The organism is Bacteroides sp. AR29, assembly GCF_900217715.1.
Taxonomy (GTDB): domain Bacteria; phylum Bacteroidota; class Bacteroidia; order Bacteroidales; family Bacteroidaceae; genus Bacteroides; species Bacteroides uniformis.
This window is the reverse complement of record NZ_OBMS01000007.1, coordinates 1-115,343: the sequence shown is the minus strand read 5'-3', so window position 1 is coordinate 115,343 and position 115,343 is coordinate 1. Positions and strand designations below refer to the sequence as shown.

The 115,343-nt window shown below is 47.2% G+C and carries 97 protein-coding genes and 2 tRNA genes (1 of these 99 running past the window's edge); 51 read left to right on the top strand and 48 right to left on the bottom strand.

From position 1 onward, the window contains the following. A protein-coding gene (locus CSD97_RS06650) for an NADPH-dependent oxidoreductase (protein WP_051008995.1) crosses the window boundary here: on the top strand, nucleotides 1-341 show its final stretch. 394 nt of this gene lie to the left of the window's left edge; only the last 341 of its 735 coding nucleotides appear in the window; its start codon lies beyond the left edge, outside the window; its stop codon occupies nucleotides 339-341. A gap of 85 nt (nucleotides 342-426) precedes the next feature. Here CSD97_RS06650 and dnaA read toward each other — a convergent pair whose 3' ends face one another. The 3 genes from dnaA to CSD97_RS06635 form a co-directional block, all read right to left on the bottom strand. Beyond that, complete coding sequence (gene dnaA, locus CSD97_RS06645) at nucleotides 427-1,812, bottom strand: chromosomal replication initiator protein DnaA (protein WP_098032136.1); 1,386 nt, start codon at nucleotides 1,810-1,812, stop codon at nucleotides 427-429. 351 nt (nucleotides 1,813-2,163) lie between these two features. Further along, a complete protein-coding gene (locus tag CSD97_RS06640) occupies nucleotides 2,164-3,057 on the bottom strand; it encodes an MlaD family protein (RefSeq protein ID WP_005827282.1) in 894 nt (297 codons plus the stop codon). A gap of 13 nt (nucleotides 3,058-3,070) precedes the next feature. Further along, nucleotides 3,071-4,306 (bottom strand): N-acetylmuramoyl-L-alanine amidase, encoded by a 1,236-nt coding sequence (locus CSD97_RS06635; RefSeq protein WP_005827280.1) that lies wholly within the window; start codon nucleotides 4,304-4,306, stop codon nucleotides 3,071-3,073. A gap of 200 nt (nucleotides 4,307-4,506) precedes the next feature. On the opposite strand from CSD97_RS06635, the gene CSD97_RS06630 reads away from it, so the two are divergent. Continuing rightward, entirely contained in the window at nucleotides 4,507-5,460 is a 954-nt protein-coding gene (locus tag CSD97_RS06630) for a transporter (protein WP_035449132.1), read from the top strand. A gap of 12 nt (nucleotides 5,461-5,472) precedes the next feature. On the opposite strand, the gene CSD97_RS06625 is transcribed toward CSD97_RS06630, so the two are convergent. The 7 genes from CSD97_RS06625 to CSD97_RS06585 form a co-directional block, all read right to left on the bottom strand. Then, nucleotides 5,473-5,748, bottom strand: a complete 276-nt coding sequence (locus tag CSD97_RS06625; RefSeq protein ID WP_005833197.1) for a hypothetical protein — start codon at nucleotides 5,746-5,748, stop codon at nucleotides 5,473-5,475. Between the two features lie 143 nt (nucleotides 5,749-5,891). Continuing rightward, entirely contained in the window at nucleotides 5,892-6,473 is a 582-nt protein-coding gene (locus tag CSD97_RS06620; protein ID WP_005827269.1) for a Crp/Fnr family transcriptional regulator, read from the bottom strand. Between the two features lie 31 nt (nucleotides 6,474-6,504). Further along, entirely contained in the window at nucleotides 6,505-6,864 is a 360-nt protein-coding gene (locus CSD97_RS06615; RefSeq protein ID WP_057097562.1) for a DUF3795 domain-containing protein, read from the bottom strand. Then, a complete protein-coding gene (locus CSD97_RS06610; RefSeq protein ID WP_061411343.1) occupies nucleotides 6,861-7,343 on the bottom strand; it encodes a GNAT family N-acetyltransferase in 483 nt (160 codons plus the stop codon). Before CSD97_RS06610 ends, CSD97_RS06615 begins: the two co-directional genes overlap by 4 nt. 256 nt (nucleotides 7,344-7,599) lie before the next feature. After that, nucleotides 7,600-7,887, bottom strand: coding sequence for a hypothetical protein (locus CSD97_RS06600; protein WP_098032135.1), 288 nt, complete (start codon nucleotides 7,885-7,887; stop codon nucleotides 7,600-7,602). A gap of 358 nt (nucleotides 7,888-8,245) precedes the next feature. Continuing rightward, nucleotides 8,246-9,217: a glycosyltransferase family 2 protein gene (locus CSD97_RS06590; protein ID WP_098032134.1), complete on the bottom strand. Its 972-nt coding sequence runs from the start codon at nucleotides 9,215-9,217 to the stop codon at nucleotides 8,246-8,248. Between the two features lie 51 nt (nucleotides 9,218-9,268). Then, nucleotides 9,269-9,646, bottom strand: a complete 378-nt coding sequence (locus CSD97_RS06585; protein ID WP_005833184.1) for a GtrA family protein — start codon at nucleotides 9,644-9,646, stop codon at nucleotides 9,269-9,271. 187 nt (nucleotides 9,647-9,833) lie between these two features. Between CSD97_RS06585 and CSD97_RS06580 the strand changes: the two genes are divergently transcribed. The 3 genes from CSD97_RS06580 (at nucleotide 9,834) to CSD97_RS06570 (ending at nucleotide 14,988) form a co-directional block, all read left to right on the top strand. Further along, entirely contained in the window at nucleotides 9,834-11,567 is a 1,734-nt protein-coding gene (locus CSD97_RS06580) for a glycosyltransferase family 39 protein (RefSeq protein ID WP_098032133.1), read from the top strand. A 27-nt stretch (nucleotides 11,568-11,594) separates the two neighbouring features. Further along, nucleotides 11,595-12,131, top strand: coding sequence for an HD domain-containing protein (locus CSD97_RS06575; RefSeq protein ID WP_005827246.1), 537 nt, complete (start codon nucleotides 11,595-11,597; stop codon nucleotides 12,129-12,131). 79 nt (nucleotides 12,132-12,210) lie between these two features. Further along, nucleotides 12,211-14,988, top strand: coding sequence for a putative LPS assembly protein LptD (locus CSD97_RS06570; protein WP_005827242.1), 2,778 nt, complete (start codon nucleotides 12,211-12,213; stop codon nucleotides 14,986-14,988). Nucleotides 14,989-14,991: 3 nt separating this feature from the next. Here CSD97_RS06570 and ung read toward each other — a convergent pair whose 3' ends face one another. Together ung and asnA are read right to left on the bottom strand one after the other, a co-directional pair. Then, a complete protein-coding gene (ung, locus tag CSD97_RS06565; protein WP_098032132.1) occupies nucleotides 14,992-15,654 on the bottom strand; it encodes a uracil-DNA glycosylase in 663 nt (220 codons plus the stop codon). Between the two features lie 104 nt (nucleotides 15,655-15,758). After that, nucleotides 15,759-16,796: an aspartate--ammonia ligase gene (gene asnA, locus CSD97_RS06560; RefSeq protein WP_061411280.1), complete on the bottom strand. Its 1,038-nt coding sequence runs from the start codon at nucleotides 16,794-16,796 to the stop codon at nucleotides 15,759-15,761. A 212-nt stretch (nucleotides 16,797-17,008) separates the two neighbouring features. On the opposite strand from asnA, the gene CSD97_RS06555 reads away from it, so the two are divergent. From CSD97_RS06555 to CSD97_RS06535, 5 genes are all read left to right on the top strand, one after another. Continuing rightward, a tRNA-Arg gene (locus CSD97_RS06555) sits at nucleotides 17,009-17,081 on the top strand. 121 nt (nucleotides 17,082-17,202) lie between these two features. Beyond that, nucleotides 17,203-17,844: a peptide-methionine (S)-S-oxide reductase MsrA gene (gene msrA / locus CSD97_RS06550; protein WP_098032131.1), complete on the top strand. Its 642-nt coding sequence runs from the start codon at nucleotides 17,203-17,205 to the stop codon at nucleotides 17,842-17,844. Nucleotides 17,845-17,850: 6 nt separating this feature from the next. Beyond that, nucleotides 17,851-18,324, top strand: a complete 474-nt coding sequence (locus CSD97_RS06545) for a hypothetical protein (protein WP_005833171.1) — start codon at nucleotides 17,851-17,853, stop codon at nucleotides 18,322-18,324. A gap of 90 nt (nucleotides 18,325-18,414) precedes the next feature. Then, complete coding sequence (locus CSD97_RS06540) at nucleotides 18,415-19,245, top strand: MerR family transcriptional regulator (RefSeq protein ID WP_005833169.1); 831 nt, start codon at nucleotides 18,415-18,417, stop codon at nucleotides 19,243-19,245. Nucleotides 19,246-19,353: 108 nt separating this feature from the next. After that, nucleotides 19,354-20,235, top strand: coding sequence for an alpha/beta hydrolase-fold protein (locus CSD97_RS06535; RefSeq protein WP_016273018.1), 882 nt, complete (start codon nucleotides 19,354-19,356; stop codon nucleotides 20,233-20,235). Between the two features lie 421 nt (nucleotides 20,236-20,656). On the opposite strand, the gene CSD97_RS06530 is transcribed toward CSD97_RS06535, so the two are convergent. Further along, the gene (locus tag CSD97_RS06530) at nucleotides 20,657-21,094 is read right to left on the bottom strand and encodes a PepSY-like domain-containing protein (RefSeq protein ID WP_005833165.1); all 438 of its coding nucleotides are present in this window, start codon (nucleotides 21,092-21,094) and stop codon (nucleotides 20,657-20,659) included. A 202-nt stretch (nucleotides 21,095-21,296) separates the two neighbouring features. On the opposite strand from CSD97_RS06530, the gene CSD97_RS06520 reads away from it, so the two are divergent. Continuing rightward, the gene (locus tag CSD97_RS06520) at nucleotides 21,297-21,923 is read left to right on the top strand and encodes a hypothetical protein (protein ID WP_016273017.1); all 627 of its coding nucleotides are present in this window, start codon (nucleotides 21,297-21,299) and stop codon (nucleotides 21,921-21,923) included. A 55-nt stretch (nucleotides 21,924-21,978) separates the two neighbouring features. Here the strand turns inward: CSD97_RS06520 and CSD97_RS06515 are convergent, their stop codons facing one another. The 5 genes from CSD97_RS06515 to CSD97_RS06495 all read right to left on the bottom strand — a co-directional run bounded on the left by CSD97_RS06515 (nucleotide 21,979) and on the right by CSD97_RS06495 (nucleotide 27,577). Beyond that, nucleotides 21,979-22,734, bottom strand: a complete 756-nt coding sequence (locus CSD97_RS06515; protein ID WP_008664065.1) for an HAD family hydrolase — start codon at nucleotides 22,732-22,734, stop codon at nucleotides 21,979-21,981. 129 nt (nucleotides 22,735-22,863) lie between these two features. Beyond that, nucleotides 22,864-24,201 carry a glucose-6-phosphate isomerase gene (locus CSD97_RS06510; protein WP_016273016.1) on the bottom strand — a complete coding sequence of 446 codons (1,338 nt, stop codon included), beginning with the start codon at nucleotides 24,199-24,201 and terminating at the stop codon, nucleotides 22,864-22,866. 48 nt (nucleotides 24,202-24,249) lie between these two features. After that, on the bottom strand, nucleotides 24,250-25,245 hold the full coding sequence (locus CSD97_RS06505) for an NAD(P)H-dependent glycerol-3-phosphate dehydrogenase (RefSeq protein WP_044467854.1): 996 nt from the start codon (nucleotides 25,243-25,245) through the stop codon (nucleotides 24,250-24,252). A 100-nt stretch (nucleotides 25,246-25,345) separates the two neighbouring features. Beyond that, on the bottom strand, nucleotides 25,346-27,076 hold the full coding sequence (lysS, locus tag CSD97_RS06500) for a lysine--tRNA ligase (RefSeq protein WP_005833162.1): 1,731 nt from the start codon (nucleotides 27,074-27,076) through the stop codon (nucleotides 25,346-25,348). Nucleotides 27,077-27,169: 93 nt separating this feature from the next. Further along, nucleotides 27,170-27,577 (bottom strand): HU family DNA-binding protein, encoded by a 408-nt coding sequence (locus CSD97_RS06495; RefSeq protein ID WP_098032130.1) that lies wholly within the window; start codon nucleotides 27,575-27,577, stop codon nucleotides 27,170-27,172. Nucleotides 27,578-27,812: 235 nt separating this feature from the next. Between CSD97_RS06495 and CSD97_RS06490 the strand changes: the two genes are divergently transcribed. Together CSD97_RS06490 and CSD97_RS06485 are read left to right on the top strand one after the other, a co-directional pair. After that, on the top strand, nucleotides 27,813-29,165 hold the full coding sequence (locus CSD97_RS06490) for an MATE family efflux transporter (RefSeq protein WP_044467852.1): 1,353 nt from the start codon (nucleotides 27,813-27,815) through the stop codon (nucleotides 29,163-29,165). Nucleotides 29,166-29,269: 104 nt separating this feature from the next. Next, entirely contained in the window at nucleotides 29,270-29,899 is a 630-nt protein-coding gene (locus tag CSD97_RS06485; RefSeq protein ID WP_098032146.1) for a cytidylate kinase-like family protein, read from the top strand. 76 nt (nucleotides 29,900-29,975) lie between these two features. On the opposite strand, the gene CSD97_RS06480 is transcribed toward CSD97_RS06485, so the two are convergent. Next, a complete protein-coding gene (locus CSD97_RS06480) occupies nucleotides 29,976-31,637 on the bottom strand; it encodes a putative transporter (RefSeq protein WP_098032129.1) in 1,662 nt (553 codons plus the stop codon). A 270-nt stretch (nucleotides 31,638-31,907) separates the two neighbouring features. Between CSD97_RS06480 and mutA the strand changes: the two genes are divergently transcribed. The 3 genes from mutA to CSD97_RS06455 all read left to right on the top strand — a co-directional run bounded on the left by mutA (nucleotide 31,908) and on the right by CSD97_RS06455 (nucleotide 38,503). Continuing rightward, complete coding sequence (gene mutA / locus CSD97_RS06470) at nucleotides 31,908-33,806, top strand: methylmalonyl-CoA mutase small subunit (RefSeq protein ID WP_022401430.1); 1,899 nt, start codon at nucleotides 31,908-31,910, stop codon at nucleotides 33,804-33,806. Nucleotides 33,807-33,852: 46 nt separating this feature from the next. Further along, the gene (gene scpA / locus CSD97_RS06465) at nucleotides 33,853-36,000 is read left to right on the top strand and encodes a methylmalonyl-CoA mutase (RefSeq protein ID WP_005833154.1); all 2,148 of its coding nucleotides are present in this window, start codon (nucleotides 33,853-33,855) and stop codon (nucleotides 35,998-36,000) included. A gap of 313 nt (nucleotides 36,001-36,313) precedes the next feature. Continuing rightward, on the top strand, nucleotides 36,314-38,503 hold the full coding sequence (locus CSD97_RS06455; protein ID WP_005833152.1) for a DNA topoisomerase 3: 2,190 nt from the start codon (nucleotides 36,314-36,316) through the stop codon (nucleotides 38,501-38,503). 11 nt (nucleotides 38,504-38,514) lie between these two features. Here the strand turns inward: CSD97_RS06455 and CSD97_RS06450 are convergent, their stop codons facing one another. Genes CSD97_RS06450 through aroC form a run of 4 tightly spaced genes read right to left on the bottom strand, consistent with a single transcriptional unit; the run spans nucleotide 38,515 to nucleotide 42,620 of the window. After that, nucleotides 38,515-39,069, bottom strand: a complete 555-nt coding sequence (locus CSD97_RS06450; RefSeq protein ID WP_005833149.1) for an NUDIX hydrolase — start codon at nucleotides 39,067-39,069, stop codon at nucleotides 38,515-38,517. Nucleotides 39,070-39,083: 14 nt separating this feature from the next. Continuing rightward, complete coding sequence (locus CSD97_RS06445; RefSeq protein WP_005833148.1) at nucleotides 39,084-40,163, bottom strand: anhydro-N-acetylmuramic acid kinase; 1,080 nt, start codon at nucleotides 40,161-40,163, stop codon at nucleotides 39,084-39,086. 15 nt (nucleotides 40,164-40,178) lie between these two features. Continuing rightward, nucleotides 40,179-41,534: a dipeptidase gene (locus CSD97_RS06440; protein ID WP_098032128.1), complete on the bottom strand. Its 1,356-nt coding sequence runs from the start codon at nucleotides 41,532-41,534 to the stop codon at nucleotides 40,179-40,181. 9 nt (nucleotides 41,535-41,543) lie between these two features. Next, complete coding sequence (gene aroC / locus CSD97_RS06435) at nucleotides 41,544-42,620, bottom strand: chorismate synthase (protein WP_008664052.1); 1,077 nt, start codon at nucleotides 42,618-42,620, stop codon at nucleotides 41,544-41,546. A gap of 374 nt (nucleotides 42,621-42,994) precedes the next feature. Here aroC and CSD97_RS06430 point away from each other — a divergent pair, with 374 nt between their 5' ends. Continuing rightward, nucleotides 42,995-44,188 (top strand): DUF4925 domain-containing protein, encoded by a 1,194-nt coding sequence (locus CSD97_RS06430; RefSeq protein WP_173675102.1) that lies wholly within the window; start codon nucleotides 42,995-42,997, stop codon nucleotides 44,186-44,188. A gap of 119 nt (nucleotides 44,189-44,307) precedes the next feature. After that, complete coding sequence (locus CSD97_RS06425; RefSeq protein ID WP_034532834.1) at nucleotides 44,308-45,585, top strand: L-serine ammonia-lyase, iron-sulfur-dependent, subunit alpha; 1,278 nt, start codon at nucleotides 44,308-44,310, stop codon at nucleotides 45,583-45,585. Between the two features lie 107 nt (nucleotides 45,586-45,692). Here CSD97_RS06425 and CSD97_RS06420 read toward each other — a convergent pair whose 3' ends face one another. Then, nucleotides 45,693-46,265 carry an FKBP-type peptidyl-prolyl cis-trans isomerase gene (locus CSD97_RS06420; RefSeq protein ID WP_005833142.1) on the bottom strand — a complete coding sequence of 191 codons (573 nt, stop codon included), beginning with the start codon at nucleotides 46,263-46,265 and terminating at the stop codon, nucleotides 45,693-45,695. A gap of 490 nt (nucleotides 46,266-46,755) precedes the next feature. Between CSD97_RS06420 and ilvD the strand changes: the two genes are divergently transcribed. The 5 genes from ilvD to ilvC all read left to right on the top strand — a co-directional run bounded on the left by ilvD (nucleotide 46,756) and on the right by ilvC (nucleotide 52,830). Beyond that, nucleotides 46,756-48,558, top strand: coding sequence for a dihydroxy-acid dehydratase (gene ilvD / locus CSD97_RS06415; protein ID WP_098032126.1), 1,803 nt, complete (start codon nucleotides 46,756-46,758; stop codon nucleotides 48,556-48,558). An 84-nt stretch (nucleotides 48,559-48,642) separates the two neighbouring features. After that, on the top strand, nucleotides 48,643-50,394 hold the full coding sequence (gene ilvB / locus CSD97_RS06410) for a biosynthetic-type acetolactate synthase large subunit (protein WP_098032125.1): 1,752 nt from the start codon (nucleotides 48,643-48,645) through the stop codon (nucleotides 50,392-50,394). A gap of 32 nt (nucleotides 50,395-50,426) precedes the next feature. Then, complete coding sequence (gene ilvN / locus CSD97_RS06405; protein WP_005833135.1) at nucleotides 50,427-50,987, top strand: acetolactate synthase small subunit; 561 nt, start codon at nucleotides 50,427-50,429, stop codon at nucleotides 50,985-50,987. Next, complete coding sequence (locus tag CSD97_RS06400) at nucleotides 50,987-51,736, top strand: acyl-ACP thioesterase domain-containing protein (protein ID WP_034525527.1); 750 nt, start codon at nucleotides 50,987-50,989, stop codon at nucleotides 51,734-51,736. Before ilvN ends, CSD97_RS06400 begins: the two co-directional genes overlap by 1 nt. A 50-nt stretch (nucleotides 51,737-51,786) precedes the next feature. Then, on the top strand, nucleotides 51,787-52,830 hold the full coding sequence (ilvC, locus tag CSD97_RS06395; RefSeq protein WP_005827157.1) for a ketol-acid reductoisomerase: 1,044 nt from the start codon (nucleotides 51,787-51,789) through the stop codon (nucleotides 52,828-52,830). 61 nt (nucleotides 52,831-52,891) lie between these two features. On the opposite strand, the gene CSD97_RS06390 is transcribed toward ilvC, so the two are convergent. Next, the gene (locus CSD97_RS06390) at nucleotides 52,892-54,787 is read right to left on the bottom strand and encodes an AAA domain-containing protein (protein WP_098032145.1); all 1,896 of its coding nucleotides are present in this window, start codon (nucleotides 54,785-54,787) and stop codon (nucleotides 52,892-52,894) included. Nucleotides 54,788-54,919: 132 nt separating this feature from the next. Here CSD97_RS06390 and CSD97_RS06385 point away from each other — a divergent pair, with 132 nt between their 5' ends. The 6 genes from CSD97_RS06385 (at nucleotide 54,920) to CSD97_RS06360 (ending at nucleotide 62,865) form a co-directional block, all read left to right on the top strand. Then, nucleotides 54,920-57,163 (top strand): aconitate hydratase, encoded by a 2,244-nt coding sequence (locus CSD97_RS06385; RefSeq protein WP_098032124.1) that lies wholly within the window; start codon nucleotides 54,920-54,922, stop codon nucleotides 57,161-57,163. Between the two features lie 3 nt (nucleotides 57,164-57,166). Beyond that, entirely contained in the window at nucleotides 57,167-58,327 is a 1,161-nt protein-coding gene (gene icd, locus CSD97_RS06380) for an NADP-dependent isocitrate dehydrogenase (protein WP_098032123.1), read from the top strand. A 12-nt stretch (nucleotides 58,328-58,339) separates the two neighbouring features. Further along, nucleotides 58,340-59,683 (top strand): citrate/2-methylcitrate synthase, encoded by a 1,344-nt coding sequence (locus CSD97_RS06375; RefSeq protein ID WP_009037962.1) that lies wholly within the window; start codon nucleotides 58,340-58,342, stop codon nucleotides 59,681-59,683. Nucleotides 59,684-59,929: 246 nt separating this feature from the next. Next, nucleotides 59,930-60,700 carry a DUF1295 domain-containing protein gene (locus CSD97_RS06370; RefSeq protein WP_098032122.1) on the top strand — a complete coding sequence of 257 codons (771 nt, stop codon included), beginning with the start codon at nucleotides 59,930-59,932 and terminating at the stop codon, nucleotides 60,698-60,700. 65 nt (nucleotides 60,701-60,765) lie between these two features. Continuing rightward, nucleotides 60,766-61,989 carry an NADH:flavin oxidoreductase gene (locus tag CSD97_RS06365; protein ID WP_008664036.1) on the top strand — a complete coding sequence of 408 codons (1,224 nt, stop codon included), beginning with the start codon at nucleotides 60,766-60,768 and terminating at the stop codon, nucleotides 61,987-61,989. A gap of 36 nt (nucleotides 61,990-62,025) precedes the next feature. Then, nucleotides 62,026-62,865 (top strand): SDR family oxidoreductase, encoded by an 840-nt coding sequence (locus CSD97_RS06360; protein ID WP_005827139.1) that lies wholly within the window; start codon nucleotides 62,026-62,028, stop codon nucleotides 62,863-62,865. Nucleotides 62,866-62,925: 60 nt separating this feature from the next. On the opposite strand, the gene pfkA is transcribed toward CSD97_RS06360, so the two are convergent. The 3 genes from pfkA to cmk form a co-directional block, all read right to left on the bottom strand. Next, nucleotides 62,926-63,906 carry a 6-phosphofructokinase gene (gene pfkA, locus CSD97_RS06355; protein ID WP_022401441.1) on the bottom strand — a complete coding sequence of 327 codons (981 nt, stop codon included), beginning with the start codon at nucleotides 63,904-63,906 and terminating at the stop codon, nucleotides 62,926-62,928. Nucleotides 63,907-64,045: 139 nt separating this feature from the next. Further along, nucleotides 64,046-64,912, bottom strand: coding sequence for a 4-hydroxy-3-methylbut-2-enyl diphosphate reductase (locus CSD97_RS06350; protein WP_005827134.1), 867 nt, complete (start codon nucleotides 64,910-64,912; stop codon nucleotides 64,046-64,048). Between the two features lie 7 nt (nucleotides 64,913-64,919). Continuing rightward, nucleotides 64,920-65,615, bottom strand: coding sequence for a (d)CMP kinase (gene cmk / locus CSD97_RS06345; protein WP_034525522.1), 696 nt, complete (start codon nucleotides 65,613-65,615; stop codon nucleotides 64,920-64,922). Between the two features lie 262 nt (nucleotides 65,616-65,877). On the opposite strand from cmk, the gene CSD97_RS06340 reads away from it, so the two are divergent. The 9 genes from CSD97_RS06340 (at nucleotide 65,878) to CSD97_RS06300 (ending at nucleotide 71,839) form a co-directional block, all read left to right on the top strand. Next, nucleotides 65,878-66,564 (top strand): energy transducer TonB, encoded by a 687-nt coding sequence (locus CSD97_RS06340; RefSeq protein ID WP_005833113.1) that lies wholly within the window; start codon nucleotides 65,878-65,880, stop codon nucleotides 66,562-66,564. Between the two features lie 80 nt (nucleotides 66,565-66,644). Further along, entirely contained in the window at nucleotides 66,645-67,619 is a 975-nt protein-coding gene (locus CSD97_RS06335) for a polyprenyl synthetase family protein (RefSeq protein WP_098032144.1), read from the top strand. A gap of 18 nt (nucleotides 67,620-67,637) precedes the next feature. Further along, complete coding sequence (locus tag CSD97_RS06330) at nucleotides 67,638-68,339, top strand: hypothetical protein (RefSeq protein WP_005827126.1); 702 nt, start codon at nucleotides 67,638-67,640, stop codon at nucleotides 68,337-68,339. A gap of 8 nt (nucleotides 68,340-68,347) precedes the next feature. Continuing rightward, the gene (locus tag CSD97_RS06325; protein ID WP_022401446.1) at nucleotides 68,348-69,127 is read left to right on the top strand and encodes a TatD family hydrolase; all 780 of its coding nucleotides are present in this window, start codon (nucleotides 68,348-68,350) and stop codon (nucleotides 69,125-69,127) included. A gap of 162 nt (nucleotides 69,128-69,289) precedes the next feature. Beyond that, a tRNA-Ser gene (locus CSD97_RS06320) sits at nucleotides 69,290-69,377 on the top strand. Nucleotides 69,378-69,454: 77 nt separating this feature from the next. Further along, nucleotides 69,455-70,258 (top strand): MotA/TolQ/ExbB proton channel family protein, encoded by an 804-nt coding sequence (locus tag CSD97_RS06315; RefSeq protein WP_005833106.1) that lies wholly within the window; start codon nucleotides 69,455-69,457, stop codon nucleotides 70,256-70,258. Between the two features lie 5 nt (nucleotides 70,259-70,263). Beyond that, nucleotides 70,264-70,749, top strand: coding sequence for a hypothetical protein (locus CSD97_RS06310; RefSeq protein WP_005833104.1), 486 nt, complete (start codon nucleotides 70,264-70,266; stop codon nucleotides 70,747-70,749). Nucleotides 70,750-70,784: 35 nt separating this feature from the next. After that, entirely contained in the window at nucleotides 70,785-71,375 is a 591-nt protein-coding gene (locus CSD97_RS06305) for a biopolymer transporter ExbD (protein WP_035449112.1), read from the top strand. Next, nucleotides 71,375-71,839: a biopolymer transporter ExbD gene (locus CSD97_RS06300; protein WP_025833345.1), complete on the top strand. Its 465-nt coding sequence runs from the start codon at nucleotides 71,375-71,377 to the stop codon at nucleotides 71,837-71,839. Before CSD97_RS06305 ends, CSD97_RS06300 begins: the two co-directional genes overlap by 1 nt. 75 nt (nucleotides 71,840-71,914) lie before the next feature. On the opposite strand, the gene CSD97_RS06295 is transcribed toward CSD97_RS06300, so the two are convergent. Together CSD97_RS06295 and CSD97_RS06290 are read right to left on the bottom strand one after the other, a co-directional pair. After that, nucleotides 71,915-72,451 carry a GNAT family N-acetyltransferase gene (locus CSD97_RS06295; protein WP_005833097.1) on the bottom strand — a complete coding sequence of 179 codons (537 nt, stop codon included), beginning with the start codon at nucleotides 72,449-72,451 and terminating at the stop codon, nucleotides 71,915-71,917. Between the two features lie 24 nt (nucleotides 72,452-72,475). Continuing rightward, the gene (locus tag CSD97_RS06290; RefSeq protein WP_005833095.1) at nucleotides 72,476-73,753 is read right to left on the bottom strand and encodes an IgA Peptidase M64; all 1,278 of its coding nucleotides are present in this window, start codon (nucleotides 73,751-73,753) and stop codon (nucleotides 72,476-72,478) included. Nucleotides 73,754-73,992: 239 nt separating this feature from the next. Between CSD97_RS06290 and CSD97_RS06280 the strand changes: the two genes are divergently transcribed. Then, nucleotides 73,993-74,469 (top strand): Lrp/AsnC ligand binding domain-containing protein, encoded by a 477-nt coding sequence (locus CSD97_RS06280; protein ID WP_005827104.1) that lies wholly within the window; start codon nucleotides 73,993-73,995, stop codon nucleotides 74,467-74,469. Nucleotides 74,470-74,471: 2 nt separating this feature from the next. Here the strand turns inward: CSD97_RS06280 and CSD97_RS06275 are convergent, their stop codons facing one another. The 6 genes from CSD97_RS06275 to CSD97_RS06250 form a co-directional block, all read right to left on the bottom strand. Then, nucleotides 74,472-74,960 carry a dihydrofolate reductase gene (locus CSD97_RS06275; RefSeq protein ID WP_008664019.1) on the bottom strand — a complete coding sequence of 163 codons (489 nt, stop codon included), beginning with the start codon at nucleotides 74,958-74,960 and terminating at the stop codon, nucleotides 74,472-74,474. Between the two features lie 45 nt (nucleotides 74,961-75,005). Beyond that, nucleotides 75,006-75,800: a thymidylate synthase gene (locus CSD97_RS06270; protein ID WP_005827101.1), complete on the bottom strand. Its 795-nt coding sequence runs from the start codon at nucleotides 75,798-75,800 to the stop codon at nucleotides 75,006-75,008. Nucleotides 75,801-75,874: 74 nt separating this feature from the next. Further along, nucleotides 75,875-77,104: a cardiolipin synthase gene (cls, locus tag CSD97_RS06265; protein ID WP_171029041.1), complete on the bottom strand. Its 1,230-nt coding sequence runs from the start codon at nucleotides 77,102-77,104 to the stop codon at nucleotides 75,875-75,877. Nucleotides 77,105-77,166: 62 nt separating this feature from the next. Beyond that, nucleotides 77,167-77,493, bottom strand: a complete 327-nt coding sequence (locus tag CSD97_RS06260) for a DUF5056 domain-containing protein (protein WP_005827095.1) — start codon at nucleotides 77,491-77,493, stop codon at nucleotides 77,167-77,169. After that, nucleotides 77,480-78,025, bottom strand: coding sequence for a sigma-70 family RNA polymerase sigma factor (locus CSD97_RS06255; RefSeq protein ID WP_009037971.1), 546 nt, complete (start codon nucleotides 78,023-78,025; stop codon nucleotides 77,480-77,482). Before CSD97_RS06255 ends, CSD97_RS06260 begins: the two co-directional genes overlap by 14 nt. Continuing rightward, nucleotides 78,022-78,645 (bottom strand): DUF6249 domain-containing protein, encoded by a 624-nt coding sequence (locus tag CSD97_RS06250; RefSeq protein ID WP_005833085.1) that lies wholly within the window; start codon nucleotides 78,643-78,645, stop codon nucleotides 78,022-78,024. Before CSD97_RS06250 ends, CSD97_RS06255 begins: the two co-directional genes overlap by 4 nt. A 255-nt stretch (nucleotides 78,646-78,900) precedes the next feature. On the opposite strand from CSD97_RS06250, the gene CSD97_RS06240 reads away from it, so the two are divergent. The 4 genes from CSD97_RS06240 (at nucleotide 78,901) to CSD97_RS06225 (ending at nucleotide 84,788) form a co-directional block, all read left to right on the top strand. Next, nucleotides 78,901-79,242, top strand: a complete 342-nt coding sequence (locus tag CSD97_RS06240) for a hypothetical protein (RefSeq protein ID WP_008664012.1) — start codon at nucleotides 78,901-78,903, stop codon at nucleotides 79,240-79,242. A gap of 64 nt (nucleotides 79,243-79,306) precedes the next feature. Then, complete coding sequence (locus CSD97_RS06235) at nucleotides 79,307-81,730, top strand: TonB-dependent receptor (protein WP_005827082.1); 2,424 nt, start codon at nucleotides 79,307-79,309, stop codon at nucleotides 81,728-81,730. A 90-nt stretch (nucleotides 81,731-81,820) separates the two neighbouring features. After that, nucleotides 81,821-83,278 carry an rRNA cytosine-C5-methyltransferase gene (locus CSD97_RS06230; protein WP_098032121.1) on the top strand — a complete coding sequence of 486 codons (1,458 nt, stop codon included), beginning with the start codon at nucleotides 81,821-81,823 and terminating at the stop codon, nucleotides 83,276-83,278. A gap of 277 nt (nucleotides 83,279-83,555) precedes the next feature. Next, on the top strand, nucleotides 83,556-84,788 hold the full coding sequence (locus CSD97_RS06225) for a serpin family protein (protein WP_005827075.1): 1,233 nt from the start codon (nucleotides 83,556-83,558) through the stop codon (nucleotides 84,786-84,788). Between the two features lie 56 nt (nucleotides 84,789-84,844). Here CSD97_RS06225 and CSD97_RS06220 read toward each other — a convergent pair whose 3' ends face one another. From CSD97_RS06220 to CSD97_RS06195, 6 genes are all read right to left on the bottom strand, one after another. Next, nucleotides 84,845-86,071: a TolC family protein gene (locus tag CSD97_RS06220; RefSeq protein ID WP_005827073.1), complete on the bottom strand. Its 1,227-nt coding sequence runs from the start codon at nucleotides 86,069-86,071 to the stop codon at nucleotides 84,845-84,847. Beyond that, entirely contained in the window at nucleotides 86,064-89,186 is a 3,123-nt protein-coding gene (locus CSD97_RS06215; RefSeq protein WP_098032120.1) for an efflux RND transporter permease subunit, read from the bottom strand. Before CSD97_RS06215 ends, CSD97_RS06220 begins: the two co-directional genes overlap by 8 nt. A gap of 168 nt (nucleotides 89,187-89,354) precedes the next feature. After that, nucleotides 89,355-90,560: an efflux RND transporter periplasmic adaptor subunit gene (locus CSD97_RS06210; RefSeq protein ID WP_098032119.1), complete on the bottom strand. Its 1,206-nt coding sequence runs from the start codon at nucleotides 90,558-90,560 to the stop codon at nucleotides 89,355-89,357. 119 nt (nucleotides 90,561-90,679) lie between these two features. After that, nucleotides 90,680-91,090, bottom strand: a complete 411-nt coding sequence (locus CSD97_RS06205) for a DUF6769 family protein (RefSeq protein WP_098032118.1) — start codon at nucleotides 91,088-91,090, stop codon at nucleotides 90,680-90,682. A 62-nt stretch (nucleotides 91,091-91,152) separates the two neighbouring features. Then, nucleotides 91,153-92,529, bottom strand: a complete 1,377-nt coding sequence (locus CSD97_RS06200; protein WP_005833075.1) for an FAD-dependent oxidoreductase — start codon at nucleotides 92,527-92,529, stop codon at nucleotides 91,153-91,155. Between the two features lie 83 nt (nucleotides 92,530-92,612). Then, nucleotides 92,613-94,247, bottom strand: coding sequence for an ABC-F family ATP-binding cassette domain-containing protein (locus CSD97_RS06195; protein WP_005827062.1), 1,635 nt, complete (start codon nucleotides 94,245-94,247; stop codon nucleotides 92,613-92,615). A gap of 86 nt (nucleotides 94,248-94,333) precedes the next feature. Between CSD97_RS06195 and CSD97_RS06190 the strand changes: the two genes are divergently transcribed. Then, complete coding sequence (locus tag CSD97_RS06190) at nucleotides 94,334-94,735, top strand: response regulator (RefSeq protein ID WP_005827060.1); 402 nt, start codon at nucleotides 94,334-94,336, stop codon at nucleotides 94,733-94,735. Between the two features lie 68 nt (nucleotides 94,736-94,803). Here the strand turns inward: CSD97_RS06190 and CSD97_RS06185 are convergent, their stop codons facing one another. Then, complete coding sequence (locus CSD97_RS06185) at nucleotides 94,804-95,634, bottom strand: hypothetical protein (RefSeq protein ID WP_005827058.1); 831 nt, start codon at nucleotides 95,632-95,634, stop codon at nucleotides 94,804-94,806. A 129-nt stretch (nucleotides 95,635-95,763) separates the two neighbouring features. On the opposite strand from CSD97_RS06185, the gene CSD97_RS06180 reads away from it, so the two are divergent. After that, on the top strand, nucleotides 95,764-97,194 hold the full coding sequence (locus CSD97_RS06180; RefSeq protein WP_008664002.1) for an HD domain-containing protein: 1,431 nt from the start codon (nucleotides 95,764-95,766) through the stop codon (nucleotides 97,192-97,194). 43 nt (nucleotides 97,195-97,237) lie between these two features. Here the strand turns inward: CSD97_RS06180 and CSD97_RS06175 are convergent, their stop codons facing one another. Then, nucleotides 97,238-99,490: an inorganic phosphate transporter gene (locus CSD97_RS06175; RefSeq protein ID WP_034522753.1), complete on the bottom strand. Its 2,253-nt coding sequence runs from the start codon at nucleotides 99,488-99,490 to the stop codon at nucleotides 97,238-97,240. A 128-nt stretch (nucleotides 99,491-99,618) separates the two neighbouring features. Continuing rightward, entirely contained in the window at nucleotides 99,619-101,685 is a 2,067-nt protein-coding gene (locus tag CSD97_RS06170; protein WP_098032117.1) for an RNA degradosome polyphosphate kinase, read from the bottom strand. 155 nt (nucleotides 101,686-101,840) lie between these two features. On the opposite strand from CSD97_RS06170, the gene CSD97_RS06165 reads away from it, so the two are divergent. From CSD97_RS06165 to rfbB, 3 genes are all read left to right on the top strand, one after another. Next, on the top strand, nucleotides 101,841-102,335 hold the full coding sequence (locus tag CSD97_RS06165; protein WP_005827049.1) for a metallophosphoesterase family protein: 495 nt from the start codon (nucleotides 101,841-101,843) through the stop codon (nucleotides 102,333-102,335). Between the two features lie 364 nt (nucleotides 102,336-102,699). Next, the gene (gene rfbA / locus CSD97_RS06160) at nucleotides 102,700-103,572 is read left to right on the top strand and encodes a glucose-1-phosphate thymidylyltransferase RfbA (RefSeq protein WP_098032116.1); all 873 of its coding nucleotides are present in this window, start codon (nucleotides 102,700-102,702) and stop codon (nucleotides 103,570-103,572) included. A gap of 87 nt (nucleotides 103,573-103,659) precedes the next feature. Further along, entirely contained in the window at nucleotides 103,660-104,802 is a 1,143-nt protein-coding gene (gene rfbB, locus CSD97_RS06155; RefSeq protein WP_005827045.1) for a dTDP-glucose 4,6-dehydratase, read from the top strand. A 46-nt stretch (nucleotides 104,803-104,848) separates the two neighbouring features. Here the strand turns inward: rfbB and menA are convergent, their stop codons facing one another. Next, nucleotides 104,849-105,760 carry a 1,4-dihydroxy-2-naphthoate octaprenyltransferase gene (gene menA, locus CSD97_RS06150; RefSeq protein WP_005827044.1) on the bottom strand — a complete coding sequence of 304 codons (912 nt, stop codon included), beginning with the start codon at nucleotides 105,758-105,760 and terminating at the stop codon, nucleotides 104,849-104,851. Between the two features lie 70 nt (nucleotides 105,761-105,830). Between menA and CSD97_RS06145 the strand changes: the two genes are divergently transcribed. Continuing rightward, on the top strand, nucleotides 105,831-106,898 hold the full coding sequence (locus CSD97_RS06145; protein WP_165859891.1) for a metallophosphoesterase: 1,068 nt from the start codon (nucleotides 105,831-105,833) through the stop codon (nucleotides 106,896-106,898). Between the two features lies 1 nt (nucleotide 106,899). Here the strand turns inward: CSD97_RS06145 and CSD97_RS06140 are convergent, their stop codons facing one another. After that, the gene (locus CSD97_RS06140; RefSeq protein WP_098032114.1) at nucleotides 106,900-109,869 is read right to left on the bottom strand and encodes a PEP/pyruvate-binding domain-containing protein; all 2,970 of its coding nucleotides are present in this window, start codon (nucleotides 109,867-109,869) and stop codon (nucleotides 106,900-106,902) included. Nucleotides 109,870-109,994: 125 nt separating this feature from the next. Between CSD97_RS06140 and CSD97_RS06135 the strand changes: the two genes are divergently transcribed. Then, on the top strand, nucleotides 109,995-113,927 hold the full coding sequence (locus CSD97_RS06135; protein ID WP_098032113.1) for a two-component regulator propeller domain-containing protein: 3,933 nt from the start codon (nucleotides 109,995-109,997) through the stop codon (nucleotides 113,925-113,927). Nucleotides 113,928-114,057: 130 nt separating this feature from the next. Next, complete coding sequence (locus tag CSD97_RS06130) at nucleotides 114,058-114,999, top strand: ROK family protein (RefSeq protein WP_005833057.1); 942 nt, start codon at nucleotides 114,058-114,060, stop codon at nucleotides 114,997-114,999. Between the two features lie 36 nt (nucleotides 115,000-115,035). Here CSD97_RS06130 and CSD97_RS06125 read toward each other — a convergent pair. Continuing rightward, a partial coding sequence (locus tag CSD97_RS06125) for a transposase (protein ID WP_143272413.1) occupies nucleotides 115,036-115,343 on the bottom strand: 308 nt, incomplete at its 5' end.

The following is a 115,343-nucleotide window of genomic DNA, read 5'->3' as shown; positions in this document are numbered from 1 at the left end:
CCACTTACAACCCTCAGATGATTGTCGAAGCGTTGGAGTTACCGGAATTGGTGTTTCCCATCACGACAGTCACAGTGGGATGGCCTGCCGAACAGCCGGAACAAGTGGACCGTTTGCCGCTGGAGGCCATTGTACACGAAGAGGTTTATCATGATTATACTCCTCAGGACATTGACCGGTTGTATGCCTATAAAGAATCGCTTCTTGAGAACAAGCAGTTCATCTTGGAGAACAATAAGGAAACGCTGGCGCAGGTCTTTACAGATGTGCGTTATACGAAGAAAGACAGTGAGGCAATGTCGGAGAATCTTTGGAAGATAATGAAAAAGCAGGGATTTTGAAAATTAAGGATAAGGGATAAGGGATAAGGGATAAGGGGTTAAGCTAATGCATACTTAGCTGCATTTAATCCCTTATCCTTTATTCTTATCCTTTTTTCAGTGCGGCTTGAATCTCGTCGATTTCCGCACGGAATGATTTGTCCACCTCTTTCAGTTCTTTGATGGTTTTACATGCATGCAATACGGTGGCATGGTCTTTATGTCCAATTAGCGCACCGATTTTTGCAGTAGAGAAGTCTGTATGGTTTTTGGCTAAATACATGGCTATTTGTCGTGCTTGCACCACTTCCCGCTTTCTGGATTTTGTGTGGATGGTGGCAGTTTCCAATCCGAAGTGCTTGCATACGGTGTTGATGATTTCATCGACAGTCACTGCCTTGCTTTCGCTGTTCACTACCTTGCGGACGATACGTTGCGTCAGTTCCAGGTCTATTTCTTTATTGTATATGGTGGAATGCGCCATAATGGAAATGACGATGCCCTCCAGGTCACGTACACTGTCGCCCACGTTCTCTGCAATATAGTCAATCACTTCCTGGGGGAACTGCAGGCCGTCACGGTGTATCTTGTTGCGCAGAATGTTCTTGCGGAGTTCTACGGTAGGTTTCTCCAGCTCAGCCACCATTCCCCATTTAAAACGTGTAATCAGACGCTCTTCCATGCCCTGCAGCAATACCGGTGCACGGTCGGAAGTGAGGATGAGCTGCTTGCCGTTCTGATGCAGATGGTTGAAGATATGGAAGAATGTATTCTGCGTTTTGGTCACGCCGGCAAATTCCTGAATATCATCAATGATTAGAATATCAATGGTCTGGTAGAAGTTGATGAAGTCGTTAGTCGTATTGTTACGTACGGAATCGGTGTATTGCACTTGGAATAGGTGTGCAGATACATACAATACCCTTTTCTCCGGGTATAGTTCCTTGATTTTGGTTCCGATAGCATTGGCAAGATGGGTTTTGCCTACACCTGATGCTCCGTATAGGAACAGCGGATTGAAGATTGTTTTAGCCGGATTGAGAGCGACAGCTTCTGCAACGCTGCGCGACAGCTTGTTGCTGTAACCTTCGATGAAGGTTTCAAAGTTGTATTCTGGATTAAGGTGCGGGTCAAGTTCGGGGACGGGAATCTGCGGAATCCTTTTGTCCATCACTTGTTTTTGCGGTATGATGGTACGCTGTGTAGACTCCAGGTCGACGGTTTTCCGCGAGCTCTTGTCCACCATTACGTTATACATCAATTTAGTTCCCTCACCAATGACCTTATAGAGAATCTTGCGCAACAAATCAACAAATTTGTCCTCCAAAAACTCATAGAAGAACTGGCTGGGCACTTGTACGACCAGCGTTTTGTCTTCATATTTTAAAGGTATGATGGGAAGAAACCATGTTTTGTATGTCTGCTCCGGAACATTGTCTCTGATGATTTCAAGACAGCGGTTCCACAGCCCGACATGATCTATTTCACTCATAACGGCTATAAATACATTTATTAATTAAGCATAACTTCTACGATTGCAAAATTGGCAATCTTATTCGAGAAAAACAAATCCTTTTTTTCTTGCGTTTTTAGGGAAAGTAATAAGCTCTTTACTTTCAGCTACTTATCGGTTACTATGAGTATACTCCTTATATAAGGTGTGTTGCATTTATCTAATACTTTGTCATATAGTGGTTTATGTAGCTTTGCGTCTCTTGTTTTCTTTCTGTGCCCAGAGCAGGAAAAAGCCCTTTTTCGCTCCTTGTATAGAGCAAATGAGGGCTTTCCTTTTAATTCCTTTATAGACTTGTTATTTAGACAAAATCTATATAACGTCCATCTTTTACTTATCTTTCTTGCCGAATAGGGAGAAATGGACGTATCGTTTCGGATGCGATTTCAAGTCTTCCAATAAACTTGCTGCGTTGGCAGTGGTGGCGTTCAGATTATTATATAGAGAAGGGTCGTTTAGCAAAAGTCCGACGGTATTGTCTTTCTGGTTCAATTTGTCTGTAATCATTTTTACATTGTTCAAAGTTGCGTCTACCTTTTGCATGGCGGCAGCATAATCTATCTCCTTTAAGTTGTTGGAAATGAGTGCAAAGTTGTCTCCAATGGTATTGAGCTTGCCGGTCAGTTGTGGAATATCATCCTTCATTAGAGTTTGCAACTGGCGGCTTGTGACGGCCATACTTGCTGTTAAATCTTGTACGTTATGCAAGGTTGCAGGGATGGCGGGGTCGGCTAGTATGACATTTAAGGATGCGAGGATGGAATCCAGCTTGGGCAGCATCTTCTCTACTTGCGGCATCATGGTGGCAACTTTTTCCATCATTCCGTTGTTCAGCACGCCGGGGATTGTGTCTCCAATCTGGTATTTCTCCCGTGGGTTATTGGCAAGCAGCAGGTTCATCTTTACGCCGCCAAGCATTTCGGCTGCCAGTTCTGCCGTACTTCCTTTGGGAATGCGCAGCTCTGGGTCAACATCTATTTCGGCAACGACTTTGCCCGGTTGGGTATAGTCGTAGTACAAGTCGCGGACAATACCCACGCGGAAGCCGTCGGCAAAGACCGGGCTGGATTTTGTCAGCCCATTGACATTCTGGAATTTCACGTAGAAATAGCTGGAGGGCTTGAACATATTTATCCCTTTCAGGTAGTTGATGCCGTATACCAATATGCAAAGTGCAGCTATGCCTGCTATTCCTATTCTAACTTCTTTTGTAATATACTTCATGATGTATCTTTTGTTATTTATTTCTGTTCTTTTTAAATTCGCTGATGGCTGTGTTGACGTTTATCTTTTCTCCATTCTTGAACGCAATGATGAATGCGTCCTTGAATTTGTCCGTAATGCTACGTTTGCTGCGCAGCACCTTGTTGTAATCGGGTGATGCGCCGTACGTATATTTGTAGATTCCGCCTTCTTTATAATAATCCACGTCTTTCAGTCCTTTCAGTCTTTTGTCATTCTTGGCCAGAGGACGTGAAGAAGTGAGTATCTGTATCTTAAACACGATGCCGCTCTGTTCTGTTTGGGAAACGGCTGCATTTTCTGACCTTTGCGGGCGTTGGGCAGCTTGGTTACTCTCCGCTTGAGGTGCATTTTTCTTTTCCGGTGTCGCTGTAGCTGCGTTGCCTTCTTCTTGAACGGGCTCGGGTACATCCTCCGGAAGAATGGTATTGCTGCTTCCGTTCAACCGGATTTCCTGCTCGCGCTTATAGGTGAGGAAAGCGCGGAAGATACCGTTGGCAAGTGAGGTGGTTCCTGCTTCAGTGTTCAGGTACCGTTCCTCTTCCGGTGTGGAGATGAATCCGAGTTCCACCAGTATGCTTGGCATGGCACTGGCCTTCAATACCAGAAAACCTGCCTGGTGCACGCCCCGATCTGTACGTTTGCAGGTTTGGCGGAAATGCTTTTGTACGAGGGAGGCGAGGTGCACACTCTGTGACATGTATTTGTCTTGCATGAATTCGAAGATGATGTAGGACTCTGCCGAGTTGGGATTGAAGCCGGCATACCGCGTCTTGTAGTCGCTTTCGTAGAGGATAACGGCATTTTCGCGCTTGGCTACTTCCAGATTGGCATCCGATTTTGCCAGACCCAGTGTCCAGGTGGAGGCTCCTTTGGCCGTCCGGTTTTTGGCCAGGGCATTGGTATGTATGGAGATGAACAAATCAGCTTTGGCGTTATTGGCAATTTCAGCGCGCCGGTCCAAGGGGATGAATATGTCCCGGTCCCGCGTATAGATAACTTTTACATCAGGGCAGTTCTTCTTGATTTGTTTGCCAAGTTTGAGTGCTACATTCAGGTTGATATTCTTCTCTTTGGAAATTTTTCCCACTGCACCCGGGTCGTGTCCACCGTGTCCGGGGTCTATAACGACAACAAAGTCTTTCGCTTCAGCGCTGCCACTGCAAAAGGGGGAGATAAGCAGCCCTAAGCATATACTTATATATAATATGTATCGTCTGTATAGTTTCATATAATTGTAGCAAAGACAATGCTTCCTTTTCGCTTGGCAAATGTAGTGGAAATTTATAGAAAACTAATGGATTATGTTCAGTTTTATTGTTCTTCTTCTCATTTTTAGTGTAATTAATGTCTGTGTTTGAGTAATTAGTGGCTCAATGTATTGATAATATGCGTAACTTTGCGGCAGATAATTAAAATAGCAAATCAAGTATGCTGGTTCGTTTTATAAAGAACTGGACGTTGCCTTTGGCAATGCTTGCCGGTACTTTGGGATATTTCTTTTTTGCAGACATTCCTTTTGTGGCGCCTGCCAAACCTTATGTGAATGGGTTAGTGGCTTTCCTGACTCCGCTTTTGATTTTTTCCCAACTTCTGCTCACTTTCTGCAAGGTGGAGGTGCATGAACTGAAACCCAAATCGTGGCATGGATGGTTACTGCTGTTCCAGACGGTTTCTTGCTTGATTGTTGCGGTATTGTTGGTGTGTTGTCCTATGGAGGAGGTCTACCGGGAAGTGTTTGAAGGTGCGATGGTCTGCCTCATTTGTCCCACTGCGACTGCTGCGGCTGTCATTACCGGTAAACTGGGTGGAAGCGCATCCAGCCTGACGACCTATACGTTGTTGTCCAATCTTCTGGCGGCTGTGGCTGTTCCTTTGGTTTTCCCGTTGGTGGAGCCTCATGCTGACATTACTTTTTTTGTTGCATTCCTGAAAATTCTGAGTAAAGTCTTTCCATTGCTGCTTTGTCCTTTCTTGCTGGCATGGTTTCTGCGTGCGTTTGTGCCGAAGGTGCATCATTTTCTGTTGGGTTTCCATGATGCAGCCTTCTATTTGTGGGCGGTAGCTCTTGCCATTGTCTCAGGGCAGACGGTACGTTCATTGGTCAATAGTGATGCACCGGTATTTGTTGAACTGCTGATAGCCCTGGCGGGACTGATAACCTGCTGTATACAATTCTATTTGGGAAAGAGAATCGGCGGTCATTATGGTGAGCGCATTAGCGGAGGGCAGGCGCTGGGGCAAAAGAATACGGTGCTTGCCATCTGGATGGCATATACTTATCTTAATCCGTTATCTTCCGTCGGTCCGGGATCGTATGTGCTGTGGCAGAATATAATCAATAGTTATCAGCTGTGGAAGAAAAGGAAAAATGAGACGGAATAACTGCTGAGTATTTTACATCTTATTTGCTTTATGGACATAGAGGGCGGTTGCAACAATTATCAGTACAAATGCCATAATGAGGAATATTATCCGGATAAGACGATGTTTTGAAAATAGGTTGGCCATGCAGGCAGAAGCCACGCTGAAACGGGCTATTATAGAATCAATTGTGGCGTTTTCGAAAAAGACTGATGCAATACTCCATAGTGCAATAATGGTTAATATAGCATTGGCTGATAAACAAAGAATTTTATCAAGTGGCATTCTAAATACTTTTCTTGTTCTCATATATAGGACTCTATGTTTAACTCCTTTCATTCCTGCCTTTCGCTGAATCAGCCAAAGGATAGGGCAAAAATAAAAGAGAACTTCCTGACAGAATCAATATTGTCTTGGAATATTGTTAAATGATTGAATTTCTAAACCTATGTTTATTCTTTGCTGTCAAAACTCTGTTTGTGTCTGATGCGGCTCATGTGAATAGGGGTTATTTTCAAGTAAGACGCAATTTCTTTTAGGGGTACCATTTGTAGGATTTCTGGACATTTTTTAAGAAGTTGGAGATAGCGTTCTTCCGATGTAAATCTGAACAAATCCAAGTAACGTGAATACGACTGAAAAAATAATTGTTCGGCTGCAATGCGGGCTATTCGTTGATTTTCTTTGTTCTCTTCAAATTCTTGTAGAAGTAATTCGGAAGAACAGATGTAGATTCTACATGGGGTTATTGCTTGTATATTCAATTCAGATTTTATGTCGTATAAACAATTGGGATAATCAGAGATAAATTCATTGGCAAAAGAAAAACCTACATTATATGTTTTGTTTTCAGTTTGGTTGATGCAGGTATATTTGATTACACCGGATACAATAAACCCGAAGAAAGAACCGACTTCTCCCTCTCGGAGGATAAACTCATTTCTTTTATAATACCGTAGTTCTCCGTTTCTTAAACACAGTTCCCTAAAAAAGTCAGTGTCTATATTGCCCATGTATGAATTAAAATCTGTCATTTACAACACATGTTTTTCGAAAGGTACAAAATTATTGTTTTATTCCTGATTTTCTGTCATTGTTGGTAAGCTGGTCGTGGACTCTCTCATTATAATACTTTAAAAATTTAACTTCACCTACGTTTTTTAAAAGCTTTTGGTTTTCAATGAAGTTTTGTCCGTATTTTAGCCAACGTTTGGTAAATCTTTTGAATTTAGTACATGGGAAATCAGAACATTGGAAACAATGTGTTATTCTTTTTTCCAAGCAACATAAATGGAATGTTTTACATTTTTCACAGCGAGAACCATTCTGTTCTGCTCCTTTGCAGGGACTTTTTTCTCTTGTGTATATGGGACAACCACCACAAAAGACACCACAAGCAGGAATACGTCCGTTATACGATTTCATTCAGCCAGCCTTTTCGCCATCCAAAAATTGGTGAGATAAAGTTGGTTGGCTTTGCGTTTCTGTTCCACTTCTACTATATAGCCTCTTTTCTCAAAGAATGGACGGGCTGTCAGGCTTACTTCTGATGTAATTCGCATGATTCCTCTTGCGGTTGCATACCGTTCTATCTCATTTAGAAGTATGGTAGCAATGCCTTTACCTTGAAAATCTTTATGAACAAACATAGAATGCAAATATCCTTGGTGGGTAATGGATGAAAAGCCGACAATCTGTGACTGTTGATTGGTTGCCACAATAAAATAATGTGTCTTAATCATGTCTTTTATGTGGGAGAGGTCGTTTCCGCACGATGCCCAATCTGCCACTTCTGCTTCTGAATAGTCACGTTTGTTTATATGGAGGACTGTCTCTTGAAACAAACTCATAAGTTCAAGGGCATCAGGCTGTTGGGCAATTCTAATTGTAAAATCTGTATTCATGTTTTTAAGTGCTAAAATGTATGCTTTTAGATGTTCCATGTTCTAACAGAAAGTCTTTCAATGTATTTATTGTGTTTGCAAAGATAATCTTTTCATTTCTAATTTATTGGTTTAGGAAAATCAAGTTGTTGATTCTCTGCTTCGAATATAAAAAGTATGCGAATTTTTATGAAGCATGGGAATCTGCTTTCAATCGCCAGCCAATGGCTGATGAATTTAACCGGGTAGATTTCTTACCAATTGGTTTCAGACCTGCTTATAAGAACAATTTATAACAAAGTACTCCCAATAAAAGCAAGACTAAAGCACATGCTGCAAGAATCGTCTTTGCCCTGAATAGATGTTCTTTATCTGACAATTCCTTTTCAGTAGTATTTCTTCGGATTTTTTCTATTTCCTCAATGGTTACATCGGCTCTCTCAGGACCTTTCCTTTTTACAAGGTATTTGTAGTGCTCCCGCATCCGTCCTCTGCTCAACTTGCGGAGAGCACGGTTCTCTTTATCCCTTTGTAGCATGTCATTGATGCAGCCTAATGTTCCCATAAGCAGATTTTTATCATGTGTAAGCAAAATGGTTTGCTTGCACGTGTACTAAGATACGGCATTTATGTCGCTTTCGCAAGCGATTTTGTGTTTTTTGATATAAACTGATGTGACGATACGATTTTGATAGTTATGTTAACTCATTGTCTGCCAGAGAGTAATTTTGCCAACCCATTGTCATGCTTTTGGCAAACTTTTGCCATGCCTATGGCAAAGTCTTGCCAATAGGGTGGCAAAATCTTGCCAACTTGTCGGCAAGAAAGACACACACTGTTCCCTATACCTTTATTATAGTGTGATAGTGTGAGAAGTGTTTTTCCTTTTTAAAACTTTTGTGTAGAATGATGATGGGCTTCTTTTATTCTGTTTTGCCGGACGGCATCAGCAGTTCTTCTTCATTGTAGCGCGGTCGGTCCTTCACCTCAATGTATATTTTGCCGATGTATTCGCCTACAATCCCCAGCGACACAAGTATCACACCTCCTACCAGCCAGACAGAAATCATCAGTGATGACCATCCGGGGACGGCGTTATGCTGTGTGTAAGAGTGAAGTGTCCATCCGGTGACACACAGTGCCACAAGAATAAAGATGCAGCCTATCCAAAAAATCATACGGACCGGTTTGACGGAAAAGGAAGTGATACCGTCGATGGCAAAATTAAGCATCTTCCGGAAAGGATACTTTGATTCTCCGGCAAAACGCTTGTCACGATTGTAGTACACGCTGTCCGTCTGGTAGCCGATGAGGGGAACCAGTCCCCGAAGAAAAAGGTTGCGCTCGCGGAAGCGGCATAGGTGTTGTACAGCCCGCTGGCTCATCAGGCGGTAGTCGGCATGATTGTAGACGGATTTTACCCCCATTGCCTTCATCAGCCGATAAAAGACCAAAGCGGTGTTGCGTTTGAAGAAAGTGTCGGTCTTCCGTTCTTTACGTACGCCATAAACGATGTCATTGCCCGCTTTATAGCTGTTTATCATGTCCGGAATCACCTGGATGTCATCTTGCAAGTCTGCATCAATGGAAATGGCTATCTCGCAACGGTCTTTTACTGCATTGAGTCCTGCCAGCAGGGCATTCTGGTGTCCTACGTTTCCTGCCAGGTTCAGTCCGCAGGCATAGGCCGTATTTTGGTGCAGTTCTTTGATGATAGCCCATGTCTGGTCGGTGCTTCCGTCGTTTACATATAATATATAGCTTTCCGGGGAAATTTGCCGGGCTTGTATCAGCCGGTCGAATAATTGGCTCAATCGTTTATGGGTTTCATGCAGCACTGCCTCTTCTTTGTAGCAAGGTACGACAACGGCGAGTATGGGAGAGTTTTCCATCATAGAACAAATCTTTTTGCAATATTCGTAAGAAATCGGGAGAAAAACAAATTATCACTCTTTTCTTTTGAAAACGAAACGTACGAGTAAGAAGTTGACCGGAATGGCGATGGCGAAAACCGGAATGGGGGCCAGAGGTTTGGGGATGCCCATCCAGAGAGAGAGGTTCAGCAACCCCATGTGTAGCAGATAGCTGCATAAGTGTGCTCCTCCAAATCCGAAGGCTTTTCTCCATGAGGGCTTTCGGCCGAAGGTAAAGTAAGCAGTCAGATAGAAATTGGCGATGAAGCTGAGAGCATATCCCAGTGTATAGGCTATGTTTACATTGATAACCCGTTGTAATACAAAATACAATCCGTAGTGCAGAGCTGTCGCAAAGATGCCCACCATTACGAAGCGTACAAATTCCGGTAGTTGTTTCAGCCGCTTCATCTTAACATTAAATATCTACTCTCTGTTGCCATTATCATTGGGGCGGCAAAGTTAGGCATTGTTTCAGAATTATTTGTAATTTTGCTTTGCGAAATTAAGCTGCATCTCAGCAAATTGCAAATAAATTTGCATCTGCTTTCGGTTTGCGCTATCTTTGCGTCCAGAAAACATAAAAAACAAATAAGGTATGTCGGACAGAAAGAAGGCGTTCTGGTTTATTGCGCTGCTGAGTGTGCTTGTGGTTGTTCCCTTTCTGGGAGAAACCATTTTTTATTCCAAGGGGGAACCGCGGGAGGCGATTGTTGCCCTTTCTATGCTGGAAAGTGGAAACTGGATACTTCCGGTGAACTATGGTACTGATATTGCTTATAAACCCCCTTTCTTCTACTGGTCAATAGCCGCCGTCTCTTCCCTTTTTGGAGAGGTGACGGAGTTTTCTGCCCGTTTCCCGTCTGCATTGGCTTTTTTAGCCATGCAGTTAATGTTCTTTGCCTTTGTGGCAAAACGTAAAAACGTTCAAACGGCGTTTCTGGCCTCTATTCTTCTTTTGTCTTCTTTCGAGGTGCATCGGGCGGCTGTCGCTTGTCGGGTCGATATGGTTCAGGTTGCCTTTATCGTTATTTCCCTTTGTCTGCTGTTCCGCTGGGATGAGAAGGGATGCCGCGGAGTGCCCTGGCTTGCGGTGTTGCTGATGGGATGTGCCACGTTGACCAAAGGGCCGGTAGGCTCCATATTCCCTTGCGCGTGTATCGGTGTGTATCAGTTGTTGCGCGGACGTTCTTTCTGGAAAGCGTTTTTCTCGTTGGTAGGTATCGGCTTGCTTTCTTTTGTTCCTTATTTAGCTTGGGTATACATAGCTTACAGACAAGGTGGACAACCGTTCCTCGATTTGGTTCTGGAGGAGAATACCGGGCGGTTTATGGGCAAAATGTCCTACGAGTCCCATGAAAATCCTATATGGTATAATTTCCTGACTTTGATTTGGGGATGGATTCCCTGGACGTTGGTTCTGGTAATTTCCTTGTTTGGCTTGAAGTGGAAAAACATGCGTTGTCTGCCGGAAGGGGAGACCCTGCTGTTGCGGTTGAAGAAGGGCTGGACTGCTTTCCGCAACCAGTCTCCGGTACAATTGTTCACGTGGCTGGTCATTCTGATAATCTTTGTCTTCTACTGCATCCCCAAGAGTAAGCGGAGCGTTTATCTGCTTCCCATCTATCCGTTTATGGCAGTGCTGATAGCTGAGTATCTGTTGGCTTTGGTACAAAAGGGGGCACGAGTTTTCAGGATTTGTGCAATCATCTTTGCTTCTTTGGGCTTGTTGCTTACGCTTGTTTTTGTCGTAGTTCGTCTCGGCCTGGTTCCCGACAGCGTTTTTGGAAGCGGACGCCATGCCGCTGAGAATGTAGCCTTTATGCATGCGTTGGAGGATGTGGCTTTGTCTGTTCCCAAGTGGCTCCTGGTAGCGCTTCCCGTAGTAGCCGCTGTCTGCACATTATGTATGGTGGTAAAGCGTGCGGATAGCCGGTCATTATTATATGGTATAGCAGGATGTATGCTTTGTCTTTTCGTATCATTGGATTCGGTTTATCAGCCCACGGTGCTGGCTGTGAAATCAGATAAACATTTGGCTGAAAGGGTCAATACGTATGTTCCGGAAGGTGTGGTCTATTCTTACTCGAAAATGAGTTTCTATGGTGTTAACTTCTATCTGAAAGACCGCATGCGGCACATTGAAAAGGAACGTCCGTCCAGCGGGGAGGGCTATTTGTTGGTTCCCGTAAAGGAGGAGGAGAATATGTTGGGAGAGCTGGAACAGACGTATCATCTGGAAAAGATATTCCGTACAGACAGACGCAGTTGTGATATGCGTAATGAAATCTGCATGTATAAATTTAGGGCGATTGACATTCATAACCCATAATTTATAACTCATAACTCATAACTTAAAATGAATCCGATAGATATCATTAACAAATATTATCCGGAAGAGAATGAGTTGCGGCATATACTGTTGACGCACAGCCGTTCCGTAGCCGACAAGTCGTTATGGATTGCCGACCGCCATCCGGAACTTTCATTGGATAAGGATTTTCTGTACGAGGCTGCCATGCTGCACGATATAGGCATTTTTCTTACAGATGCGGCAGGTATCCATTGTTTTGGCGACAAGCCTTATATCTGTCACGGTTATTTGGGAGCCGACCTGATACGCGGCGAAGGCTATCCCCGCCATGCTTTGGTTTGTGAACGCCATACGGGTGCCGGACTTTCATTGGAGGGAATCATTGCGCAGGATTTGCCCGTACCGCATCGTGAAATGGTTCCGGTCAGCTTGGAAGAACAAGCTATCTGTTTTGCCGATAAGTTTTATTCAAAAACTCATTTGGAAAAGGAGAAAAGTGTAGAAAAAGCCCGTAAAAGTTTGGAACGTTATGGTGAAGAAGGGGTACGGCGCTTTGATAATTGGTGCGAACAGTTCTTGTAGCAATCTAAATTTCTTTAAAAAGGGAGATTATCCGTATAAATTATGTACTTTTGCCCCTCCAAGCGTAAACTATTAGTTAATGACGCCATTGAAAGCAAATACATTCATATCATTCATACTACTATTCGTCTTGCTTCTTCTCTCCGGTGGGGCTGCTTCTCAGCGCCGTAGAGCGAAGGTCGCGCCTCCGAATATTCAGCGGACAGACACGTTGCAGGTAGGGGATAGTTTGCAGATGGGAGACTCCCTGCAAGGGGGAAAGGGGCTTCCTGCCGATTCGTTGCAACAAGATACGGTAGCGGCTGCGCCTCCCAAGAAGGATGCATTGGATGCTCCCGTAGCCTACGAAGCCAATGACTCCATTGTATTTACGCAGAGTGGCTTTGCCCATCTTTACGGCCAGGGAAAGGTGAGTTATCCGGGTGCTGACCTGGAGGCTGATGTCATCTCTATGGATATGGACAACAGTACGGTTTTTGCCCGTGGCGTGGTCGATTCTGTAGGAACAGCCAAGGGAAGACCGGTCTTCAAAGACGGGGACACCTCCTACGAAACCGATACTATCCGTTATAACTTCAAGAGTAAAAGAGGTCTTATCAGCAATGTTGTCAGCCAGCAGGGCGAGGGATACGTGACCGGTAATAATGCCAAGAAAGGGAATAATGATGAACTCTATATGAGGAGCGGTCGTTACACGACTTGTGACCATCATGACCACCCCCATTTTTATATGCAGATGACTTATGCCAAGGTACGTCCGAAAAAGAACGTGGTGACGGGACCTGCCTATCTGGTAGTAGAGGATGTGCCGCTTCCGCTTGCCGTTCCATTTTTCTTTTTCCCGTTTTCTAGCAGTTACCAGTCCGGTTTTCTGATGCCTACCTATATGGATGACTCCAATCGTGGCTTCGGTCTGACGGACGGTGGATATTACTTCGCCATCAGTGACCAAATGGACTTGAAGCTGCGGGCGGATATCTTCACGAAAGGTTCTTGGGCGCTGAATATGGAGTCGAACTATGTGAAGCGTTACAAATATTCCGGTTTGCTGCAGGCAAGCTATCAGGTGACCAAGACCGGTGACAAAGGCTTGCCCGACTACTCGGTTGCCAAAGACTTCAAGGTGGTGTGGTCTCACCGGCAGGACCCGAAAGCGAGTCCGAATTCTACCTTTTCTGCCAGTGTGAACTTTGCTACCAGTAGTTATGAGCGTACCAATATCGGCAATATGTACAACTCCCAGGCAATGTCGCAGAATACCAAGACTTCCAGTGTCAGCTATTCGCGTAACTTTCCCGACCAGCATCTGAGCATCTCCGCTTCAGGTAATATTGCCCAGACCATGCGCGACTCCTCTATCGCGGTGACTTTACCGGACATGACCATTTCCTTGAGTACCATTTTCCCTTTCAAGCGCAAACATGCAGTGGGAGATGAAAAGTGGTATGAGAAGATTTCCGTTCGCTATACTGGCCGTGTGAAGAACAGTATCAAGACGAAGGACAATCTGTTGTTCAAGAAGAACCTGATACGCGATTGGGAGAACGGTATGCAGCATGAGATTCCGGTAAGTGCCACGTTTACTTTGTTCAAGTACTTCAATGTGACGCCTACCGTAAACTATACGGAGCGTTGGTACACCCGCAAGGTGAAGAAGGACTGGGACGATGAGCAAGGCAAGGAGGTGAATGATACGACCTACGGCTTTCACCGTGTATACGACTACAGTGCCAGTCTGGGTATCAATACCAAAGTTTATGGTATGTACAAGCCATTGTTCATGAAGAAGAAGGAGATACAGATACGTCACGTCATCACTCCCTCCATCAGTTTCAGCGCTGCGCCCGATTTCACTTCGTCCCGTTTTGGCTATTATGACTCTTATATAAAAGACCAGAACGGCATTCGCGATACCGTGCAGTATTCCTATTATGCCGGTCAGGTGTTCAGTCCGCCAAGTGGAGGAAAGCAGGGGCTTATCAGTTTCAATATCTCCAATAACCTTGAAATGAAGTTCAAGGATAAGAATGACTCTATCCGCAAGGTGAGCCTGATTGACGATTTGAGTATGGGTATCAGTTACAACACGGCTGCCCAGGTGCGTCCTTGGAGTGACTTGAGCTTTAATCTCCGTCTGAAGTTGAGCAAGAGTTATACGTTGAGTATGAGCTCTACCTTTGCCACTTATGCTTACGAGTTTGATGAGAACGGAAGGGTGGTGCCCGGTAACCGTACGGAATGGTCGTATGGCCGTTTCGGTCGTTGGTCGGGATATGGTACGTCGTTCAGTTGGACCGTGAACAATGATTCGTGGAAGAAAATAAGGAACTTCTTCACCGGTCAGAAGGATGACGAGGAGCAGGGCCAAGACCAGAATGCCTCGACGGAGGAAGACGGTGACATGGAGGGGGAAACTACCGAGGACGGCACTCCGAAGAAGAAGAAGGAAAAGGCTGCTGCCGATGCTGACGGCTATCAGGTATTCAAGATGCCTTGGTCTATCAACTTCAGTACCGGTTTCAATATTACGGAAGACACCAGTAAGCCCATTAATCGTAAGAACATGCGCTATCCGTACAAATTCAGCCTGAATTCCCTTAATATAAACGGTAACGTCAAGCTTACCAATAAATGGGCTGTCAGCTTCAATTCCGGTTATGACTTCAATGCGAAGGAGATAACGCAGACCGCTTTCAACATCACACGTGACCTGCACTGTTTCAGCATGACGGCTGCCATATCACCTTTCGGACGCTGGAAATACTATAACTTTACCATCCGTGCCAATGCAAGTATCCTGCAAGACTTGAAATGGGAACAGAGAAGCCAGACTCAGAGTAATATTCAGTGGTATTGATGTTTACCAAATTATTTCCGTCTCTCCATGTTCCCGCAAATACTTGTTTGTTTTGCTGAAATGCTTGTTCCCGAAGAAGCCGTTATAAGCGGATAGGGGAGATGGATGTGCCGAGGTAAGTACCAGATGTCGGCTACGGTCGATGAATGCCCCTTTACGTTGGGCGTAGGCTCCCCAAAGAATAAATACAAGATGCTCTTTTTCTTCGGCGAGAATGCGGATAGCCGCATCTGTAAATGTTTCCCAACCTCGGTTTTGGTGAGAACCGGCTTGGTGTGCACGTACGGTGAGGGTAGCATTGAGCAGCAATATGCCTTGCTCTGCCCAGCGTGTCAGATTGCCGGTAGTGGGGGCATCAGTGCCAATGTCATTTTTTATTTCCTTGAAAATATTAAGTAAGGAAGGAGGGAAAGGAACACCGTCATTTACGGAGAAACAAAGTCCGTGTGCTTGTCCCGGACCATGATAGGGGTCTTGACCGATTATCACGACTTTTACTTTGTCAAAAGGGCATAGGTTGAATGCATTGAATATCAGCTTTCCCGGAGGATATATTGCATATTTCCCATATTCGTCCCGTACAAAATCAGTCAATGTACGGAAATAATCTTTCTCAAATTCAGGTTGCAGATGTGCTTTCCAGCTTTCTTCTATTTGAACATTCATAATTGGATCTGTTAGTAGTTTCGGATGCTAAAGTACAAAATAAAAAATAAAGTCCAACCTTTTGAGGGGGTGAACTTTATATTATATGACGGGATAAATGTATATCAAATCAGGTGTATATTGTGTTCCTTGCACTCTTTGCGCATATCTTCCGGCCAGATACTGGCTTGTATCTCACCGATATGCGCCTTGCGCAGATAGAACATACAGAGGCGGGACTGCCCTATACCGCCACCGATGGAAAGCGGCAGTGTATCATTCATCAAGCGTTTGTGGAAGTAAAGTTCCAGGCGTTCCTCTTCGCCTTCCTCTTTGAGCTGGCGAAGCAGGGCTTCCTTGTCTACGCGGATACCCATGGAGGAAAGTTCGATGCTGCGTTGCAGGATGTGGTCCCATAGCAGGAGGTCACCGTTCAGTCCGGGGAGGTCGTTCAGCCCTTTGCTGGTATAGTCGTCGTAGTCCGGGGCGCGTCCGTCGTGCTTCTTGCCGTCGCTCAGCTTGCATCCGATACCGATGATGAACACTGCACCGTATTTCTTGCAAATGGCATGTTCGCGGCATTTGGGTTCCAAGTCCGGATACTGTTGGCGCAATTCTTCGGCATGGATAAAGTGAAGTTTCTGGGGCAGGCAAGGCTTGATTTGCGGATACATCTCATATACCATATATTCTGTGCGCACCATAGCTGCATAGATACGGGTTACTATCTCCTTGAGGAATTCCACATTGCGGTCTTCGGCAGTAATGACGCGTTCCCAGTCCCACTGGTCTACATAAAGGGAATGCAGATTGCCCAGTTCTTCATCGGCACGGATGGCATTCATGTCTGTGTAGATGCCATATCCCGGTTCGATATGGTATTCGGCAAGCGTGAGGCGTTTCCATTTGGCGAGGGAGTGCACCACTTCAGCTTTGGCGTCGCCCAAATCTTTGATAGGGAAAGTTACGGCACGTTCCACTCCATTGAGGTCGTCATTGATACCCATTCCTTTCAATACGAACAGTGGAGCTGTCACACGTCGCAGGCGCAGTTCGGAAGAGAGGTTCAATTGGAAGAACTCTTTAATTTGTTTAATCCCTAATTCAGTCTGTTTTAGGTCCAATAAAGGTTTGTAACCTTCAGGTGTTATCAGGTAGCTCATAAATTTATTCAGTATAACTTCTATTAAATTGCTCGGCAAAGATAGGAATAATATTGATACTTGCTTCTGTTTTGTGGGAAAAAAGAACAAAATGTTTGTGTAATTGCGGTTAGTCTTCTCAAAGTAATAATAAAAATATTCCTCGGTTTGATATAAAAAGCGTTTGAATGTTAGGAATCTGCTAATTTTTTTATACTTTTGCATCCACATTTGGCTCCGTAGCTTAGTGAATAGAGCGTCAGATTCCGGTTCTGAAGGTCGTGCGTTTGAATCGCACCGGGGTCACAAAGAAAGGAACTCCCTTTGCATGAATATTTTGCAAAGGGAGTTTCTTTTTATACAATACATCCAGAAAAGTCAACCATACGGTTCTCTTTCTTGTTATAATTTCCATAGAGTTAGAGGTATGAAACAAATAATATTTATTTTTGCAATGTTAATGACTTGTCTGTCCTATGCCGGTAAGCCGGAAGGACGGTCAGAAAGGAGAACAGACATGAAACCAATGAAAGAGATTTATCTGGCAGGAGGATGTTTTTGGGGTACCGAACATTTCCTGAAACAAATAGAAGGTGTGGAGGCTACCCAGGTGGGATATGCCAATGGAAATATAGCCAATCCTACCTATCAGCAGGTGTGTACCGGTACCACGGACTTTGCCGAAACCGTAAAAGTACAGTATGATCCCGATGAGGTGGACTTACCTTTCCTTATCGACCTTTATTTCAAAACGATTGACCCTACCAGCCTCAATAAGCAAGGGGGGGATAGAGGTACACAGTATCGCACGGGTATCTATTATACGGATACCGCCGACCTGCCTGTTATTCGTGAAACCGTTGACCGGCTGGCTGCCAACTACTCCCGTCCGTTGGTTGTAGAGATAGAGCCTTTGAAGAACTTCTATCTCGCCGAAGATTATCATCAAGACTATCTGGACAAAAATCCTGGTGGATATTGCCACATTAACCCCACCTTGTTCGACCTGGCACGTAAAGCGAAGATGAAGAAAGAAGGAGATGGCGGGTATTTAAACCTGGAAAAGTAACGGACAATGGATATACTGTTAATAAGTAATGAAGATACGTGCCGCAGCCGTATCGCGCAGGAACTCCTGCATGCATTTGGCAGGGGAATGAATATCTCTACGGCAGGAATTATGGAGGGGAACTGCGTTCCCGATGCCGTGTGCAATGTGATGGAACAGAATGGTTTCAGCGTGTCTCGCAAGAAACCGTCTGGTGTCGGGACCTATACGCACCGGTCGTGGGACTACGTGATTACCCTATGTAAAGAAGCCGGAGAAGAACTGAAATTTATCACTCTGGATGCCAAGCAGCAGGTGCATTTTAATTTTGAAGACCCCTTTAAAAATCGTTTTCAAAATGAAAGTGAGCAGGAGCAACAAATTGCCGCACTCTATGAAACCATGTACCGGCGGCTGTATGAATTTTACCGCGATGAACTGAGTGGGCAGTTGTTACCCCATTGTACGTGCGGTGCAAACACCTATTGCCGTTGTGAATAGTGAAATATGTGTTTTTTTTGAAGCAATCTCTTGACTCGTCCCTAAGGGCAGGACCTATCTTTGCATCATAAACAAAATGCGCATGAGTTTATGAAGAATAAAATGAAGTTTAAAATCGGAGAGTTTTCCAAACTTTGCCAGGTGACCGTTAAGACGCTTCGTCATTATGAAGAGATAGGATTGATGATACCCGTTGAAGTGGATGAGTGGACGGGGTATCGCTATTACGACATCAGCCAGCTCCGGTGTATGAGCCGTATTGTTTACCTCAAGCAATTAGGGTTCAGCCTCGAAGAGATATCCGAGTTGTTTGCCGATGGCAAGGAATTTCCGGATGCTGAATTGTTGAAGGTTAAAATAGAACGTTGCAAAAACGAGATTGAACACTTGATATGGCGGCAGACCGAACTTGCCAAATTGGAAAATTTACTCCATAAACAAGAGAATGTTATGGAAAAAGTGTTTAAGAAATCCCTCCCTTCAAGAATTTTTGCTACCCATCGCCGTAAAATAGACTCTTATCAGGAGCTGTTCAATCTTTGTCCGAATATCATCGGGCCTGAAATGTACCGTTTGGGTTGTGAATGTCCTGCCCCGGAATATTGTTTCACGGTGGAATATAATGAGGAATATGGGGTTGATATTGATATCGAGTTTTTTGAAGCGGTGGCTGAACGCAAGGAAGATTCGGAACTGATTAAATTCAAGGAACTTCCGGAAGTGCCGGTTGCGCTCTGTGTCAACCATTACGGTGCTTATGAGCATATGCCCGAAACTTTCGCCGAGCTTTTTGCGTATGCCGAGACAAATGGATACGAGGTCATTGACCGTGCCCGGTTTTGCCATATTGACGGCATTTGGAACAAAGAAACGGTGGATGAATGGATGACGGAAATTCAGTTGCCCATCAAACTTTCTTAATCAGCCTTTGATTTCTGCGGAAAGCTTTCAACCGTGAGAATACCTAAAAATAGGGATAGGTAGTCAACTTATTTTCTGCGAACTTTGCAGACTGAAAAAAGAATTGAAATGAGAAGCCTGCATATTCTGTTCATATTGGTAGTTGTCACTTGGCTCGGTTTTCCGCTGAGAGCGCAAGAAGCTATTTCTATCGGGACTCGCCACACTTTGTTTTCGCATGTCTTGAATGAGGCTAGAGAATATTGGGTGTATGTACCTGCAACCCGCCCGGGTGAAAAAGAGGAAAGTTATCCGGTTCTTTATTTGCTGGACGGTGATTCTTTTTTTCATTCGGTGGTAGGTTTTACTCGCTTGTTTTCCACCTCCAAAGTTTCTTCCTTACCGCCCTGTATCGTTGTGGCTGTCCTGAATACAAACAGAACCAGAGACTTTACGCCAACCTGTTCCGCTGCCCGGCGTGACGGAACTGTCCGTCCGGGCGATAAACCGGAAGGGGGTGGGGCAGGACAATTTTGCCGTTTTCTGACGGAGGAGCTACGCCTCGCAGTGGAACAAGACTTGCCGGTGAATGGACAACACTTGTTGGCTGGACATTCTTATGCCGGGTTGTTCACGCTGCATGTTTTGCTGAATTATCCCAGTGCATTTGATACATACATCGCCATAGACCCCAGTTTATGGTGGGATAAAGGATATTTTCAGAAACAGGTAGAACGGCAGGTAGATAAGGTTGACTTTTCAGGAAAGCAACTGTATGTTGCGTTTGCCACTCAGCCGCGTCTTGATAGGAAGCTGATCCACTTTCCCCTGACAGATGATTTTATAGGGAGTGCAGTTCCTCGTATGGAGAAGCGGCATTTGCGGGTGGTATCAAAAAAGTTCCCGGAAGAGACGCATGGAACGGTTGCTCTTCCGGGATTTTATGACGGACTGAAAACGTTGTTCTTCCGTTCTGCGGTTGGAATTTCTCTGCCGAACGAACCTCTCTGAAAAAAAATCTATTTTTCAGTAAGCTGAATGATATGCGCCATTGTACTAAGGGGACTACCTATACCATGGTGAGGTCTGCCAAAATCCTAAAAGCGTCATAGCCTGAGTCGCCTTCCGGCAGGAAGCGCCGAGAAGCGCCGTTTCCTTATAAATCAGTATTTTCAGCTCCGGAGAAGGTTGAGTGTCCTTCTCCGGACACACTGATTAAAAAACTGCAAAAGTGCAGCCGGGGCTTCGTTGACTCCGGGCAATTGGAATAGTAGTACAACTACTGTTGTACAATGAGCGCAGCACCATATGCCCTGCTACCGTACGGAAGTGCATAAAAAAACAGTTGCCTGGAGAAACCCTCTCCAAGCAACTGTTTTCAGCTTCTTGATACTTAACTTTATAATCTACATATTCTAAATCTTTCTTGTCATCAATCGTCAATGTCAATCACCCTCATTTTAGAGTCAAATGTAATTTCCCAACGATTAGACAACTTTATCTCATACTCATTGTCATCGTACTCAATCTGAAGAATTCTTGCATCCGGATAATTGGTCTTTACATAGTTACGTATCGCTTCCGGTACAATCTGTGCAGGAACTTCACTTTGTCTGCATCGTACCTCCTTCCATTCTCCCGATTTATCAAATTCTACCTTCTCCCCATTCGTGAACACCACATCATAGCTTTTATAAAACATTCCCGACTCCAATTTAGCCATTGCCACCTTATGGTCTTTAAAATAAGTCTTGATAAATGTCTGCGCCTTCGCCGGCAACTGGCTCACCTCTATCGGCTTATCATTATCTGCCATTACCATTGTGTGCACTGCAAACATACAAACCAACATCATAACTAACTTTTTCATACTTTTCTATTTTTAATAATTAATACTTTATTTGTTTTCTGTATTGCAAAGATGGGAAGGAAATCTGGAAAGAATTGGGAAAAAAACTCTATTTTTGGAAATGAAAAAAAATCTATTTTTGAAAATGGGTGTTGCGGCTCTTCACCTATGAATTTTTGTTTGCAATGAATATTATTTAAAGACACAATAGACTATTATGGCTATGAAAATATTAAATCAGTTTATCGATGATTTTGTAGGTGTTTTCCAATATCGGTTTATGGATACCTTTCAATATTTTAAAGAAAGGAAGAAAAGTAAATATTTGGGAGATAGATTTGAGGAATGGGTTGTGAAGAACTCTAATATTAGTAAAGAAGGTTATCCGGACCTCTGTGACAAGAAAATATTTTGGCGGCTTTTAGATTGGAGAGGTGATAAATACATTGAGGGTTATAGACCTCTGTCTTCATCATCTCCGGATTTGTTGATGGAGTGTGTTACCACTACGAGTACCATTCATGAAGTTGGAGATATTATAGCTGTAGAATGTAAATGGCGAAGTAAGATAGGTTTTTATCTCGATATAAAAGACATTGAAAAGTACGAAAGGTATATGAACTCTAATCTGTTGAACCGTCCGATAAAAAACTTGTTTTATGTTTTTGGCTTTGGATGGTGTGGTGACGGTCCGGAATCTGTTTATGTAGTTCCTGCCAGAGAATTGTACGATTATGATAAAGATACTCGTAGGATAACGTTCCCTATTAAAGAAACCGAGAAGGAGAAAATGAGTAGATTGGAGCGTTTTAAGAAGAAAGACAATAGATGCCTTCTGTATATCAAGTAATGGTATTACTTGGTTATATAAGCTCCAATCAACTGTTATATTGTTTGGGTCGCCGTCAATCTTTGTGGCGAAGGCTATTACTGGCATCTAATGCGGTTTGCAACCTTTCCCAGTCGTCACAAAGCGCCTGCATGGACGGAAACAATAAATCTGCTCCGGCATCCAGTAATACCTGCCTGTCCAGCGGACCGGTATTGACTGCCACAGTGAATATGCCGGCTGCTGTTCCGGCTTGTACTCCGATAGGTGCATTTTCTACAACTATAGCTTCGTTGGCTTGTACTCCGGCTTTTTCCAGTCCCATTAGATAAGGCTCAGGATGAGGCTTTCCGTATTTCACATCAAAGGCGGTCACCATGTGGTCGCGCTGAAACATACCAGGGAAGTTGTGGGCAAGGCGGTTCAGCAGGGAGTGTTGGCCCGAACCGGTGACAAGTACCGGAATAAGTCCTGCCGCTTTTACCTTTTGCAGCACTTCCCAAGCACCCGGCATACGTTCCGGTTCCGGGTGGGTACTGAATTCGGCGCTTTTCTCTGCATAGATGCTTTCTATCATCTCGGGAGTGGCATCCTTGCCATACTGGCGTTGATAAACGATGTTGATGGTGGAGGCTCCGGTACGTCCCTCGTGCATGTATGCCTCTTCACGGCTCAAGTGCAGGCCATGACGTTCCATTACTTTATGCCAGGCATCGGCATGGTAGGGCATGGAGTTGAATAACACACCGTCCATGTCAAAAAGAACGGCTTTCAGTTGGATGTAGGGGTGCCCGTGCTTTTCCAGATAACGGGCGATAGAGTTTTCGAACACTTGGTAGATTGGGGATTGAGAATTTAAAAATGCGGGGTAGATAAATAGAGAGTTGAGAATCGGGGAACGGTTCTCTTCGCACTTGTTGTGCAGCCATTTCTCAATTCTCAACTCTCAATTCTTAATTTATCAAAGTCTTGCCTGGATAGCTTTGGACTCTTCTTCGTAGCCGGGCTTGTTCAGCAATGCAAACATATTCTTCTTATATGCTTCCACACCCGGTTGGTTGAACGGATTGACTCCCAAAATATAACCGCTGATACCGCAAGCTATTTCGAAGAAGTAGAGCAGACCTCCGATGCTTTCTTCATTCAGTGCAGGGATAACGATGCGCATGTTGGGTACGCCGCCGTCAACGTGGGCAAGCTGTGTGCCCAATTCAGCCATCTTGTTCACTTCGTCCACGTGCTTGCCTGCCAGGAAGTTCAGTCCGTCGAGGTTGGCTTCGTCCGAAGGTACTTGCAGGGAGTGCTGTGTCTTCTCCACGGAGATGACAGTTTCGTAGATGGTACGTTCGCCTTCCTGAATCCATTGTCCCATGGAGTGCAGGTCGGTGGAGAAATCTACGGCAGCAGGGAAGATACCCTTGTTTTCCTTACCTTCGGATTCACCATAAAGCTGCTTCCACCATTCGCTTACGTAGTGCAGTTTGGGATTGTAGTTTACGAGGATTTCAATTTTCTTACCGTTCTTGTAGAGCTCGTTACGCGTAGCTGCATAGATGGCAGCAGGATTTTCTGCAAACGGAACATCTTTTCCACAAGCCTTTTCCATGGCAACTGCACCTGCAACCAATTTCTCAATGTCGAAACCTGCTATTGCGATGGGCAGCAAGCCTACCGGAGTCAGTACGGAGAAACGTCCGCCCACGTTATCGGGGATGATGAAGGATTTGTAGCCTTCGTTGTCGGCCGTTACGCGGGCAGCGCCCTTTTGGGCATCGGTGATGGCAACGATAACCTTCTTTGCCATATCCTTGCCGCGTTGGTCTTCGCATTGCTTTTTCAACAGACGGAACGCCAAGGCCGTTTCAGTGGTAGTACCGGATTTGGAGATGTTGATAACACCGAATTTCTTGTCTTTCAAGTATTCGGTGAGTTCATATAGATAATCTTCACCGATATTATGTCCTGCATACAGAATGACCGGAGCCGTTTTCTTGTCTTGCAACCAGGTGAAGCTGTTTGACAAAGCCTCTATCACCGCACGTGCACCGAGATAACTTCCGCCAATACCGGCAACTACTACTACTTCGCAGTTGTCACGCAACGTCTGTGCGGTAGCCTTTAGGTCAGCCAGGTGCTCTTTAGTGATGGAAGAGGGGAGGTGCAGCCAGCCTAAGAAGTCGTTGCCCTTACCGGTACCATTCTCTAATGCTTCCTGTGCAGCCTTTACTTGGGCTTCATAGGCGAAAACGTTTTCTTTGGAGATGAATCCAAGAGTCTTTTCAATGTTCAAACTAATCATAATATTCTAGGTTTTAAATTCAGTATTTCGTTTTATCTTTTTTCGCGCTTACCGGAATGAATCGGTAAGCAGCTTGATTTCAATCGTCGGTGAGATACGCTCATACAGAATGTTGTATACTGCATCTACAATAGGCATGTTGACATGATAATGCTTGTTGATTTCCTTGATACATTTTGTACCGTAATATCCTTCAGCAATCATTTCCATCTCAATCTGCGCGCTTTTCACGGAGTATCCCTTGCCAATCATCGTGCCGAATGTGCGGTTACGGCTGAAATTGGAATATCCCGTCACCAGCAGGTCACCTAAATAAACGGAATCATTTACGTTTCTGTTCAGCGGATGTACCGTTTGCAGGAATCTGTTCATTTCCTGTATGGCATTGGACATAAGCACAGCCTGAAAGTTGTCTCCATATTTCAGACCGCTGCAAATACCGGCTGCAATGGCATATACATTTTTCAGCACCGAACTGTATTCAATGCCGGCAACATCATTACTGACAGAGGTCTTGATGAATGAACTGGCCAGTTTGCGGGCAATGGTGCAAGCCTTGTCGGTGTCGGGACAAGCAATAGTCAAATAAGAAAGGCGTTCCAAAGCCACTTCTTCCGCATGGCAGGGACCTGCCAATACAGCAATATTCTCAGCCGGGACGCCATATTCCTTAGTGAAATATTCCGAGACAATCAAGTTGTCATCGGGTACAATACCTTTGATGGCAGTTATGATGAATTTATCCTTAATCTTAGTCTTCAGTTTCTTCAAGTGAACCTTCAGATAAGGGGAAGGTGTAACGAAGATGAGCGTATCAGATTCTTTCACGACATCATTGATGTTGGAGTTGAAGTTGATACGCTTGGTATCAAACTTGACGCCCGTCAGGTAGGCAGGGTTATGGCCAAGCCGTTTGAAGTCGGCAATACGGTCGTCTCGCCGCATATACCAGTTTATCGACTCCGCTTGGGCCAGTACCATTTTGGCAATGGCAGTTGCCCAACTTCCTCCGCCCATGATGGCTATCTTACCGGGTAGTTTCATATCGAAATTAATAATTAAAAACTAAAAATTAAAAGGGGGTGAAGGAGCGCGCCTTCACCTTCCTCCTATCTTTAATTTTGCCTATTTAATTCTTTAATTTTTAATTCTTAATTCTTCCGACCCAGTCAGCAACTTCGTTTACGGTCGGGTTTGCCAGTTCCAATTTATATTTCTTGTTGATACCGCAGATGTCCATGTGGAGTTTTTGCGGATTCACATCTTTCATGTCACTCACCAGGTTGTAGCCGGCCTTCTGGATTACAGCCACCCAATCTTCGGGGATGCCCAGTTCCGTGTATCGTGCAGGAGCATCTTTGGGGATGACCTTTTCCGGACGCATCTGCGGGAAGAAAAGCACTTCCTGGATGAAGGATTCGCCCGTCATCAACATGGTCAGACGGTCGATGCCGATACCGATGCCCGATGTGGGAGGCATACCATATTGCAATGCTTTTAGGAAGTCCTGGTCGATGAACATCGCTTCGTCGTCTCCCTTTTCGCTCAAGCGAAGTTGGTCTTTGAAGCGTTCTTCTTGGTCTATCGGGTCGTTCAGCTCGCTGTAAGCGTTGGCAAGTTCCTTGCCGTTCACCATCAGCTCGAAGCGTTCGGTCAGTCCCGGCTTGCTGCGGTGCATCTTGGTCAGCGGGCTCATCTCTACGGGATAGTCGGTGATGAAAGTGGGCTGTATGAAAGTACCTTCGCAGAATTCTCCGAAGATTTCATCAATCAGCTTGCCCTTGCCCATGGTGTCGTCAATTTCCATATTCAGTTCCTTGCACACCTGGCGGATTTCGTCCTCGCTCTTGCCTTCGAGGTCGTATCCGGTCTTTTCCTTGATGGCTTCCAGGATGGGCAGACGGCGGTAGGGAGCTTTGAAGCTAATGGTCTTGCCGTCTATCTCGGTTTCTGTGCAGCCGTTTACGGCGATACAGATGCGTTCCAGCAATTTCTCCGTAAAACTCATCATCCAGTTGTAGTCCTTGTACTGCACGTACAGCTCCATACAAGTGAATTCCGGGTTATGGTTCTTGTCCATACCCTCGTTACGGAAGTTCTTGCCTATTTCATATACACCTTCGAATCCGCCCACAATCAGTCGCTTCAAGTAAAGCTCGGTGGCGATACGCAGGTAGAGGTCTATATCCAGAGAGTTATGGTGGGTGATGAACGGACGGGCGCTTGCTCCACCGGGGATGGATTGAAGAATCGGCGTCTCCACTTCCGTGTAGCCGGCTTCATCCAGCACAGCACGCATGGTCTTGATGACGGTGGCGCGCTTCAGGAATTTTTCTTTCACGCCGTCGTTCACGATAAGGTCTACATAACGCTGGCGGTAGCGGAGTTCGGGGTCTTCGAAAGAGTCGTAAGCCACGCCGTCCTTATATTTCACGATAGGCAGGGGCTTGATACTCTTTGCAAGTACGGTCAGCTTCTTGGCATGGATGCTGATTTCGCCCATTTGGGTACGGAATACGAATCCTTCAATGCCGATAAAGTCGCCTAAATCGAGCAAACGTTTGAACACGGTATTGTACATCTCCTTGTCCTCGTCCGGACAGATGTCATCGCGGGTGATATATACCTGGATGCGTCCTTTGGAGTCCTGCAATTCGATGAAAGATGCTTTACCCATGATACGGCGGCTCATGATACGTCCGGCAACGGACACTTGGCGAGGCTCTGCATCGTCGTTGAATTCAGCTTTAATATCGGTAGAGAAAGCATTTGTTACATACTCTGCTGCGGGATAAGGCTCAATGCCCATCGCGCGAAGTTCATTCATACTGTTGCGACGAATGATTTCTTGTTCACTTAGTTCTAATACGTTCATTTCGCTATATTTCACTCAATTTGGGTACAAAAGTACGAAACATTTTTCAGATAGAGAACCTTTTTCCTTGAAATATAGGGAACGGGGGTGACATTAACCCTCTCCTTCGGCATCCACCCATTCGATGTGCGGGGAGAGGAGGGTGCGTTCCGTCACTTGTCCGCATTGCCCGCGGTAGTATTCGGGGATGAAGCGTATCTGCACCGCAGTGATTTGCGCCGGACTCACTTCTTCTGGGGTGTCTACCCCGGTGCCTTCCGAACGGCAGGTGTAGTAGAACGTCCCGATGCCCTTGAACTTTACGGAGTGTCCCGAACTCATCAGCTTGCCCAGCACTTCACCAAGATTCATTAATACTGCATAGGTATCTCCCGGGGTTACCGTAGACATTTCCGACAATAATCGGGCTATTTCATCCGTTGTATAGGGATGTCCTTTGGTGACGGCTCTTGGGTGCCATTTGTCGTCGCCTTTCTGTTTTACTTTCTTATAGAATGCCATGGGGGCTTGTTGTTATTATGTGTCCGGCTCAACCGGTAGGTCAGGCATGGTTCATACGGTATGAATGTGCCAATCATACGGTATGATTATGGTAATCATATCTTATGATTTATCATTGAACCGCAAAGATAGCATAAATCATCCGCATAGTGTGCAGGTTTAAGGTGTTTTTTCTGCTGTTCTGTTTTAAAAAAAGAGTACCTTTGCACCCGCTAAAAAGAAATAGGTATATAATATGGCAGGACAAAAGACTCCCACGGCGTTGGGAACGGAAAGTATAGGTAAACTCTTGATGCAATATGCCGTTCCGGCAATCATCGCAATGACGGCATCCTCTTTATATAATATGGTAGACAGTATCTTCATCGGTCACGGCGTTGGGACGATGGCTATTTCGGGATTGGCGTTGACTTTCCCGTTGATGAATCTGGCTGCGGCGTTCGGTTCGTTGGTAGGAGTGGGGGCTTCTACACTGATTTCCGTCAAGCTGGGGCAGAAGGATTATGACACGGCACAGTGTGTGCTGGGCAATGTTTTTGTGCTGAACATGGTACTGGGAATTGCCTTTACCATCATTGTCATGCTCTTTCTCGACCCGATTCTCTATTTCTTCGGAGGCAGTGACCAGACGGTGGGCTACGCGAGGGATTATATGCAGATTATCCTTTTGGGAAATGCCGTTACGCACCTCTATCTGGGGCTGAATGCAGTGCTGCGCTCTTCAGGGCATCCACAGAAGGCGATGTACGCCACTATAGCCACGGTGGTTATCAATACCATACTCGACCCGGTGTTTATCTATGGTTTTGGCTGGGGCATACGTGGTGCTGCCGTCGCTACCATTGTGGCGCAAATCATCTCTTTGACGTGGCAGTTCAAGCTTTTCAGCAATAAGGATGAGCTGTTGCATTTCCACCGGGGGATATTCCGTCTGAAACGTAAGATTGTATTCGATTCGCTCGCCATCGGCATGTCTCCTTTCTTGATGAACCTGGCAGCCTGCTTCATCGTTATCATTATCAATCAGGGGTTGAAGAAGTATGGCGGCGACTTGGCTATCGGGGCTTTCGGCATCGTGAACCGTCTGGTTTTCATTGTAGTGATGATTGTGATGGGGCTGAATCAGGGTATGCAGCCTATTGCCGGATATAACTTCGGGGCGAAGCTGTACGGACGGGTGAACAAGGTGCTGAAACTGACGATAATCTATGCCACGGCAGTGACCACTTTCGGCTTTCTGGTCGGTATGCTGGTGCCGGACCTGGTAGTGGGCATCTTTACATCGGATGCGGAACTGACAGAGCTTTCGGTCACGGGACTGCGCATTACGGTAATGTTCTTCCCGATTATCGGTTTCCAGATGGTGACTTCCAACTTTTTCCAGAGCATAGGCATGGCAGGCAAAGCGATATTCCTTTCCCTTACCCGACAGATGCTGATTCTGCTTCCTTGCCTGCTTATCCTGCCGCAGTTCTTCGGAGTGGCAGGAGTGTGGTACAGCATGCCGGTATCCGATTTGCTTGCAAGTTTGATAGCATTGGTGATGTTGGTTTGTCAATTCCGCAAATTCAGAACCTCTCCCTTGTAGGGATAGGTCGGGGGAGAGGCTCTGAATTTTTCTTCCTACTTTCTGCAGATATTCCGTAAGAATATTTATATTTGCTATCTGCAAACCAATAGATGAATAAGCGTATGGGCAATAATTTTATAATCAATATAGGCCGTCAACTGGGCAGTGGCGGACGGGAGATAGGCGAGAAACTGGCTGCCCGTCTGGGTATTGACTTTTATGATAAGGAACTGATTAGGTTGGCTTCTGAAGAGAGTGGACTGTGTTGTGAGTTCTTTGAGAAAGCTGATGAGAAAGCTTCACAAGGTATTATTGGAGGGCTCTTCGGCATGCGTTTCCCTTTTGTCAGTGACGGGGCTATCCCGGCCACGAATTGCCTGAGTAATGATGCTCTGTTCAAAGTGCAGAGTGACGTGATACGCAGATTGGCGGAGGAGAAGTCCTGCTTGTTTGTGGGGCGTTGTGCCGATTACATTCTGCGAGAACATCCACGCTGTGCCAATGTCTTCATTTCCTGCTCCAATGAGGAGCGCATCAAGCGTATTTGCCGAATGTATTCCATTTCTGAGCGTGAAGCGGAGGAGATGATGAACAAAGCGGACAAGAAGCGTGCCGAATACTATAACTACTACAGCTACAAAAAATGGGGAGCTGCCGAAACATACCACTTGTGTATCGATTCTTCCGTATTGGGTATTGAAGCTACGGTGGACTTTATAGAAGAGTTCGTCAAGAAGAAGCTGAAACTTTAAGGAATTAAAATTAAAGGCTGCGCAATGTTGGTTTAACCCAACTACGCAGCCTTTAATTTTAATTCCTTAATTCCTCCTACATCATTGTCAGTAATATCATCTGTCCCGCCAGAATACGCAGGAACATTGTCAATGGATATACCGTGGAGTAACCTACTGCCGGAGCATCATTGCCTGATGTCTGATTGGCGTATGCCAATGCGGGAGGGTCTGTGTTGCTACCTGCTATCAAACCCATCAGGGTGAAGTAGTTCACTTTGCAGTAGAAACGGGCTATCATACCGATTATCAACAAGGGGATAACAGTTATCAGGAATCCATAGCCTACATACAGTAATCCGCTACCTTCTACTACTGTTTGTACAAAATGCTCACCAGCTTCTATACCGACACTGGCAAGGAAGAGCACGATACCGATTTCACGCAACATCAAGTTGGCACTCATGGTGGTGTACGTCACAAGATGCATTTTGTGACCGAAACGTCCGATGAGGATGGCAACTACCAGCGGACCACCAGCCAAACCTAACTTAACCGGTGTCGGCATACCCGGGAATGCGATAGGCAGACTACCCAGCAGGATTCCCAAAAAGATTCCCACAAAAATAGTTACGATATTCGGAGTGTCCAAACGTTTCAACTGATTACCCAATACGCCGGCTACACGTTCTACGGCATCCTGCTGGCCGACCACCATTACACGGTCACCTACCTGAAGTACCAGATTGGGATCGGCAAACAAGTCCATACCCGAACGGTTGATACGGGTTACATTTACACCGTACATGCTGCGGAAGTGGAGGCTTCCCAGTTTCTTGCCATTGATTTCAGATTTAGTGACGAGGATACGGCGGGAAACCATCGGAGTGTCCTGTTTTTCCCAGTCTACGTGTATTTCTTTTCCGATAAAGGCAGCCACCGCTTCGGCATCTTCTTCGGAACATACGATGAAGAGCTGGTCTCCTACGTGGAATATTGTTTCATGATTGGGGATACTGACGTGCCCCTCGTGGCGTATGCGCGAACATACAAACGGGCGTCCCAGAAAATCCTTTATCTGGAGCAGGGTCTTTCCGGAAATTGATTCATTGCGTACCTCGAGGTGAAGCATGTGCGGCTGATGCTTTACATCTGCTTCCTGCGTATTGAGTTCCTGTTCCTCCTTCTTGAGGTTCACCCGGCAAATATAGCGGATGGCTATGATGGAACCTATGATACCTACCACACCAAGCGGATAGGCGCAGGCATATCCCAATGCAATGGGGTCTCCCGTATAGTTTATCTGGTTCAAGGCTTCTTGTGCGGCACCCAGACCCGGAGTATTGGTTACGGCACCATAGAGAATACCTACTATCATTGGCAGGTCTATCCCTCCGTCAATGAAGTAGATGCTCAATGCTACTGCGATATTCAGCAACACGATACCGACAGCAAGCATGTTCAGCCGCATACCCCCTTTCTTAAAGGAAGAAAAAAAGGAGGGCCCGACTTGCAGACCGATGCAGAATACAAATAAAATCAAACCGAATTCGCGGATAAAATGCAAAATGTGTGTTTCGCCCGTGAAGCCAAAATGGCCCATCAGGATACCGGCAAAGAGGACGAATGTAACCCCCAACGATACCCCGAAAATCTTAATCTTACCCAGCAATACGCCCACAGATATTACGAATGCATACAAACAAACGATGTGAGCGACAGATGAAGAGTCCCATAGCAAGCTTTCTAACCAATTCATAGTACCTATTAATATGTCGTTTTTTAAAATTTCGCGCAAAAATACTTAATAAAAAGGAGGTGGCAAAGGCTTTGTGGTACTTTTTGCTATATCAACTTTGCAAAAGTAGAGTATGCTTCCGGTGAATACGCTGAATCCGTATGGGCACGGAGTCATCTGTTAGTGCAATTTTCTCTAAAAAAAGATTTTGTTCTAAGTATTTCCTTATATTTGCAAGTCTCTTGATGACAAAAATGAATAGTATTCATCTATTTAAATTTTAAATAAACTATGGCAGACAGTAAAGAAAAACTCTTCTCCGACTTTTCTCCCGTTTCCACTGAGCAGTGGATGGAGAAAGTTACCGCAGACCTGAAAGGGGCGGATTTCGAGAAGAAGCTCGTTTGGAGGACAAACGAAGGATTTAAGGTGAAACCTTTCTACCGTATGGAGGACTTGGAAGGTTTGAAGACAACAGATGCTCTTCCCGGCGAGTTTCCTTATCTCAGAGGTACCAAGAAAGACAACAATGAATGGCTTGTTCGTCAGGAAATCAAAGTGGAATGCCCCAAAGAGGCCAATGCCAAGGCGTTGGACATCTTGAATAAAGGTGTAGATTCACTCTCTTTCCATGTAAAGGCCAAGGAATTGAACGCAGAGTATATTGAAACTTTGTTGAAAGATATCTGCGCGGAATGTGTCGAGTTGAATTTCTCTACCTGCCAGGGGCATGTGGTGGAACTTGCAGAACTTCTTGTCGCTTATTTCCAGAAAAAGGATTATGACTTGACGAAATTGCGGGGCTCCATCAACTATGACTACTTCAACAAGATGCTGGCCAAAGGTAAAGAAAAAGGTGATATGGTGTCAACAGCCAAGGCGCTGCTCGAGGCTACCGCTTCCCTTCCGAAATACCGTGTATTGAATGTGAACGCGTTGACATTAAACAATGCGGGTTCTTATATTTTCCAGGAACTGGGTTATGCTTTGGCTTGGGGTAATGAATATATGAATCAGTTGGTTGATGCCGGTCTGCCGGCTGCAATGGTAGCCAAGAAGATTAAGTTCAATTTCGGTATCAGTTCCAACTACTTCCTTGAAATAGCCAAATTCCGCGCTGCACGTATGCTGTGGGCTAATATTGTGGCTTCTTACAGTCCCGAGTGTCTGCGCGACTGCGACAACAAGGGTAAAGATAACGAATGCCGCTGTGCAGCCAAGATGAAGATTCATGCGGAAACTTCTTCATTCAACTTGACTTTGTTTGATGCACACGTAAACTTGTTGCGTACGCAGACTGAGGCGATGAGTGCCGCCCTTGCCGGCGTTGACTCAATGACGGTTACTCCGTTCGACAAGACTTATGATGCTCCTAACGAATTCTCTGAGCGTATGGCGCGTAACCAACAACTGCTGTTGAAAGAAGAATCGCACTTCGATAAAGTTATTGACCCAGCTGCAGGTTCTTACTATATTGAGAATTTGACCGTCTCTATTGCCAAGCAGGCTTGGGACCTCTTCCTCGCTGTAGAAGAAGACGGTGGTTTCTATGCTTCCGTGAAAGCCGGAAAAGTGCAGGCTGCCGTAAACGAGAGCAACAAGGCGCGTCATGCCGCAGTTGCCAAGCGCAAGGAAGTGCTGTTGGGTACTAACCAGTTCCCCAACTTTAATGAAAAGGCGGGAGATAAGAAACCGGTTGAGGCTACTTGCTGTTGCGGCGGCGGACATACCTGCGAAAAAGATGTTCCGACACTGAACTTTGACCGTGCTGCCAGTGAATTTGAAGCGTTGCGTCTCGAAACAGAGGCTTCCGGCAAACGCCCGAAAGCGTTTATGCTGACTATCGGTAATCTGGCCATGCGCCAGGCACGTGCACAGTACTCTTGCAACTTTCTGGCTTGTGCCGGATACGAAGTTGTGGATAACCTCGGTTTCCCCACCGTAGAAGAAGGTATAGAAGCAGCTATGGCTGCCAAGGCCGACATCGTGGTATTGTGTTCAAGTGATGATGAATATGCAGAATATGCTGTTCCTGCCTTCAAGGCTCTGAATGGCCGTGCCATGTTTATCGTAGCCGGTGCTCCTGCTTGCATGGACGACTTGAAGGCTGCCGGTATCGAGAACTTTATCCATGTCCGTGTCAACGTATTAGAGACATTAAAAGAATTCAACGCCAAACTTTTGAAGTAAGCAACTTCAATCGTAAATCGTAAATCGTCAAATCGTAAATAACATGATGCGAAAAGATTTTAAAAACTTAGATATATATGCCGCTTTTCAGCCCGTCAACGGTGCTGAGTGGCAAAAGGCTAACGGCATCCATGCTGATTGGAAAACGCCGGAACACATTGAGGTGAAGCCTGTTTATACAAAAGAAGACCTTGAGGGAATGGAACACTTGGGCTATGCTGCCGGGCTTCCTCCTTATCTGCGTGGTCCGTACTCGGTGATGTATACGTTGCGTCCTTGGACCATCCGCCAGTATGCAGGCTTTTCCACAGCGGAAGAATCAAATGCCTTTTACCGTCGTAATTTGGCTTCCGGACAGAAAGGTTTGTCCGTAGCTTTCGACTTGGCCACTCACCGTGGCTACGACCCCGACCACGAACGTGTAGTGGGTGACGTAGGTAAGGCAGGTGTATCTATCTGTTCCTTGGAGAATATGAAGGTGTTGTTCGATGGAATTCCTTTGAACAAGATGTCCGTCTCTATGACTATGAACGGTGCCGTACTTCCTGTTATGGCATTCTACATCAACGCAGGTCTGGAGCAGGGTGCCAAGTTGGAAGAAATGGCTGGTACTATCCAGAACGATATCTTGAAGGAATTCATGGTGCGTAATACCTATATCTACCCGCCTGCATTCTCTATGAAGATTATCTCTGACATCTTTGAATATACTTCCCAGAAAATGCCTAAGTTCAACTCTATCTCCATCTCCGGCTACCACATGCAGGAAGCGGGTGCTACGGCAGACATCGAGTTGGCTTACACCCTGGCAGACGGTTTGGAATATCTGCGTGCCGGAACGGCTGCGGGTATTGACATCGATGCTTTCGCACCGCGTCTCTCTTTCTTCTGGGCCATCGGAACGAACCACTTTATGGAAATTGCCAAAATGCGTGCCGCACGTATGTTGTGGGCAAAGATTGTGAAGCAGTTCAACCCGAAGAATCCGAAGTCGCTGGCTTTGCGTACGCACTCCCAGACTTCCGGCTGGTCGCTGACAGAGCAAGACCCGTTCAACAATGTGGGCCGTACTTGTATCGAGGCGATGGCTGCTGCATTGGGACATACTCAGTCACTGCATACCAATGCTCTTGACGAGGCTATTGCCTTGCCGACGGATTTCTCTGCACGTATTGCACGTAATACGCAGATTTATATTCAGGAAGAAACTTACATTTGCAAGAATGTAGACCCATGGGGTGGCTCTTATTATGTGGAAAGTTTGACCAATGAGTTGGCTCACAAGGCTTGGGAATTGATTCAGGAAGTAGAGAAGCTGGGCGGTATGGCAAAAGCCATCGAAACCGGTATTCCCAAGATGCGTATCGAAGAGGCTGCTGCACGTACACAAGCCCGTATCGATAGCGGTTCGCAGACCATTGTCGGCGTGAACAAGTATCGTCTGGAGAAAGAAGCTCCGATTGATATTCTTGAAATCGACAATACGGCTGTCCGTCAGGAACAGATTGAGAACCTGAAGCGTCTGAAGGAAGGACGTAACCAGGCGGAAGTGGACAAGGCATTGGAGGCTATTACTGAATGTGTAAAGACCGGTAAGGGAAACTTGCTGGAACTGGCAGTCGAGGCAGCCCGTGTCCGTGCCACTTTGGGGGAAATCTCTTATGCTTGCGAAAAGATTGTAGGACGTTATAAAGCAGTAATTAGAACTATATCAGGCGTGTATTCATCAGAAAGTAAGAATGACAGCGACTTCCACCGTGCTTGTGAATTGGCGGAGAAGTTTGCGAAGAAAGAGGGACGTCAGCCTCGTATCATGGTAGCCAAGATGGGCCAGGACGGTCACGACCGCGGTGCCAAGGTTGTTGCAACCGGATATGCCGACTGTGGCTTCGATGTGGATATGGGACCCTTGTTCCAGACACCGGCCGAGGCTGCCCGTGAAGCGGTTGAGAACGACGTTCATGTAGTAGGGGTTTCTTCATTGGCTGCCGGACACAAGACATTGGTTCCGCAGATTATCGAAGAGCTCAAGAAGTTGGGACGCGAGGATATCGTAGTGATTGCCGGTGGTGTAATTCCCGCACAAGACTATGACTTCCTTTACAAGGCAGGTGTAGCTGCCATCTTTGGCCCCGGTACTCCGGTTGCCAAGGCTGCTTGCCAGATATTGGAAATCTTGTTGGATGAAGAATAATCCGACACGTTAAATGTTAAAAGAGGGACGGTATGTGTTTACATATCCGTCCCTCTTTCTTAATCTGTGTTATAGAACATACTTTTTTAGTTGGATAATTTGCAGATTTATCAGAAGTCCGTATCTTTGCAATGTGTTTTTCATAGTATTAGATTTAAGGTTAACAAAGGTTGGAGTACAGCGGTACTCCTTTTTTTATGTCCGTACGTCAGCTTTGGGGGAGAAAAATCACCTGGTCTATGTTATCGTTTCTTGCTTATAGTTTCGTTCTTGCCCCCTTTTTATTACCTTTGTCCCGCTAAAAGAATAACGAATGATAGTTTGTATTGCCGAAAAGCCCTCTGTGGCGCGTGACATAGCCGATGTATTGGGAGCGAAAGAAAAGAAGGACGGATACATCGAAGGAAACGGATACCAGGTGACCTGGACATTCGGCCATCTTTGTACGCTGAAGGAGCCGCATGAATATACCCCTAACTGGAAGTCATGGAGTTTGGGAAGCCTCCCCATGATACCTCCCCGTTTCGGCATTAAGCTGATTAGCAATCCCACATACGAGCGCCAGTTCCATACGATAGAGAACCTCATGCAACATGCCGATATGATTATAAACTGCGGTGATGCCGGGCAGGAAGGAGAATTGATACAGCGCTGGGTGATGCAGAAAGCCGGGGCACGTTGCCCGGTGAAACGTCTTTGGATATCTTCATTGACAGAGGAAGCCATCCGTGAGGGCTTTGCCAAGCTGCGCGATGCGTCGGATTTCCAGCCTTTGTACGAAGCAGGCTTGTCGCGTGCCATTGGCGACTGGCTGCTCGGGATGAATGCCACCCGCCTCTACACCATGAAGTATGGGCAGAACCGGCAGGTACTTTCTATCGGCCGTGTGCAAACGCCGACACTGGCGCTGATTGTAAACCGTCAGTTGGAAATACAGAATTTTGTTCCCAAGCAATACTGGGAACTGAAGACCGTCTATCGAGATACCACTTTCTCCACCATCCTCCGGAAAAGTGAGGAGGAACTGGTATTGGAAGCCGAGAAGCAGAAAGAGGCTATAGCTGCCGGGAAGAAACCTAAAAAAGAAGAAGAGAATCGGGGTATCGACCCCATTACCGACCGCGAACGTGGGCTTGTTTTATTGGACCAGATTAAGAATTCTCTTTTTACCGTGACGGATGTCACCAAGAAAGAGGGGAGGGAGGCGCCACTCCGCTTGTTTGACTTGACTTCTTTGCAAGTGGAATGTAACAAGAAGTTTGCCTATTCCGCTGATGAGACGCTGAAAATCATCCAGTCTTTGTATGAGAAGAAAGTGGCTACCTATCCACGTGTAGACACTACCTATTTGAGTGATGACATCTATCCCAAATGCCCCGGCATCTTGAAAGGTCTGCGTGATTACGAGACATTTACAGCCCCTTTGACAGGAACTGCATTGTTGAAGTCCAAAAAGGTTTTCGATAACTCGAAGGTAACAGACCACCACGCCATTATTCCTACCGGTCAGCATCCGCAGAATCTGACGGATATGGAGCGTCGCGTATTCGATTTGATAGCACGCCGTTTCATTGCTGTATTCTATCCCGATTGTAAGTTTGCCACTACCACCGTATTGGGCGAGGTAGAGAGCATAGAGTTCAAGGCTACCGGCAAGCAGATTCTGGAACCGGGTTGGCGTATTATCTTCGGCATCCCCTCGGCACAATCGCAGGAGGAGAAAGAGGAGAAGGGAGAAGAGGAGAATGTGCTTCCGGCTTTTGTGAAAGGAGAAAGCGGACCGCACGTCCCCGATTTGTATGAGAAGTGGACGCAGCCGCCCCGGCCTTATACGGAAGCCACCCTGCTGCGTGCTATGGAAACGGCGGGCAAGCTGGTGGATAACGACGAACTGCGTGATGCGCTGAAGGAAAACGGTATCGGTCGTCCATCTACCCGTGCAGCCATCATCGAGACGCTGTTCAAGCGAAACTATATCCGCAAGGAAAAGAAGAACCTGATAGCCACCCCTACCGGTGTGGAGCTGATACAGATTATCCATGAGGAGCTGTTGAAGTCGGCGGAACTGACCGGTATCTGGGAGAAAAAGCTACGTGAGATAGAAAGGCGGACATATAATGCCGGACAATTCTTGGAAGAATTGAAGCAGATGGTATCGGAAGTCGTGATGAGTGTACTTTCTGATAACAGCAACCGCCACATCACCATCCAAGCGCCTGCTCCCGAAAAGGGCAGTAAGGTTTCTGCCAAGACAGAGGCTGCCGATAAGCCGAAAAAGGAGCCGAAGAAAAGAACACCGAGAAAGTCTGCCGCCGCAGGTAAAAAGACGGAGCAGGCTTCGGGCGCTGTGGCAGCTTCAAGTACGGAGGCTTCCGTACAAGCTGATGACTTCGTCGGCCAGCCTTGTCCGCTTTGCGGAAAAGGTACCGTTATCAAGGGGAAAACGGCTTACGGTTGTTCCGAATGGAAATCCGGATGTACATTCCGCAAGCCGTTTGAATAAGGGTAATCACATTAAATAATTCTCTCCGCCATGTATTTCCAGAGGGGAGCAGCCATCAGCGCCTGGCGGATGCTTCCTTGTTGCAGCAAGTCCTTGACCTCCTGCAAGGAAAGCAGGTGTACGGTCAGGTTCTCCGTATCTTCCAAGTGTTGCTCGGAGATTTTCTCCACGTCCGTAGCCAGGAAACAGTAGGTAATGTTGGTGTGGGTACTTGGATTGGGAGAGATTTGCATGAACTCTTTCCATACTCCGTTTCCATAGCCGGTTTCTTCCAAAAGTTCCCGTTGTGCGGAAACCATCGGAGAGCCGTCCTCTTCTTCGCATACCCCTGCACAGAGCTCATAGGACGTTTCTTGTATGCCATGCCGGTATTGGCGGATAAAGACAAATTGTCCATTACGGGTGATGGCGATGGTATTCACCCAGTTTGGATATTCCAATATATAATAGGAGGGGATGTGGTTGCCGTTGGGCAGCACTACATGGTCCTTACGCACAGTGAGCCACGGAGCCCGATGAAGGTATTCGCTGGATAAGACGGTCCAGGTGTCTTTTGATTTTTCCATAATGGTAAAATTGACTATATTTTAAACAGCATCCCTCCGATATTATCTGTCGTGGCTCCCGTCACCGAGGCGAGGCATCCGGGTGTGTCCGCCATATAGAGGGCACCCAGGAAAGCAAAGATTAGGGCTTCCTTGTATTCTATGATTTGCCGGCTGGGAATCACGATTTCACACGGACACAAGGCGTCGATACGTTCTATGAGGAACTTGTTGAATGCACCTCCGCCGGTAATCAGCAGTTTTCCGTTACCATCGGGCAAGGGGCGGGCGGTGATGATGCGTGATATTTGCCAGGCGGCATGCTCGTAAAAGGTACGTAGCATATTCTCCATACTCAAGCCATAACGCTCGAGCATGGGATATACCAGCGTTTCCACCCACTCCCGTCCCAATGACTTCGGTCCGGACTGATGGTAGAAATCCATTCCGTTCAGTTCGTCCAGCAGTTCTTGGCAGATGTTGCCTTGCCGTGCTATCTCGCCGTCACGGTCAAATTCCAATCCTATTTGCCGGCAGTAATGGTTGATGACGTAATTCACCGGACTGATGTCAAAAGCGATGCGCCGCCCGTCCTGCTCGAATGAGATGTTGGAGAAACCGCCGATATTCAAACAGAAGTCGTAGTCGGCAAAAAGCAACCGGTCGCCAATAGGTACGAGTGGAGCGCCCTGCCCACCCAGCATGATGTCCAGCCGCCGGAAATCCGAAACGGTAGGTATACGGGTTTCAGCGGCAATGGCGGCTCCGTCACCTATTTGGTACATGATTCTCTTTTGAGGCTCATGGAAGATGGTATGCCCGTGGGAGGCGATAATATCGGGGTGGACTCCAAATTCTTGCATGAACTCGTTGACACGTTCACCGAGAAACTTTCCATAGGAGCTGTGGAAAGTGATGAACTCCAAAGCACTCATTGTCTGTGCACCGGTACCCAATATCTGCTTCATGGCGTCGGGGTAGCTATAGCCTTTTGCACAGTCTATGTGGAAAGACCATTTTCCGGCTTGCTGCCGGAAAGTGCAACAACATACGTCCAGCCCGTCAAGGGAAGTGCCGGACATCAGGCCGATGGCTTGAATTTGGAAGTCTTTCATCCTGATTTTCTTGTTTTATTTATAATTGAGGTAGAATTCGACAACAGCTTCTATTCCTTTACGGAAGATGTCCAACGGTATATTCTCATTAGGTGAGTGGATGGCGTTGGATTCGAGCCCGAAGCCCATCAGAACGGTTTTGATGCCCAGTACTTGCTCGAAAGTGGAGATGATGGGGATACTTCCACCCCGACGCACTGCCAGCGGTTTCTTTCCAAAAGCTTTTTCAAAACCTTTTTCGGCGGCTTGGTAGGCGGGTAGGGTGATGGGACATACATATCCTTGGCCTCCATGCATCGGAGTGACTTTTACCTGTACTGAATCCGGCGCTATGTCCAGAATGTAGTCGGCAAAGAGCCGGGATATCTTGTGGTGGTCCTGGTGGGGAACCAACCGGCAGGATACCTTGGCGTATGCCTTGGATGGGAGCACGGTCTTGGACCCTTCACCCGTATATCCGCCCCAGATGCCGCATACGTCGAAAGACGGACGGCAACTGTTACGTTCCAGCGTACTGTAACCTTTCTCTCCGAAAAGTGCTTTTACATGGATAGCCTTTTTGTATTTCTCTTCGTCGAAAGGAATGCGGGCTATCATGTCGCGCTCGGTTTGGGGAACTTCTTCCACATCGTCATAGAAGCCCGGTACGGTGATACGTCCCTCTGCGTCCGTCACTTGGCTGATTATCTGGCAAAGTACATTGATGGGGTTGGCAACAGCACCGCCGAAGTGACCGCTGTGTAGGTCGCGGTTGGGGCCGGTCACTTCTATTTCCCAATAGGCCAGTCCGCGCAGTCCGGTGGTCAGTGAAGGCAGGTCTGCACCAAGCATGCTGGTGTCCGAAACCAGAATGACGTCTGCTTTCAGCAACTCTTTGTGCTCCTGGCAGAAGCTTTCTAAGCTGGGCGAACCGATTTCTTCTTCTCCTTCGAAGATGAATTTTACGTTGGTTTGCAGCAGTTCGTTGCGTACGAGGTATTCAAACGCTTTCACTTGTATGAAAGATTGCCCTTTGTCATCATCAGCACCACGTGCCCAGATATGTTCGTCGCGTATTTCCGGTTCAAAGGGGGCGCTTTTCCAAAGTTCGAGAGGTTCGGCTGGCATCACGTCGTAGTGGGCATATACCAATACGGTCTTGGCGTCCGGGTCTACGATTTTCTGTCCAAAAACAATCGGGTTACCTTTGGAGGGCATTACGAGGGCTTCATCCGCTCCGGCTTCGAGCAGCAACTGTGCCCAGCGTTCGGCGCAGGCAAGCATATCGTCGTGATGCTCGGGTTTGGCACTGATGCTTGGAATGCGAATGAGGCTGAACAAGTCTTCCAGCATTTTAGGCTCGTTCTCGGTGATGTATTTCTTTATTTCCATGGGTGAATATTATAGTTGTGTTGTTCTGTCAATCAGGTAATAATCCAACAATGTCATTGCTGTCATTGCTTCCACGATGGGTACTGCGCGTGGCAATACACACGGGTCATGGCGTCCTCGGGCTTTCAGGGTGGTGTCTACACCGTCAATGTTCACGGTGTGTTGCTCCATCAGTACGGTTGCCACGGGTTTGAAGGCTACACGGAAATAGATGTCTTGCCCGTTACTGATTCCACCTTGTATACCGCCCGAATGATTGGTGCGGGTCTCGATACGTCCGTTATTGTTGTAGAACACATCATTCTGCTCCGAGCCTTTCTGCTTTAATCCCTTGAAACCGTCTCCATACTCGAATGCTTTTGCTGCATTGATGCTGAGCATGGCTGCTCCAAGTGCTGCATGGAGCTTGCCGAATACGGGTTGTCCCAGTCCGATGGGGCATCCTTTGACGACACAAGTCACCACTCCTCCGATGGTATCTCCTTCTCCCTTTATCTTGAAGATGAGTTCTTCCATTTCTTTTGCCTTCGCCGGGTCGGGGCAGCGGACCGGATTGGTCTCTATCAGGTCGAGGTCGTATGCGGTATAATTTTCTTCAAGGCGGATAGGACCTACTTGTGAAGTGTACGCCGTGATGTGTATACCCAGCTGCTTCAGCGCCAATTTGGCCAGTGCACCCGCTACTACACGCGAGATTGTTTCACGGGCTGATGAACGTCCGCCTCCGCGGTGGTCGCGGATGCCATATTTCACTTTATAAGTATAGTCGGCATGTGACGGTCGGTAGACTTCTTTCAGATTATTGTAATCGTCAGAATGCTGGTTTTGGTTCCATACAATGAATCCTATGGGGCAGCCCGTGGATTTTCCTTCGAAGATGCCGGAGAGGAACTCCACTTTATCACCTTCTTTCCGGGCGGTAGTGATACGTGACTGTCCGGGGCGGCGTCGGTCGAGCTCTGCCTGGACGAAATCCATATCAATGACTATTCCTGCAGGGAATCCGTCTATAACTCCTCCCACACCCTTACCGTGCGATTCCCCAAAACTGGTAAGACGGAGAATATTTCCAAATGAGTTGAACATATCAAATGCTTTAAAGGTTTATATATGAGGTTAATGTGCCAATACGCTTTATAAGAAATGCTTTTGACTTTATAAAGATAACAACTTTTTTTCATAAAACGTTTAAGGAAATAAGATAAAAAGTCTTTTCCGCATAAAGTTGCCTGCCTTTGCCTGAGTTTGGTCAATGGCTTGTTCTTTATAAAAATGGCTTACTCTTTATGAAATCTGCATCCGAATTTCACTCGTAATGATGAAAAAAGGAACATTTATTTTTTAGAAAAGACCTTGTACTGTAACCTTAAAAAGTGTTACTTTGCACCTTTGATTTAAAATGGGAAATTAATAGCTCCCTTGGGAAGCTTTTTATTAACTAAACAAGTACTCAAAAAAGTATGAAAAAGAATTTATTTTATTTATTTGCATTGATCTGTTCAATGAGTTTATTCACGGCTTGTAGTGATGATGACGATGACAAGGTAGTATGTCCTGTGCCGCAAACAGAGTTTACAGTTGCAACAGGTTTGAACTTGACTTATAACGGTGGAACAATGTTGGGAAAGAAAGTAACTTTTACTCCGGATGCTTCTGATGCAACCAAGGCTACTTTGGTATTGGCTGGCAATTTGGATCTTTCCGGTATTCTTACACGTGAAGCGGCTTCCGGTTCTTTTGGTGCAGGCGTATTCCCTGGTTCTCCGGCTGTAACCCTTCCGGTTACTTTGAATATACAAGGTGATGAATGTTCGTTTTCCGGCACAAGTGAGACCGATTATTGTACTTTTGACTATGCAGGAAAGGTTACTGCTTCTTCCTTGAAATTAGATTTAACTAATGTCGCATTGAAAAATTCCGCTTTATCCGGAACAACTTGGGTTCCTACACCCCTTAATTCTGATTATACGGAAGAACCGATTCATTTGATTTGGGAATCCAATAAGAATGTAGAGGTAATGCCTGGCTGGGAGCCACCGATTCAAACAATTTTGACGTTAGCTCTTCGTATGCCTTTAATTGACGCAGGTGGTGATGATAAAGTGAATGTAGAGGATATGTTGTGTAGTGTGTTGCATGATATTACTTTGGGTGTTGACGGTAATATTTCAGCTTCTTATGTTGATGCCGCTCAGGGAGGTACCTCTGTTGTTAAGACTCCTGCGAATGTTGCACAATATGTAGTTCTCAGTGATACCCAAATGAAGGTATATTTGAATCTGGATGCCATCATTGCCAATGTAAAACGTCTGGGCAGTTCTACCAAGGCTATAGATATGAGTGAAATTTTGTCTCAGGCTGTTACGTCTTTGCTTCCTTTGGTAACTGACGGTGTGCCTTTGACTTACGAAAAGAACGAAGGTAAATTAAAGGTTTATTTGAATACGGATTTGTTATTGCCTTTGATGAAAAATATAGTTGCTCCTTTATTCTCGGATGAGGAGTTTGTAAATATGCTTATCGAAGCAATGAAAGCTGATCCTGATTTTGGAAGTATGGCCGGTATGGCAGAAGGTATGTTGAAGGGTTTACCTGAAATAATTAATGAAACAACTCGTTTGGAAGTTGGTTTGAACTTGACTGCCGCTAAATAACTTTTTTTTCGATATGGAATTTTCCCTCCTTTGTCTCCTGATTTTCAGGTTATAGAGGAGGGATTTTTGTTTGTTTTTTCCTACATTTGCATGATAAATAATCAAATTGTAGAAATGATATGACAGAAACGGAAAGACGACAGATTATTGCTTTGGTTAAATCTGAAGTAATTCCTGCCATTGGTTGTACAGAACCTATAGCTGTGGCATTGTGTGTAGCAAAGGCTGCGGAAGTGCTGAATAAGCGTCCCGAAAAGATAACTGTATTGCTGAGTGCCAATATTCTGAAAAATGCAATGGGAGTGGGTATTCCAGGTACGGGGATGATTGGATTACCGATTGCTGTGGCGCTTGGCGCCTTAATAGGTAAGTCGGCGTATCAATTGGAGGTTTTGAAAGAAAGTACTCCTGATGCAGTGGAGGCAGGAAAGCGTTTCATAGAAGAAAAGCGTATTCATATATCTTTAAAAAACGATATGGAAGAGAAGCTTTATATAGAAGTATGTTGTGAAGCTGATACGAACAAGGCAACAGCTATTATTGCCGGTGGGCATACTTGTTTTACTTATATAACGCGCAACGGTGACATCTTATTGGACAAACAAATTGCCTCTTGTATCGAAGAGGAGGATGTATTGGACTTGACTTTACGCAAAGTGTATGACTTCGCCATGACAACCCCATTAGACGACATCCGTTTTATTCTTGATACGGCACGACTGAACAAGACTGCCGCCGAACGTTCCTTCGAAGGTGAATATGGTCATGGACTGGGTAAAATCCTACGTGGCACTTACGAACACCGGATTATGGGCGACAGTGTCTTCTCTCATATCCTTTCTTACACTTCGGGAGCATGTGATGCCCGTATGGCCGGTGCCATGATTCCGGTGATGAGCAATTCCGGCAGTGGCAATCAAGGGATATCCGCTACCCTTCCCGTACTGGTCTATGCCGAAGAAAATGGAAAATCGGAAGAAGAATTGATTCGTGCCTTGATGTTGAGCCATTTAACAGTAATCTATATCAAGCAGAGTTTGGGACGCTTATCTGCCTTATGCGGTTGTGTGGTTGCTGCCACGGGTTCCAGTTGCGGTATAACCTGGCTAATGGGAGGAACTTATGAACAAGTGGCATATGCTGTGCAGAACATGATTGCCAATCTTACCGGAATGATTTGTGATGGTGCCAAACCCAGTTGTGCATTGAAAGTAACTACCGGAGTTTCAACCGCAGTGCTTTCAGCCATCATGGCCATGGAAAACCGTTGTGTGACTTCCGTAGAAGGTATTATTGATGAGGATGTGGATCAGAGTATCCGTAATCTGACAAAAATCGGTTCTAAAGGAATGAATGAAACGGATAAATTGGTATTGGAGATAATGACAAGTAAATAATATAGAATTTGAAAATTAAAGAATTAAAAATTAAAGAATTACCATGCGGCATGCTTAATACTGTGTAGTCTGATTCTTTAATTTTTAATTCTTTAATTTTTAATTCTTTAGTGGCAGCATCCGCCTCCACATTCATGGTCGCCGCATCCGTCGCCACAGTCACCACAACCGCAGCTGCCGCAACCGCCACCCATCATACGGGCAACTTCAGCAAGCTCTTCGTTCGTAGCCGGACGGCTTTCCACCACTTCTCCGGTAAAGTTCAAATCACAACCTGCGAGTGGATGATTCATGTCCATTACAACTACGTCTTCCTTTACTTCTACTACACTTCCATTGATGCGTTGACCTTCAGAAGTCATCAAGGGGATGACGGCGCCTTCCACTACACGGTCGCTGTCGAATTCTCCTTCTATCATGAAGATTTCTTTGGGGAGGTCAATAACATGGTCGTCGTCATATTCACCATAAGCTTCTGATGCCGGAATGGTAAAGTCGAATTTATCGCCTATTTGCAAGTCTTTTATCTGGGCTTCAAAGGGTTCGAGTGTCATTCCCAGACCTGAGATAAACTGAAAAGGATGCTCTACGGGTGCTTCTTCTTCGAAATCTTTTTCTCCGTTTTCGATTGAGTACAGCTTATATGCTACGGTGATGTACTTGTTTTCTACTGTTTCCATTAATTTTCTATCTTTATTTAATTAGTAAATACTGTTTTTTTGAGTATTTGAAGAGACAAAGATACGAATTATTTGTTTCGGGATGTAGAGAGCCTTTGGTAATTTTCAGATTATTAAATGGTTTCAATGATTGGCAATACATTTACATTGGCTGTCTGAATGGTTCTATTTAGAACTGTTAAGTGATAAAATAGGATTTTAGGGCGATATTTTCTTACGATTATTCATGTTTATCTTATTTTTTTCTTCAATTTGTTTGGAGATTATAAAAAAGCCCTTACCTTTGCAGCACGTTTGAAACAAAAAAGAAGAATTAAGTTATGAATTTACATACATCTATTAACCTGGCAGTCCTGCATATTATTCGCGTCGTGGTGGTGGCATCAAGAGCGTGAGAAAGGTTATGTATGTATTCGTACGTTAGAAGATAATTTATTAAGCCTTTCTCACTATAGTGGGAGAGGCTTTTTCATTAAAAGGAGATTTGAAAATGAAGCATCAGTTACGCAGCTCGTTCAGCACACAAGGTCGCCGCATGGCGGGAGCCCGTGCATTGTGGACGGCGAATGGTATGAAGAAGGAACAGATGGGTAAGCCCATTATCGCTATAGTCAATTCATTTACACAATTCGTCCCCGGGCATGTACACCTGCACGAAATAGGCCAGTTTGTAAAGGAAGAGATTGAAAAGTTGGGGTGTTTTGCTGCGGAGTTCAATACGATTGCCATTGACGACGGTATCGCTATGGGACACGACGGTATGCTTTATTCCCTGCCTTCAAGAGATATCATTGCCGATAGTGTGGAGTATATGGTAAATGCCCATAAGGCGGATGCTATGGTTTGCATCAGTAACTGTGACAAGATTACTCCGGGAATGCTGATGGCGGCTATGAGGCTGAATATACCGACTGTGTTTGTTTCAGGCGGGCCGATGGAAGCCGGGGAATGGAACGGACAGCATTTGGATTTGATTGATGCCATGATTAAATCTGCTGATGACAGTGTGGGCGATAAAGAGGTGGCACAGATTGAGCAACATGCCTGTCCCACTTGCGGATGCTGCTCAGGCATGTTTACCGCTAATTCCATGAATTGCTTGAATGAAGCGATTGGATTGGCACTGCCCGGTAACGGCACGATTGTAGCCACTCACGAAAATCGCAAGAAACTGTTTGAGGATGCAGCCAGGTTGATTGTAGAGAATGCCTTTAGATATTATGAAGAAGGGGATGAGAGTGTACTCCCGCGCAGTATTGCTACCCGCGAGGCATTTTTGAATGCCATGACGCTGGATATTGCGATGGGCGGTTCTACTAATACAGTACTTCATTTGTTGGCTGTGGCTCACGAAGCCGGAGCGGATTTTAAGATGGATGACATTGACATGCTCTCCCGCAAGACCCCCTGCTTATGCAAGGTGGCTCCCAATACCCAAAAGTATCATGTACAAGACGTTAACCGTGCCGGTGGCATCATTGCCATCATGGATGAGCTAGCCAAGGGCGGATTGGTCGATACGAATGTCCGCCGTGTGGATGGAATGACGTTGGCAGAGGCAATCGACCGGTATAGTATTACCAGCCCTGATGTATGTAAAGAGGCAATCAAGAAATACTCCAGTGCGGCAGCCGGAAAGTTCAATCTGGTACTTGGCTCACAAAATGCGTCTTATAAGGAACTCGATACGGACCGTGCGATCGGTTGTATCCGTGATTTGGAACATGCATACAGCAAGGATGGCGGTCTGGCGGTTTTGAAGGGAAATATAGCTCAGGACGGTTGCGTTGTCAAGACTGCCGGTGTAGACGAGAGTATCTGGAAATTTACGGGGCCGGCGAAAGTCTTCGACTCACAAGATGCGGCTTGCGACGGTATTCTGGGTGGAAAGGTGGTCAGTGGAGACGTCGTCGTCATCACTCACGAAGGGCCGAAAGGTGGACCGGGTATGCAAGAGATGCTTTATCCTACTTCTTATATCAAATCCCGCCATCTGGGTAAGGAGTGTGCATTGATTACCGACGGGCGTTTCAGTGGTGGTACTTCCGGACTAAGCATCGGACATGTTTCTCCCGAAGCGGCTGCCGGTGGTAATATCGGCAAGATTAAGGATGGGGACATTATCGAAATTGATATACCGAACCGTTCTATCAATGTGAAGTTGACGGATGAAGAGCTTGCAGCACGCCCTATGACTCCGGTAACCCGCAACCGTGAAGTCTCCAAAGCATTGAAAGCATATGCCAGTATGGTGAGTTCCGCTGACAAAGGGGCTGTGAGGCTGATTGATTAAAGGCCTCACCCCCGATCCCTCTCCGAAAGAGAGGGGAGGAGGGAATGATACAAATTTCCGAAGTTTTTAATAAAAAGATAAAGTATGGCTGATAATAATAAAAAGAGTAACTTTTCCTCCCTCTCCCAAGGAGAGGGTCGGGGTGAGGCTCTAATAACAGGCGCAGAAGCATTGATGCGTTCTCTGGAGCATCAGGGGGTAAAGACCATTTTCGGCTATCCGGGAGGGAGCATCATGCCGGTATTCGATGCCTTATACGACCACCGGAAGGAATTGAACCACATCTTGGTTCGCCATGAACAAGGAGCAACCCATGCGGCACAAGGCTTTGCACGTGTATCAGGCGAGGTTGGCGTTTGTCTGGTTACCAGTGGACCGGGTGCTACCAATACTATCACGGGCATTGCAGATGCCATGATTGACAGTACGCCTATCGTTGTCATTGCCGGCCAGGTAGGGACGAACTTTTTGGGTACGGATGCATTTCAGGAAGTGGACTTGGTAGGCATTACTCAGCCTATCACGAAATGGAGTTACCAGATTCGTCGTGCAGAAGATGTGGCCTGGGCAGTGGCACGTGCTTTCTATGTGGCAAAGAGCGGACGTCCGGGACCGGTCGTGCTGGATTTTGCTAAAAACGCCCAAGTGGAGAAAACAGAATATGCGCCTACTAAGGTGGACTATGTCCGTAGCTATCTTCCCGTTCCCGAAATGGAGCCGGAGGCCATACGGCAGGCTGCTGAATTAATAAATGGTGCGGAACGGCCTTTGGTGCTGGTAGGACAAGGCGTGGAGCTGGGAGAAGCCCAGCAAGAGCTTCGTGCTTTCATTGAGAAAGCCGGAATGCCTGCCGGATGCACTTTATTGGGACTTTCCGCATTACCTACGAACCATCCGTTGAACAAAGGAATGCTTGGTATGCACGGTAACCTGGGGCCCAATATCAATACCAATAAATGTGATGTCCTTATCGCCGTAGGCATGCGCTTTGATGACCGTGTGACGGGTAAATTGGAAACATATGCCAAGCAGGCGAAGATTATCCACTTTGATATTGACCCTGCCGAAATAGATAAGAATGTAAAGACCGATGTTGCTGTCCTGGGAGATTGCAAAGAGACACTGGCTGCCGTTACCCAATTGCTGGAACCCGCCAACCATCAGGAATGGATTGACAGTTTCCGGCAATACGAGGAAGTGGAAGAGGAAAAGGTAATCCGTCCGGAATTACATCCGGCAGGAAAAGCGCTAAGCATGGGTGAGGTGGTGCGTGCTGTGAGTGAGGCTACCCATAACGAGGCGATATTGGTGACTGATGTCGGCCAGAATCAGATGATGTCCGCCCGTTATTTCAAATACACCAAGGAACGTAGCATTGTTACTTCCGGTGGCCTGGGTACTATGGGCTTCGGCCTTCCGGCAGCTATCGGTGCCACTTTTGGACGTCCGGACCGCACGGTATGCGTATTCATGGGAGACGGCGGCTTGCAGATGAACCTGCAGGAACTGGGTACCATCATGGAACAAAAGGCTCCGGTGAAGATGATTCTGTTGAACAATAACTTCCTGGGCAATGTTCGTCAATGGCAGGCGATGTTCTTCAATCGTCGTTATTCGTTTACTCCGATGATGAATCCGGATTATATGAAGATTGCTTCGGCATATGATATTCCTGCACGCAGGGTAATGACTCGCGAGGAGCTGGCAAAAGCGATTGACGAAATGATAGCGACTGACGGACCGTTCCTGCTCGAAGCTTGTGTGGAGGAAGAAGGAAATGTAATGCCGATGACACCTCCGGGCGGTTCGGTCAATCAGATGTTGTTGGAATGCTGAAGTCATGCGAAATTAAAGAATTTACTCTATCTATGGATAAAAAACTATATACAATCATTGTTCATTCGGAAAACTTTGCCGGTTTGCTGAATCAGGTGACGGCTGTGTTTACCCGCCGGCAGATAAACATCGAGAGTTTGAATGTATCGGCCTCCTCCATCAAGGGGGTACATAAATATACCATTACCGCTTGGACGGACAAGGATACCATTGAAAAGGTGACCAAGCAGATTACCAAGAAAATAGATGTGCTGCAAGCCCATTATTTCACGGATGATGAAATCTATCAGCACGAGATTGCCCTTTATAAAATAACGACCCCTACGCTGGAAGAAAAACCGGAGGTGTCCAAAGTAATCCGTAAGTACAATGCCCGTATTGTGGAGGTGAATGCTGTATTTGCCATTGTTGAGAAGAATGGCATGAGTGAGGAAATAACCAATCTTTATGAGGAGTTGCGCCAGTTGGATTGCGTACTTCAGTTCGTCCGTTCGGGTCGCGTAGCCATTACGACCAGCTGCTTTGAGCGTGTCAATGAATATCTAGCGGACCGTGAAGCAAAATATCGTCAAAGTAAACACCAAGAATCATGATGAGCGAGAACAATAAGATAGGTACCTACAAGTTTGTTGCCGAACCGTTTCATGTCGACTTTACCGGACGGCTGACAATGGGAGTATTAGGCAACCATTTGTTGAATTGTGCGGGTTTCCATGCCAGCGACCGCGGTTTTGGCATCGCGACTCTAAACGAGGACAATTATACTTGGGTATTGTCCCGTCTGGCTGTCGAACTGGATGAAATGCCTTATCAGTACGAAGATTTCTCCATTCAGACTTGGGTGGAGAATGTCTATCGCCTTTTTACAGACCGTAATTTCGCTATCATCGATAAGGAGGGTAAGAAGATTGGGTATGCACGTTCCGTTTGGGCGATGATTAGCATGAATACCCGTAAGCCGGCAGATTTGCTGGCTCTTCATAGTGGCAGCATTGTAGATTATGTTTGCGATGAGCCTTGTCCGATAGAAAAACCTTCGCGGATAAAGGTGGCCTCAAAGGAACCGGTTGCTGCTTTGGTAGCCAAATACAGTGATATTGACATTAACGGGCATGTGAACAGCATCCGTTACATCGAGCATATCCTTGATTTGTTCCCGATAGAGATGTATAAGGAGAAGCGCATCCGTCGTTTTGAGATGGCATATGTAGCCGAAAGCTATTATGGGGATGAGTTGACTTTGTTCATGGATGATGCCGGTGAGGGCGTTTACGATGTGGAGGTGAAAAAGAATGGCAGCGAAGTGGTCTGTCGCTCTAAAGTGATGTTTACAGAGAAATAAATAAATTTATCAACGTTGGCGTAAGCCACAAATAAAAATTAAAACAAAAAATGGCACAATTGAATTTTGGCGGTGTTATTGAGAATGTAATGACCCGCGAAGAATTTCCTTTGGAAAAAGCACGTGAGATTTTGAAAGATGAAACAATTGCAGTAATCGGTTATGGCGTACAAGGCCCGGGCCAGGCTTGCAACTTGCGTGATAACGGTTTCAATGTGATTGTAGGACAACGTCCGGGCAAGACATACGAAAAGGCTGTGGCTGACGGATGGGTACCGGGTGAGACTTTGTTCGGCATCGAAGAGGCTTGTCAGAAAGGTACTATCATCATGTGTCTGTTGTCTGACGCAGCTGTAATGTCTGTATGGCCGACTATCAAACCTTATTTGACTCCCGGAAAGGCTCTTTACTTCTCTCATGGTTTTGCTATTACCTGGAACGACCGTACCGGCGTGGTTCCTCCTAAAGATATTGATGTTATTATGGTTGCTCCCAAAGGTTCCGGTACTTCACTTCGTACCATGTTCCTCGAGGGTCGTGGCTTGAACTCATCATATGCCGTCTATCAGGATGCTACGGGTAAGGCTTTTGACAAGACGATTGCACTGGGTATCGGCATCGGTTCGGGATATTTGTTCGAGACAACTTTCATCCGTGAAGCCACTTCCGACTTGACCGGTGAACGTGGTTCCTTGATGGGTGCTATCCAGGGATTACTGTTGGCTCAGTATGAGGTATTGCGCGAAAACGGCCATACTCCTTCTGAAGCATTCAATGAAACAGTGGAAGAGTTGACTCAATCTTTGATGCCATTGTTTGCCAAGAATGGTATGGACTGGATGTATGCCAACTGTTCTACTACGGCACAGCGTGGTGCGCTGGATTGGATGACCCCGTTCCATGATGCCATCAAGCCGGTTGTACAGAAATTGTATGCAAGTGTGAAGTCGGGTAACGAAGCTCAGATTTCTATCGACAGTAACTCCAAACCCGATTATCGTGAGAAGCTGAATGCAGAATTGAAAGCCTTGCGTGAAAGCGAAATGTGGCAGACAGCTGTTACGGTTCGTAAACTTCGTCCGGAAAACAATTAATCAGCTTTATATAAATAGGTGAAATACCCTCTTCGGTGTTACCGGAGGGGGTATTTCTTTATTATTGATTCCCTATATTTTGAATAAACTCCAATAGCTTCCGGTAAAAACCGTGATGTTTCAGCGTCTCTGCCTCTCCCAATATTACCAGCTTCATACGTGCCCGGGTGATGGCTACATTCATTCTCCTTAAATCATTCAGGAATCCTATCTGCCCTTCTTCGTTGGCGCGGACAAGGCTGATGAAGATAACATCGCGCTCTTGCCCTTGGAAGCCATCCACCGTATTTACAGTGAACAAGCTGCGATAAGGCTTGAGTGAAGCGTCTGCCTTTATCTTGTTGCGGAGATATTGCACTTGTGCCTTGTAAGGGGAGATGATGCCGAAGTCTATTTTTTCTTCCAGAATGCGGCTGCCACCGATACGGTTGATGTAGATTTTCAGTTCTGATAGGAGCAGGTCCGCTTCCGCTTTATTGATGCGTCCGAAAGTCTCTCCCACAAATTCTTCTTTGAAATCCATTTCGGAGGTGTCAATCCAGTGGATAGGGGTATCCCAGTCCAGGATGCCCCGGTAACGCACTTCGGGAGCGGCTTCCAACTCGCCATTATAAAACCATTGGGAAGGAAATTTCATGATTTCCTCGTGCATGCGGTATTGCACTTTCAGCAAAGAGACAACGGCAGGTTTGTTGGACACCACTTTCTCCATCAATGTTCGTTCCAGACCTCCACGGGCGGCTTCGTGGCATTTTATGGTGGGCGGAAGTTGGCAGTGGTCACCCGCCAATACCACGCGGTCTGCTTTTCGGATAGCTATCCAGCAGGCAGCCTCTAAGGCCTGGGCTGCTTCATCAATGAAAAGGGTGCCGAAACGGCGTCCGTTCAGCAGCCGGTGATTGCTGCTTACCAGCGTGGAGGCTATGACGTGTGCCCCATCAAAAAGCTCTGCATTGATTTGTATTTCCAATGCGGTGGCGCGGTCGCGCAGGCGGCTCATACGGCTGCGTACTCCTTCGCGTTCGTCATAGCTGCCACGGCGGGCACGGCTGCCCAGTTCACGGAGATTTTTCCGGATGCTCCACAGTTCCGGATAAAGCGGATGGTTCTCGAAACGACGCTCGTAGGTAAAGGAAAGCATCTTGTCGTTGACACGGGTCGGATTGCCGATACGCAGGACATTGACGCCACGGTCCACAAGTTTTTCCGAAATCCAGTCGACGGCAGTATTGCTTTGGGCACATACCAGTACCTGCGGTTCCCGATGCAGGGTTTCGTAGATGGCTTCCACTAAGGTGGTCGTTTTTCCGGTTCCCGGAGGACCGTGTACAATGGCCACGTCGCGGGCACACAGCACTTTGTTTACAGCTGTCTCCTGCGTGGAGTTCAGCCAGGGAAACCGTACGGGATAGAGCTCTCGGAAACCGGCTTTCGAGGTTCCCAGCAATATGTCCCGCAATTCGGCCAGGCGGTTGCCTTTGGAGCGTAACGTATCTTCCAAGGCTTCGAACATGGTCCGATAGGATGTTTCGTCGAAATAAAGTTGCACGCCGAGGTTGTCCGTTTCCTGCACTTCCATAACGGCACCGGCTCCGGGCATTATCGCTACCATCCGTGTCTCGTCGGCATAGCTTACGGTAGCGGTGAAGTTCATATAGGTTATTTTTCCATCGGCAGACTGGCGGAAAAAACATACGGGACGGCCGAACTCAAAATTATGTTCTATATCGGTATTTTCTGTGTGTGTAATTTCTATTACTAATTGATTCAGTGAATTATAGTAACTTCGTCCCGGAGTGGCAGGATACCAGCAAAGTCCCCGTTTCACTTTCCGGGCAACTCCCATGTTTTCGGTTTGGCGTTTGAATTCCTCTTTTTCGTATTCGTATTCCATGCGCAGCAAAAGTTGTTGCTGCTGGAGGTGAATAATAGGACTATTTGAATCTTGTTCCTTCATGGTTGCAAAGGTAATCATTCTTCGCTTCCGACGGAAAAAATGCTTTATTTTGTTAAACTATTCAGCCTTTTTATTTGTTTATGATATTAATTTGTAATCTTTACAATAATGAAAAACTAAAAAATAGTGGTTATGGTATATGATTTAACGATGCTCAAAACGTTTTATGCTGCTTATTCGGAGAAGATAGAACGCGTACGGAACGTACTGCGGCGTCCGATGACTTTAGCGGAGAAAATTTTGTATGCTCATTTGTATGATGGGGATAAAGTGAAGAACTACAGACGGGGAGAAGACTATGTGAATTTCCGTCCCGACCGTGTGGCCATGCAGGATGCAACGGCTCAAATGGCCTTATTGCAATTTATGAATGCAGGCCGTGAGCAGGTTGCCGTGCCTTCCACTGTGCATTGTGACCATTTGATTCAAGCATATAAAGGTGCAAAAGAAGATGTTGCGACTGCTACGAAGACCAACGAGGAGGTCTATAATTTTCTCCGTGATGTTTCTTCCCGCTATGGCATAGGTTTTTGGCAGCGGGGAGCAGGTATTATTCACCAGGTGGTATTGGAGAACTACGCATTTCCGGGTGGAATGATGGTAGGCACGGACTCTCATACGCCCAATGCCGGAGGTTTGGGCATGGTGGCCATTGGTGTGGGTGGTGCCGATGCGGTGGATGTGATGACCGGCATGGAATGGGAACTGAAAATGCCGCGTCTGATAGGCGTACACTTGAAGGGTAAATTGAGTGGCTGGGTAGCTCCCAAAGACGTTATTCTGAAGTTGGCGGGTATTCTTACTGTAAAAGGGGGAACCAATGCCATCATTGAATATTTTGGACCGGGAACCGCTTCATTGTCTGCCACTGGAAAGGCTACCATCTGCAATATGGGGGCAGAGGTGGGGGCGACTACCTCCCTTTTCCCTTACGATGAGCGTATGGGTACCTACTTGAAAGCTACCGGACGTGAAGAAGTGGCGGAAATGGCTGCTTCCGTAGCTGCCGACCTTCGCGCCGACGACGAAGTGCTGGCAAATCCGGAAAAATATTACGACCGCATCATTGAAATAGACCTCTCGTTATTGGAACCGTATATCAACGGGCCCTTTACGCCGGATGCAGCAACACCGATATCGAAATTTGCCGAGGTAGTGATAACCAATAACTATCCCCGCCGGATGGAAGTCGGTCTGATAGGGTCGTGCACCAATTCGTCCTATCAGGATTTGAGCCGCGCGGCCTCCCTTGCCCGGCAGGTAAAGGAAAAGAATTTGAAGGTTGCTTCCTCGCTGATTGTCAACCCCGGCTCGGAGCAGATACGTGCCACTGCTGAACGCGACGGCATGATTGCCGCTTTCGAAGATATTGGCGCAACGATAATGGCGAATGCCTGCGGACCTTGTATTGGCCAGTGGAAGCGCCATACTGATGACCCCGAACGCAAAAATTCCATCGTCACCTCTTTTAACCGTAATTTTGCCAAACGTGCCGATGGAAATCCCAACACTTTTGCTTACGTCGCTTCCCCGGAGATAACGATGGCGCTGACCATTGCCGGTGACCTTTGTTTCGACCCGTTGAGGGATACGCTGGTCAATGCCAAAGGAGAGGTTGTGAAACTGTCCGAACCGGTCGGTGAAGAATTGCCGGCACACGGGTTTATAGGAGGAAAGGAAGGATACATTGCTCCAGGCAAAGGACAGACGGAAATTACGGTCAATCCTCATTCACAGCGCTTGCAACTGCTGACTCCCTTCCCTGCCTGGGATGGCATGGATTTGCTGGACATGCCTTTATTGATTAAAGTACAGGGGAAATGTACCACCGACCACATTTCCATGGCGGGGCCATGGCTCCGTTTCCGGGGACATTTGGAGAATATTTCGGACAATATGCTGATGGGGGCTGTCAATGCTTTCAATGGAGAGACGAACAAGGTTTGGAACCGCTCCACCAATACCTATGGAACAGTGTCAGGCACTGCGAAGCTGTATAAGTCCGAAGGTATCTCTTCCATTGTCGTTGCCGAAGAGAATTATGGTGAAGGTTCCAGCCGTGAGCATGCTGCCATGGAACCACGCTTCCTGAATGTACGCGTCATTTTGGCGAAAAGCTTTGCCCGTATCCATGAGACGAATTTAAAGAAACAAGGCATGTTGGCGCTGACCTTTACGGATAAGGCCGATTATGACAAGATTCGGGAACGCGACCTGATTTCTGTCATGGGGTTGAAAGATTTTGCTCCAGGACGCACTTTGAAGGTGGTTCTTCATCACGAGGACGGGAGTAAAGAAAGTTTTGAAGTACAACATACGTATAACGAACAGCAGATAGCCTGGTTCCGGGCCGGTTCTGCACTTAATGCAAGATAGAATATGGAAAAAATTACTGTACCTTTTATTACCGGCGATGGGGTGGGAGCAGAAGTGACCCCATCCATGCAGGCTGTCGTGAATGCCGCTGTCAAGAAATCCTATGGTGACCGGCGTGGCATTGAATGGAAAGAAGTGCTGGCAGGAGAACGTGCCTTTCACGAAACCGGTTCCTGGTTGCCGGACGAAACCATGGAAGCCTTCCGCACCTATAAGGTGGGCATCAAAGGTCCTTTGACAACTCCCGTCGGCAGAGGTATCCGTTCCTTGAACGTAGCCTTGCGTCAGACGCTTGATTTGTATGTCTGCCAACGTCCGGTACGTTGGTATAAGGGCATTGTTTCTCCACTCAAAGAGCCGCAGAAGGTGGATATGTGCGTATTCCGTGAGAATACCGAGGATATTTATGCAGGCATCGAATGGGAAGCCGGAACTCCGGAGGCTGAAAAGTTCTATCGTTTTCTCCATGATGACATGGGGGTGACAAAAGTCCGTTTTCCCGAAACCTCCTCGTTTGGCGTGAAGCCCGTTTCAAGAGAAGGAACAGAGCGCTTGGTGCGTGCCGCCTGCCAATACGCGCTTGAGCATCATCTGCCTTCCGTGACCTTGGTACACAAAGGAAACATCATGAAATTTACGGAAGGCGGTTTCAAGAAGTGGGGGTACGAGCTGGCAGAATGTGAGTTTGGTAAAGAACTGGCAGAAGGGCGTCTGGTCATCAAGGACTGCATTGCCGATGCATTCTTGCAGAACACGTTGCTTATCCCCGAAGAATATTCCGTGATTGCCACGTTGAATCTGAACGGCGATTATGTGTCCGACCAACTGGCTGCCATGGTAGGCGGCATCGGCATTGCACCGGGTGCGAATATCAACTATAAAACGGGGCATGCCATTTTTGAGGCTACTCACGGGACGGCTCCGAACATTGCCGGGAAAGACATTGTGAATCCCTGTTCCATCATCCTTTCCGCTGTGATGATGCTTGAATATCTGGGTTGGAAGGAAGCAGCCTCTCTTATAGAGAACGCCTTGGAGGAAAGTTTCACAGAAGCCCGTGCTACTGCCGACTTGGCCCGTTTTATGCCGGGTGGCGTCTCGCTGTCCACTTCGACTTTCACCCGGGAGATTGTAAGGAGAATAGAAAATGGGAATAACGAATAAAACGAAACGATTATGAAGAAGGAGTATCTGATTTACAAGCTTTCCGAAGATTTGAAGGAAGCTACCCGGATTGAGAATGAACTGTTCAGGAAGTTTGATGTGAAGCGCGGTTTGCGTAATGAGGACGGCACGGGAGTCTTGGTGGGGTTGACCAAAATAGGCAATGTGGTCGGCTATGAACGCATCCCCGGTGGAGGGCTGAAGCCTATTCCCGGCAAATTGTTCTACCGCGGTTATGATGTGGATGACTTGGCACACGCCATCATCAAAGAGAAGCGTTTCGGTTTTGAGGAAATTGCCTACTTGTTGCTTTCCGGTCGCCTGCCCGACAAGGAAGAACTCTCTTCTTTCCGTGAACTCATCAACGACAACATGCCGCTGGAGCAGAAGACCAAGATGAATATCATTGAACTCGAAGGAAACAACATTATGAACATCCTGGCGCGCAGCGTGCTCGAGATGTATCGTTTTGACCCTGATGCAGATGACACTTCCCGCGATAATCTGATGCGGCAGAGCATTGAGCTTATTTCGAAATTCCCGACCATCATTGCGTATGCCTATAACATGCTTCGCCATGCCACCCATGGCCGTTCACTGCATATCCGCCATCCGCAGGAAAACCTTTCCATTGCCGAGAATTTCCTCTATATGCTGAAGAAGGACTACACGGAGCTGGATGCCCGCACGCTCGACCTGCTGCTGGTTCTTCAGGCCGAGCACGGTGGTGGTAACAACTCCACTTTTACCGTACGTGTCACTTCTTCTACCGGGACGGATACTTACTCTTCGATAGCGGCAGGTATCGGTTCCTTGAAAGGGCCGCTTCATGGAGGTGCCAATATCCAGGTTGCCGATATGTTCCACCATCTGCAGGAAAACATTCAGGACTGGACGAATGTGGATGAGATTGATACTTACTTCACCCGCATGCTCAACAAGGAAGCCTATAACAAGACCGGCTTGATATATGGTATCGGACATGCCGTCTATACCATTTCCGACCCGCGCGCCATTCTGCTGAAAGAGCTTGCCCGCGACCTTGCCCGCGAAAAAGGGAAAGAACGCGAGTTCGCTTTCCTTGAACTGCTCGAGGAGCGCGCCATTGATGTGTTTGGCCGTGTGAAGAATAATGGAAAGACGGTTTCGAGCAATGTGGATTTCTATTCGGGCTTTGTCTACGAGATGATTGGGCTGCCGCAGGAAATCTTCACGCCTTTGTTTGCCATGGCACGTATTGTCGGTTGGTGTGCACATCGCAATGAAGAATTGAATTTCGAAGGCAAGCGTATTATCCGTCCTGCCTATAAGAATGTTTTGGATGAGGTGGCTTATGTGCCCATTAAGAAACGGTAAGGATTAGACTTGTATCTTTTAAATCGTTCCATCACGGGGAAAAAATCGTTCCACCATGGTGGAACGATTTTTTCTCCATGGTGGAATGAAATTTACTCCATGATGGAACGATTAGATTTTCGTATCTCTACTGCTTAATCTTCTCAGTAAAAAACACTGGTTTTTGCATGAAAAAACAATTATCCGGGGAAAACGATTTGTTTGTTGTGAGTTTTCTTTATCTTTGCTTCGCATAAATAAAGAACTATGAATCAGGAAACTTTTCAGATATTTCTGTGGGTAATGAGTGCTGTGGCATTGGTCGTCTTTATTGCGCTCTATTTTGTCAAAGCGGGTTATGGCATGTTCCGTACTGCCTCGTGGGGAATCTCCATCAATAATAAACTGGCGTGGGTGCTTATGGAAGCGCCGGTATTCATCGTTATGTTTGGGTTGTGGGGGAAGAGTGGAGCGGGATTTGCCGTGCCGGTATATTTCTTTTTCCTGCTGTTTCAGTTGCACTATCTTCAGCGGGCCTTTATTTTTCCGTTCCTGCTGAAAGGTAAAAGCCGGATGCCGGTAGCTATTATGGCGATGGGTATCGTCTTCAACCTTTTGAACGGGATGATGCAGGCGGGCGGTTTGTTCTATTTCGCTCCCGAAGGCTTGTATGCCGATGGCTGGGCCTATTTGCTGAAACCTCATGCCTTGTTGGGAATCATTCTGTTTTTTGCGGGTATGTTCGTCAATTTGCATTCCGACTATGTGATACGTCATCTGCGCAGGCCGGGTGATACGAAGCATTATCTTCCCGGAAAAGGGCTTTACCGATACGTAACTTCTGCCAATTACTTCGGTGAGCTGGTGGAATGGACGGGGTTTGCCATACTCACAGCCTCTCCCGCTGCGTGGGTGTTCGTCTGGTGGACGTTTGCCAACCTTGTTCCCCGTGCCGATGCCATTCACCGCCGTTATCGGGAGGAGTTTGGTGATGAGGTGGTAGGAAAGCGCAAACGCATCATTCCATTTCTTTATTAATGGAAAATGGAGAGTTGAAAATGGAAAATGAATAATTCATAACTTATAACTCATAACTCATAACGATGGAATCCAAGTTATTCACACCCGTCACTTTCGGACCGTTGACCTTGCGTAACCGTACCATTCGTTCGGCTGCTTTCGAGAGCATGTGTCCCGGAAACGCTCCGTCGGACATGTTGCTCGACTATCATCGGTCGGTAGCGGCGGGAGGTATAGGTATGACTACTGTTGCTTATGCGGCAGTTACTCAGAGCGGCTTGTCTTTTGACCGCCAGTTGTGGATGCGTCCTGAGATTATCCCCGGACTCCGTAGGCTGACTGATGCCATACATGCGGAGGGGGCTGCGGCAGGCATCCAGTTGGGACACTGTGGCAACATGTCCCATAAGAGCATTTGCGGTTGTATGCCCGTCGGCGCATCTTCCGGTTTCAATCTTTACTCTCCTACCTTTGTGCGCGGACTGCGTGCCGATGAGCTGCCGGAGATGGCGCGTGCTTATGGGCGTTCGGTGAATCTGGCACGGGAGGCCGGATTTGATTCTGTAGAGATTCATGCAGGGCATGGCTATCTCATCAGCCAGTTCTTGTCCCCGTCCACCAACCATCGGAAAGACGAGTTCGGAGGCTCGTTGCAGAACCGTATGCGTTTTATGGATATGGTGATGGAAGAAGTGATGAAGGCTGCCGGCAGTGATATGGCTGTGCTGGTGAAGATGAACATGCGCGACGGTTTCCGTGGAGGGATGGAGCTGGACGAGACGATGCAGGTGGCCCGGAGGCTGGAGCAGTCGGGAGCACATGCGTTGGTCTTGAGCGGTGGGTTTGTCAGTAAGGCGCCGATGTATGTCATGCGGGGCGAAATGCCTATCCGCAGCATGACGCATTACATGACCTGCTGGTGGTTGAAATACGGTGTACGCATGGTAGGCAAATGGATGATACCGAGCGTACCGTTTAAGGAAGCTTATTTCCTGGAAGATGCCTTGAAATTCCGTGCCGCCTTGAAGATACCGTTGGTTTATGTGGGTGGCCTGGTTTCCAGGGACAAGATAGATGAGGTGCTGGATGACGGCTTCGAGGCTGTGCAAATGGCGCGCGCTCTGCTCAATGAGCCGGGGTTTGTCAACCGCATGCGTGCCGAAGAGAATGCACGTTGCAACTGCCGGCATAGTAATTATTGCATTGCCCGGATGTATTCCATCGAGATGGCATGCCATCAGCATTTGAAGGAGGAGCTTCCACCTTGTCTGAAAAGGGAGATAGAGAAAATCGAAGCGAAAGGCTGATTTTTAGTTTTTAATTTTCAATTTTTAATTATTAAAGTGAATTTAGCTGTTATAACCGGGGCAGACGGTGGCATGGGCATGGAAATTACCCGCGCAGTGGCAACTGCCGGCTATCAGGTCATCATGGCATGCCGTGACCCCCAAGCTGCCGAACCCAAGCGGCAACTGCTGATGCGTGAAACCGGTAATCCGCGTATTGAGACTGCTCCCATTGATTTGGCATCTCTGGCTTCAGTGGCCGCATTTGCAGAGCATCTGTTGAAGCGGGGAGAGCCGTTGGCGTTGTTGATGAACAATGCCGGAACCATGGAAACGGAACGCCGCATTACCGAAGACGGACTGGAACGGACGGTGAGTGTCAATTATGTAGGGCCTTACCTGCTGACCCGCAAGCTGCTGCCATTGATGGGAGAGGGGAGCCGTATTGTGAATATGGTATCTTGTACGTATGCCATCGGTCATCTTGACTTTCCGGATTTTTTCCTCCGGGGAAGGAAGGGTGGCTTTTGGCGCATTCCTATATATAGCAACACGAAGCTGGCATTGACTCTGTTCACCATCGACTTGGCCAGTCGCGTCAAACACAAAGGTATTGTTGTGAATGCGGCCGACCCGGGGATTGTGTCTACCAATATCATCACCATGCATATGTGGTTTGACCCGCTGACAGATATACTTTTTAGGCCTTTTATCCGTACTCCCCGTAAGGGAGCTGCAACAGCTGTCGGCTTATTGCTGGATGAGGATGCCGGTAAACGTACGGGGACATTGAATGCCAGTTGCCGTCCCAAGTCTCTTTCGGAGAAGTACACCCGGCATGTACAGATGGAAGAACTGTGGGAGAGGACGGAAAGTATAGTGAAAAAATGGTTGTAAAAAACAGAGAAGGCGCATATGTCGCCTTCTCTGTTTATGGGGTATCTGAACTGTCTGTCATTAGATAGACAGTTCTCTCAATACATTTACAAGGTCTTTCTTGATGGGTTTGTCATTCTTGATGGCCTTCGTGAAGGGAACGTATACCACTTCATCGTGGTCAATGCCTATCATGACATTGCGCTGTCCTTCCATGATTGCGTCGATGGCGGCTGCGCCCAGACGGCTGGCAAGGATACGGTCGTGTGCCGTAGGGCTACCACCGCGTTGCAAGTGACCGAGGATGGTTACGCGTACGTCATATTGGGGGTATTCGTTCTTTACACGCTCTGCATAGTGCATTGCACCGCCGGTCAGTTCACTCTCGGCTACCAGTACGATACTGCTGTTCTTGGATTTCCGGAAACCGTTCTTGATGAATTCTTCCAGTTGGTCCACTTCCGTACTGAATTCCGGGATAATGGCTGCTTCTGCTCCGGAGGCGATGGCGCCGTTCAGAGCGAGGAAACCGGCATCGCGTCCCATGACTTCTACGAAAAACAAGCGCTCATGGGAAGTGGCTGTATCACGGATTTTGTCCACAGCATCCAGGATCGTGTTCAGCGCGGTGTCGTAGCCGATAGTGGTATCTGTTCCATAAAGGTCATTGTCGATAGTTCCCGGCAGCCCGATACAAGGCACGTCAAACTCTTGTGCAAAGATACGAGCACCGGTCAGCGAACCGTCGCCTCCGATAATCACTAAGGCGTCAATGTCTTCTTTCTTCATGTTGTCGTAAGCAATCTGGCGGCCCTCGGGAGTCGTGAACTCTTTGCAGCGGGCTGTCTTCAGGATTGTACCACCCAGCTGGATGATGTTGCTGACATTTTGGCTTTTGAATTCTTTGATTTCGCCGGTTACCAGACCTTTGTAACCTCTATATATACCTTTAACTGAAAGTCCGTTGTAAATAGCCGAACGTGTCACGGCACGTATGGCTGCGTTCATTCCCGGAGCATCACCTCCTGATGTCAAGATACCAATGCACTTAACTGTTCCCATAACAATCTTTTTGTTTAGTATTAATAATCATGATGAAAAATAGATTTGGACTATTTTTTCATGCCGCAAAGATAGTAAAAAGCTGAGGCGGTGACTAATAAATTACGTTAATTTGCTGTTCCAAAAGGATGACAAACTGTTATTTAAGTTTTGACTTTATGGCTTCTGAAATTTCTTCCATCAGCCATTTGGGGGTGGAAGTGGCTCCGCAGACACCGATGGAATTGGCACCGGCTAACAGAGAACTATCTATTTCTTCGGCACTGTCTATCAAATGTGAATTGGCATTGACTTTTTTACACTCACTGAACAGCATCTTGCCGTTAGAGCTTTTTTTGCCGCTGACAAAGAATATTAAATCATGGGAAGCTGCAAATTTCCGGATATTAGGTATCCGGTTTGCTACTTGTCGGCAGATAGTGTCATAGGACTCGAAAGTGACTTTCGGTGAGATATGTCCCTCTATGTATTTCACAATGTTTTGAAATCCGTCCAGAGACTTTGTGGTCTGGGAGTAGAGACGGATGTCTTTGCTGAAATCCAGTTTCCTTGCCTCTTCCTGCTTTTCGATGACGATGGCCTTTCCGGTGGTTTGTCCTACCAGACCCAGTACTTCGGCGTGTCCATTTTTGCCATAGATGACAATTTGCTTGTCGCGGTTGTCTTCCTGGACGTACTCTTGCTTAATCTTCTTTTGCAGGCGGAGTACGACCGGGCAGGTTGCGTCAATGATTTCTATATTGTTGCGGCGGGCAATGTCATAAGTTTCAGGGGGCTCTCCATGAGCACGCAGCAGCACTTTGGCGTTGTGGAGGTGGTTGAATTCCTCATGGTTGATGGTAATCAGCCCCATTGCCTTCAGGCGTTCCACTTCACGGCTGTTGTGCACGATGTCTCCCAGACAATAGAGGGTCCCTCCTTTCGCCAGTTCCTCTTCTGCCTTGTTTATTGCAGTGACAACTCCGAAACAGAAGCCGGAGCCTTCGTCTATTTCTACTTTTGCCATATCCGGTTCAGTTCTTCTCCTTTATAACCCGTTCGAATTGTTCCGCCAGCCATTCCTTTTGTTGGGAAATGCTCAGGTGGCTGTTGTCCAACAATAAAGCGTCAGAAGCTTTGCGCAGCGGACTTACATCCCGGTTTTGGTCAATATAGTCCCGTTGTTTCACATTTTCCAGAATTTCGTCAAAGCTGGCTTCTTCCCCTTTGGCCTTTAGTTCGTCATAGCGGCGTTGTGCCCGTATCTCGGGGGTGGCGGTTACAAAAATTTTCAGCTCGGCATCCGGAAAAACGGTAGTGCCGATGTCGCGCCCGTCCATAACGATACCCTTGGCCTTGCCCATCTCTTGTTGCTGTGCCACCATAGCTTCGCGTACGAAATCCAATGTTGCAATGGGACTGACACGTGAAGACACTTCCATGGTACGGATTTTGTTTTCTACATTTACTCCGTTCAGGTAGGTATCCGGGCGTCCGGTTTCGGGGTTCAGGCGGAAAGAAATATGTATATCCTTTATTAGACTTTTCAGTTTTTCGGCATCTATGCGGTCACCCTGGAAAATACCATTCTCTATACTATATAATGTTACTGCCCGATACATGGCACCGCTATCTATATATATGTAACCGATTTCGCGGGCAAGGTCTTTGGCCATAGTGCTTTTTCCGCAAGAGGAAAAGCCGTCGATTGCTATTGTTATCTTTTTCATGACTTTTATGCTATAGTTATACAGGTATAACACCTGCAAAATAGAAAATTTCAATATTTCATTTAAAATTCTTGCCAAAGATACGGTATTTTTAAAATATCTCGTTACATTTGTGGCACAAAAGCATGTGGAGGCTTTTGAAGGATTAAAAAAATGAAAAAGGAACGTCTGTTGTGTAAAAAAAAACAGCAGAGCGTGAACATTCTTGGGAAAAGTACTATATTTGCCCCAAATGAGAAACACTAAAATTATATTATAAATTATGGAAATTAAGAAATCACCTAAGGCAGACCTGGAGAGTAAGAAGTCGACTTGGCTGCTTGTCGGTTATGTAATCGTGCTCGCTTTCATGTTTGTTGCGTTCGAGTGGACAAAGCGTGACATCAAGATTGATACGAGTCAGGCTATTACCGACTTAGTATTTGAAGAGGAAATCATCCCTATTACAGAACAGCCGGAGCAGGTTACTCCTCCGCCCCCCGAAGCTCCTGCGATTGCAGAAACGCTGACTATCGTTGAGGACGATGCCGACGTGGAAGAAACTGCCATCGTATCTTCTGAGGAATTGAATCAGGCTGTGGAAATCAAATATGTTCCCGTAGCAGTGGAAGAGGAAGAACCGGAAGAACAGACTATTTTCGAGGTGGTGGAGCAGATGCCCGAATTCCCGAACGGTGGTATGGCCGGTTTGATGCAGTATCTGAGCAAGAACATTAAATATCCTACTATTGCACAGGAAAACGGAACTCAAGGCCGTGTAACTGTACAGTTTGTGGTCAATAAGGACGGTAGTATCGTAGATGCTAAGGTGCTGAGAGGTGTTGACCCGTACTTGGACAAAGAAGCTGTCCGCGTGATTATGGGCATGCCGAAGTGGAAACCCGGTATGCAGCGTGGTAAACCCGTTCGCGTTAAGTATACCGTGCCTGTAATGTTTAGATTGCAGTAATAAAATATCTATAAGTGGGAGAGGCTGCCGGAATGCAGCCTCTTTTCATTATCCGCTATTTCCTAAATTCTGAAAATGCCATGTTTACAGCCTCCGAGCTTTTAGAAAGAATAAATTCTCATATTGCAGAATTGCAGTTTGTCCGTACTCCTCAAGGTTTATATGCTCCCGTTACCTATGTGTTGTCCATGGGCGGAAAAAGAATCCGTCCGGTATTGATGTTGATGGCCTACAATCTGTATCAGGAGGATATTACCCGTATTTTTAACCCTGCAACGGGGATTGAAGTGTATCATAATTATACTCTTTTGCACGACGACTTGATGGACCGTGCAGACCGTCGCCGTGGCAAGGAGACAGTACATAAAGTCTGGGATGACAATGCCGCCATTCTTTCGGGGGATGCAATGCTTGTATTGGCTTATCAGTTTATGGCTCAATGTCCGGTTGAATGCCTGAAAGAGGTAATGGATATATTTAGTCTGACTGCACTGGAAATCTGTGAAGGACAGCAGCTGGATATGGAGTTTGAACATCGGAAGGATGTGAAGGCAGAGGAGTATCTGGAAATGATTCGTCTGAAAACTTCGGTATTGTTGGCTGCAAGCTTGAAGATTGGCGCTCTTTTGGGAGGGGCTTCTTCTGAAGATGCGGAGCAGTTGTATGATTTTGGCATGAACTTGGGTGTCGCTTTTCAGTTGAAAGATGATTTCCTGGATGTTTATGGCGATGCTGCCGTCTTTGGAAAGAATATTGGAGGTGATATTCTGTGCAATAAAAAGACCTACATGCTGATAAAGGCTTTTGAACATGCGGATGAGGAGCAGTTGACCCGCTTGAATGCTTGGGTGGATGCTGTTGCATTCAACCCGGAGGAGAAAGTTGCTGCGGTGACGGAACTGTATAACCGGATTGGCGTCAAGGAACTGTGTGAGAAAAAGATGGAAGAGTATTGTGAACGCGCAATGGAAAGTCTGTTGGCGGTGAAGGTGGCAGATGAAAAGAAAGAGGAATTGAAGAACCTGATGGCTAACCTGATGCATCGGGAAGTATAACTTTAAATCCGGGAGAAAATGCCTTATAGAAGATTGCCTAATACAGATCAAGCGAGAATACGGGCGCTGAAAGCAGTGGTCGTCAAGGGTGATATATGTAATGTGTATGATTTGGCCGTATCTTTGAAGGCGTTGACTGATGCGCGGAATTTTCTTACAAAGTTTGAAGCTGCGCAAGCTTATTATGCCGACTGTTTTGAGCGGCAGGCTCGGGCGGGACGTAAGCATCAGGCTAATGTAAAGACTGCCCGTCTGTATATTTCTCATTTTATCCAGGTGTTGAATTTAGCTGTCATCCGTTCTGAAGTGCGTATTGCTCATAAGGAATATTACGGTTTGGACACAAGCAACAATAATGTGCCTGATTTATCGACAGAGCCTGCCTTGGCAGAGTGGGGGCGTAAAATCGTGGATGGGGAAAACAAACGTATATCCCAGGGAGGAATTCCCATTTATAACCCTACGATTGCAAAAGTGAGGGTGCATTATGATATTTTCATGGATAGTTATGAGAAGCAAAAGAATCTTCAATCTTTGACAGCCCGCAGTTTGGACACCTTGGCTTCGATGCGTGCAGAGGCGGATGGTTTGATTTTGGATATATGGAACCAGGTTGAAAAGAAATTCGAGGAGGTCACTCCCAATGAGAAACGTCTGGATTTATGCCGTGATTATGGAATAATCTATTATTACCGCACCGGTGAAAAACGCAAAGAGTAAGTTGAAGAATGAGATTGATTGATTCACATTCCCATCTTTTTTTAGAAGAGTTTGCAGAGGATTTGCCTCAAGTGATGGCTCGTGCCCGTGAGGCAGGAGTCACGCATATTTTTATGCCCAATATCGATAGTACCACCATAGGACCTATGCTTCGGGTGTGCCGTGAATATAAAGGGTATTGCTATCCGATGATTGGATTGCACCCTACCTCTGTGGGTGCGGATTATGAAAAGGAGTTGGAAATAGTGGCCCGGGAGCTGGCTTCACCGAATGAATTTGTTGCGGTTGGCGAGATTGGTATGGACTTGTATTGGGATAAAACTTTTCTCAGAGAACAACAAAGGGTGTTGGACAGGCAGATTGAGTGGGCTTTGGAATACGGTTTGCCGGTAGTGCTGCATTGTAGGGAAGCGTTCGACCATATATATAATGTGTTGAAACCCTATCAGCAGACTCCTTTGAAAGGAATTTTCCATAGTTTTACGGGGACCTCGGAAGAGGCCTGCAGGATTATGGAATTTGCGGATTTCATGATAGGAATAAATGGTGTGGTGACTTTCAAAAAATCAACTTTGCCGGAAGTCTTGAAGAATATTCCTTTGGAACGCATCGTGCTGGAAACCGATTCCCCTTATCTGACTCCGGTTCCCAATCGAGGCAAGAGGAACGAAAGCGCATATGTTAAGGATACTTTGGTAAAGGTGGCCGGAATCTATGGGAACTCTCCTGAAAAGGTGGCCCAGGTTACTTCTGATAACACTTTAAAAGTGTTCGGAATGCTCAAATAAGCTCTTTGAGATTTTAAAGTTTATTAATTTTGAGATTTTATTTAATATAAAACGGGTCGAATGAAGCAGAACAACAAAAAAAAGAATACATTTGTAGCTGAAAACGCTTGTGGTTCGCATTTTTTTTGTAATTTGCACCCGATTTCAGAAAAGGCGTCTATTGGAGAGATGCTCGAGTGGTTGAAGAGGCACGCCTGGAAAGCGTGTATACCCCTAAAGGGTATCCGGGGTTCGAATCCCCGTCTCTCCGCAGTGTGATGAAATGAAGATAAAACAACAAATTATAATAAATAAATTAATTAATTAATCTTAAAAATTAGACACACAATGAAAAAGTTATTTGCAATTGTTGCTGTGATGGGAGTCTTAACATTTGGCTCAACTCAACTTGCTCAGGCTCAAGATGCTCCTGCAGCTGAACAAACTGAACAAGCAGCTGTAGCACCTGCTGCTGATGCTGCTGCCCCTGCTGCTATGGAAGCTGCCGAGGGTGGTATCCACAAAGAGCTTAAGACTAAGTTTATTGAAGGTACTGCATCTTTCATGAGTTTGGTAGCTATCGCATTGGTTATCGGTCTTGCATTCTGTATTGAACGTATCATTTATCTGAGCTTGGCTGAAATTAATACAAAGAAGTTCTTGGCTGCTATCGAAGCTGCTTTGGAAAAAGGTGACGTTGAGGCTGCTAAAGATATCGCACGTAACACAAGAGGTCCTATCGCTTCTATCTACTATCAAGGTCTGATGAGAATCGATCAAGGTATCGACGTAGTAGAAAAGTCTGTAGTATCTTACGGTGGTGTACAAGCCGGTTATCTGGAAAAAGGTTGCTCTTGGATTACATTGTTCATCGCAATGGCTCCGTCTTTAGGATTCTTGGGTACTGTAATCGGTATGGTTCAGGCTTTTGATAAAATCCAGCAGGTAGGTGATATCTCTCCGACGGTTGTAGCAGGTGGTATGAAGGTTGCCTTGATTACTACTATCTTCGGTTTGATTGTTGCTTTGATTCTGCAGGTATTCTACAACTATATCTTGTCTAAGATTGAAGCTTTGACAAGTGAAATGGAAGATTCTTCTATCTCACTGTTGGATATGGTTATCAAATATGACTTGAAATACAAAAAATAATTAAGATGGCTAAGTTATCATATAAAGTATCATACTACGTACTGTATGCCATGTTCGCTATCATCTTGGTAGTGCTGGGCTTGTTCTACTTCGGTGGAGATGCTCAAGGTGATGCAGTATTGATGAGCGTTGACTCAGAAATGTGGCAACCGGCTCAGACAGATGCATTGATTTACTTGACGTATGCTCTGTTGGCTGTAGCTGTAATTGCTACGTTGGTTGGTGTATTGTTCCAATTCGGATCTGCCTTGAAGGATAATCCGGGGGCAGCTTTGAAATCTTTAATCGGCTTGATTGTATTGATTGTTGTAGTGGTTATAGCTTGGACTATGGGTAGCGATGAGCCGCTTACTATTCCGGGATATAGCGGTACTGACAATGTTCCTTTCTGGTTGAAGATTACCGATATGTTCCTCTATTCTATTTATATTTTGTTTGCCGGTACAGTGTTGGCAATCATTTTTAGTAGTATTAAGAAGAAATTATCATAACTGATTGAGGTAACTCAATTTAAAGAGTAATTACAATGGCAAAAGGAAAAAGAAAAGTTCCTGATATTAACTCAAGTTCTACAGCGGATATTGCATTCTTGTTGCTGATTTTCTTCTTGATCACGACATCTATGGATACTGACCGTGGTTTGGCAAGACGTTTGCCGCCTCCACCCGAAAAAGACCAGAAGATTGAGGACCAGAAGAAGAAAGAACGTAACGTTTTGCAAGTCTTCTTGAATATGAATGACCAGTTAATGTGCGGTAACGATTATATTAACGTAGAACAATTGCGTGCAAAGGCAAAGGAATTCATTGCCAATCCGTATAATGATGAAACGAAGCCAGAAAAGATTTCTAAGAATGTTCCTTTCTTTGGTACGGTTCAAGTAACGGAAAATCATGTGGTTTCTTTGCGTTGTGACCGTGGTTCTTCCTATAAGGCATATATGGCTGTACAGAATGAGTTGGTAGCGGCTTACAATGAGTTACGCGATGAACTGGCTCAGGAGAAGTGGCAGAAGAATTATGTCGAGTTGGATCAAGAACAACAAGATGCAATTCGTGATATTTATCCTCAGAGAATTTCTGAGGCAGAACCTAAAAAGTACGGAGAAAAGAAGTAATGGGAAAATTTAATAAGACTGGTAAACGTGAAATGCCGGCGTTGAACACTTCTTCTCTGCCTGACCTTATCTTCACCTTGTTGTTCTTCTTCATGATTGTAACAACTATGCGTGAGGTAACATTAAAGGTTGAGTTTAAGGTTCCGCAAGCTACAGAATTGGAGAAACTTGAAAAGAAGTCTTTGGTTACGTTTATCTATGTAGGAAAACCTACTGCCGAATTTCGTAAGAAGTTAGGTAATGAGAGCCGTATCCAGTTGAACGACAGCTATGCTGAAGTTGCTGAAATTCAAGATTACATTATTGGTGAACGTGCCAGTATGAAAGAAGAAGATCAGCCGCAGATGACAGTGTCTTTGAAAGTTGACCAAGATACGAAAATGGGTATCGTAACAGATATCAAGGAAGCTCTTCGTCAAGCTTATGCTTTGAAGATTAACTATTCTGCGCAACCGCGTCAGTAAGAGTTGATTTAATGATATAATAAAGGTCGTTTCATTTGTTGAAACGACCTTTATTGTTTTAAGTATATTGGATTTTTAAGATTTCACATTATATACTTCGCAGTAGATGTGTTCCTTTACAAGGTCAAAATCCTTTCCACATTCTATATCTCCATAGGCCATGATGAGCATAGGCAGGTAGTTGTCTCCTGCTTTATAGGGAGGCTGTTGGTAGGGCTTTTCCCATAAGGAGAATCCTTGCCGTTGATAGAAGTTAATGCGGCGTTTAGCCATTTCTTCTTCGGGTATTTCCACTTCCAAGACAATGGGATGTTTTAAGAGTTGGCACAAATGGTTCAGTACACTCTTTCCATATCCGCCGTTACGCTGTGTGGGGTCAATGGCAAAATGCTCTATATAGTAAAAATGTCCGAAATCCCAGTAAGTGATGAGACCTACCGGGGTGTTGTTATGGAAGATGATATTGTTATAGAAGTGCGTTTTGGTATCTGTATACTTGCGCAATTCCTCCAGTTCCCGGTACTCCTCTGAAGGGAACGATTGAGTCATTAATTTCTCCATGTAGCTGTACAAGTCTGTGTCAGCTGTTGTAATACGTTGAAGTCTGATCATAAGTTCTTTTAGTTTAGTTTGTTTTTATTCAGTATAAAATTCAATGACGCGGCAGATGGCCCGTTGGCAGACCGGGCAGAAAGTAGGGTATTCATTGGTGCGCATGCGGCAATTGTCTGCCGGACGGTAGATGCCTTTGGCAGAATAGCCAGCTCCTTCATATACGCCTACGGGATATGTTCCACTTTCAGAAGAGGGAGTAGGAACGGGAGTTCCTTGAGCAAGCATATCTTTCCATTTGGAAGTGAAATCGATTCTTGTGCTGATGTTCTGTTCCCAGGGTTCCACATCTAGTGGATAGGTATCTGTCATCACGTCATTGTCGTAGAAGTATTCATCGGCCAGTCCGCCAAAGCTATGCCCGAACTCATGTACCACAACGGGGCGGAACATGGGATGGTGGGCGGTAGTAAGGGTATAGGAATTATAGATTCCACCGCCTCCGTATTCTTCCGTATTGGCAAGGATGATGATGTGTTCATACGGTATTCCCGCCAGCGCATCGTGTATGGATTTGACACGGGAGGTTGTCAGATACCGGTCTGAATAGAATGTGCTGAAATGAGAGCTGAATGCTGTCCGTTTCCATTCTCCGAGGCGTGGTACGCTTACTCCGCTGTCTTCGGAGGGGCTGGCCACTGCTACAATGTTGAAGTGCTTTTTCATGGACCGGAAGGGTTCGTGGGCAAACAGACTTTCGCAGGCAATGGCTGCGTCTTCGTAGAATACCGGCATCTCTTCGGGAGTATATCCTTCTGCAAGGATGGCTACGTCGATGCATTTGGCCGTATTGCCGCTTTGCAGCAGATATTTATGTGGTGTGATGTGGGCAGTACCTTTCTGATGTATCAGGATGTCGTCGGGACTGACCGTATGTTTCATGCTTGCCCGTACATTTCTACGCGGGTCGAGAAGTGTTATTTCTATTTCTGCAGGACGGAGGGGATAGGGAAGGAGAAAGGTGTTTTCGAATCCTTTGGTCACCGCTTTGGCTTCATCCGTTTCCAGCCACTCCTGGAAGAGCGAAGAAAAGGATGTTTTGTAGATTACGCTGCCATTGGCTGCATCTCGCATAATGATTTGTCCGTTTCCTTGCAGGGGCAACTCAGATAAATGATGCTTCCTTCCTGCCCAAGAGGGGAGACAAGACAATCCGTCCAGGCATATCTCTTGTTTGGCTGCATTTCCGGTAAAGATATAGTCGACACGCAGGGTTTTATCTGCAAAATAATCTGCAAAACTTTGGGCATGCAAGGATATTGCTGCCATCAGGCATAATAGGAATAAGGAATACTTTTTCATAACGGTTCATTATTATTGCTACTACAAAGATAATATCTTTAAAGCTCATCTGCAATTTTCCGGTCGTGCGAGATGGAATTTTGCATATGCACTTTGAAATGCCTGATATGCGGTATTATTCTTTTTTTTGTAAGAAAAGTTATAAACCGTATTTTTATTGGCGAAAAAATAGCTAACTTTGCATGTTGCCGTATAGATATGCGGGAGATATAGTAATTTATTAATCATTAGAATTTGAAATGGGACATCATCAGTTGGATACTTTAGACGAACAGATTTTAAAACTTATAGCCGATAATGCACGCATTCCTTTCCTTGAAGTGGCTAGAGCTTGTAATGTATCGGGAGCAGCCATTCATCAGCGCATTCAAAAGCTGACAAACTTAGGTATATTGAAAGGTTCTGAATATGTGATTGATCCGGAGAAGATAGGATATGAAACATGCGCCTATATCGGTATCTATCTAAAGGATCCTGCTTCTTTTGATGCTGTAACGAGAGCATTGGAAGCTATTCCCGAGATTGTGGAATGCCATTTTACAACGGGCAAGTATGATATGTTCATAAAGCTTTATGCCCGCAACAACCATCATTTGCTGAGCATCATACATGATAAGTTGCAGCCGCTGGGACTGGCGCGTACGGAAACCTTGATTTCTTTCCACGAAGCCATCAAGCGGCAGATGCCTATAACGGTAGAAGAAGAGGAAGATTAATTTTACCGGTGGATATAATCGACGAATGCATAAGGGCAGGGATGCTTCTCATCTGCGGGATGGGACTCCCTGCTTTTTTCTTGCCATACAGTCGGAGCGACTTCGGGAAAGTAGGCGTCCACCTGAGGGGCTTCTGCATCCACTTCGGTCAGGCAGAGGGTATCTGCAAAGGGGAGTGCCTGGCGATAAACGCTTGCACCGCCGATGATGTAGACGTGTTCGTCGGGCTGGCAACTGCTTAGTGCTTCTTCCAATGAGGGAAAAACTTCTGTACCGGGACAGATCAAATCTTTTTGAGTGGACAGAACAACGTTGCGGCGGTTGGGAAGCGCACCTTTGGGGAGAGATTCAAAAGTCTTTCGGCCCATGATGATGGTATTTCCCGTGGTGAGGGCTTTGAAACGCTTCAAATCATTGGGAAGCCAGAATAACAACCGGTTCTGATAGCCGATACCTCTCTTTCTGTCTACTGCAGCAATAATACTAATCATATGTGTGTAAAATTCTTTTCTCTTTCTATCTTTTTATTGTAGGATTTATACTGACACTTTTCCTGCAATATGCGGATGCGGGTTATAGTTGACCAACTCAAAATCCTCGAACTTGAAGTCGAAGATGTTTTTCACATCCGGATTGATTCTCATCTGCGGCAAATCCCGCGGTTCACGAGATAGTTGGAGTTTTACCTGCTCCAAATGGTTCAGATAGATGTGAGCATCTCCTAAGGTATGGATGAAATCTCCGGCTTTCAGTCCGGTGACTTGCGCCATCATCTGCAGGAGCAGGGCATAGGAAGCAATGTTGAAGGGCACTCCTAAAAAAATGTCCGCACTACGCTGGTACAGTTGCAGGCTCAGCCGTCCGTTGGCGACATAGAACTGGAAGAAAGCGTGGCAGGGAGGGAGGTTCATGTTGTCCAAATCGCCTACATTCCATGCGCTGACTATAATCCGGCGTGAGTCGGGATTGTGCTTGATGGTTTCTACAGCTTCGCTGATTTGGTCGATGAATCCACCTTTATAGTTCGGCCAGGAGCGCCATTGATACCCGTAGATATGTCCCAGGTCACCGTTTTCGTCCGCCCATTCGTTCCAGATGCGTACACCGTTGTCCTGAAGATATTTCACATTGGTGTCTCCTTGGAGGAACCATAGCAGTTCGTATATGATTGATTTCAGATGCAGCTTCTTGGTAGTAAGGCAGGGGAAGCCTTCATCCATGTTGAAACGCATCTGGTGGCCGAATACGCTGATGGTGCCGGTACCCGTACGGTCGCTTTTCTCTACGCCTTCGGTCAGTACGCGGTTCAGCAGGTCTAAATATTGTTTCATGATGTAATGCTCTGTTTTTATCCGAACGCAAAGGTAGGAGAATTAATTATTAATTAATAATTAATAATTAAAAATTAGAGGAAGGGGGTCATCAAGTTTCCCACCCAGCCTACGAATTTCTTCCATCCGGAACGCTTTTTCCAGACTTCGGGAGTGAGTAGCGTACTGTTTTGCACGTCCCGTTCGAACATGGCATTCAGCTCATTGGTGGTCTTGGGGTCGAAGATGAAAGCGTTTGTCTCGTAGTCATAGCGCAGGCTGCGGCTGTTGAGATTGGCAGTACCCACCGTGCAGAAAGTGCTGTCTACCATCATTATCTTGGAATGGTGGAAGCCGCCGTTGAAGAGATATATCTTGGCTCCTTTCTTCATCAGCTTGTGTGCTATGTAGAATGAGGCATCCGGAGTAAAGGCTATGTCCGACACGGCAGGTATCATGATTTCCACTTCAGTACCTTTTTTCAGTGCGTTCTTGATTGCCTTGCGGATTGATTTGGTCGGAACGAAATAAGGATTCACGATTCGGATGCTCTTCTGTGCGGCTTGTATGGAAGCTGCATAGGCATGGCTGATGGAGCGTGGTGTTTCGCGTGGCGTGCGGTCCACGATGGCTATTTCTTCGGCAATACTGTCGGGCAGTTGCTGAGTATCCGGGAAGTAGGCAGGTCCACCTACGTGTTGTCCCGTTTCCCGGTTCCACATGGTCAGGAAGATGCCCTGCAGATAGCGCACGGCATCTCCTTCAAGATGTATGTGCATATCGTGCCATTTACCGATTTTAGGTAATCCGTTGATGTAGTAGTCGGCAATGTTCATGCCGCCGGTATAACCTATCTTTCCGTCAATCACTACTATTTTCCGATGGTCGCGGTGTATGGCATGATTCACCCAGGGAAAAGTGATAGGATCGAACTTAACGATTTCGATGCCTTGGGCGCGGATGGATTTCAGATGGCGTTCTTTCAATGGTTGGTTGTTGGACCAGTTGCCGAAGGCATCGAACATGGCGCGGACTTCAACTCCCTCCTTGACTTTCTCTGCCAGAAGGCTGAACAAGGCATTGGCTATGGAGTCGTTGCGGAAGTTGAAGTATTCCAAATGGATATGATGCCGGGCATGGCGGATATTCTCGAAGAGATCGACGAACTTGTCATGGCCGGTCATCAGCAATTTCACTTCATTGTTATAAGTGACGGGGGCGCCCATTTCCTTCAAGTAATTCATGACAATGGAATCGCTTGTTGCTTGCGCCCCGGCATTCCCAATAGAAAAAACGAATAATATGATGAATAGAATCTTTCTCAAAACTTTCTCCTCTTAGTTAGTTTTATGAGGGGACAAAGATACGATTTATCATTGAAAAACAACTATGCCATAGATGAAATCTTGCGGTAACCGAAATAGAGCAATACCACTCCGGCAATGATTAACGACTTGGGGTCAAGCTCCGAAGCTCCGCTCCGGATGGCAGTATCGAAGGTTTCGCGCAAGGTGTCCAGTATCAGCTGCACTCCGTCGAGGGAGACGAACAGTACGAGGGCCAGAGTAAAGCAGAATGCTGTCCATATCTGCGCCAAGTGGCGGCTACGGTCGGGCAGATGTCGCAGTACGCGGCGGCTGAACCCGTTATCGGCTATTTCCTGCCGGTGTTCGGCAAAGAATGAAGTCAGGAGTTTATCATCATTTTCCATCATAACCATTTTGTTTTAAGTAGGAAGCCATTTTGTCTTTCGCCCGCGAGAGGTGGCTTTTTACCGTTCCCGCCGGACATCCGGTGATACCTGCAATCTTTTCGATGCTTTGGTCTTCCATGTAGAAGAGCGTGATGCAGGTGCGTTCCATTTCCTTCAGTGTGGCCAGGGCACGGTAAATGTCCATGTGCTGTCCCACGTCCTGCTGCAGTGTGCTGCATTGAGCGTCCACTCGGTACGTATCCAAATCGTCCGTTTCTTTCCGGCTGCGAATATAATCATAAAAAACGTTATAGGCAATACGGTAGAGCCAGGTTGAGAAGCTGGACAGATTCTTGAACGAAGCGATGTTTGTATAGGCCTTGATAAACGTATCTTGTGCCAGGTCGTCACTCAACTCGCTGTCGCCGCAGGTCTGGTGCAGGAAGAACCGCCGCACGGGCGACTGGTACTTCTTTACCAACTGGTCGAAGGCCCTGGTGTTGTGAAACACCACGACCTGTGCGACTAACGATATGTCACCCATCTGACTCATTTTTCTTCGTTCTTCTTCTGTTGGCTGTAGAAAATCACCAATTGTCCGAAGCCGGTGAACATGACGAGTAAGCCGATACATCCGAGACCGAATTCTCCGGTAATGGCCCAAAGGAAGATGAACAGGCCGATGCCGACGAATATGTTGTTGATGCCTTTGCTGCGGATATCCGTTGCTGCGGCTTCTTTGAAGAAGTTTTCAGGCAGTTGCTGTCCGCTGGCCAGGGCCTGTTCCGCCAGGCGGTACTTGGCTTTCCGGTTTTTATAGCGGAAGAAGAATACTACGAATATGATGAGTAGCGGCAGTCCGAATACAAAGACGATGGCTGTTACGGCAATCACGGTCTCCGAGGTCTTGCTCCCGAGGTCGAACCCGTTCCAGTCCATACTGCTGTGGTGGGTTCTCCATTTTTCCGGAGCATCGCTACTGCCGGTACCGTTTTCATAAGTCATGATGCTGAGTGTGTCTGTTACGGTTTCTCCATTGATGACAGTGTCTCTCAATTCGATGACTCTTTTCTTGTTCCCCTGACCGTCGTTCTCTGTTACGGTTCTGTTTGCGCCTTGCACCAGTGTGCAGAACATCATGGCGAGCATTAATCCAAAAATGATACGTTTCATAATCTATGGTCTTTTAATTTGTTTCTTTGTCGGTTAGACGTGTCGTCACCTTTATAAAGTTGCAAAGAGAAGATATTTTTTTTAGAAAACCGGAAATAAGGCGATATTTTTCCGTGAAAATGTCTTATTGTCTTTTTTCCGGAATAACAAGAAGTAGGTATTTGCGACTGTAAATAGAGGTAAATATACAAACCGGGTTGTTTCTTATTGTAAATACTGTTATCTTTGCGCATCTGTTTTTATTGGGAAGTCTTGATGAAGTTGAGGAATATAATGAAGTGTTTCCTCCCTCTGCTGTTCATTGCCTATCTGGGAGGAATTACGCTGTTTACCCACTCGCATGTGGTGAATGGTGTTATCATTGTGCATTCCCATCCATTCAAGGGCCAGCATGAGCATACAGAGGTGCAGTTGGAAACCATTTTCTATCTAGCCTCTTTCGTCTCTTCTTCCCTTCCGTTGCTTCCGGTTGCCGCGACGGTTTTCCTTGTTTTGTTGTGTGTACTGAGCATTCTTACCACGGAATGCATCAAGTGTGTAAAGCTTCGTGGCGGTATTTGCCTGCGTGCTCCCCCTTCTTTTTTTCAAATCCGATAGATTAAGGCAATTCCGTTGTGGGATTGCGTCAACCTCATTGATTAACATATTATTTTAGAAGTACATGAAAAAATATATATTTTTTGTGGTGGGAGCAGTATGTCTGTTACTCTCATCAACCGTTTATGCCGAAGATTTGAAGAGTACCGATGCCAATATTGTCGGTCATGTAATAGAAAAAAGTACAAGGGAACATTTGCCTTATATGACAGTTTCGCTGAAAGGCACCACCATCGGGACCATGACCGATGCCACCGGTCACTATTTCCTAAAGAATCTGCCTGAAGGTGAGTTCACGTTGTCCGTCAGTGCCGTAGGTTATAAGTCGCAGGAGCGCAAAGTCGTTCTGAAACGTGGTAAGACCTTGGAAGAGAACTTTGAGTTGGAAGAAGACATGGTGGCACTGGACGGGGTGGTAGTCACAGCCAACCGCAATGAGACTGCCCGGCGCTTGGCACCCACTTTGGTCAAAGTGGTCACTCCTAAACTGTTTGAGCAGACAAACTCGCATACTTTGTCGCAAGGACTGGCCTTTCAGCCAGGTGTGCGGGTGGAGACCGATTGCCAGAATTGCGGTTATTCACAAGTGCGCATCAACGGGCTGGATGGGAAATATACCCAAATATTGATAGACTCACGTCCCATCTTTTCCTCTCTGGCCGGTGTGTATGGGTTGGAACAGATTCCCGCCAACATGATAGAGCGTGTGGAAGTGGTGCGTGGAGGTGGTTCAGCCTTGTTCGGTTCTTCGGCCATTGCCGGGACGGTGAATATCATTACGAAGGAACCGATTCGCAATTCCGGTTCTTTCTCGCATACCATTTCCAATTTCGACGGTTCCGGCTCGTTCGACAACAACACGACCCTGAATCTTTCCTTGGTTTCTTCGGACAGTAAGATGGGGGCTTATGTGTACGGCCAGAGCAGGCATCGTTCGGCATGGGACTCCAACGGAGACGGTTTTTCCGAATTACCGAAGCTGAAGAACCAGACTGTCGGTCTGAATGCTTACTACCGGACAAGTGCCTATTCCAAGCTGAGCCTTGAATACCATCATATGGAGGAATTCCGCCGTGGTGGAAGTGGCTTCAGCCTTCCCCCTCATATAGCCGAGGATGCCGGATTGAACGGTACCGGGGCGCCCGGACTGGTGGAACAGCTGAAACATTCCATCAACACGGGTGGGCTCAAGTTCACGGCTTTCTCCAAAAACCAGAAACATACGTTCAGTACCTATGCTTCGGCTCAGCACATCGTGCGCAATAGTTATTACAGCGCTTATGGAATGACTACGGACTTTACCGGTGTGCTGGGTGCCCAGTATATTTATCATTTTGACAAGTGTCTGTTTATGCCTGCCGATTTGACCGGAGGCATTGAGTTCAATCACGACAATCTGCATGACAAGGCAACGGACGTACAGAAGTATCGTGATGCTGCTTTGGCCGAAGATCCTACGGCAACGGGTGACCGCTTGCAACAACTGATTGAGAAATATACCCCCGCCCCGTTGAACCAAGTGGTGAATATAGCAAGCGTCTATGCCCAGAATGAGTGGAAGAACGAACAGTGGAGTTTCCTGATTGGCGGGCGCGTAGATAAAAACAGCATCATGGACAAGGCTGTTTTCAGTCCCCGTGCCAATATCCGTTACAATCCTACTCAGGATGTGAATATCCGTTTCAGTTATGCTGAGGGATTCCGTGCTCCACAAGCGTTTGATGAAGATCTGCATATCAGTAATGTGGGTGGAGAGTTGGTTTCCATTGTCCGCGCCAAAGGATTGAAGGAAGAGCGTTCGCGCAGCTTCAATGCTTCGGTAGATTGGTACCACTATTTCGGAGATTTCCAGGCAAACCTACTGGTGGAAGGCTTCTACACGAAACTTTCCGACCCGTTTGTCCTGACGCCTCCGGTGAAAGACCCGGATGGTAGCGCTTATCTGATACAGACCCGTATCAATGGTTCGGGAGCTAAAGTGTATGGCGGCACATTGGAAGGAAAGGTTGCCTATAAGGATAAGGTTCAGTTGCAGGCAGGGCTGACGCTTCAACGAAGTATCTATGACTCTCCCGAAGAATGGAGTGCGGATGAGGAGCACTTGTCGGAGAAAGAACGTTACAGCGACAAGATACTGCGTACTCCCGACGTCTACGGCTACTTTACAGCTACCTATATGCCGGTTAAAGCCTTCTCAATAGCTTTGAACGGCAATTATACCGGGCGGATGTACGTTCCCCATTTGCTTTCGGAGGTGAACGGTGAGGCGGATGTATTGGTAAAGAGTCCGGACTTCTTTGAGCTTGGAACAAAGATAGCTTACGACTTTGATTTTCAAGGGTTCTGTTTGCAGCTCAATGCCGGTGTACAGAATATATTCAATTCTTATCAGAAAGATTTTGACAAGGGGGCAAGCCGTGACTCCGGTTATATCTACGGACCGGGTGCACCGCGTTCCTATTTTGCAGGGGTGAAACTCAGTTTTTAAAAAGAGTATTGAACCGTGCTTTTTGTTTAGCCCCGTAGATTGGTGAAACGTATTTTGCACTATCTTTGCTGCCATAAAACAGTTCAAAGCATGAAGCTACCCTCATCTTTCACCGATTATACACGCGCCCTCTTGGGTGTGGAAGAATATGAAAAGCTGGCTGCCGCCCTGGAAGGGGAGCAGCCGGTCAGTATCCGACTGAATGAAGATAAATTACCGGAATCTTCATTCAGTCTTTTTCGTTCCTCTTTTAGGCATGTCCCTTGGTCTACTGCCGGATACTATCTGGACAAGCGGCTGACATTCACTTTTGACCCGCTGTTTCATGCAGGCTGCTACTATGTGCAGGAGGCTTCGTCTATGTTTGTGGAGCAGGCTTTGAGGCGGTATGTGGGCGAAGGACCGGTGGTGATGCTTGACCTCTGTGCGGCTCCCGGCGGGAAATCCACGCATGCCCGTAGCGTGTTGCCCGCAGGCAGTCTGCTGGTGGCCAATGAGGTAATCCGCAACCGCTCGCAGGTATTGGCGGAGAATCTTACGAAGTGGGGGCATTCCGGTGTGGTGGTCACTAATAATGACCCGGCAGATTTTTCTTCCTTGACGGACTTCTTCGACGTCATATTGACGGATGTCCCCTGCTCTGGCGAGGGGATGTTCCGTAAAGACCCCGTTGCGGTAAGTGAGTGGAGTGGGGAGAATGTGGAAATCTGCTGGCAGCGCCAGCGTCGCATCGTTACGGATATCTGGCCTTGCTTGAAGTCCGGAGGCATTCTCATCTACAGTACTTGTACCTATAATACAAAGGAAAACGAAGAGAACATCCGTTGGATACGGGATGAATTCGGGGCGGAGGTATTGCCGTTGGAAATTTCTACTGACTGGAATATTACGGGTAATCTATTGTCGGGAGAGGACTTTCCCGCCTATCGTTTCCTGCCCCATCGGACGAAGGGGGAAGGATTCTTTTTGGCAGTTCTCCGCAAACCGGGCGTGAGCGATGGGAATACCTGGGCCGGGCAGGTGAAATCCTGGGAAAAAGGAAGAAAACCTCAAGGAAAAGGAGCGAAAACTCCGGGTGTTTCCAAAGAACAGCTTTCGGCACTGCATGAGTGGTTTGCGGTTCCGGATAATTACGAATTTATCGTCAATGGCAACAACGTCAGCGCTTTCCCTAAAGCGTATCTCTCCGAACTGTCGGCTTTGCGTTCGTCACTCCGTATCGTGCAGGCTGGGGTAGATGTTGCCGAGTTGAAAGGAAAAGACTGGATGCCTGCTCATGGGCTCGCCATGAGTATAGCACTGAATCCGGATGCCTTTGCCCATGAAGAGATAGGCCGCGAGCAGGCCATCAGCTATCTGCGCAAGGAGGCTGTTGTCCTTTCGGAGACTGCTCCGCGCGGCATTGTCTTGCTCACCTACAAACAGATACCTCTAGGATTTGTCAAGAATATAGGTAACCGTGCCAATAATCTTTATCCCCAGGAATGGCGCATACGCAGCGGATATTTGCCGGAAGGGATGCTGGAATTGGCAACAATAACCGGGTGAAATCAATCACGTTACTGCAAAGCTGCTGTATATATTTTGCAGTAGCACTGCAGAGCTGTTGCAGTGACACTGCAAATATATATGCAGCGCGACTGCAACACATATGCAGTGGTGCTGCAACACATATGCAGTGCGACTGCAAAAAATATGCAGAACTTTGCAGTATAATAATTGAGTAGGAATGTACTATTTTTTATTGTTTCTTCAATGCAGTATTTTGTTTGTTCAAGCATTTTCTATATATAGATAACTGTTTTAAAACTAATACTATTTGCTTATGCTTAAAAAAACGATTACTGCCTTAAGCCTACTTTGTATCCTTGCAGCCTGCCAGAGTGACGACAACTCTTCACCACAACCCAAGCCTCGCAAAGACATTGCCTTGACCCGTGCCGAGCAGGAGATGATGGATTTAGGAACGGATTTCGCTTTCCGTTTCTTTAATCAGGTTTGTAAAACTGAGGTGGAAAAGCCCAATCTGTTCATCTCTCCTTTGAGCGCTTCGCTCTGTCTGTCTATGATTGCCAATGGAGCGTTGGGAAACACACTATCTGAGATGACAGATGTCCTGGGCTTTTCGGGCTATTCGTTGGAAGAAATGAACAACTATAATAAGAAGCTGGTGGAGGCGTTGCTCGATTTGGACAATACCACACAGTTGGGAATTGCCAATTCCATCTGGATAAAGAAAGGGTTCGGTGTTCATGACGACTTTGTAAGCGTAAACAAAAAGATGTATGACGCGCAAGTGCAGGAGCTGGATTTTGCCTCTCCCAAGGCTCCGGACATTATAAACGGCTGGTGTGCCGGGAAAACGAATAATTGCATCCCCAAAGTCTTGAATGAGATTCCGGAGACGGCGCGTCTTTATCTGTTGAATGCGCTTTATTTCAAGGGGATTTGGAAGAATCAATTCAAAAAATCGGATACGGCAGAAGAGGCTTTTACGAATGCTGACGGAAGCAAATCGACTGTACACATGATGAATCTTCGTGACGAGAGATTCAACTATGCCGAGAATGAGTATTTCTCAATGGCAGAGTTGCCTTACGGCAATGAGGCTTTCAGTATGGTGGTGCTCTTGCCGGCAGAGGGAAAATCGTTGGATGAGTGCCTGCCGCAGCTGAATGACGAGCGCTGGGGGGAATGGAACAGTAGTTTATCAAGCTCTGCCTTGAACCTTAAGTTACCCCGGTTTGAAATGGAATATGATAAAGAACTCATTGACGATATGATGGCAATGGGAATGCAGGAGGCTTTTACTCCATCGGCCGATTTTTCCGGAATGGCGGATGAGGATTTGTTTATCAGTTTGCTGCAACAGTTCACTTATGTGAAAGTGAATGAAGAGGGGACGGAAGCTGCGGCTGTAACTGTCGGAGGAATGGACGTGGCCGCTCCCGGACCAAGTACGGTAATTCCGTTCTATGTGGACCGTCCTTTCATCTTTCTGATAAAGGAGAAGAGTACGGGAGTTATTCTGTTTATGGGTAAAGTCACAAAACTATAACTACAATATATTGAAATAGAAAGAGCTGTCTGTCAACCGCAGACAGCTCTTTCTATTTATAACCGGCTCTTGTATATCTGTGCCATTGCCTTCTGATACTGGTTTTCCAGTTGCAGGAGGTTTGTCTTGCTTTGATAGACAACCGATATTTCAACGAAGTATTCAATCATACTGATTTGTCCTCCCATAAGTGCTTGTTTCAGTAAAGAAAGGTCTTGCTGTTGATGGAAGGTGCGCTCGTATTCCTCCATGGAAGCGTGCAGGTTCTTGGCCTCTTCATAGAGTTGCCACAAGGCAGAGCTGGCTTGCAGTGCGGCGTTCTCCTTTTGGTAGTCAATGTTGAGCGCTTGTGTCTTGGCTATCTTGACCTTATTGCGGTTTTCGAAAAGCGGGAAAGAGAAGCCTACTACTACACCGTTTAGCGGATGCCCCGATTCGGTATTTCTACGGTAACCCAGTTCCAGTTTGGGCAGCCAGCCTTGCTTGCTTGCCGAAATCTGTTTCCGGGCGGCAGAACTTTCACCCTGCAAGGATTGCAGGGTGGGGTCTGAAGCCAGCAGTTCGTCGGCCAGCGGGTGGAAGTCGGCCGGCAACGGCACTGCCGGGTATTCTGTCAATCCGAGTGTTTGGGCGTCGGGTGTGGTATCGGGTCTGGGACGTCCCGGTGTGAGCGGCTGGTTTCCGTTGAGGACAAGCAGCTCTTTCAGTTTATTGTTAAGTGCCGTCTGGTTCATGCGGGCTTCCGTGCGTACATTCAGCAACTCCAGATTAATCTTGTTGGTTTCCAGTGCATTGGCATCTCCCGTTTCCAAACGCCGGGTGTACATGGCCGACAGTTCCTCCGCATTCTTCAACCGTTCGTCGAGCAGGGCTTGCTGGCGTTGCAGCATGATGATGTCCAAGCATACTTCCTTCGCTTGCAACAATATCTGCTGGCGGAAGGCGGTGGCTTGTGCATCCAGTGCATTTGTCTTGAGTCGGTTCATCTTCCCTCGGGTGGCGTAAAGCGTGGGGAAGTCGAAGCTTTGCGAGATGACCATTTCGCCGACTGTCTCGTCACTGTTCTTGGAGTCCCAAAGGTGGGCGTATGACAGTGTAGGGTCGGGGAGGTTGTTGTTTGTCTTGTTCTCCAGTTTTTGTGAGGAAATGAGGTGGGAGTTAGCCTGCAATTCCTTGTTGTTGGCCTCTATCTGCTGGAGCACGGCATCAATGCCGGACGTTTGTGCGCTCATCCCCGCAAAAGCGAGGATGGCGGCGCTGAATATGAAAAATCTTTTATTCATTGTCTGACGTTTTAGGTTGTTGGTTATGGTGCATCATCAGGTAAACAATCGGAATGATGAAACCGTTCAGGAACGTGGATGTTAAAAGGCCGCCCAAGATAACCTTTGCCATCGGGCTTTGTATCTCGTTGCCCGGCAGGTCGCCACTGAGAGCCAGCGGGATAAGTGCCAGTGCACTGGATAGGGCGGTCATCAGGATTGGATTCAGACGGTCGAGCGAACCGCGGATAACGCTGTCGTAGACGCCATGGCCTTCTTCCTGCTGCAAGTGGTTGTAATGGCTGATGAGCAGCATTCCGTTTCGGGTGGCGATACCGAACAGTGAGATGAAACCGATGATGGCGGGGATACTCACTTCTCCCGTTGTGATGAGCAGGGCGAATACACCGCCTATCAATGCCAGCGGCAGATTGATAAGGATGATGGCACTCTCTTTCACACTGCGGAATTCATGGTAGAGGAGCAGGAATATCACCACGATGGACATGAACGAAGTAAGTGCCAGCGTGCGGCTTGCTGCCTGCTCGCTTTCGAATTGTCCGCCGTATTCGATGTGGTATCCTTCCGGCAGTTTGATTTGTGCGTCTACCTGGGCTTGTATATCATTGACTACACTTCGCAGGTCGCGGTCGGCCACGTTGGTGGAGATGACGATTTTACGCTTTACATTCTCGCGGCTGATGGTGTTCGGACCCATGGCCGAGCGGATTTCCGCTACATAGTTCAGTGGAATTTTCTGTCCGTCGCCCGTATCAATCATCAAGTTGCGTATTTTTTCCATTTCGTCGCGTAGGTTGTCTTTCACGCGTACGGTCAGGTCGAAGCTCTTTCCCTTTTCGTAAACTTGGGAAACGGCTTCACCGGCCAGGCAGACATTGACAAACTCCGAAAATTCGGGCAGTGAAATGCCGTATTTGGCAAGCATTTCTCGTTTGGGTGAAATGACAAGTTGCGGACGCTCAATCTGCTGTTCCACGTTCAGGTCGGCAATACCGGGAATCCCCTGGATGGCACTCTTGATTTCATTGCCCAGAGTGAACATGCGGTTCAGGTCGTCGCCGAACAGTTTGATGGCGATGTTCGCCTTTGTACCGGATAGCATGGCGTCTATACGGTGGCTGATAGGCTGGCCTATTTCCACGTTTGCCCCTACAATGGTACCCAGTTTTTCGCGGACTTCTGCCACGAGCTCGCTGCGCGAGCGGTCTTTCAACTCAAACGGTGCCTCGATCTCAGAGACGTTTACTCCCAGAGCGTGTTCGTCCAGCTCTGCACGTCCCGTTTTACGGGCCACGGTCTGTATTTCGGGGATGGAGAGCAGCAGCTCCTCGGCACGGTGCCCCATCTTGTCGCTTTCTTCCAGGGAAATGCCTGGAAGCGAGGAGATATTGATGGTGAACGAACCTTCATTGAAAGGCGGCAGGAACGAGCGGCCCAGGGTGAAGAAACAGCCGAGCGCTACTACAAATAGTCCGATAGTACCTCCCAGTACCCCTTTCTTATGCCCCAATACAAAAGTCAGTGCAGAACCATACCATTGCTTCATCTTGCGTGCTACGGCAGAGTCGCTGTTTTCGTTGTTTTGTTTTTTCGTTTTCTCTTTTCCCAATAGATAGGAGCAAAGTACCGGCGTTACGGTCAGTGCCACAACAGTTGAAGCCGCCAATGCCACAATGAACGCAATACCCAGTGGTACCAACATCCTACCTTCCATACCACTAAGGAAGAACAGTGGTACGAAGCTGACAATGATAATCAGCGTTGAATTGAGGATAGGCATACGCACTTCTTTCGAAGCATTGAACACCACTTCCAGAATAGGAAGTTGCTCGCCGGCAGGTTTCAGTCGGTTTTCGTGCAAACGCTTGTAGACATTCTCCACGTCCACGATGGCATCATCCACCAGCGAACCGATGGCGATAGCCATACCTCCCAGGCTCATGGTATTTATCGTAAAGCCCATATAGTGCAGGGCAAGGATGGAGGCAATCAGTGACAACGGCAGTGTCACCAGCGAGATGACTGTGGTACGTATGTTGGCAAGGAACAGGAAAAGCACGATGACAACGAAAATACCTCCCTCCAACAACGACTTCTGAACGTTTCCGATGGAACTTTCGATGAAACGGCTTTGACGGAAGATGTCTGTGGAAACCTTTACGTCCGCCGGTAGATTCTTCTGCAGGTCTTGCAGGGAAGCTTCCAGTTTGTCTGTAAGCTCCAGCGTGCTTGTGGCGGGTTGCTTGGTGACTGTCAGCAGTACGGCATGCTTACCGCGTTCCGAGGCGGTACCCAGTTTAGGAAGTTTGGCTCCGACTTGAACGTCGGCAATATCTTCCAGCAGGATAGGGGCGCCGGAGACTCCGTTGCTCCGCACCACGGCCTTGGCTATCTGGTCTACCTTGTCGGTAGAAAGTACGCCGCGTACGATATATTCATTGCCATATTCATAGAGCACTCCACCATTGGCATTCAGGTTCATTTCGCGGGTGATGTTCATCACTTCGCTCAATGTTACGCCGTAATGGCGCATCCGTTCCGGGTCCAGCTGCACTTGATATTCCTTGATGTCGCCACCCAGTACGGCAACTTGTGCCACACCGCCCGTAGAGAGCAGGCGGGGACGTATGGTCCAGTCGGCAATGGTACGCAAATCCAGCATAGAGGTCGAATCTGCTGTCAGACCTACAATCAGCATCTCGCCCAAAATGGACGATTGTGGGCCTAGTGTCGGCTTGCCTACGTTGGCCGGTAAGGATTCGCTGACGACTGCCAGCTTCTCACTGACAATCTGCCGGGCAAGATAGATATCTGTATCCCAGTCGAATTCTACCCAGACTACAGAAAAACCGTTCGTTGAGGAAGAGCGTACACGGCGCACACCCGTTGCACCGTTTACAGCCGTTTCTACGGGAAAAGTGACCAGCTGTTCCACTTCCTCTGCTGCCATACCATTTGCTTCGGTCATGATGACCACGGTCGGCGCATTGAGGTCAGGGAACACATCCACTTCCGTATGCATGGCGGTATAAGTACCGCCAATCAGCAACAGCACCGATGCTACCAGCACCAGGATGCGGTTCTGAAGAGAAAAACCAATTATTTTGTTTAACATCTTTTTATTTACTATTTACAATGTACAATTGGGCTGCGCAATGTCAGCCGCACTTGCTGTTTTATCTAATATTTCTTGTTTATCTGACTTTACACTCCCCATTCGTCACGTAACCCTTATACTGCATAGCGAAATGGTACTTTGTAAATTGTCAAATTGTACATGAGATTAGTGTTCATGGCTATGTGCCGGAATAGCATTCGTTGCCGATGCCAGCTTCACTTGATAGGCTCCTTGGGTTACGACGCGATCGCCTGCTTTTATGCCGGAAAGGATTTGTACACTTTCGCCATTGTCGGCACCCAGGGTGACAAGCTGTTTTTTGTAGCCCTCTTCATCCAGTTGCAGGTAGACAAAGAAGCTGCCTTGTTCCTCGGTCAGCGCACTGTGAGGAAGAGACAACACGTTCTCCATTGGTGAGGATAATAGGAATACTTCTACAAACGAGCCGGGAATAACGTCTCCCTTATTGTCGAATTCAAAAGTTACGGGTACATAATATCCGTTCTCACCCGAAGCCTTTCCATAAGAAAGCATGCGCCCGCCCAGTTCTTTCAATGTATATACCTTATTATTATAAGGAGTACAGAAGTTGGCAGAACCGATGCTGTTTAGGTAAGGATAGTACTTTTCGGATACATCCGCACGCAGGAAAAGCTTGCGGTTCTGGGTGACGCTTACCAACGGCTGGCCGACGCTGACGTAGTCCCCTTCTTTCACCAACAGATTCTTCACATAACCGCTGATGGGAGAAACAACAGCCTGGCCGCTTGCCGAATGGTTCTTTGCGACTGCCTCGTAACTGATACGGGCATTTTCGTAAATCTGTTCGGCTTGCGCGAATTCCTTTTCAGATACGATTTTGTTGCCTACAAGCGCTTTCATACGCTCGTATTCTTTTTTGGAAACCTCGTAGGCTATCCGGGCTTTCTGCACCGGGTCTCCGTCGGCCATGTTTTTGGATGACAATACCACCAAAGGAGTACCTTTGCTGACACTCATTCCTTCGATAACTTTTCCCTTGAAGGAAACCACGCCTGCTACTGTAGCTACGGCTACGCTCTCGTCTCCCTGGGCTGCCATCACCTGGCCGCTGGTCTTGATGACTTGATGGAAACTACCCGGTTCAACAGTGCTGACTGCTACGCCGGCAGCTTGCGCCTTTGCTGGTGGCAGGATGATTTCATCGCTTCCTCCGGCATGGTTTTCCTGCTCTTCGTGCTCATGGTTGTGTCCCTCATGTTCGTGGTCATGTCCGTCATGATTGTGCTCTTCTGTTTCGTGATTATGTCCTTCGTGGCTGTCTCCGGACTTACTGTTACAGGAGCCTAAAAGGAATAATCCCAAGACTCCCATGAAAATAACTTTTTTCATGATGATATTTGTTCTTACTTTTTGATTTTGAATACAAAGTTAGGGCATAGGGCGTGCAACCAAATTGCATTGTTCCTTATGCCGGATAGAAATCTGTCCCGGTGATGTTCCGGTAACAGTTAAGCAAGAAGAGACGGAGGGGCACGAAGTCCCGTAGCACATATGATAAATGTGCTATGAAGAGATTCCAGATAGATACACTCCTGCCTGCTTATGTCAAACTCGGGTAGGATGAGTAACTTGGAAAAAGGTTCAATGAGTAGGGTGACTGCCCACAAGGCATCCGGATGTGCACACACATCATTGGAAGAGCTGGGCGTCTGTTGTACAAAGTGGGTTGTCATGCATCCCGTGTCGCAACAGCAGTGCTCGTTGCCCGGGCTATGACGGTGTCCGCAGCAATCGGCGGTGATATCATTCTTCATGCATATCATTCCGTCGGCATGATGATGGTGGGGAATGACGGGTATCACCAGCATTATCAAGCTGATGAAAAAAAGAATATAGGTTATGTACTGTTTCTTTTTCATTCCTCTATCTTTGGACGGATGCAAAGATAGAGGTTAAGGACTTAATTACCAAATAGAAAATGCTAAAAAGGTTTGAATAACATATTCAATCCCTCATTCATGCTGGGGTGGGTGAAAATGAAGTCCCGCAGGAAATGGTAACGCTGTCCCGTTTTCATGATTGATGCTACGGTATTGATTACTTCTGGTGCATCGGCACAAAGTAGGGTACAACCCAGAATCCGTCCGGTATGGATGTCTACAATAGCTTTGAGCATACCGTCTATGCTGTGTAGCGTACGGGCACGTGGAATCATGGCAGCAGGGATACGTGCCACATGTATGGAATAACCGTTCTTCATCGCTTCCTCTTCCGTCAGTCCTATATGTGCCAGCGGTGGGTCGGTGAAAATGGCAAAGGGGATTGGATACCGGTCTTTTGTACTCCTTTTTTTGTTTTCAAAGAGTTGATTACGGATGATACGGAAATCATCGATGGACAAGTAGTCGAACTGTTCGTCTCCTTTTACGTCCCCCAGGGCCCATACGTGTGGGGCTGTAGTCCGTAATTGGTTGTCGACAACGATGGCTCCCCGCTTGTCTGTTTGTATACCCGCTTTTTCCAGATTCAGCTCTGCAGTCATAGGCTTGCGACCGATGGCTACCAGCAAGGCATCTCCTTTCAGGTAGTAGGGAGTGCCGTTTGCACTGTCCGTATAGGTCAGAGTTATTCCTTCGGCTGTGTCGTACACGGATTGGACACGGGCGTTCAACCGGACATTGATACGCTTTCGGTTCAATGCTTCCAGCATGGAGGCGGCAATGTCGCGGTCCACTTTAGGCAGAAAGCGGTTTCCCGCTTCCAGCAGTGTGACATGGCTTCCAAAGCCTGCATACATAGTGGCAAACTCCAATCCGACAGCACCGCCGCCGATGACGAGCAGGTGTGCGGGCAGTTTGTTCGATTGCAGCAAGGTCTCACTGGTATATACGTACTTGCTCTCCTTGAGTCCGTCGATGGCAGGCAGGATAGGGGTGGACCCGGTGTTGATGAATATCTCTTTTCCCTCAAGAATCGTTTCGTCCTTGCCGGAGACTATACGGATTGTATTTTCGGACAAGAAAGAAGCAGTTCCGTCATAGAGGGTTATATTAGGCTTGTTTTTTACATTTTCATAATTTTTCTCACGCAGGAAGGATACAAGCTTGTCTTTCCGCGCCACGGCAAGTGCATACAGTTTGGACTGGTTCTTATAATCGTCATAGTATCTTTTTTCCGCATATTCCGATTCGTGAATCAGAGCTTTGGTAGGGATACATCCTACGTTTACACATGTTCCTCCGTACATCTGAGGGGAACGTTCCACGATGGCTACTTTCCAATTCCGTTCGGCCAGTTCGGCGGCCAATAACTTGCCGCCCTTGCCGAATCCTATTATGATGGCATCATATTGTTTCATTTTAATATCTCTTAGTTAAGTGTTTAGTAAAATGAAAACAATATGTATCGGCCATTTGTTCGGACGCCGGGTTTAGCAGATGCTTATCGTTCCAGTTCGCGGAGGGAGTCCATTTTCTTCTTTTCAAGGAATTCGTAGATGCCGCTCAAGTGCTCTTTCACTTGTTTGTTGCCGAATTCATATACCTTGCTTACCAGTCCGTCCAGGAAGTCACGGTCGTGGCTGACGAGGATAAGGGTACCGTCAAAATCCAGTAACGCTTGCTTCAGGATATCTTTGGTTTTCATGTCCAGATGGTTGGTCGGTTCGTCCAGTATCAGCAGATTCACCGGTTCGAGCAAAAGCTTTATCATGGCGAGGCGCGTGCGCTCTCCACCGGAAAGCACCTTGACCTTCTTCATGGACTCTTCGGGGCCACCGAACATGAAGGCACCCAGCAGGTCGCGTATCTTGTTGCGGATTTCCCCTTTTGCCACATCGTCGATGGTCTGGAATACGGTCAGGTTCTCATCCAACAATGAGGCCTGGTTTTGTGCGAAATATCCAATCTGCACGTTGTGTCCTATCGTGAGGGTGCCTTCATGTTCTATTTCCTTCATGATGCACTTCACTAACGTTGACTTTCCTTCACCGTTCTTACCAACGAAAGCAACCTTGTCTCCCCGTTCTATGGTGAGGTTGGCATTCTTGAAGACCACATGGTCACCGTAACTTTTCCCTACTCCCTCCATGATGACGGGATAATTGCCTGAGCGGGGAGAAGGAGGGAATTTGAGGCGTAACGCTGAAGTGTCTTCTTCATCCACTTCCAGCAGTTCCAGCTTCTCCAGCATTTTTACGCGGCTTTGCACTTGCAGGGTTTTGGAGTAGGTGCCTTTGAACCGTTCGATGAATTCCTTGGTTTCGGCAATGAACTTCTGCTGGTCGTCGTAGGCTTTCTGTTGCTGTTCGCGGCGTTCCTTGCGGAGTTCCAGGTATTTGGAGTAGTTTACTTTGTAATCGTATATCCGTCCCATGGTCACTTCAATGGTACGGGTGGTGATGTTGTCTACGAATTTACGGTCGTGGCTGATGACGATGACAGCCTTTCCATTGCTGATAAGGAAATCTTCCAGCCATTGTATGGATTCTATGTCCAGATGGTTGGTAGGCTCGTCTAGCAACAGCACGTCAGGCTTTTGCAGCAACAGCTTGGCAAGCTCGATGCGCATGCGCCATCCGCCGCTGAAGTCACTGGTCTGGCGGTTGAAGTCTTCGCGTACAAAGCCCAGTCCGAGCAGTGCTTTTTCCACATCCTCCTCGTAATTGGTGGAGTCGATGGCATAGAACTTTTCGCTTAAGGCGGAGACATTCTCGATAAGTTCCATGTAGCTGTCGCTTTCGTAGTCGGTACGCGTTTCCAGTTCCTTGTTGAGGCGCTCTATTTCAGCTTCCATTTCATGCAGGTGGGCAAAGGCTTGCGCCGCTTCCTGGAATACGGTACGTCCGTCTTCCGTCATAAGGTGCTGTGGAAGGTAAGCTATGACACTGTCCTTGGGGGCTGAGATTTTTCCACGGGTAGGTTGTCTTACACCTGCCAGGATTTTCAACAATGTACTTTTCCCCGCTCCATTTTTACCCATCAGGGCGATACGGTCTTTTTCGTTGATAACGAAAGATATGTCACTGAATAAAGTAGTTCCGCCGAATTCTACGGCCAGTCCGTCTATAGAAATCATTATATATTTTTTTAATGAGCTGCAAAGATAGTGCAAATCTATTATTTTTTATATCTTTGCCCCTATATAAACAAAACGCATAGGTCATGGAAATAGAAAAAGTGTCAGGAGATTACCGTCCGCTTATTCTGGTTGCGGAAGATGATGATAGTAACTTTAAACTGATAAAGGCTATTATCGGCAAGAAATGCGAGATACTATGGGCAAAGAATGGTGAGGATATTGTAAATTTGTTCGAAGAGAATCGCGACAAGGCGGAAGCTATTCTGATGGATATAAAAATGCCTATTATGAACGGGCTGGATGCTACGGTGATTATTCGCAAGAAGGATAAGGAACTTCCCATCATCATGCAGACCGCTTACGCCTTTACTGCCGACCGCGAAAAAGCCTTGGAGTGCGGAGCCTCGGAAGTGTTGGTAAAACCCATCACTCTGTCTGCTTTGCGTACATGTCTGAGCCGTTATTTACCTAAATTAGTTTGGTAAGGCTTTACTGATAATAAAAAGGGAACCGGATGACTAAGTAATGAATATATCATCCGGTTTCCTTCTTTTTATTCTTGTGCATTGTCTTTTCTCTCTTCCATCTTCTTTTTTACAAATTCGATTTTGAGATTGGCTTCTTCCATATTCTTCTTTATTTCCGTCATGGATGACAGCAGTTGTGCCAGTTCGTAGACGCTGGCAAGGGCCTGGCGGTCGGCGGCAGTCATGGTGATGGAATAGGGACGTTCCCCTTGATAGTTGACTTTGATATTCTTGTCCTTGTTCAGATAAAGGAACCCCATGACGTTTCCGTCTTCTCCCAGTTTGAAGTCTGCCTTTTCAATCTTTTCACCGAGGTCAGTGGTTTCGTAGCTGTCTTTGGCGGCGGGTGTTTCGGCAAAGCTACCATCGGGAGCAGTGACTTTGACGGCCACATGGTGGATATTATGGGCTCCGCAATAAATGGAAGTCATGCTCATGACTCCGTTTTCGTCTACCTGGAAGCGAAGGAAAGAGCGATGCAGATTTTTTTCTATCACTTGGGAAGGATGAAGGTAATTGCCGATATTCTGGTATTCGGCATCTTTTTCAAAGGTGTATTTCCCTTTGATTGCATCGAAATCCTTTTGCTTGGCTTGAAGCATACTGTCCAGATAGACCAGGCTCTTTTCCTGCTCTTTCAGTTCCACTTCCTGCATCAGGCCGATGCCTGCACGGCGAGTTTCAAACGCTTTGGGATAGAGCATCTTGATGCTGTCAATCAGAATCTTCGCTTCATTGTAGTTGCCGAGTTCAAACGCTTCGCGGGCAGCTTGTAGTTTTTCACCGGCCTTCTTCTCCACATCTTCGCAAGAGAAGAGTGTACAGCATAGGCATGCAAGGAGTATTACTTTTTTCATATTTGTTGTTCTTGGAGTTAGAGTCCACAAAAATAGAAATAATATCTTTATCTTTGCAGCATTTTAATGTGCAAATGTGCTAATAGACCATTAACACATTTGCGTATTCATTACATTAGCGCATTATTTATGATAGATTTGACGGCAGAAGAACTGAAGCAATATTTTAGTGATGATATATTCAAGCGGATATCCGAAACGGCTGATGAATTGGGATTGGAATGTTACGTAGTCGGTGGATATGTACGTGATATTTTCCTGCAACGTCCTTCCAAGGATATTGATGTGGTGGTGGTAGGCAGTGGCATTGCCATGGCCGAGGCGCTGGGTAAGCGTCTGGGGCGTGGGGCGCATGTTTCCGTCTTCAAGAATTTCGGTACGGCACAATTGAAGTACTATGGTACGGAAGTTGAGTTTGTGGGTGCAAGAAAAGAATCGTATACACACGATTCCCGCAAGCCTATTGTAGAGGACGGTACATTGGAGGATGACCAGAACCGCCGTGATTTTACCATCAATGCACTGGCTGTTTGCCTGAACCGGGTGCGTTATGGCGAGTTGGTCGACCCCTTTGGCGGTATTGGAGACTTGAAGGAAAAGACCATCCGGACTCCCCTCGACCCTGATATAACTTTCAGTGATGACCCTTTGCGCATGATGCGCTGTGTCCGTTTTGCCACCCAGCTGGGATTCTATATTGACGATGAGACATTCGATTCTCTGGAGCGTAATCGCGAACGCATCTCCATCATCTCCAAAGAACGCATTGCAGACGAACTGAACAAAATCATCTTGTCACCTATTCCGTCTAAGGGATTCATTGAGCTGGACCGCTGTGGTCTGCTGGAACTGATATTCCCGGAACTTGTTAGGCTGCAAGGCGTGGAGACGCGCAATGGACGCGCCCATAAGGACAATTTCTACCATACGCTCGAAGTACTCGACAACATCAGCAAGAAGACCGACAACCTTTGGCTACGCTGGGCAGCTCTTCTGCATGATATAGCCAAGCCTGCCACCAAGCGTTGGGAACCCCGTGCGGGCTGGACGTTCCATAACCATAATTTCATTGGCGAGAAGATGATACCCGATATTTTCCGCAAGATGAAGCTCCCTATGAATGAGAAGATGAAATATGTGCAGAAAATGGTGAGCCTGCACATGCGTCCCATTGTGATAGCGGATGATGTAGTGACCGACTCGGCAGTGCGTCGTCTCTTGTTTGAGGCAGGTGATGATATAGACGACCTGATGACACTGTGCGAAGCCGACATTACTTCCAAGAATATGGAGCGTAAGAAACGCTTCCTTAATAATTTTCAGTTGGTACGCCAGAAGCTGAAGGATTTGGAGGAACGCGACCGTATCCGTAATTTCCAGCCTCCGGTCAGTGGTGAAGAAATCATGAAGACTTTCGGCCTTTCTCCTTGCCAGCAGGTAGGTGCCTTGAAGAGTGCCATTAAGGATGCCATTTTGGACGGCATCATTCCCAATGAATACGAAGCCGCCCGTGCATTTATGTTGCAACGGGCGGAGAAGATGGGGCTTAAGGAGTTATGAGTTATAAGTTGCATGTTATGTACCATGCGTTATAACTCATAACTTATAACTCTTCTTTTTCTACTTGGAACTTGCGGCTTACTTTCATCAGGTTGATGGTGTAGGTCACTACGTTCTGGGCTTCTTGTATCATAGTCAGGTATACCATGCTGACTTTGATGCTGCCGCTCTGGCTTTGGATGCGTTGCAGCTCTTCGCGTTTCAGGTGAGACAACTGTCCGTTGAGGTCGTTGGCTTTGCGAATCTCTGTTTCCAGTTCATCATAATTGTTCGTTTCCAGCTTGTGGCGGCATACTTGTAACAGATAGCAGATGTCTTCGGCTACGTCTGTAAATTCTCCTTTCTGAATGGCATCCAGCGGATTGAAGTTATTGTCTATGTGCTCTAAGCAAGGTTCGCAAAGACGGCCTACGCTGTACACCAGTTCGCTGGCAAAGTCGTTGCCTTGATAGTAATAGAGTCCTTTTTCCAGTACGGTATTGTTGTCGAGACGGCACATGGCAAGTGTTCCGGTACGCTTCATCTGCTTGATGAGTTGTTTTTCGAATTTTACTGAGCCCATGGCACGACGCAGTCCGCGTAGATTCTCGTGTAGGAAGGAAGTGACGGTACGTTCAAAATTCTCTTCTGTGAATTCCATAATCTTCACCAGTTCTTCACGGGTATGCTTGCGGAGCAATTCGATGACTTCATTGTTGTCCGTACTCTTCATCAACTGTTTCAGGGTCTCGTTGCCTTTTTCTTTCTCCTTGCGCTTTTTGTACATCACTTGGCTACGAATCAGCATGAAAACTGCCAGACCAATCAGTGCCAGGATGGCAACCGTACCACCGAAATGGATAATCAGTGCTACGAAGAAACAGATGGTGAACGCTGCTCCGGCAGTGATGAACCAACCGCCGATAACGCTGAGCACACCCGTAATGCGGAATACCGCCGAATCACGTCCCCAGGCACGGTCGGCAAGCGATGTACCCATGGCTACCATAAAGGTGACGTAAGTGGTGGAAAGGGGAAGTTTCAAGGAAGTTCCCAAGGCGATGAGCAGACCAGCCAATACGAGATTGACGGAGGCGCGAACCAAGTCAAAAGCGGCGCCGTCGGCTATGATGGCTTCATCCTTCTGGAAGCGTGTGTTCATCCACCGCTTGCTGCTTTCGGGCATCGTTTTGGATATTCCGTTAGCCAGGGTCATGCTGAAGCGTACCAGCGTGCGGGCTATCGGGGTACTTCCGAAGTTCTCTTCACCGTCATCCTGGCGGGCAAGGTCCACGGAAGTCTTGATGACATTGTGGGCTTTCTTGGATGTGCAGAGTGCATAGACCATGATAGCGCCTGCACCGATAAGGAAATACCACGGGGTTTTGGCTGCACCGAGGAGTGAGGACATCAGGAATCCGTCGGGGCCGGCGGCCGTACCATTGGCTGTATAGTCAATAAATGAGGAATATCCTGCGAGGGGGACACCGATAAAGTTCACCAAGTCATTGCCGGCAAAGGCAAGAGCGAGGGCGAAAGTACCCATCAGAACCACTACTTTGAAGACATTTATCTTGCACCAATGCAGTATCTGCATCAGTATGGTGAAGAATACAAAGAAACCGGTTATCAGCAATGCGGTATTGTCGTGTATCCATTGCTTGTTTTCAGGGGTCATGAATGAGCTGTCTTTCAGCCCCTTTATCAGCATGAAGTAGATGATGCTGGTGGCAGCTATACCACCGAATAGCGCGATGCTGTATTTCATGTTCTTCTTGTAGTTGAAGGTGAACACGATACGTGCCAGCCACTGTACCAGCATACCGAAGAAGAAGGCAATGGCTACGGATACAAAAATGGCCATGATGACAGAGAGTGCCTTGTCTGTATTGATGAGGTCGCCCAGTCCCAATGTATCGCTGTTATAGACCTTGATGAGCGCCAGTGCGAACGTACCTCCCAACAGTTCGAACACCATGGATACAGTGGTGGAGGTAGGCATTCCCATAGTGTTGAAGACATCTAATAGCACGACGTCCGTCAACATGACGGCAAGCAGAATGCACATGATTTCGGCAAAGTAGAAGTGCTCCGGTTGATAGATGCCGTGTCGTGCAATGTCCATCATGCCATTGCTGAGTGCCGCACCGATGAAGACGCCAATGCCTGCAATGAACAGTATGGTTTTGAAAGATGCTGCCTTTGCTCCGACAGCCGACTGAAGAAAATTGACCGCATCATTACTGACACCTACCACGAGGTCGAAAATCGCGAGTACGAACAGAAAGATGACGATACCCAGATAAATTGTTTCCATAGACATGTATTTTATTTCCGGCTGCAAAGGAAAGAGTTTGGTGTTGCAGAGAAATGTCATACATGTTACAGAAATGTTACAAAGCGATTGACGATTGATAATTGACGATTGATAATTATCGTTAATCGCTAATCCTTAATCCCTTGTTTCAAGTATTCGTAAAAGCTATATTGCGACCGTACCTTCTCCTTTTGCGGTCGTGACGACTTCCAGCGGTTTCGCAACCGGTCGTCCACGAAGCAGGCTTTCCGTTTGTCCGACAGTTGTATGGATAGCATATCGATGAGCTCTTGCTTCAAGTCCGGGTCCAGAATGGGGGTGACGGCTTCGATACGGCGGTACAAGTTACGCCGCATCCAGTCCGGCGAGCCGAGGAAGAGCTTGGGTGCGCCGCCGTTGCCGAAGTACCACACACGGGCATGTTCCAGAAAGGTATCCACGATGCGTGTCACGCGGATGTTGTGGCTGTACTCCTGCCCGGGGATGAGGCAGCAGATGCCGCGGACAATGAGGTCTATCTCTACACCGGCTTGCGAGGCTTCGTAGAGGCGGTCTATCATGGCGGGGTCTTGCAGGGCATTCATTTTTAGGATAATCCGTCCTTGCTTGCCTTGCCGGGTCAGTTCTATTTCGTGATTGATGAGGCGGTTCAGTTCAGGAATCAGGTTGAAGCGGGCCACAAGCAGGCGGTGGAACACTGGATTTTCCTTTCCCTGCAGAGTACGGAACAAGTTGTGCAGGTCGTTTACAATCACCGGGTTGCAGGTGAATAGTCCGCTGTCCGCATAGAGGGTGGCGGTCTTTTCGTTGAAGTTGCCGGTGCTGATGTAGGCGTAGCTTGTCAGTTTGCGCCCTTCCTTATCGCGGCGTAGCACGAGGGCTACTTTGGCATGTACCTTTAGTCCTGGTATGCTGAAAATGATGTTGATGCCGGCGGCTTTCATCATCTCGGCGGTGGCGAGGTTGTTTTCTTCGTCGAAGCGGGCTTTCAGTTCCACAAAGACGGTGACTTTCTTTCCGTTCTGTGCGGCGGCTATCAGGGTGTTGATGACGGTGGAGTTCTCTGCCACGCGATACTGGGTCACCATGATTTCGCGCACGGTGGGTTCGTGGACGGCTTCATATAGAAAATGGATGAAGTGGTCGAAGGAGTGGTAGGGATAATGCAGCAGCAGGTCCTTCTTCTCCACATAGCGGAAGATGGATTCGCGTTCGTCCAGGCAGGTCAGCTTCATGGGCTGGGGTTTCTTGATGGGACGTACGCTTTGGTTGGGATTGGGCAGATGCCGCAAATCCTCCATGTTGAGGTGCTTGTCTCCCGGCACCAGCTCCCGGCGGTCTATGCGGTAGGCATCTACCAGAAAGTCGAGGAAGTCCTGGGGCATGGCGCGGTCGTATACAAAACGGCACACGGCGCCTATCTTGCGTTTCTTTACCTTCTTCTTCACCTGCTCGATGATTTCGGAGGTATTGGCGGCATCGTCTATCAGAATATCCGCATCGCGTGAAATCTTGATGCAATAACTGCTGTCCACTTCATAACCGGGGAAGATGGTATCCAGATTGGCCTTGATGATGTCTTCAATGAACATCAGATAATAGTCTTTCCCCACCTTGGGCAGCTGGATGAAGCGCGGCACTTTGCTGTACGGCAGTTTCATCACGAAATACTGGATACGGTTTGGAGAACTGGCGGGAGCTCCTTTCAGATGAAGCCGTACGGCCAGATAGAGACGGTTGTCGCGCAGGAATGAAATCACCTTGTCCTTGCTTACGGGCACCGGGGCCAGATAAGGGAATATCTCTTCGCGGAAGAAGCTGCGCACAAAGTCGCGGTGAAACGGTTCTACGTTGCGGCTTTGATAAAATATGATGTGATGTTTCCGCAGGGCGGGCAGTATCTTCTGTTCGTAGATGCGGATACGTTCCTCCAGTTGGCGGTTGACTTCTTGGTTGATTTCATCTACCAGTTCGGCGGCAGACTGCATAGTCTCTTCATCGCTTTGCGAGGCTCCGGTGGCTATGGCCTTATGGTCGGCTACGCGTATCTTGTAGAATTCTTCCAGATTGGAAGAGTATATAGAAATAAAGTTGATGCGTTCGTATAGCGGCAATGTCTCGTCTTCCGCTTCCAGCAGTACGCGGTAGTTGAAGGAAAGCCAGCTGATGTCACGTTTGAAATATCTGTTTTCCATAGTTTAATGTGCTAAAGTGATTAATGTGCCAATGTGCTAATGAAGAGAAGTTCGCGGATGGTGCGCAGCCAATTAGCATATTGGCACATTATCACATTAGCATATTGATTTCTTTCCCAAATATAATTACCTTTGTCTTAATAAACAAAGGAAAGATGACAAAAGTTGGTTTATTATCGGATACGCATGGCTACTGGGATGAAAAGTACCTGCAATATTTTGAGGGCTGTGACGAAATATGGCATGCCGGTGACATCGGTTCGCTGGAAGTGGCACAGAAGCTGGCGGCTTTCCGTCCCTTCCGTGCCGTGTATGGCAATATTGACGGGCAGGAGATACGGCAGCTCTATCCGCAGATTCTCCGTTTCACGGTGGATGGGGCGGAGGTGCTGATGAAGCATATCGGCGGTTATCCCGGCAACTACGACCCTTCCATCAAGGGCAGCATTCTGGTGCGTCCCCCAAAGCTGTTCATCAGCGGGCACTCGCATATACTGAAGGTGAAGTATGACAAGACGTTGGATGTACTCCACATCAATCCGGGCGCTGCGGGCATTCAAGGTTTCCATAAGGTGCGTACGATGGTACGCTTTGCGGTTGATGGGGGAACGTTTAAAGATTTGGAGGTGATAGAACTTGCTGACCGATGATGTAGTTTGTTTATTTTCAATGGATTGTATTTACCGATTGCTTGCGCTATAGTGTAAAAGCCGTTACATGCTAATGTAAAGGTTGTTACGCTATTGGGTAAAGGCCGTTACACTATTTGGTAAAGGTCGTTACACGCTGAGGTAAAGACCGTTTCATCAAGGGGTGACGGCCGTTACGCACTGAAGTAAGCAAAACAATGTACCGGAGTAAGCAAAGCAATGAAGTAAAAAGATGAAACCAAGCCTTCACTTAATCGAATTTTTCCATTATCTTTGTACCCGAATAGCAAGTAGAGCCGTGGGGCATCGTCCTCCTTCTTATTTTATTCTCCATTTTGAAGTATCACCGAAAAAGAACTGAAATATGAAAGGAATTATTCTTGCAGGTGGCAGTGCCACTCGTCTCTATCCGTTGTCCAAGGCTATCTCCAAGCAGATAATGCCCGTCTACGACAAGCCGATGATATACTACCCGCTCTCTACACTGATGTTGGCGGGAATTCGCGAAGTGCTTATTATCTCTACTCCACGTGACTTACCCATGTTCCGCAAGCTGCTGGGAACCGGCGAAGAACTCGGTATGTCCTTTTCCTATAAGATACAAGAGAATCCCAACGGACTGGCACAAGCCTTTGTGCTGGGTGCAGAGTTCTTGGACGGTGGACCGGGCTGCCTTATTCTGGGCGACAACATGTTCTACGGTCAAGGCTTCTCCGCCATGCTGAAGCGTGCCGCTTCCATAGACAAGGGTGCCTGCATCTTTGGTTATTACGTCAAGGACCCCCGTGCCTACGGTGTAGTGGAGTTTGATGCCAACGGCAAAGCCGTCTCGCTGGAAGAAAAGCCTGCCAATCCTAAAAGCAACTATGCCGTCCCCGGACTGTACTTCTACGACTCCACCGTGACAGAGAAAGCCGCCTCCTTGAAGCCCTCTGCTCGCGGCGAATACGAAATTACCGACCTCAACCGTCTCTATCTGGACGAGGGCACGCTGAAAGTGGAGCTCTTCGGCCGTGGCTTTGCCTGGCTCGACACCGGCAATTGCGACAGCCTGCTGGAAGCCAGCAATTTTGTCGCCACCATCCAGAACCGTCAAGGCTTCCGCGTGAGCTGTATCGAAGAGATTGCCTGGCGCAAGGGCTGGATAGATGTAGACCAGCTGTATCGCTTGGGTGAACAGCTTGGCAAGACCGAATATGGCAAATACCTGATGGAACTGGCTGAATCGAAGCGATGAACTCTTTGTTCCCCAAAAAGAGAAGGAGAATAGTTCTCCTATAAAGGCCCGCTGACTTTAATTTTTAATTTATAATTTTTAATTCTCATGAAGACTTATCTCGTAACCGGTGCCGCCGGTTTTATCGGCGCCAACTATATTAAATATATCCTGGCAAAACATAATGATATTAAAGTGGTGATACTGGATGCCTTGACCTACGCAGGCAATCTGGGCACCATTGCCAATGACATTGACGATGAACGTTGCTTTTTTGTAAAAGGTGACATCTGCGACCGCGTGCTTGCCGACGAACTGTTTGCCAAGTATAAATTCGATTACGTAGTGAATTTTGCTGCCGAGAGCCACGTAGACCGTAGCATAGAGAATCCCCAGCTTTTCCTGATGACCAACATCCTGGGTACACAAAACCTGCTCGATGCCGCCCGCCGTGCCTGGGTCACGGGTAAGGACGAGTCCGGTTATCCCACTTGGCGCAAAGGCGTTCGTTACCATCAAGTGTCTACCGACGAAGTTTACGGCTCACTTGGTGCCGAAGGCTACTTCACAGAGCAAACACCGCTCTGCCCGCACAGCCCTTACAGCGCCAGCAAGACGAGTGCCGATATGGTAGTGATGGCCTATCACGACACCTATAAGATGCCCGTCACTATCACCCGCTGTTCCAACAACTACGGTCCTTATCACTTCCCCGAAAAGCTGATTCCGCTTATCATCAAGAATATTCTCGAAGGCAAGAACCTCCCCGTCTATGGCGACGGCAGTAACGTGCGTGACTGGCTCTACGTGGAAGACCACTGCAAAGCTATCGACCTGGTTGTCCGCGAGGGTGTGGAAGGCGAAGTCTACAACGTAGGCGGTCACAACGAAAAGACCAATCTTGAAATCGTGAAGCTGACTATTGCCACCGTCCGCCGCTTGATGGAGGAAGAACCCCGTTACCGTGCAGTGCTGAAGAAACAAGTAAAAGCCGCCGACGGCACGATTGACATCAGCTGGATAAACGAAGACCTTATCACCTTCGTCAAAGACCGCCTAGGTCACGACCAGCGTTATGCCATCGACCCCACAAAGATTACCAATGCCCTGGGCTGGTATCCGGAGACGAAGTTCGAGGTCGGCATCGTCAAGACCATTGAATGGTACCTGAACAACCAGCCGTGGGTGGAAGAAGTGACCAGCGGTGACTATCAGAAGTATTACGAACAGATGTATGGAGGTAGGGGTTAAGGTTTAGGGATTAGGGTCTAACCGCTAATCCTTAACCCCTAACCTCTCAATTCAGCGCCACCGCTAACAGTAATCCTAAGAACAGCATATTGCGCGACGTCTCGCCCAGTATGCTGTTCAGCTTTTTACCGCTACCTATCTGTATCATTTTGCGCCACGTCAGTGCGTGCATATAGAGATAGACGCAGGGAGCCCAGATAAATTCCAGCGGAGTCAGCTTGCCCGTGTAGACAAACCAGAAGCAGAGCAGCACGGCGGCGATGCCCAGTGCCAGATACATATTCTCACCGAACTTCTTGCCGTAGCGTACCACCAGCGTACACTTGCCGCTCACGGCATCCTGCTCGCGGTCGCGATAGTTGTTCACCATCAGCAAGGTGTCTATGGCGAGGCCACTGACGAGCGACAGCACCACCACATCCATATTCAGCGTATAGGCCTGCACGTAGTAGGTGCCGCATACGGGCACGAAGCCGAAGAACACCAGCACCAGTACGTCGCCCCAGCCCCGATAGGAGAGCAGCGTGGTATAGAGGAAAGCAAACAGTATGCACACCACGCCCAGCACCACCAGTTCCCAGCCTCCGTGGGGCAGCTGCCCCCAGACGGTGAACAGCACTGCCAGCCCTGCCAGGCACGACAGTGTCAGTGCGATGCCGATGCCGGTTTTCATGGCTGCCGGCGTAATCCAACCTTCGGCGCAGGCGCGCTGCGGCCCCAGCCGGTCTTCCCGACGGTCGGTCCCTTTCTGGAAGTCGAAGAGGTCGTTGATAAAGTTGGCGGCAATCTGCATGCCGCAGGCAAAGAGGGCGCACAGCAGGGCGGGTGCGGTCTTGAACTGTCCGTCGCTGAAGGCAAGGGCACTGCCCAGCAATACCGGGATGATGGCTCCCGTCAACGTCTTGGGGCGGGCGGCGAGAAACCATGCGTAGGGTGAATTCTGTTTAATCTCGTTCATCGTAGTTCCAATTTAGTTCGGCATCTGCCAGCAAAAATACTGAAAATCCCTATATTTGTACCCACTTATGATGAAGAAGTTAGTCTACATATCCATTCTTTCTCTGCTGCTCTTGTCTTCCTGCCGTTCCAAGCGGATGATTACCGTGTCGTTGCCGCAGTCAGTCATGCAGGCAGACAGCACGCAGCTTGGCGATACTATCGGGTTGCCTGCCCGCCTTTCGCCGATGTTCACCTTTGACCAGTCTGATTTGCGTAATGTCCGCCGCCAGCCGGCGAAGGGCGAGGTAAAGAAACAGCAGATAAAGAAAACGGCACCGGTACAAAAGGTAATTGTGCAGCGAGGTACAAGAATCACATCGAAAACCACCCACGTAGGCTCGGCCTATAAGGGCGTCAGCCGCATTAAGACGTACGACTTCACGCATCGCGACGTGCCTGCCGCCTTCGAGGGCTTCCGCATCGCCTTTGTCTCCGACCTGCACTACAAAAGCCTGCTGAAGGAGGAGGGATTGAAGGACCTGGTCCGCCTGCTCATAGACCAGAAGGCCGACGTGCTGCTGATTGGCGGTGACTTTCACGAAGGCTGCCAGTACGTGCCGCCCGTCATGGCTGCCCTGGCGCAAGTGAAGACGCCGTTGGGCACCTATGCCGTGCTTGGCAACAATGACTACGAGGCTTGCTATGACGACATCGTGCGCGAAATGAGGCATTATGGCATGCATCTGCTGGAGCATAAGGTGGACACCCTGCGGCGTGGCGGTGAGCGGATTCTTGTGGCGGGCGTGCGCAATCCTTTCGACTTGGCCAAGAACGGCACATCGCCCACACTCGGCCTTTCGCCCGACGATTTCGTAATCCTGCTGACGCATACGCCGGACTATGCCGAGGACGTCCCGGTGACAAACTCCGACCTCATTCTGGCCGGACACACGCATGGCGGGCAGGTGACGCTGTTCGGGCTTTATGCACCGATAGTCCCCTCGCACTACGGGCAGCGGTTCCTCTCCGGGCTGAAGTACAACTCAAAGAACATCCCGATGATTGTCACCAACGGCATCGGCACTTCGCAGAAGGCCATCCGCATGTTTGCCCCCGCAGAGGTGGTGATGATTGTGCTGCACCGGCTGACGGACTGATTTATTCTTCGGGCATCAGCACCACTCCCAGTTTCTTCTTGCCATCCATCTTTACCACCATCGGCTGGTGGAAATGTACATGCCGCAGGTACTTCGTCTCGTGTACGGCAGGCTGTGCATTCAGGAATTCCTGGTTGTATACGCCGTCATTCATAAAGGCGTTGATGGTAAAGTATCCCACTCCAAAGGAGGTCAGGTTCTGGAAGAAGTGGGTTCCCTGGCTGGGGTCTACCCGGTAGTTGGTTAGTCCGGCTTCCACTATCACGCGGGCAGCGCTGATGTGCGGCCACTTCACGGGGATGCCGAGCCAGGTGTCACTGCTACCCCAGCGTCCGGGACCTACAAGGACATAGTTGCGGCCTTCGTCTAGGAACTGCTGGTTCAGCTTCTCTATCTCCCAGGCAATCTCCTGGTTGTGGGAGGCACTATAGTCGTCTGTCTTCACATAGATAATGTCATGTATCTCGTTCATGATGCCATGTCCCAATGAGTTGTTGGAACGGAGCAGTACCTGGTTGTCTGGAATAGCGGTAAGGTCTTCATCCAGCATCTCCTTGGTGTCGACTATCGGGCGGATTTGCAGCAGGTAGAAGGTGCCGGTTTTGTCCTTCTCGCGGCTCATGGTGGCGGCAAACTCTATCTCTACGGGACGGCGCATCTCCTGCTCTCCGTATTTCAAAGCCAGTTGCAGGATGCGTGGCAGGGGGAATACGTCGTGTTGCAGGATGTTGGCAAAGGTGATGACTTTGCGTCCGCCGGGATAAAGCCCGTCGCGGATAATCTGGTCGTAAGGGTCGTAGGTGGAGGCTATGTAGTTCAGTGCTCCGTCCTTTTCCGCTTCTTTGACGTGCAGTTTCAGCAGGTTGAAGCCGTCGTCGATGGAGAAGTCGTGACCGGCATTGCGCAGGTCGAGGGCATAGAAGCGGGTCTGAGTCTCTTTGAGGGCAATCTCCATTTCGCTGGTTTGCAGCACCTGGTTGGGGTGATAGGGCGAGAAGCGGAGCGTCATGCCACCGTCCACGATGTATTTACCTAAACCGAGCGCCAGATTGACGATACCTTCTTCTGCCTTCTCGTCGCCGATGGGGTAGTAGTTGAGCGAACGTGCCACACCGGACATGCTGGGGTAGTAGCGGTCACCATACTGGTTGCCCACTACCTCTTGCAGGATGACAGCCATCTTTTCCTGGTCGATAACGTTGCTCGTTGCCTGCATGTATGCCTTCGAGTCGCGGAAGTAGACCGAAGCATATACTCCCTTGATGGCATCGCTCAGCATGCGCAGCATCTCGTACTTGTCGTCCAGATAGGGAATCATGTAGGTGTTGTAGATGCCGGCGAAGGGTTGGTAGTGCGAGTCTTCCAACAACGAGGACGAACGGATGGCAAGCGGCGACTTCACCACGTCGAAGAAGGTGAAGAAGTCCTCCACCAGGCGGTCGGGCAGCTTTGCTTTGAGGAAGTAGCGCAGGATGACGTCATCGTCGGCATCGGACAAGGCTATCTGATACAGATTGTTGGTATCCATAAACTCGTCGAACACATCGGTACAGAGCACGATGGTCTTGGGGATGGCGACACGGGCATTCTCAAACTCTTCGAACTCGGGGTGATGCTTCACCAGGTTGTCGATGAAAGCCAGTCCGCGCCCCTTGCCTCCCAGCGAACCGTCGCCAATACGGGCAAAGTTGGAGTATCGGTCAAAGCGGTCGCGCCTGAAGACTGCCACTACTCCCTGGTTTTTCATCTTGCGGTATTTCACGATAGCCTCGAAGATAATTTTACGGTGGGCATCCACGTCTTGCAAGCTATTCCAGGTGATGGGCCGCAGGAACTCTGCCACGGGAAACATGGCACGCGAGTAGAGCCAGCGGCTGACGTGGTTGCGGCTGATGTGGTAAAGGAATGATTCTGCCGGAACAGCAAAAAGAATGTTCTGCAGCTCTTTGAGATTCTTTACGCGGGCAATCTCTTCCAGCGTGTTCGGGTTGCGGAAGATAAAGTCGCCGAAGCCGAAATTGTCTGATACAATACGGCGCAGGTCCACATCCATCTTTTTGGAATTCTTGTCGATGAAGGCGGCATCGTATTTGGCTGCATACGCTACGTTGTCCGATTCGCTGGACTGTATGATAAGGGGTACAAACGGGTCTTCCTTGCGGATGGCGGCACAGAGCTTGATACCGGCCAGTCCGTCCTTCTCGCCCCGTTCTACGCGGGGGAAGCGTACGTCGGTGATGACACCTAATATATTATTCTTATATTTTTGGTAGATGCCAAAGGCTTCTTCATAGGTACGTGCCAGTACAATTTTGGGACGTCCCCTCATGCGCAGTGTGCGCTGGTGGGCATTCAGTGCTTCGGTAGAGAATTCCTGGCTCTGCTTCAATACGAATTTATACAGATTGGGCAGGATGGAGGAGTAAAAGCGGATGCCGTCTTCCACCAGCAGGATGAGCTGCACACCCACTTCGTTGACGTCGTGCTCCAGGTTCATCTTGTCCTCTATCAGCTTGATGATGGAAACCAGCAAGTCGGTGTTTCCCAGCCAGCAGAACACATACTCAAAGGGACTGAGGTCTTCATTGGCAATACGCTTGGTGATGCCGTGGCTGAAAGGGGTAAGTATCACCATCGGAATCTGTTCATACAGGTTTTTGATGTATCGTGCCACGTCGAAGCTGTCGTTGTCTCCCGTGCCCGGCATGCAGATGATGAGGTCGAAAGAGATGGAGGACAGCTGTGTCAGCGCCTCCTCGCAAGTGGAAACCTGCGTGAAACGGGGAGGGTAGCGCAAGGAGAGCGAAGTGTATTCATTGAATATCTTTTCGTCGATGCGGCCGTCATCTTCCAGCATGAAAGCATCGTAAGGATTGGCTATCAGAAGGACGTTGAAAATGCGCCGTGTCATGAGGTTGGCAAACTGTGTGTCCTTGAAATAGAGCTGGTTTAATTTGAACTTACTGAGCATGGCTTCTCATGATTTGTTGGTTTCGGAAGGCAAAAGTAATAGAAATCGAACCTATTCGGATAGTTTTTCGACCGTTTTTTTTATATTTATGCGTAATATTGCATCCGAAAAACAATATATGACCTATGTCTGCTCCATATCCGTTTCCATATAAATCCGTTGCATGTACATTTCTGCTGTTATGGGTGTTCGTTTTTTTGTCCGCTGACTTGTTTGCCGGTTCATTCCGCACCTTGGGTATCAAGGAGGGATTGGGCAGTCGGCAAGTATTCCAGATAAACAAGGATTCAGCCGGATTTGTCTGGGTGTATACTCATGTCGGGATAGATCGTTATGACGGGAATGAAATCAAGCATTACAAGCTGGACGGAATGGTTGATTCCAGGGACAATATCCAGTCTTCCACTACCATGATGTGTGATAAGGAGGGTATTGTCTGGGTTGCATTGAAGAATGGAAAAATCTATGCATACAACAAACTGACGGACTCTTTCCAATTGCGTGTGGACTTGGCCGATTACCTGCCTTCTCCGGTATTGTATAATATGCTGTTTGATGACGAAAACCGTTTGTGGTTGTGTATGTCGAAGGGGCTTTATTCTTGGGAAGAAAGTGCAGGACTGTCTTTTGCCGGATTGAAGGGGCAATCTGTCCGTTGCATGGTCCAAATGGAAGATGAAGTGTTTTTTGCAGGCACCGACAAGGGTGTCTTCCGGCTGACGAAGGCAGGAGCGGCAGGTTCTTCGTCTTTTGAGACGAGGCCGGTTGACCTGCATACAGAGATGCATGTGGAATCGCTCTATGTCTTCGGAGCGAAGCTGTTCATCGGTACCTTTTCAAACGGCGTATTTGTGCTTGACGGTCCCGAAGGGCAAATACATTCCTTGAATGACCGGATTCCTCATGTGCCTATCCGTTCGTTTGCAAGGACAAAGGATAATTTGCTGCTGGTGGGAGCCGACGGTGCAGGTGTTTTTTGCATGGATGTCGCTACCGGAGAACTTTTGAACCATTATATGAATAACGGGGATGATGACAAAAGCTTGAGTGGTAATACGGTATCCGATATTTGTGTGGATGAATCCGGAGTTGTATGGATTGGCACTTCTACGAATGGCATCAGCTATCTGGATCCGGAGATGCCGGATGTCTATAGAATCAGGCACGAACGCAATAATGATAATTCCCTGAAGTCGGACCATGTAAATGTGATGTTTCAGGACTCGGAGGGAGATTATTGGTATGGTACAAACAACGGCGTCAGCCTCTATCAACCTCGGTCACGCAAATGGACCCACTATCTGGACGGTACGGAATATAGTGGCAAAGTGGTATTGGCACTTGCCGAAGACTCCGGGGGAAACATCTGGGTAGGTGGCTATGGTATCGGTGTCTATTGTATTCATAAACAGACCGGACGGGTACAGAAGAAAGAGAAAAGAAATGCACATCCGGAGAAGGGAATGGCCACCGACTATGTTTATGCCATTTATGCGGAAGGGGATTATGTCTGGTTCGGTGGTATTGAAGGAGAGTTTACCCGTTACGATATACGGACGGATACTTATACATATTACCCGATTGATTGCATAGGTGACATAAAGCCGGGTAAGGGGGGCTCATTACTGATTGCCGGTTGCAGCGGGTTGGCCGTCTTTGATAAGAAGTCGGGAGACACGCAGTGGCATCAGACGTTTGGAGACATCTCTCTGCATTATCCTATCCGTTGCCTGATGCAGTCCTCATCCGGTGATATTTGGCTGGCGACAGACGGGGAAGGCCTTATACGTGTTGGTCCGGATGGGAAAGAGGTGCATGCATATACCGTAGATGACAATCTGGTTTCCAATTCCATCAATAGTCTGCTGGAGGATAACGAAGGGCGTATCTGGTTCAGTACGGAGAAGGAATTGTATTGCTTGGATTGTTCCCGGGATATTATCATCAGTGCCAATGATTTTTTGGATGTCAGCTGGGGATATTACAACCCGAATGCTGCCCTTAAGTTGAAGAATGGATGTCTTGCTTTCGGTACTGCAGAAGGGGTTCTTTCCTTTCTCCCGTCTTTGGACTTGGGGACTCATGCACCCGTTGAGCTGATTCTGACAGACTTTAAACTGCTTTATGAATCGGTCAAAGCGGGAATGAAAGGCTCTCTTTTGCAAACGAATATCAATGATACCCGGAAAATAGATTTGAAGTATAATCAAAACTCCTTCTCAATTTCCTTCTCTGCCATCAACTTTGCAGTCCCGCATCGTATCAGATATGAGTATAGGCTCGAAAATCACAATGAAGAGTGGGAACACTCCAATTCAGTGCGGAACGTGAGCTATATGAATCTCTCGTCCGGTAAGTATGTATTCCGCTTGCGGGCATTTGATAAGTACACCGGGCAGCAGGTGGGAGAAAGAAGTCTGGACATTGTCATTCATAACCCTTACTGGGTTTCGTGGTGGGCGCTGCTCCTCTATTTCATCTTGTTGTTTGTCTTTGTCTGCATGTTTGTGCAGTATAGGAGGCATAAGGTGAACGAGGGGCGTATAAGGGACAAGATACGTTCCTTTATCAGTATAGCCCATGATATCCGTACACCGGTTACTTTAATAAAGGCTCCGCTGAGCGAGCTCGAAGCGCAGGAGGGACTTCCGGAGCAGGGTAAGAAAACCGTTGCGGTGGCAATGAAGAATGTGGAAAAACTGATGGGAATGATTACTCAACTGCTTGAGTTGCAGAAAACGGAACTGCATGCCGAGGAGTGTCTGAAGGTTTCTCCATACGACATTAAGGCTTATCTGGAGGAAAAAATGGCGGAGTTTCACTTAGCTGCCATGCAGAAGAGCGTCGGGATAGAGTTGGAGGTGGAGCCGGATATGCCCAAGGTTTGGATTGACCGGGAGAAGATGGATCATATCATAGACAATCTGCTCTCCAATGCCTTGAAGTATACAGAGAAGGGAGCCATCCATATACTGGTGAAGACTGCAAGAAAGAAATGGACTATTGAAGTGAAGGATACGGGCATCGGCATTCCGAAAGAGGAGCAGGGCAATATCTTCCACGAATATTATAGAGCCCAGAATGCCATGAACTTTGAGGAAACCGGTTCGGGCATCGGTCTGATGATTACGCGCCGCATTGTGAAACAGCATCACGGCACCATCTCTTTCAGTAGCGTGGAAGGGCAGGGAACTACGTTTACGGTAACTTTCCCGCAGAGGATAAAGGCGAGCGTGGCGGTGGAAGCGAAGGCTGACGGCCGGGAAGAAGCTCAGGCCGCTACCGGGGCTGTGCATGAAGAAACGGAACGTGCCGGGAAGAATGTCCTTCTTCTGGCGGAGGACGATGCGGATATGAGGGAGTATCTGGTGGACAGCTTGTCTTCCGAATATAAGGTAGTTGCCGTGCCCGACGGCGGAAAGGCATTGGAGACGGCAAGGGAAATCAATCCTGATATCATTATCTCGGACATTGTGATGCCGGTACTGGAAGGTGATGAATTGTGCCGGATTCTGAAATCATCGGTAGATACAAGCCATATACCTATTATATTACTGACCGCACTGAGTGAGAGGGAAAATATCATCTTCGGACTGGAGGCCGGTGCCAATGACTACATCATCAAGCCTTTCGACTTGTCTGTGCTGAAAGTGCGTATCAGGAATATTCTTCAGAATAGGCAGCATTTGCGCGAAACCGTGTTGGCGATGGATGCGCAGCCCGAAGAGACAGACTATACCAGCCAGTTGGACAAGGAGTTCCTGGACAAGGTTATGAAAGTGATTGAGGAGGAGTTGTCCGATTCGGAATTCTCCATCAATGACTTCTGCCGGATGCTGGGCATGAGCCGCACTTCTGTCTACAATAAGATAAAGACGCTGACCGGGCAGGGACCGAATGACTTCATCCGCATTGTCCGTTTGAACAAGGCAAAAGAGCTGCTGGTTTCCCGGAAATATTCGATAGGGGAAGTGGCGAATATGGTCGGATTTTCTGACCCGAAATATTTCAGTACATGCTTCAAAAAGCAGTTTGGTACCAGTCCCAGCAAAATTTAGAGCCATGAAGACTGCTTTTGAACCACCGCTGACAAGTATTAAACCTTTTTTGTCAGAGAATAAACCCTTGTCTCCCTGATAGTGCGTAATATTGTGGACAGTAAACAATATTAAAAAACGCATATAAAAAATGGAAACGTATTTAGGTCTTGATTTAGGAGGCACGAAGTTGCTGATTGGCGAAATGGATAGCCGTGGCAACATTTTGAGGTATAAGAAATATGACTCCGGTTACTTTAATCAGCAGGCTGCGCTGGAAATCATCAAGTCGTCGCTCGATGATTATATCCGTACCGTGGGCTGGTATGACCAGAAACCGGTAGCGATGGGTGTTGGGCTGATAGGGCGTGTAGATCCCAACGAAGGTGTCTGGCTGCAGATTGACCCGAGCAGGACACAGCGGATTGAGTTGGCAAAGGAACTGTCGGATATATATGGCATGCCTTGCCATATAGACAATGATGTGAAGAGCGCTACAAGAGCCGAACGCGTCTGGGGATTCGGACAAATTTCCAAAAACTTTATATACGTAAATGTAGGTACAGGCATTGCCGTGGGTACGGTGATAAATGGGAGACAAATCCGTGGCAGTCATTTCAATGCCGGCGAAGTGGGACACGTGCGTGTAGGTGTGAACATAGGCATTAAATGCGGTTGTGGACGGATGGACTGTGTGGAGGCGATTGCTGCCGGCATAGGTTTTGACAATTGTGCCCGTCTGCTCCGCAACCAGTATGAGACCGGCCTGCATATTCCGGCTGAAAAAGGGGAACGGGTGATTGTGAGTGAGGTGTTTGCACTTAGTCAGAAAGGTGACCCTCTCTGTACGGTGCTGGTGGAGAATGCAGCTGAGGCGCTTGCCAATCTTATCATGAATCTGGTACGTGTGATTGACCCGGACACGGTGGTGTTGGGTGGAGGCATTGTGGCCGACGGATATATGCACGAGAAGATTCTGGAGAAACTTCATCCTACGACCATGCGTTTTGTCAGCAACGGGGTTGTCATTACGAAACTGAATCCCGGATTTATCGGGCTTCTGGGGGCCGGCGCGGTGGCGATGAATATGTGATTAGGAATTAATGATTAAGAATTTGTTTTGAAATGCTTAGAAAAATCTCTTAAGGAGTATTTGTATAAATGCCACCGTTACCATTGCTTCTGCCGTTTCCGTCAGGAATTCGTAATCAATAGTGAGCCTTCTATAGTTTTCCAACCATGAGAAAGTCCTTTCAACAATCCATCGTTTAGGTACTACATTGAATTTTCTGGGGTTTTCTTTGGGTCTGAGTACAACCTCCAAGTCCCATCCGAACTTTTGTTTTGTCCACATAGCCAAATCCCCTTGATAACCTCCGTCAGCAAGTATCTTGCAGAGTCTTGGGAATTTGAAGGCAAGCTTTTCCATTGTGGGCA

Coding starts and splice junctions, on each gene's coding strand:
- dnaA (WP_098032136.1), bottom strand. CDS start 1,812: ATGAGTGAAATAGATCATGTCGGGCTGTGGAACCGCTGTCTTGAAATC.
- CSD97_RS06640 (WP_005827282.1), bottom strand. CDS start 3,057: ATGAAGTATATTACAAAAGAAGTTAGAATAGGAATAGCAGGCATAGCT.
- CSD97_RS06635 (WP_005827280.1), bottom strand. CDS start 4,306: ATGAAACTATACAGACGATACATATTATATATAAGTATATGCTTAGGG.
- CSD97_RS06630 (WP_035449132.1), top strand. CDS start 4,507: ATGCTGGTTCGTTTTATAAAGAACTGGACGTTGCCTTTGGCAATGCTT.
- CSD97_RS06625 (WP_005833197.1), bottom strand. CDS start 5,748: ATGAGAACAAGAAAAGTATTTAGAATGCCACTTGATAAAATTCTTTGT.
- CSD97_RS06620 (WP_005827269.1), bottom strand. CDS start 6,473: ATGACAGATTTTAATTCATACATGGGCAATATAGACACTGACTTTTTT.
- CSD97_RS06615 (WP_057097562.1), bottom strand. CDS start 6,864: ATGAAATCGTATAACGGACGTATTCCTGCTTGTGGTGTCTTTTGTGGT.
- CSD97_RS06610 (WP_061411343.1), bottom strand. CDS start 7,343: ATGAATACAGATTTTACAATTAGAATTGCCCAACAGCCTGATGCCCTT.
- CSD97_RS06600 (WP_098032135.1), bottom strand. CDS start 7,887: ATGGGAACATTAGGCTGCATCAATGACATGCTACAAAGGGATAAAGAG.
- CSD97_RS06590 (WP_098032134.1), bottom strand. CDS start 9,217: ATGATGGAAAACTCTCCCATACTCGCCGTTGTCGTACCTTGCTACAAA.
- CSD97_RS06585 (WP_005833184.1), bottom strand. CDS start 9,646: ATGAAGCGGCTGAAACAACTACCGGAATTTGTACGCTTCGTAATGGTG.
- CSD97_RS06580 (WP_098032133.1), top strand. CDS start 9,834: ATGTCGGACAGAAAGAAGGCGTTCTGGTTTATTGCGCTGCTGAGTGTG.
- CSD97_RS06575 (WP_005827246.1), top strand. CDS start 11,595: ATGAATCCGATAGATATCATTAACAAATATTATCCGGAAGAGAATGAG.
- CSD97_RS06570 (WP_005827242.1), top strand. CDS start 12,211: ATGACGCCATTGAAAGCAAATACATTCATATCATTCATACTACTATTC.
- ung (WP_098032132.1), bottom strand. CDS start 15,654: ATGAATGTTCAAATAGAAGAAAGCTGGAAAGCACATCTGCAACCTGAA.
- asnA (WP_061411280.1), bottom strand. CDS start 16,796: ATGAGCTACCTGATAACACCTGAAGGTTACAAACCTTTATTGGACCTA.
- msrA (WP_098032131.1), top strand. CDS start 17,203: ATGAAACAAATAATATTTATTTTTGCAATGTTAATGACTTGTCTGTCC.
- CSD97_RS06545 (WP_005833171.1), top strand. CDS start 17,851: ATGGATATACTGTTAATAAGTAATGAAGATACGTGCCGCAGCCGTATC.
- CSD97_RS06540 (WP_005833169.1), top strand. CDS start 18,415: ATGAAGAATAAAATGAAGTTTAAAATCGGAGAGTTTTCCAAACTTTGC.
- CSD97_RS06535 (WP_016273018.1), top strand. CDS start 19,354: ATGAGAAGCCTGCATATTCTGTTCATATTGGTAGTTGTCACTTGGCTC.
- CSD97_RS06530 (WP_005833165.1), bottom strand. CDS start 21,094: ATGAAAAAGTTAGTTATGATGTTGGTTTGTATGTTTGCAGTGCACACA.
- CSD97_RS06520 (WP_016273017.1), top strand. CDS start 21,297: ATGAAAATATTAAATCAGTTTATCGATGATTTTGTAGGTGTTTTCCAA.
- CSD97_RS06510 (WP_016273016.1), bottom strand. CDS start 24,201: ATGATTAGTTTGAACATTGAAAAGACTCTTGGATTCATCTCCAAAGAA.
- CSD97_RS06505 (WP_044467854.1), bottom strand. CDS start 25,245: ATGAAACTACCCGGTAAGATAGCCATCATGGGCGGAGGAAGTTGGGCA.
- lysS (WP_005833162.1), bottom strand. CDS start 27,076: ATGAACGTATTAGAACTAAGTGAACAAGAAATCATTCGTCGCAACAGT.
- CSD97_RS06495 (WP_098032130.1), bottom strand. CDS start 27,577: ATGGCATTCTATAAGAAAGTAAAACAGAAAGGCGACGACAAATGGCAC.
- CSD97_RS06490 (WP_044467852.1), top strand. CDS start 27,813: ATGGCAGGACAAAAGACTCCCACGGCGTTGGGAACGGAAAGTATAGGT.
- CSD97_RS06485 (WP_098032146.1), top strand. CDS start 29,270: ATGGGCAATAATTTTATAATCAATATAGGCCGTCAACTGGGCAGTGGC.
- CSD97_RS06480 (WP_098032129.1), bottom strand. CDS start 31,637: ATGAATTGGTTAGAAAGCTTGCTATGGGACTCTTCATCTGTCGCTCAC.
- mutA (WP_022401430.1), top strand. CDS start 31,908: ATGGCAGACAGTAAAGAAAAACTCTTCTCCGACTTTTCTCCCGTTTCC.
- scpA (WP_005833154.1), top strand. CDS start 33,853: ATGCGAAAAGATTTTAAAAACTTAGATATATATGCCGCTTTTCAGCCC.
- CSD97_RS06455 (WP_005833152.1), top strand. CDS start 36,314: ATGATAGTTTGTATTGCCGAAAAGCCCTCTGTGGCGCGTGACATAGCC.
- CSD97_RS06450 (WP_005833149.1), bottom strand. CDS start 39,069: ATGGAAAAATCAAAAGACACCTGGACCGTCTTATCCAGCGAATACCTT.
- CSD97_RS06445 (WP_005833148.1), bottom strand. CDS start 40,163: ATGAAAGACTTCCAAATTCAAGCCATCGGCCTGATGTCCGGCACTTCC.
- CSD97_RS06440 (WP_098032128.1), bottom strand. CDS start 41,534: ATGGAAATAAAGAAATACATCACCGAGAACGAGCCTAAAATGCTGGAA.
- aroC (WP_008664052.1), bottom strand. CDS start 42,620: ATGTTCAACTCATTTGGAAATATTCTCCGTCTTACCAGTTTTGGGGAA.
- CSD97_RS06430 (WP_173675102.1), top strand. CDS start 42,995: ATGAAAAAGAATTTATTTTATTTATTTGCATTGATCTGTTCAATGAGT.
- CSD97_RS06425 (WP_034532834.1), top strand. CDS start 44,308: ATGACAGAAACGGAAAGACGACAGATTATTGCTTTGGTTAAATCTGAA.
- CSD97_RS06420 (WP_005833142.1), bottom strand. CDS start 46,265: ATGGAAACAGTAGAAAACAAGTACATCACCGTAGCATATAAGCTGTAC.
- ilvD (WP_098032126.1), top strand. CDS start 46,756: ATGAAGCATCAGTTACGCAGCTCGTTCAGCACACAAGGTCGCCGCATG.
- ilvB (WP_098032125.1), top strand. CDS start 48,643: ATGGCTGATAATAATAAAAAGAGTAACTTTTCCTCCCTCTCCCAAGGA.
- ilvN (WP_005833135.1), top strand. CDS start 50,427: ATGGATAAAAAACTATATACAATCATTGTTCATTCGGAAAACTTTGCC.
- CSD97_RS06400 (WP_034525527.1), top strand. CDS start 50,987: ATGAGCGAGAACAATAAGATAGGTACCTACAAGTTTGTTGCCGAACCG.
- ilvC (WP_005827157.1), top strand. CDS start 51,787: ATGGCACAATTGAATTTTGGCGGTGTTATTGAGAATGTAATGACCCGC.
- CSD97_RS06390 (WP_098032145.1), bottom strand. CDS start 54,787: ATGAAGGAACAAGATTCAAATAGTCCTATTATTCACCTCCAGCAGCAA.
- CSD97_RS06385 (WP_098032124.1), top strand. CDS start 54,920: ATGGTATATGATTTAACGATGCTCAAAACGTTTTATGCTGCTTATTCG.
- icd (WP_098032123.1), top strand. CDS start 57,167: ATGGAAAAAATTACTGTACCTTTTATTACCGGCGATGGGGTGGGAGCA.
- CSD97_RS06375 (WP_009037962.1), top strand. CDS start 58,340: ATGAAGAAGGAGTATCTGATTTACAAGCTTTCCGAAGATTTGAAGGAA.
- CSD97_RS06370 (WP_098032122.1), top strand. CDS start 59,930: ATGAATCAGGAAACTTTTCAGATATTTCTGTGGGTAATGAGTGCTGTG.
- CSD97_RS06365 (WP_008664036.1), top strand. CDS start 60,766: ATGGAATCCAAGTTATTCACACCCGTCACTTTCGGACCGTTGACCTTG.
- pfkA (WP_022401441.1), bottom strand. CDS start 63,906: ATGGGAACAGTTAAGTGCATTGGTATCTTGACATCAGGAGGTGATGCT.
- CSD97_RS06350 (WP_005827134.1), bottom strand. CDS start 64,912: ATGGCAAAAGTAGAAATAGACGAAGGCTCCGGCTTCTGTTTCGGAGTT.
- cmk (WP_034525522.1), bottom strand. CDS start 65,615: ATGAAAAAGATAACAATAGCAATCGACGGCTTTTCCTCTTGCGGAAAA.
- CSD97_RS06340 (WP_005833113.1), top strand. CDS start 65,878: ATGGAAATTAAGAAATCACCTAAGGCAGACCTGGAGAGTAAGAAGTCG.
- CSD97_RS06335 (WP_098032144.1), top strand. CDS start 66,645: ATGTTTACAGCCTCCGAGCTTTTAGAAAGAATAAATTCTCATATTGCA.
- CSD97_RS06330 (WP_005827126.1), top strand. CDS start 67,638: ATGCCTTATAGAAGATTGCCTAATACAGATCAAGCGAGAATACGGGCG.
- CSD97_RS06325 (WP_022401446.1), top strand. CDS start 68,348: ATGAGATTGATTGATTCACATTCCCATCTTTTTTTAGAAGAGTTTGCA.
- CSD97_RS06315 (WP_005833106.1), top strand. CDS start 69,455: ATGAAAAAGTTATTTGCAATTGTTGCTGTGATGGGAGTCTTAACATTT.
- CSD97_RS06310 (WP_005833104.1), top strand. CDS start 70,264: ATGGCTAAGTTATCATATAAAGTATCATACTACGTACTGTATGCCATG.
- CSD97_RS06305 (WP_035449112.1), top strand. CDS start 70,785: ATGGCAAAAGGAAAAAGAAAAGTTCCTGATATTAACTCAAGTTCTACA.
- CSD97_RS06300 (WP_025833345.1), top strand. CDS start 71,375: ATGGGAAAATTTAATAAGACTGGTAAACGTGAAATGCCGGCGTTGAAC.
- CSD97_RS06295 (WP_005833097.1), bottom strand. CDS start 72,451: ATGATCAGACTTCAACGTATTACAACAGCTGACACAGACTTGTACAGC.
- CSD97_RS06290 (WP_005833095.1), bottom strand. CDS start 73,753: ATGAAAAAGTATTCCTTATTCCTATTATGCCTGATGGCAGCAATATCC.
- CSD97_RS06280 (WP_005827104.1), top strand. CDS start 73,993: ATGGGACATCATCAGTTGGATACTTTAGACGAACAGATTTTAAAACTT.
- CSD97_RS06275 (WP_008664019.1), bottom strand. CDS start 74,960: ATGATTAGTATTATTGCTGCAGTAGACAGAAAGAGAGGTATCGGCTAT.
- CSD97_RS06270 (WP_005827101.1), bottom strand. CDS start 75,800: ATGAAACAATATTTAGACCTGCTGAACCGCGTACTGACCGAAGGCGTA.
- CSD97_RS06260 (WP_005827095.1), bottom strand. CDS start 77,493: ATGATGGAAAATGATGATAAACTCCTGACTTCATTCTTTGCCGAACAC.
- CSD97_RS06255 (WP_009037971.1), bottom strand. CDS start 78,025: ATGAGTCAGATGGGTGACATATCGTTAGTCGCACAGGTCGTGGTGTTT.
- CSD97_RS06250 (WP_005833085.1), bottom strand. CDS start 78,645: ATGAAACGTATCATTTTTGGATTAATGCTCGCCATGATGTTCTGCACA.
- CSD97_RS06240 (WP_008664012.1), top strand. CDS start 78,901: ATGAAGTTGAGGAATATAATGAAGTGTTTCCTCCCTCTGCTGTTCATT.
- CSD97_RS06235 (WP_005827082.1), top strand. CDS start 79,307: ATGAAAAAATATATATTTTTTGTGGTGGGAGCAGTATGTCTGTTACTC.
- CSD97_RS06230 (WP_098032121.1), top strand. CDS start 81,821: ATGAAGCTACCCTCATCTTTCACCGATTATACACGCGCCCTCTTGGGT.
- CSD97_RS06225 (WP_005827075.1), top strand. CDS start 83,556: ATGCTTAAAAAAACGATTACTGCCTTAAGCCTACTTTGTATCCTTGCA.
- CSD97_RS06220 (WP_005827073.1), bottom strand. CDS start 86,071: ATGAATAAAAGATTTTTCATATTCAGCGCCGCCATCCTCGCTTTTGCG.
- CSD97_RS06215 (WP_098032120.1), bottom strand. CDS start 89,186: ATGTTAAACAAAATAATTGGTTTTTCTCTTCAGAACCGCATCCTGGTG.
- CSD97_RS06210 (WP_098032119.1), bottom strand. CDS start 90,560: ATGAAAAAAGTTATTTTCATGGGAGTCTTGGGATTATTCCTTTTAGGC.
- CSD97_RS06205 (WP_098032118.1), bottom strand. CDS start 91,090: ATGAAAAAGAAACAGTACATAACCTATATTCTTTTTTTCATCAGCTTG.
- CSD97_RS06200 (WP_005833075.1), bottom strand. CDS start 92,529: ATGAAACAATATGATGCCATCATAATAGGATTCGGCAAGGGCGGCAAG.
- CSD97_RS06195 (WP_005827062.1), bottom strand. CDS start 94,247: ATGATTTCTATAGACGGACTGGCCGTAGAATTCGGCGGAACTACTTTA.
- CSD97_RS06190 (WP_005827060.1), top strand. CDS start 94,334: ATGGAAATAGAAAAAGTGTCAGGAGATTACCGTCCGCTTATTCTGGTT.
- CSD97_RS06185 (WP_005827058.1), bottom strand. CDS start 95,634: ATGAAAAAAGTAATACTCCTTGCATGCCTATGCTGTACACTCTTCTCT.
- CSD97_RS06180 (WP_008664002.1), top strand. CDS start 95,764: ATGATAGATTTGACGGCAGAAGAACTGAAGCAATATTTTAGTGATGAT.
- CSD97_RS06175 (WP_034522753.1), bottom strand. CDS start 99,490: ATGGAAACAATTTATCTGGGTATCGTCATCTTTCTGTTCGTACTCGCG.
- CSD97_RS06170 (WP_098032117.1), bottom strand. CDS start 101,685: ATGGAAAACAGATATTTCAAACGTGACATCAGCTGGCTTTCCTTCAAC.
- CSD97_RS06165 (WP_005827049.1), top strand. CDS start 101,841: ATGACAAAAGTTGGTTTATTATCGGATACGCATGGCTACTGGGATGAA.
- rfbA (WP_098032116.1), top strand. CDS start 102,700: ATGAAAGGAATTATTCTTGCAGGTGGCAGTGCCACTCGTCTCTATCCG.
- rfbB (WP_005827045.1), top strand. CDS start 103,660: ATGAAGACTTATCTCGTAACCGGTGCCGCCGGTTTTATCGGCGCCAAC.
- menA (WP_005827044.1), bottom strand. CDS start 105,760: ATGAACGAGATTAAACAGAATTCACCCTACGCATGGTTTCTCGCCGCC.
- CSD97_RS06145 (WP_165859891.1), top strand. CDS start 105,831: ATGAAGAAGTTAGTCTACATATCCATTCTTTCTCTGCTGCTCTTGTCT.
- CSD97_RS06140 (WP_098032114.1), bottom strand. CDS start 109,869: ATGCTCAGTAAGTTCAAATTAAACCAGCTCTATTTCAAGGACACACAG.
- CSD97_RS06135 (WP_098032113.1), top strand. CDS start 109,995: ATGTCTGCTCCATATCCGTTTCCATATAAATCCGTTGCATGTACATTT.
- CSD97_RS06130 (WP_005833057.1), top strand. CDS start 114,058: ATGGAAACGTATTTAGGTCTTGATTTAGGAGGCACGAAGTTGCTGATT.